Source organism: Pseudolabrys sp. Root1462, from assembly GCF_001426945.1.
GTDB lineage: Bacteria > Pseudomonadota > Alphaproteobacteria > Rhizobiales > Xanthobacteraceae > Pseudolabrys.
Genome location: NZ_LMFS01000003.1, coordinates 1 through 95,040, shown reverse-complemented (window position 1 = coordinate 95,040; position 95,040 = coordinate 1). Strand labels below are relative to the sequence as shown.

The window sequence follows — 95,040 nt, the reverse complement described above, 5'->3', positions numbered from 1 at the left end:
CGATGGAGCGCCGCGGGGCGCATGTGTCCTCCGATCGAGGGCACAGCGCACCGCAAGGTGCGACCCATCAGAGCGCCTCGCGGCGCTCCATCCCCTCGACGTGTTCGAGGGCGGAAGCGGACGACGGCGTGACCCGCGCCGGACAAAGAACAGGGCCTGCGGAGCGTTGGCTGTAAGGCTGTTGGCTGTTTGACAGTTGCATCGAAGGTCATTCCGGAGCGTCCGCGCGTTTCACGCGCGTCCCGGAATGACATCGATAAAAAACGGCCGGGGATTCCCCGGCCGTCTCATTTTCATCCGGTGCAGGAAGCTTACGCCGCCTTCTGCGTGCCGCCGCCGACCAGGTCGAAGCGGTCGGCGTTCATCACCTTGGTCCAGGCCGCGACGAAGTCCTTGACGAACTTCTCCTTGGAGTCGGCGCAGCCATAGACTTCGGCGAAGGCGCGCAGTTGCGAGTGCGAGCCGAAGATCAGGTCGACATTGGTCGCCGTCCACTTCAGTTCGCCCGTCTTGCGATCCTTGCCCTCATAAATGTCGCCATCCTTGTGCGACCACACCGTATCCATGGTGAGCAGGTTGACGAAGAAGTCGTTGGTCAGCGTGCCGACATTCTTGGTGAAGACGCCATGCTTGGAGTTCTGCACATTGGCGCCGAGCACGCGCAGACCGCCGATGAGCGCGGTCATTTCCGGACCGGTCAGCGTCAGAAGCTGCGCCCTGTCGATCAGGGCTTCCTGCGGCGACATGAACTGATGCTTCTTGGCGTTGACATAGTTGCGGAAGCCGTCGGCGCGCGGCTCGAGCGGCGCGAACGAGGCAACGTCGGTCTGCTCCTGCGACGCATCGGTGCGGCCCGGGGCGAACGGCACCTTCACGTCGACGCCGCCATCCTTCGCCGCCTTCTCGATCGCAGCGACGCCGCCGAGCACGATGAGATCGGCCAGCGATACCTTGTTGCCGGCGTCCTTCTGGATGCCTTCGAGCGTCTTCAGCACCTTGGCGAGTTCGGGCGGGTTATTGACGTCCCAGTCCTTCTGCGGGGCGAGGCGAATGCGCGCGCCATTGGCGCCGCCGCGCTTGTCGGAGCCGCGGAAGGTCGAGGCCGAAGCCCAGGCGGTCGACACGAGCTCGGCCACCGAGAGACCCGAGGCGAGAATCTTCGCCTTGAGGTCGGCGATGTCCTTGTCGCCGATCGCTGCGCCGCTCGGCGCCGGGACCGGATCCTGCCAGATCAGCACTTCCTGCGGCACCAGCTTGCCGAGGTAGCGCACGCGCGGTCCCATGTCGCGGTGGGTCAGCTTGAACCAGGCGCGCGCGAAGGCGTCGTTGAACGCTTGAGGGTTCTCGTAGAAGCGCCGCGAGATCTTCTCGTAAGCAGGGTCGAAGCGCAGCGCGAGGTCGGTGGTCAGCATCGTCGGGCGATGCTTCTTCGTCTTGTCGAACGCGTCCGGCACGTCGGCCGCGGCGTTCTTGGCGACCCACTGCTTGGCGCCGGCAGGGCTCTTGGTCAGCTCCCATTCGTTTTCGAACAGGTTTTTGAAGAACAGGTTGTTCCACTGCGTCGGCGTCTGCGTCCATGTGACTTCCGGACCACCGGTGGTGGTGTCGGCGCCGATGCCGGTGCCGTGCTTGCTCTTCCAGCCGAGGCCCTGATCCTCGAGCGCGGAGCCTTCCGGATCGGGGCCGATCAGCGACGGATCGCCGGCGCCGTGCGTCTTGCCGAGGGTGTGACCACCGGCGATGAGCGCCACGGTCTCCTCATCGTTCATCGCCATGCGGAAGAACGTCTCGCGGATGTCCTTCGCGGCGGCGACCGGGTCCGGGTTGCCGCCGGGGCCTTCCGGGTTGACGTAGATCAGACCCATCTGCACCGCGCCGAGCGGCTCGGCGAGCTGGCGTTCACCGGAGTAGCGCTCGTCGCCGAGCCAGGTGCCTTCCGGACCCCAGAACAGTTCTTCCGGCTCCCACACGTCCTTGCGGCCGCCGGCGAAACCGAACGTCTTGAAGCCGCACGCTTCCAGCGCGGCGTTGCCGGCGAGGATCATCAGGTCGGCCCAGGAAATCTTGCGGCCGTACTTCTGCTTGATCGGCCAGAGCAGGCGACGGGCCTTGTCGAGGTTGGCATTATCCGGCCACGAATTGAGCGGCGCGAAGCGCTGCTGTCCGGCGCCGGCGCCGCCGCGCCCGTCGGTAATACGATAGGTGCCGGCCGAGTGCCAGGCCATGCGGATCATGAGGCCGGCATAGTTGCCGAAGTCGGCCGGCCACCAGTCCTGGCTATCGGTCATCAGCTTCTTGAGGTCGGCCATGACCGCGTCGAGATCGAGATTCTTGAACTCCTTGGCGTAGTCGAAGCCGGCATCCATCGGATCGGACAAGGTCGAGTTGCGGTGCAGGATCGACACGTCCAGCGCGTCCGGCCACCAGTCACGATTGCTGTGGCCCCGGCCCCCGGTGAAGGGGCATTTGCCCGCGCTCTTGTCATCGGTTTTTGCGTCCATTGGGTCTCTCCGGTCCGTTCTCAAAAGCAGGCCGTTGGTTCGGCCCGTGATGATGCCTGGAATGATGGTTGGCACGCCCAGACTGTAGGGGCGCTTGCTGGCGGTTGTATGGAGCGATTCCAATCAGGTCCAATCGTATTGATTGCCAAGTCCGATCAGTTTACCTTATCGCCTCGGAAGGCAAGATGATCACCCTGCGTCAGTTGCGTTATCTAAGTTCGCTCGCGCGCCACCGTCATTTCGGTCGCGCCGCGGAGGAGTGCGCGGTGACCCAGCCGGCGCTGTCGATGCAGGTGCGCGAGCTCGAACGCGAGATCGGCGCCAAACTGGTCGAACGGCGTCCGGGCGATATCGTGCTCACCGACGTCGGCCTCGAAGTCGCCCGCCGCGCCGAACACATTCTCGCGTCGGCGCGCGATCTGGTCGATTTCGCCCGCCACCGCGAAGTGCTCGCCGGTTCGCTCAAGCTCGGCATCATTCCGACGCTGGCGCCGTATATTTTACCGCGTGTGCTGCCGCTGCTGCAGAAGCAGTACCCGCACTTGCGTCTCGACGTGCGTGAAACGCAGACCCGGACGCTCGTCGACGAACTGGCGGGCGGCGGGCTCGACGTCGTCCTGCTGGCGCTGCCGGTCGAAGGCGCCGAGGTCGAAACCTTGCCGTTGTTCGAGGACGCCTTTCTGCTCGCCGTGCCGGCCGACGATCCGCTGCCGGCGCGAGGCCGCGTCGGCATCCGCGACGTCGATCAGCGCCGCCTCATCCTGCTCGAAGAAGGCCATTGCCTGCGCGATCAGGCTCTCGCGTTCTGCGCCCCGAAGCGCGGCGATGCATCCGGCCAAACGGCGAGCCTCGGCGCGACCTCGCTGTCGACCGTCATGCAAATGGTGGCGAATGGCTATGGCGTCACGCTGGTGCCGGAAGTGGCCATCGACGCCAAAGCGCTGGACCCGCGGGTCAAGTTGCTGCGCTTCCGCGATCCGGAGCCGGGTCGCTCGGTCGGCCTGGCGTGGCGCAAGACCTCACCGCGCGCCGGCGATTTCGTGGCCTTGGGTCAGGCCATCGTGGCGGCCCATGATGGCGCCGCGAGCGCACCGGTCAAACTTCGCTCTCGCGCTTGAGCGCGGCGGGCTTCTCGAGGCAGTAGTAACCCGACAACCGCGTGACGGTCTTGGCGCGCATCCAGTCATTCATGATGCGGCTGACATTTTCGCGGGCGATGCCGGCCATCGCCGCCAGTTCGCTCTGACTGACTTTCTGGCGAATGACGATGCGGCCACCGGCAACCTCGTTTCCGAAGGCGTGGGCGAGATCGAGCAACGCGCGGGCCACGCGCCCTTTCAGCGGCAGGAAACTTCCGGCGGCAACGAGCGCGTCGGTGTCGCGCAGCCGCGCCGCCAGCACCCTGACGAAGTATTTAAAAATGCGCGGCTCCTTCTCGGCGAAGGCGTCGAAGGCGGCGCGGCTGAGAAAGCTGAGCTTGCAATCGCGCAGCGCGGTGACGGTCGCCGAGCGCGGCAGGCCGTCGATGATCGCGAGATCGCCGACGACTGCGCCGGGTCCGAGAATGGCGAGAATGCGTTCGGCGCCGCTTGCCGAGGCGATACTGACTTTCAGCAAGCCCTCGTCGAGGCGATAGAGGCCATCGCCCGGATCGTCGGCGAGAAACAGAACCTCGTTGGACGCGAGTTTGCGCGGCGTGGCGCCGGCCATCAGTTCGGTGGCCAGACCTTTCGGCAAGTCCGACAGCAGATTGCCCTTGCCGGCTCCTGCGCTCGCCATGCGTCACCCCAAAATTAAACGCCGCGGCTGCTGCCGCGGCCGGCAATCTAGCAGAGTTCCGGGATGCCTAGCGACACGGCGGCGTTGCAGGCGGCTTCGGGAGTAACCGGCTGGGAAGGCAGTTAATCGACGACTACCGAGATCGTCAAAGGTGCGGTGGGATCGACGCCGTCGTCGTGCGGGGAATAACAAACAAGGTTGGCGGCGAAGGCGCCGCTCGCCAGCATAACCAAGGTGAGACTGATCAGAATGGCGTTCTTCATGACATGCTCCCTCGGGTTGTCGCCAGCTCCGGCGGCGTGGACCATGGTTAACAAACTATGGATTCCGGACGTTCCGCGCTGTGATCGTGGTCACACCGATGTGTGTTCCGCAGAGAGCCAAAGGTTCAAAAAAACGGCCCGCAAAGCGGGCCGTTCTCAAGGTGGGCTGGGGTAAGCCACCGGCCTCGGTGGTTATGGGGGGGGCGAGGCCGGTCGGGGTTAGCTCATGGGGTGTGAGCTAATGAAAGCGATGTCGCGTTCATGTTTCGGCGGAACGCGAAGCGGCGCGCGCTCTCGAGTTTGTTGGACCTGCACGGGCGTGGTGATGCCGCCGGCATAAGGGCTGACCAGGTCGGTCACCAGCGCCACTACGGCGAGGAGCAGGGTGGCGATCGCGAGCAGAATGGTCTTCGGCATGCCTTCCCTCCTGTTGATCCGTCGGGAACGTTTCGTTCCGATAATCAAAAAAGTAGGGCGGCAGCGGTGTACCGGCTGTGACATAGATCACAAAAAACCGGAAACCGCCAAGTGCCTGTCGGGCAAAGAAAAAAGGCGGCCGCGAGGCCGCCTTTTGCCGTCTTGTTTATAAAAAAGGACTCTTTATTCCGCCGCCGGCTGTTCGCCGCCTTCGGCCCGGCCCTTGTTCTCGATGTCTTCGCCAGTCACCTGATCGACCGCCTTCATCGACAGGCGCACCTTGCCGCGGTCGTCCATGCCGAGCAGCTTCACCTTGACCTTGTCGCCTTCCTTGACGACGTCCTTGGTGTTCTGCACGCGGTTGGCCGCGAGCTGGCTGATGTGGACGAGACCGTCCTTGGCGCCGAAGAAGTTCACGAAAGCGCCGAAGTCCATGACCTTGACGACCGTGCCTTCGTAGATGTGGCCGATTTCCGGATCGGACGCGATCGACTTGATCCAGTTGATCGCCGCCTTGATCGACTCGCCCGAAGCCGAGGCGACCTTCACCGAGCCGTCGTCCTCGATGTTGATCTTGGCGCCGGTCTTTTCGACGATCTCGCGGATCACCTTGCCGCCGGTGCCGATCACTTCGCGGATCTTGTCAGTCGGGATCTTGAAGGTCTCGATGCGCGGCGCGTGCTCGCCGAGTTCGGCGCGGGCCGAGGTCAGCGCCTTCGACATTTCGCCGAGGATGTGGATGCGGCCCTGCTTGGCCTGGCCAAGCGCGACCTTCATGATCTCTTCGGTGATACCGGCGATCTTGATGTCCATCTGCAGCGAGGTGATGCCTTCCTCGGTACCGGCGACCTTGAAGTCCATGTCGCCGAGGTGATCTTCGTCACCCAGGATATCCGACAGAACCGCATAGCGGTCGCCTTCGAGGATGAGACCCATCGCGATGCCCGCGGTGGCGCGCTTCATCGGCACGCCGGCGTCCATCAGCGCGAGCGATGCGCCGCAAACCGAAGCCATCGACGACGAGCCGTTCGACTCGGTGATCTCCGAAACGACGCGGATCGTGTAGGGGAACTCTTCCTTCGACGGCAGCACCGGATGGATCGCGCGCCAGGCGAGCTTGCCGTGGCCGATCTCGCGGCGCTTGGTGCCACCGAGACGGCCCGTCTCACCGACCGAATAGGGCGGGAAGTTGTAGTGCAGCAGGAACGATTCCTTGTAGGTGCCCTGCAGCGCGTCGATCCACTGTTCGTCCTCACCGGTGCCGAGCGTGGTGACGACCAGCGCCTGGGTTTCACCGCGGGTGAACAGCGCCGAGCCGTGCGTGCGCGGCAGAATGCCGGCCTGCACCTCGATCGGACGAACGGTCACGAGATCGCGGCCGTCAATGCGCTTCTTGGTGTCGAGGATGTTCCAGCGAACGATCTTCGCTTCGAGCTCCTTGAACACTTCGGCGACGCGGGTCTTCGGATACTTCGGTTCGACGCCTTCCGGGAAGAAGTGCGCCATCACGCGCTCTTTCACCTTGCCGACGGCGGCGTAACGCTCCTGCTTCACCGAGATGGTGTAAGCGGCACGAAGGTCCTTTTCGGCGAGGCCGAGAATTTCCTTTTCCAGGTCCGCGTTATCGTTGACGACGAGTTCGCGCGGCTCCTTGGCGGCCTTCTCGGCAAGCTGGATGATCGCCTGGATGACCGGCTGGAAGTGGCGGTGGCCGAACATCACGGCGCCGAGCATGATGTCTTCCGACAGCTCCTTGGCCTCGGATTCAACCATCAGCACGGCGTCATTGGTGCCGGCGACAACGAGGTCGAGCTTGCTTTCCGGCATCTCGTCGAGCTGCGGATTGAGCACGTATTCGCCGTTGATGAAGCCGACGCGCGCGGCGCCGATCGGGCCCATGAACGGCGCGCCGGACAGAGTCAACGCGGCGGACGAGGCAACCATCGCCAGGATGTCGGGATCGTTCTCGAGGTCATGCGACAGCGTCGTGATGATGACCTGGGTTTCGCAGCGCCAGCCGTCGGCGAACAGCGGACGGACGGGGCGATCGATCAGACGGGAAACCAGGGTTTCCTTTTCGGTCGGACGGCCTTCACGCTTGAAATAGCCGCCCGGGATGCGACCGGCGGCGTAGAACTTTTCCTGATAGTCGACGGTGAGCGGCAGGAAGTCGACGCCTTCGCGCGGCGCCTTGGCGGCGACGACGGTGGCGAGAACGGTGGTGTCGCCGTAGGAGGCGAGCACGGCGCCGTCGGCCTGACGCGCGACGTGACCGGTTTCGAGGGTGAGCTTGCGCCCGCCCCAATCGAGTTCAACTCGATGGACATTAAACATAGTCTGTTTCTCTCATGGTTCTCGGAAAGGCTCCCGAAAGCCATGTGCAAGACGGCAAGAAACTGCTGCGATGCGCGTCGTGCGCCAATGCAACAGCGTCTGGCGATCCTGCCATGACCTCAAGAACCTTGCCTTTTGGCGGCCGGGCATTCATCCCGACCCGGATTATCCGGAAGCGCCATCGCTTCCCGGACTCTTCAAAAAACGAACGCAACTGACGCCCGTTTTGCACTCAGCGAATGCGACGGCACTCGCTTGGCATTCAACCGGCGACGCTTCAAAGCCCGCCGATTGCAAAAACGCGCGGCGCTCTTTCGAAGCGCCGCGCGCAAAACTTGTTTATCGACGGATGCCGAGCTTCTCGATCAGCGTCTTGTAACGCTTCTCGTCGGTCTTCCGCAGATAGTCGAGAAGCGAACGGCGCGTCGAGACCATCTTAAGAAGGCCACGGCGGGAATGGTTGTCCTTGGCGTGCGTCTTGAAGTGCTCGGTGAGCTGGTTGATGCGTTCCGAGAGGATCGCAACTTGCACTTCCGGCGAGCCGGTATCGTTCGCTTTGGTCGCGTTGGCCTTGATCACTTCGGCCTTGCGGGCAGTCGTCAGCGACATCGGTTATCCTTTCTTGCGACCGGCTCTGCCCAACAGGCCGGCCAGGTTGAACACGCGCTTAGGGACGATTTCACCGTGGTCGACTTCGCCAAGGGCGAGCAAGCGGCCCGAGACCGTGACGTAGACCGTACCGCGGAAATTGGGAGCGTCCCGTCCGCGCAACAAAACGGCTTGGCCCCTTTGGAGCCTTGCCGCATCAGGCCCGCTGACAGCCAGTGCCGGGATGTCGTCCAGCGCGGTCTCAACGGGCATGAGCGCGTCGGCGAGGTTTCCCTCGCCGGTGGCGGCTCTATGGCATAGAGCCTCCAAATCTTCCAGTGAAATCATGGTTTCGGGGGTGAAGCCGCCGACCGAGCAGCGGCGCAGCGCCGAAACGTGGCCGAAGCAGCCGAGCGCCCGGCCGATATCGCGGGCCAGCGACCGCACATAGGTGCCCTTGCCGCATTCGGCCTCCAGGACGGCGTGGTCGGCGTCCGGCATCTCGATGAGTTCCAGGCGGCCGATATCGACCGTGCGGGCCTGCAATTCGACCTCGTGGCCTTCGCGAGCCAAGTCATAGGCCCGTTCACCCTCGATCTTCAGGGCCGAAAACTTGGGCGGCACCTGCTGGATCGTCCCGATATAGGCCGGAAGGGCGGCCCGGATCTGGTCGGCCGTTGGCCGAGCTGACGAGCCCTGCACGACCCGGCCTTCGGAATCGTCGGTATCCCGTTCTTCACCCCACTGGATGGTAAATCGATACAGCTTGCGGCTGTCCATGACGAAGGGGACGGTCTTGGTTGCTTCGCCCATCGCGATCGGCAGGCAGCCCGAGGCCAAGGGGTCGAGCGTGCCGGCATGGCCGCAGCGCTTGGCCGAGAACAGCCGCTTGATGATGCTCACCGCATGGGTCGAGGTCATGCCCACCGGCTTGTCGAGCACGACCCAGCCGTGGACGTCGCGCTTGTCGCGCTTGAACTGTTGTCGCTTCGGCTTGCGCGGCGGCTGGCCTTCGGCCGGCGGCGAACTGTCGGCCGATGCCGGCGGGGCGATGAGAAGATCGTTCGCGGTATCGGTCACTCGTCGTCCTTTTCCAGGTCGCGCGCCACTTGCGGCGAACGCAAAAGCTTGTCGATGCGCTCGGCTTCGGCGAAGCGATCGTCGATGTGAAAGCGCAGGTCGGGCGCGAATTTCAGATTCACCGTGTGGGCGACTTCACCGCGCATGTATTTCTTGTTGCGCTCGAGCGCGGCGACCACTTCCTCGGCGTCGCGGCCGGCCAGCGGCATGACGTAGACGGTGGCCAGTCGCAGATCGGGCGACATGCGCACTTCCGGCACGGTAATGAGGTGGCCCTCGATCACCGGGTCGTGGATGTCGCCGCGCGTCAGCATCTCGGCGATGGCATGGCGGATTAGCTCGCCGACGCGCAACTGACGTTGCGAGCCACCGGCAGGCGCGGTTTCGCGCTGGGGTTTTTTGTTGCGTGACATAGCAAATCCAAAAGCTAAAAATCGTCATGGCCGCGGGTTTGTCCCGGCCATCCACGTCTCGCTTCCTCGACAAAGGAAGCAGTGGATGCCCGGCACACGGCCGGGCATGACGGTGGAAATTAGATGAAGCGTTTCCCTACGCGCGTGTAAGACTTGGACTTACAGCGAGCGTTGAATCGTCTCCACCCGGTAGCACTCGATGACATCGCCCTGGCGCATGTCCTGGTAGTTCTCGAAGGCCATGCCGCACTCCTGACCGGCGGTCACTTCCTTCACGTCGTCCTTGAACCGCTTGAGCTGGCTCAGCTTGCCTTCATGCACGACGACGTTGTCGCGGATCAGGCGAACGCTGGCGCCGCGCTCTACATTGCCGTCGGTGACGCGGCAACCGGCGATGTTGCCGACCTTCGACACCTTGAAGACTTCGAGGATCAGCGCATTGCCCAGCATGGTTTCGCGCAATGTCGGCGGCAGCAGGCCCGACATCGCTTTCTTCACGTCATCGATGAGATCGTAGATGATGTTGTAGTAGCGGATTTCGATGCCGGCACGTTCAGCCGCTTCGCGCGCTTCCTTGTTGGCGCGGACGTTGAACGCGATGATCGGCACGCCCGAGGCTTCCGCCAGAGTGACATCCGATTCCGAAATGCCGCCGACGCCGGAGTGCAGCACGCGGGCGCCCACTTCGTCGGTGCCGAGCTTGTCGAGCGCGCCGGCGATGGCTTCAAGCGAACCCTGCACGTCAGCCTTGATCACGAGCGCAAATTCCTTGCGACCCGCGGTCTTGGCCTGCGCCATCATCTGTTCGAGCGAGCCGCGCATGCCGGTGGCGCGCGCGGACGACTTCTCGCGCTTCTGGCGCTGACGGTAATCGGTGATTTCGCGGGCGCGGGCTTCGTTCTCGACCACGGCGAGACGATCGCCGGCGTCCGGCGTGCCCGAGAAACCGAGCACTTCGACCGGGGTCGAGGGACCCGCCGTCTGCACGGCCGCACCGGTGTCGGAGACCAGCGCACGGACGCGGCCCCATTCAGCGCCGGCAACCACCAGATCGCCGATCTTGAGCGTGCCGCGCTGGACCAGCACGGTCGCGACCGGACCCCGGCCGCGATCGAGTTTGGCTTCGATCACCGTGCCTTCGGCTGGACGGCCCGGATCTGCCTTGAGGTCGAGGATTTCGGCCTGCAGCGCAATCATTTCAAGCAGCTTGTCGATATTGGTCTTCTTGGTCGCGGACACTTCCACGTCCACCACGTCGCCGCCGAGCGACTCGACCTGAATCTCATGCTGCAGCAGTTCTGTGCGCACGCGATCCGGCGTCGCGCCCGGCTTGTCGATCTTGTTGATGGCGACGATGATCGGCACCTTCGCCGCCTTGGCGTGATGGATGGCTTCGATCGTCTGCGGCATGACGCCGTCGTCAGCAGCAACCACGAGAATGACGATATCGGTGACCTTGGCGCCGCGGGCACGCATCGCGGTGAACGCAGCGTGGCCCGGCGTATCGATGAAGGTGACCTTGTCGCCTGACGCGGACGTGACCTGATAAGCGCCGATGTGCTGCGTGATGCCGCCGGCTTCGCCGGAGACGACGTCGGCCTGGCGGATGGCATCGAGCAGCGATGTCTTGCCGTGATCGACGTGGCCCATGACGGTGACGACCGGCGCGCGCGATTCCAGCGCGCCTTCATCGTCGGCGGTGTCGAACAGACCTTCTTCGACATCGGATTCGGAGACGCGGCGGGCGGTGTGGCCCATTTCTTCGGCGATGAGCTGCGCCGTGTCGGCGTCGATGACGTCGTTGATCGTCGCCATCTGGCCCTGCTTCATCAGCAGGCGGATGACGTCGACCGCGCGTTCCGACATGCGGTTGGCCAGTTCCTGGATGGTGATCGCGTCCGGAATGACCACGTCGCGCGTGAGCTTTTCCTTCGGCTCGTTGGCGGCATGACCCTTCATGCGCTGGGTGCGGCGGCGGAACGAGGCCACCGACCGTTCGCGCACTTCGTCGGCGCGCAGCGCGGTGACCAGCGTCAGGCGGCCGCGTTCCTTCGGCGGCGCGGCGCGGGGTGCGGCAGGACGGGCAGTCGCCGGACGAGCGGCGCCAGGGCCGCCGCCGGGGCGGCGCGCCGTGCGCGGGGCTTCATCGTCGGCTTCGGCTTCGAGCTTCGGTCGAACGCCGGGGGCCGGCTTCTTGACCTCGTCGTCGCCGAGACGCTTCTTGGCGACTTCGCCGGCCTTGCGCTTGGATTCTTCCTCGACCTTGTGGCGCGCGTCTTCCTCGCGCTTGCGTGCGGCGGCGGCTTCGCGCTCGGCCTGCTCGATGCCTTCCTTGGAAGCGCGGCGCTTGGCCTCTGCCTCGGCGGCCTTGCGCTCCTCGGCCTCGCGGACGCGCGAGTCGGCGAGCGCGCTGGCGCGTGCAGCCATTTCTTCTTCGGTCAATGTGCGCAGTACGACGCCTGACTTCGGCGTTTCCGGAGCTGGCGGAGCCTTCGGCGCCGGCGCGGCGGCAACCTTCTTCGGCGCTTCGACGGGGGCCGGCTCGGCCTTGGCTTCGGCCGGTCCGCCGACGGTGCGGCGCTTGATCTTTTCGACGACGACCTGCTTGCTGCGGCCATGGCTGAAACTCTGGCGCACCACGCCCGTTTCCGTGCGCGGCTTCAGCGTCAACGTCAGTTTCTTTTCGCCAGGGTTCTTCGTTTCGCTCATTCCGTACTGTTTCCTTGTGCCCCATTCGCGGGAGCATTCACATCGGGCGTATTCACTTCGGACGAATTACATTCACGGGCGGCGCCTTCGGACGGCGCGACCGCGCTTATAGAATCGGGCGATTTCCCAGACCGATACCGCGTCAAGCGTGCGACGCGAGTGAGGAAAGTCTCGCTCGCAGGTCCGGCAAGCACGGCAGCATGTACCACATTTGAGCGGTTCAATGCCAAATCCAAATCGGGCCCGTTAAACGCCTCGATCAGCGTGATTTCGCGCTGGCCGGGCGAAATATTGCGCTGCAAGGCCGCATTCAGCTTGCGTTTGCCGTCCGGGGCCGCGTCGGCCGCGTGGATCAGCGCCCGGACGCCATCGCCGCCCAGAGCGGCTTCCACCTTGGCGGAACCGGCGACAACGTTACCGGCCTTGCCGGCGATCGCCAGCGCATCCAGGGCGGCTTTCGCCAGCAATTGCTCCACCTCGGCCGGCAGCTCGCGCGACACCTTGAGGTCGCGCTTGAAACCGCGGGGGAAGACGTTGCGCTTGACCGCGTCGGTAAGCGCGTCGCGGGTTGCGGTAATCCAGATGCCGCGGCCGGGCAATTTGCGCTTCACGTCGGGGACGGCGTCGCCCGCCGGCCCGACTACAAAGCGGATCATCTCCGCCACAGGCTTGAGCTCGCGCGTCAGCGCGCAGAAACGCTCCGCGCCCGCGGCGACGGAAGTCGCGCCGCGGTCGAGTTCGTCGTTCTGCGCCGTAGTATCCTGCGCGATGGCGAGCATGCCTGTGACACGGCTCCTTACGCCGGTTCGGCGGCGGCTTCAGCTTCAGCTTCGGCTTCCGCCGGAGCCTGCATCGCCGCCAGTTCAGCTTCGGTGATCCAGCCGGCCTTGAGACGGGCCTGCATGACGATGGCTTCGGCTTCGTCGCGCGATACGCCGAGACCGTCGAGATAACCCGGCTCGTGCTTGGTCTCGCCGTCCTTGCGTTCGGTCCAGCCGACCAGATCGTCGGTGGCGCAGCCGGCGAGATCCTCGATGGTCTTCACGCCGTTCTCGCCGAGCTTGACCATCATCGCGGTGGTGATGCCCGGCACCTCGCGCAGTTCGTCGGCGACGCCGAGTTCCTTGCGCTTCTCGTCGAGCTCGCCTTCCTGACGCGCGATATAGTCGCGGGCGCGCTCCTGCAATTCGCGCGCGGTGTCGTCATCGAAACCTTCGATGCCGGCGATTTCCTTTTCATCGACCAGCGCCAGTTCCTCGATTGAGGAGAAACCTTCCGACGCGAGCAACTGACCGACGACCTCGTCGAGGTCGAGCGCTTCGACGAAGGTCTTGGTGCGGCTTTCGAACTCGGCGGTGCGGCGCTCGGATTCTTCCTGCTCGGTGAGAATGTCGATGTCCCAGCCGGTGAGCTGCGAGGCCAAGCGCACGTTCTGACCGCGACGGCCGATGGCGAGCGAGAGCTGCGCATCCGGCACCACGACTTCGATGCGTTCCTTGTCTTCGTCGAGTACGACCTTGGCGACTTCAGCCGGCGCTAGCGCGTTGACGACGAAGGTGGCGATATCCGGCGACCACGGGATGATGTCGATCTTCTCGCCCTGCAGTTCGTTCACCACGGCCTGCACGCGCGAACCACGCATACCGACGCAGGCGCCGACCGGATCGACGCTGGAATCCCGCGAAATCACTGCGATTTTGGCGCGTGAGCCCGGGTCGCGGGCAACCGCCTTCACCTCGACGATGCCGTCGTAGATTTCCGGCACTTCCTGGGCGAACAGCTTGGCGGTGAATTGCGGATGCGTGCGCGACAGGAAAATCTGCGGGCCGCGCGGTTCGCGGCGCACGTCATAGATATAAGCGCGGATGCGGTCCCCGTTGCGGAACACTTCGCGCGGCAGCATCTCGTCGCGGCGGACGATGGCTTCACCGCGGCCGAGATCGACCACCACGTTGCCGTATTCGACGCGCTTGACGACGCCGTTGACGATCTCGCCGATGCGATCCTTGTATTCGGCGTACTGCCGGTCGCGCTCTGCTTCGCGGACCTTCTGCACGATGACCTGCTTGGCGGACTGCGCGGCGATGCGGCCGTATTCGAGCGGCGGCAGCGGATCGGCAATGGTGTCGCCAACCTGCGCGGCCGGATGACGCCGGCGCGCATCGGCAAGCGTGATCTGCGACGACGGGTTCTCGACGGCTTCGACCACCAGCATGTGGCGCATCAGTTTGAGCTCGCCGGTCTTCGGCTCGATCTCGGCGTGGACGTCGGTCTCGGCGCCGTAGCGCGAGCGCGCCGCCTTGGCGATGGCGTCTTCCATCGCCGCGATAACGATACCGCGGTCGATCGACTTTTCGCGCGCCACTGCATCCGCGATCTGCAACAGTTCGAGCCTATTGGCGCTGACAGCCATAGCTCAGTCTCCTTCTCTCAAAGTTATCGCGCGGCGGTCCGACTGGCCTTCTTGGCCTGCTTCAGACGCCGCTGTTCACGTTTCGCCTCGCGCAGTTCGCGCTTGGCGGCTTTCTCGGCGCGCAACGCCTCGCTCACCAGTTCGTCGGTGAGAACGAGCTTTGCCTCGCCCATATCCGCAATCGGCAGCAACACTGCCGGATCCTCATCTGCCTTCGGATCGTCGCGGGTCAGTTTCGCCGCGTCGCCTTCGACGCCGTCGATAATGCCGCGAAAGCGCTTCCGGCCTGCGACCGGCACTTCCATCTCGACCTTCACCAGGTGGCCGGCATAGCGCTCGAAGTCGGAGCGGCGCACCAGCGGCCGGTCGATGCCCGGTGAGGAGATTTCCAGCCGGTAGGCCCGGTCGATCGGCTCGTTGACGTCGAAGACCGGCGACAAAGCCCGCGATATCGCCTCGCAGTCTTCTACCGTCATGGAACCGTCGGGGCGCTCCGCCATGATCTGGATCGTGCATTCCTCGCCGGAAGAAACCTTAATCCGAACAAGGCGATAGCCAAGCTGCTCAATCACCGGTTCAGCGATCGAGGCGATTCGCGCCGGCAGACCGGTCTCGGCGATCAGCCGCGGCTCATCGGCCGCCGCCGTCGTTTCCGGGCCGGAACCCGCCGTCAAAGTCTCATGTCGCTCGCCAAGAGCCATCGTATCGAAGCTATGCCTGTAACAGAAAAAGAGCGGGTCCGGGGGGACCCACTCTCAAAACCCGATTTGGTTATGAGGGTGTATTGACTGCGGAAATATAACGATTTTTGGCGGCGGCGCAAGGCACGAAGAAGGCCAGCGGCTAAACCCTTCTTTCACACGTTGCCCTTACGTTTCGTTAAGGCGCCGGCCAGGCGGTAACGGCGCGCGGTTGGGTTCGTGCGTAATGGCTGCTCCTGCGTCCTTGCTTCCCGAGCTGGAAGATGTGGTCCAGCACGGCTCCGCGGAAAAGCGGGCCGAGACGCTGCGCCGTATCACGACCCTGTTCCTCGACGGCGCTCCCGCATTCAACGATCATCATGTTGCGCTGTTCGACGACGTCATCGGTTGCCTGATCGCCGAAATCGAGGCGAAGGCGCTGGCAGAACTGGCGCGGCGGCTTGCGCCGGTTGAAAACGCGCCTGCCAAGGTCGTGGCGACGCTGGCCAAGAACGACGACATTGACGTCGCCGGTCCGGTATTGCGCGCCGGCCATCTGTCCGACCCCGATCTGATTGCGATCGCCGAGACCAAGGGCCAGGAGCATCTGCTGGCCATGGCCAAGCGCGCCAGCGTCAGCGAAGCGCTGTCGGACGTGCTGGTGAACCGCGGCGATCGCAACGTCGCTTATTCGATCGCCGACAATCGTGGCGCCAACCTGTCGGAACGCGCCTTTACCAATCTCATCGACCGCGCGCAGCAGGACGGCGACCTGGCCGAAAAGGTCGGTCAGCGCACCGATATTCCGCCGCGGCTGTTTCGCCAGTTGTTGCTGCAGGCGAGTGAAGTCGTGCAGCGACGCTTGCTCGCGGCCGCACGGCCGGAGACGCAGGCCGAGATCCGCAGAATTCTGGCCAAGGTCACCGACGAGGTCGGGGCCAAGGCGGCGCCGCGCAACTACACTGCTGCGCTTGCTGCGGTGCGCGCACTGCACAAGGAGCGCAAGCTTACCGAAGCGGACGTCGCCAATTACGCCGAGGGCGGCAAATACGAAGAGACCATCGCGGCGCTGTCGACGATCTGCGCCGTGCCGGTCGAGGTCGTCGATCGCCTGATGAACGGCGAACGCGCCGACCCGGTGCTGATCCTGGCGCGCTCGGCGAACTTCGGCTGGCCGACGGTGAAGTCGGTGATCAATTCGCGTCCCGGCCCGAAGCCGTCGCAGACAGTGATCGATGCTGCGCACGAGAACTTCGAGCGGCTCACAGCGGCAACAGCGCAGCGCGTCGTGCGCTTCTGGCAGGTGCGGCAGGGCACGGGAGAGTAATCTCTCCGTCGTCCCCGCCTTCGCGGGGACGACAACGTCACTTCTTCCGAAAAATAAAATACGCCGGCGTGCGGCCTTCGCGCACCGCCTTCGCTTCATAGCGCGTGCGGGTCCAGCCGTCCCATGGCTTGCGCCAGTCATCGGCTTGCTCCGCGGTCCACACGAAATCCGGTGAGCGCGCGATGCGCGTCAGCGCGTAGGTCATGTAGCTTGGAATGTCGGTGGCGAAGCGCAGTTCGCCGCCGCTCTTTAAGAGACGCGCGAGCCGTGGCAGGCTTTCATCCTGAATGAAGCGCCGCTTCCATTGCCGCCGCTTCGGCCACGGATCGGGATACAGCAAATCGATGCGCGTGAAGGCGCCGGCGGGTAGCCAGTCGATCAGCGTTGTCGCGTCGCCGTGGAAGACGCGGATATTGGTGAGGTCCTCGTCGTCGATCGCGACCAGCAATTTGCCGACCGCGTTGAGAAAACCGTCGGCGCCGATGAAGCCAGCCTCCGGATGCGCCAGCGTCTGCGCGACCAGATGCTCGCCGCCGCCGAAGCCGATTTCGAGGCGCAGCGTCTTTGGCGCGTGCGGAAACAAGGTCGAAAGATCGGGTGCCGGCTTCGTCAGATCGAGCGCCAGCTTTGGCAGTAAGTCGTCGAACAATTCCGACTGCCGCGCCTTGAGCGGATGGCCCTTGCGGCGGCCGAAGAAGGCGCGCTGCGGAATGTCGTCGTCGCGGTCGTTGCTCATGGTCACCGTCATGCCCGGCCACGGCGAAAAATAAAAGGCCGGGCGTGAGCCCGGCCTTTCTCGATGGTCAGCTCGAAAAGACGCTTACTTGAAAGCCGCCTTGATCTGCGCGGCAAGATCGGTCTTCTCCCAGGAGAAGCCACCGTCCTTCTCCGGGGCGCGGCCGAAATGACCGTAAGCGGCGGTGCGACGGTAGATCGGCCGGTTCAGCTTGAGCGTGCGGCGGATATTGGTCGGCGTCAGGCGGAACAGCTCGGGCAGGATCTTCTCGAGCTTCTTTTCATCGACCTTGCCGGTGCCGTGGGTGTCGACCAGCACCGACATCGGGTCGGCGACACCGATGGCGTAAGCGACCTGAATAGTGCAGCGCTCGGCGACGCCGGCGGCCACCACGTTCTTGGCGAGATAGCGCGCGGCGTAAGCAGCCGAACGATCGACCTTGGTCGGGTCCTTGCCGGAGAAGGCGCCGCCGCCGTGCGGGGCATAGCCGCCGTAGGTGTCGACGATGATCTTGCGTCCGGTGAGGCCGCAGTCGCCGTCCGGACCGCCGATCACGAAGTTGCCGGTCGGGTTGACGAGGAAGTCGGACGACTTCGCCGGCATCCAGCCCTTCGGCAGCGCCTGGGTCACCGTCTGCTCGATCATATCCTTGACCATGCCGGGCGTGTACTTCTTGCCGTTGCGGCTCTTCTCGTTGTGCTGCGTCGAAACAACGACCTTGGTGCAGCCGACCGGCTTGCCGTCGACATACTTGACGGTCACCTGGCTCTTGGCGTCCGGCTGCAGATCCGGCAGCGCCTTGGAGTGCCGCTTTTCCGCCAGCGAGCGCAGGATCTTGTGTGCGAAATAGATCGGCGCCGGCATGAACGAGTTCTTCTCGTAAACTTCGCTCTCGGTGCAGGCGAAGCCGAACATCATGCCCTGGTCGCCGGCGCCTTCTTCTTCGCCGCTCTTCTTTTTCTTGGCATCGACGCCCATGGCGATGTCGGGCGACTGGCCGTGCAGCAGCACTTCGACATCGGCGCCGTAATAGGAGAAGCCGTCCTGATCGTAGCCGATGTCCTTGACGACATCTCGCGCGATCTGGGTGATGTATTCGCGATCGACGACGACCTTGTCGCCGTGCTTGCGGAAGAACGGCGCCTGTCCGCGGCCTTCGCCAGCGATGACGATCTTGTTCGTCGTGGTCAGGGTTTCGCAGCCGAGACGGGTATTCACCGCGCTGTCGTCGGCGATGCCGAGCTTGATGTCGTTCGCCAGAAAGGCGTCCAGCACCGCGTCGGAGATCTGGTCACAGACCTTGTCCGGATGGCCTTCGGAAACCGATTCACTGGTGAAAAGAAAGTTCTTGTGAGCCACGCTGATCTCCCCTTTGGCGCGGGGGAGCCGCGCCGGTGCATATCGGGGGGTCGTTCTTACAGCGGTCGTTCGCAACGTCAAGGTGCGGGCTGTCGTGGGCAATAGCCACGCCGCGCGTCCAAACAATCGGAGAAGGATGGCATCCGGCCGGTGCGGCTGCGGGATGCCGCGTCGCGTGTTGGCGGTGGGCTACCGCGGCCCGGCGCCGCGGATGGCGGGGCCATCGCAAGAGGCAGCAAGTCTGGCCGAAGCAGTCAGCCAGGACGACGGCCGCCGAGAAGCCTTCCTACTCGTCGCCGGCGATCTGTTCGACGAGATCGACGATACGGCGGCGCAGCTTGGAGCTCTTGATGCGCATGAACGACTTTGTCAGCGACAGGCCGTCGGAGGTGGCGAGGAAGTCGGAGACATAGGCCGGCGACGGCGCTTCGCTCATGCCGGTGGTGTGGCCACCCGGGCCATGCGGCGCGCCTTCGAAGAAAAACGAAACCGGGACCTGAAGGATGTTGGCAATGGCCTGCAATCGGCTGGCGCCGATGCGGTTGGTGCCCTTCTCGTATTTCTGGACTTGCTGGAACGTCAGGCCGAGAGCGTCGCCCAGCTTTTCCTGGCTCATGCTCAGCATCATCCGGCGCATACGGACTCGCGATCCGACATGTTTGTCGATCGGGTTGGGCGCCTTCTTAGCCATAAAAATCTCCTATGACGTCATCGTGATCGCTAATGTCACAAATATTCGCGTTTATGCAATCGCTCATTTCAAAGTGAAGATTTTCAATCGTTAAAGTGGCGCAGAGGATTCCGCAGAAGTTTCAATAACTTTTACAGGTTTACCCTGTGATTAGCCCCGAAACTGCGACAAAAATTATTTGTACCGAAAGCAACCTCAATCGGACATTCCGGCAAATTACAATCTAGGCGCGCAGTCGCCGTTTGGCCAGAACTACACCTGATACAACCAGAAATAGAATTGCCGGAAAATTTCCGTAACGCGAAAACGGAGTAGGATCCATGGCCTGCGGCAGGCGCGCATCGAGAATGCCTTCAACGCCGAGGGGCAGCGAAGCAATAACGCGACCGACCGGATCGATCACGCCGGAGATGCCGGTATTGGCGGCGCGAACCAGCGGCAGGCCCTCCGCGATCGCCAGAACGCGGGCCTGATGGAAGTGCTGATACGGCCCGCTGCTGATGCCGAACCAGCCGTCATTCGTGACGTTCAGGAGCCAGCCCGGCCTTTCGCCGGCGGGCACGGCTTCGTCTGGAAACACCGCCTCGTAACAGATGAGCGGCAGCATTTTCGGCGCGCCGCGCACATCCAGCGCGCGGCGGCGCGTGCCGGTGAGAAAGCCGCCAACCTCCTTGGTGAGCTGTTGAAAGCCGAGCCGCTCCATGAAGGGCTGGAATGGAAGGAATTCGCCGAACGGCACCAAGTGCAGCTTATCGTAGATGGCGCGGATCGAGCCGTCAGGATCGAGCACGTACACGGAGTTGTAAGCACGGGGACCGCGGCCGGGCACCATTTCGCCAGGGCGAACCGCGCCGGTGATCAACTCGGTATTCGGCCTGATCAGATTGGCGATCTGGGCCAGCGCTTCAGGTTCGCGCGTGAGAAAGAAAGGGAATGCTGCTTCCGGCCAGATCAGATGCGTCACATCGCGAATGCCGTCCGATTGCGGGCCCGTCGAGCGATCCGACAGCGCGAGATAGCGCCGCATCACGTCGTCCTTGGCGCTGTAATTGAATTTCGCGTCCTGCTGCAAGTTGGGCTGCATGATGCGAAGCTTGACGTCCTTGACGAAGCGCGTCGGGTGCACCGCCAAGCGCGCCGCGCCAAAGCCGGCCATGCCGACCAGGGCGATCATCGCCAGCGCCAGCGGGCGATAGGGTCGCGGCGTATCGACATTGTCGTCCGCGAGAACAGCCGGCGTTGCGAAGATGGCGACGGCGAGAAACGTCAGTCCCCAGATCCCGAACAGCGATACGCTCTGCGCCAGCGCCAGCGGTTCGGTCAGCGCATAGCCAAGGGTATTCCAGGGGAAGCCGGTGAAGACGTGGCCACGCAGCCACTCGGTCACGGTCAGCGCAATGGCAAGCGCGAGAATGCGTGAGGGCCCGCGCACCCAGACGACCCGCGCCAGCGCGAACCCGAGCGCCATGTAAATGGCAAGATAAGCGGGCAGCCCGGTTACAGCGATCGGCAGCAGCCAGCCGAAGGTTTTGGCATCGACCAGAAACGCATAGCCGACCCAATAGACGCCGACGAGAAAATAGCCGAAGCCGAAACACCAGCCAGCGATCGCTGCCGACCAGGCGCCGCTCCAGCGGCCCGCAGTCGAACCGTCAATCAGCCAGACCGCGATCGGGATCGTGACGAACAGGATCGGCCAGGCATTCACCGGCGCCATGGCTAATGCCGAGGCCATGCCCGCGACGAAGGCGATACCGGCGCGTCGCCAACCGTAAGCGAGAACGATCGCGTGCGCGGCGCGGGTGGCGATGCGGGTCAGGGTCACGATTGGGACGGGTTTTGAGAATTCGGATCTTTGGACGGCGTTGAATCAAAATTGAGTGGCGATTGTGCGACGCCGGCCAGCACGGCATCGGGCTCGCCGCGCTTGCGTGCCTCGCGGGGCTTCTGTCGCTTTTCGGTCAGACGGACGATGCGTACGCGCTTGACGCGGCGCGGATCGGCGTCGAGCACTTCGAATTCGAGCAGACCCGGGCCGGGAATGAGTTCGCCGCGCAGCGGCAGGCGTCCGGCGCGGCTTGTCAGATAGCCGCCGAGCGTATCGACTTCCTCGGCGACATCCTCTTCGACCACGAAATCCTGGCCGACGAACGCAACGACGTCCTCGAGCGAAGCGCGAGCGTCGGCGATGTAGGAGCCATCGGGCTGAGGCACGATATTGGCGCGTTCGTCTTCGTCGTGCTCATCGGCGATTTCGCCGACGATCTGCTCGACGATGTCCTCGATCGAGATCAGTCCGTCGGTGCCGCCATATTCATCGATCACCAGCGCCAGATGAATCTGCTTGGCCTGCATCCGCGCCAGGAGATCCATGACCCGCGCCGACGGCGGCACGAACAGAACTTCGCGCACGATCTTGGTCGCGGTCAACGGAGTCGCGAGGTTGATAGCCTTGAGATCAAGCCCCGCCGGCAGCGGCTTTCTGCGCTTGGCGTTCTTGGCCGGGTCGATGGTGGCGCGCGTCGTCATGTAGCCAATGAGGTCGCGGATGTGCACCATGCCGACAGGATCGTCGAGCGTGTCGTTGTAGATGACGAGGCGCGAATGGCCGGCCTTCTCGAACACCATCAACAGGTCTCCGATCTGGATATCCTGCTGCACGGCGATGATGTCGGCGCGCGGCACCATGACGTCGCTGACGCGGCGTTCGCGCAAGCCGAGGATACTCTTGAGCATCCGGCTTTCTTCCGGCGAGAAGCCGGATTCAGCCGGCGTCATCGCGTCGAGGAAATCGCTCAGGTCGGCGCGCATGGTGGATGGACGTAGCCCGAACACCGAACGGAAAACGCGTACGAACCAATTGCCATTGCCGTTGTCCTCGCGCTTCTGCGGGACCGGGACCGGCAGGTTGCGCGGCTCGAAGGACGGATCGTTTCTGGATGGGTCGCTGTCGGGCATGGCGGTTACGCGCGCTCACGCTGAACGGCGGCGTCCGGCCGGACGTCCAGCCAGGGATCGGGCATGTTCATGGCGATCATGATGCGGCTCTCGAGCCGCTCCATCTCGTCCGCTTGCGCGTCCGTTTCGTGATCGTAGCCGATGAGATGCAGAAATCCGTGCACGGTCAGATGTGCGAGGTGATGAAGGAACTGGCGTCCTTCAGTTTCGCATTCCCTTCGCAGGGTTTCGTAGGCGATGACGATGTCACCGAGATGGCCTTGCGTCGCCGGCGTGTTGGCGGCCGGAAATGACAGCACGTTGGTCGGTTTGTCCAAGCCGCGCCACTGCCGGTTGACCTCGCGGATCGCCGAATCATCGGACAGCAGAATACTGACTTCGCCGCCCCGTGTTGAGGGCAGGCCGTTCACGAAATTGGCGGCGGCGGCGATGGCGGTATTGATCGTCGCTTCGGCCTGCGGCTCGGCCTGCCACAACTCGGATTCCACCACGATATCGGCGGTGACGACGCTCATTTTCGCGGCCCGCGTGCCGGAATGGCACGATCGTAGGCCTCGACGATCCGCTGTACCAGTTCGTGGCGGATGACATCGCCCGCGGCGAATTCGACGATGCCGACACCTTCGACGTCCTTGAGCAGGCGAACCGCTTCGGCCAGCCCGGATACCTGCCCGTTGGGCAGATCGACCTGGCTCGGATCGCCGGTGACGAACATGCGGCTGTTCTCGCCGAGGCGCGTCAGAAACATTTTCATCTGCATCGACGTGGTATTCTGCGCTTCGTCGAGGATGACGGCGGCGTTGGCGAGGGTCCGGCCGCGCATGAAGGCGAGCGGCGCGATTTCGATGTCGCCTTGCTCCAGGGCGCGCTCGACGATGCGCACGTCCATCAGGTCATGCAGCGCGTCATAGATTGGGCGCAGATAGGGATCGACCTTCTCGCGCATGTCGCCCGGCAGGAAGCCGAGGCGCTCGCCGGCTTCGACGGCGGGCCGCGACAGAATGATGCGGTCGACTTCCTTGCGCTCGAACATCTGAATCGCCTGCGCGACGGCGAGCCAGGTTTTGCCGGTGCCGGCGGGACCGGTGCCGAACACCAGCGAGTTACGCTTGAGCGCGCGCATATAGGCATCCTGCGCCGCCGTGCGCGCGCGCACCGGACGTTTGCGCAGGTTGATTTCCTCGAAGGCGGCGCGCTGCTGGCCGGGATCGAAATCGAACAGCGAACCTTGCGCGATCGCCTGACGGATCGCGCCGTCGACGTCGCCGCTTGTCAGGTCACGGCCACGCTTGAGCTGCTCGTAAAGGCTTTCCAGGACGCGGCGCGCCTGCTCGACGCCGCCGCGCGAACCTTCAAGCGTGACGTGGTTGCCGCGCGACTCGGCTTTGACGCCGAGCTTGCGCTCGACCAGCGCCAAGTTCTGGCCGTATTGGCCGAACAGCACCGAGGCGAGTTTGTTGTCCTCGAAGGCGAGCACGATCTGAGTGGTAGCCGTTTCGTCGGAAACGGCGGCCGGTGGGATCACGGGATCCGATGGTCGCAAGGTTGCTCTCAAGCCCCTGATGAAACCAGTTCGGGTGCGGGGGCGGTTTCCGCCAGCTCGCCGAACAGAGTGTTGCTGCCCACGTCCGTGATGGCCACCGGCACGATCGTTCCGATCAGCTCCGGCTTCGCCATCACGTGAACAGACTGCAGATATGGGGAGCGGCCGACCAGTTGCCCAGTGAGTTTGCCGGGCTTTTCGACCAGAATTTCCATGGTTTTGCCGACAAATGAGGCGTTAAAGGCCCGCCACTGCCGGGTAATCAGCTCCTGCAGACGCTGCAGTCGCTCGTATTTCTCAGCCTCAGGCACCTGGTCCTCGAGCGCTGCCGCGGGTGTGCCGGGGCGGGCCGAGTACATGAAGGTGTAGGCGGTGGCGAAATTCACGTCTTCGGCGAGCGCCAAAGTCTCGCGGAAGTCTCCTTCCGTTTCGCCCGGGAAGCCGACGATGAAATCCGAGGTGAAGGCGATATCCGGCCGCGCGGCGCGCAGGCGATCGATTGCCGTCATGTATTCGCGGCGCGTGTGCTTGCGGTTCATCGCCGCGAGAATGCGGTCGGAGCCCGCCTGCACGGGAAGGTGCACGTAAGGCATCAGCGCGGGCAGGTCGCCATGCGCGGCAATCAGGTTGTCGCACACGGACGACAGCATGTCGCGCGGATGGCTTGTCATGTAGCGCAGCCGGGCGATGCCCGGCACGTTGGCGATGCGGCGCATCAGCGCGCCGAGCGTGACGCTGCGGCCGTTCTCGTCGGCGCCGTGATAGGCATTGACATTCTGTCCGATCAGAGAGATTTCGCGCACGCCATTGGCGGCAAGACGCTCGACATCGGCGATGATCTTCGGGGAAGGCCGCGATATTTCAGCGCCGCGCGTGTAAGGCACGACGCAAAAGGTGCAGAATTTGTCACAGCCTTCCTGCACCGTGACAAATGCCGAAATGCCGCGCTTGGCGATCGCTTCGCGCGATGGCTGCGCCAGTGCGTCGAACTTGTCCTCGAGCGGGAATTCGGTGTCGACGATCTTTTCGCCGTCGAGCGCGCGGGCGATCAGACCGGGCAGCTTGTGATAGTTCTGTGAGCCGACCACGACATCGACCGAGTCGGTGCGGCGGATGATCTCTTCGCCCTCGGCCTGCGCCACGCAACCGGCGACCGCGATCAGCATGCGGCGTCCTTCGATCTCGGCCGCGTCCTTGAGTTCACGCATGCGGCCGATTTCGGAATACACCTTGTCGACCGCCTTCTCGCGGATGTGGCAGGTGTTGAGGATGATGAGGTCGGCCTCGGCCGGAAGCTGCGTCTCGACGTAACCTTCGGGCGCCAGCGTGTCCGCCATACGATGGGAATCGTAGACGTTCATCTGGCAGCCGAACGATTTGACGTGGACCTTGCGCAGTCTGTTCATGCCGGTGTCTTCGCGAGCAGCCGGCACTCTAGCCGGTTCAAGTCGGATTTTGTCGCTCGCGATCAAATATTTGAAATCATTTGGATTTCAAGCCTGACCGGCGTTATGGCCGGACGAGGTTTGTTTAGACGGCTTGCCGGTGCAAGGCGAGCCGAATCTGAGAATGCCTAAGGGCTTGAAAAATCGAGCCTTCGGCGTTATTTTATGCAAAACCGCAGTAAACATGTATATGACTGCAAATATGCAAAAACCGGCCGTCCCGGAGATTCGACCGAGCAATGAGAAGCAAAGCCTCGCGATGCAGGGCTTCTTCGGCATCATGGAGCGCTGGGCGGTCGATAATGCCACAGCGCGGGCCATTCTCGGCTCGCCGCCGGAGCGCACCTTCTTCGACTGGAAGCGTGGCCGCGTTGCCCGCCTGTCCAACGACACGCTGCGCCGCATCGGTTATGTCGCCGGCATCTGGAAGGCGCTTCAAATTGTTTATTCCAACCCGCAACACGCCGACTCCTGGATCAGCCGGCCCAACCGCGCCTTCGGAGGTCAAGCGCCGCTGACGCGGATGGCGGCCGGCGACGTCACCGACCTTGCGGCTGTCAGAGAGTACATCGATGCCGCAAGATCGCCCTGGTCCTGACGACCGCAGTAGTCTCGATCATCCGACCCGCCACGTCGTCTGGCCTCAGGCGTGGCGGATCATCGCGTCGCGCTACCCGCCAATCGATCTGTTCGAACGCGTATCGGACGATCCACGCGTCTGGGACGCGCTTATCGAGCTCGAGCAACTGACCAACCCGCGCCTGCGCGATGAAGTCGGCGAAATCAGCCTGGTGCCGCCGGAGCGGCGTGTGGCCGGCACCAATGCGTCATGGGTGATGGCGGCGTTCACCCACATCAACCGGCGCGGCTCGCGCTTCTCGAACGGCAAGTTCGGCGTCTATTACGCCGCCGAGGCGCTCGACACGGCGATCGCGGAAACAGTCTATCACTTCAGCCAGTTCGCCGCCGATGCCGGCGATCCGCCGCGTCGCGAAGACATGCGGGTGTTGGTCGGGTCGGTCGATCGAACATTCGAAGACATCGCGGCGCTGCCTGAAGACGTCAAAGCCCGGCTGCTCGATCCTCTCAGCTACGCACAGAGTCAGCCCTATGCGGTCGAGCGCCACGACGCCGGCAGCGACGGGTTCGTTTATCCGAGCGTGCGTCACGTTGGCGGAAAGTGTATCGCCGCGTTCTGGCCGGACACAGTCGGCCTGCCCGTGCAGGAGCGCCATTTGCAATACGAATGGGACGGCGCGCGGGTGCGGCGCTACTTCGATTACAGTCGAGACGTCTGGATCGATCTGTCCTGATGCGTGCGGGCGTCAGCTTCCGGCATGCAGCGGACGCGGCCGGCCTCTCAGCGTCGACGTGGTGAGGCCGCGCACCGCAGATTCAAGCCGGCGTGCCAGCTGCTTGCGGTCGGTTGTGGCGTCGGCGGCGATCGGCTCGCCATAGCTGACGATCACGTCGATGACTCCGCGGCGCAGGAACGCCTTGAAATGCGGCATGAAATCGAGGTCGCCGTACCAGGCGATGAGCGGCCGGTGCTGCCGGCCCATCGGAATGCCGTGGATCGCGGTATAGCAGATCGACATCGGCTGGATGACGATGCCGGTCTCCGAGCGCGCGCCGGCCTCGCGCACGACACCGATTAGCGCCGAACGAAACGGCAGCACACGGTTGCCGTCGCTCGATGTGCCCTCGGCGAACAGAACGACCGAGACGTCGGATTGCAGCCGTTGCACCATGTCGGCGATGGCATCGCCGGTCTGCTGACGCCGCGAGCGATCGACGAACACCGTGCGCTGCAGGCGGGCGGTCGGCCCGACCAAAGGCCAGTTGCCGACTTCGGCCTTGGACACGAAAGCGATCGGGGCGATCGAGCCGATCACCAGGATATCCGCCCATGACACATGGTTGGACACGAACAGGACGGCGCGGTCGCGCACCGGCTCGCCGACGATACGAATTCTGAAGCGCAGCAGTTTGCACAGCACGGCGTAATAGCCGGAGGCGACGGTGCCCCAACCGGGCAGGCCCAGTTTGCCGATGATCCACTGGATGGCGATGATCAGCGGCGTCATCGTGAAGAAGAACACCGCGATAAAGAACGAGTACAGCATCAGGAGTTCTTGTCGTCCTTCAGCGGCACTGCATAGAGCTCGAGCCGGTGGTCGATCAGCCTGTAGCCGAGCTTGCGCGCGACTTCGGCCTGCAACCGTTCGATTTCCTCGGACTGGAATTCGATGACCTCGCCGGTGCGCAAATTGATGAGGTGATCGTGGTGCGAGTCCGAGCTTGTCTCGTAACGGGCGCGACCTTCGCGGAAATCGTGGCGCTCGATGATGCCGGAATCCTCGAACAGCTTCACCGTGCGATAGACGGTGGAAATCGAAATGCGGTCGTCGACCCTAGCGCAGCGCCGATACAGTTCCTCGACATCGGGATGGTCGTCGGCCTCCGCCAATACGCGCGCGATGACGCGGCGCTGCTCGGTCATGCGCATGCCTTTGGCCGCGCAGAGCGCCTCGATGTTGGGGCGCGGCGTTGCCTTGTCGGCCGCCGGAGTGATCTTGGGCTTGCTGTTTGTCGTCATTGCCGTCGCAGTTTACGCGATATCACGCCGCAAAACCAAGGCGGCGGCGGTCCGCCCGCCGGGCAGCGGGTAATAATTCGGCCGCCGGGCCACCTCGCGAAAACCGGCGGCGCGGTAAAGCCTGATAGCGGGCGCATTGTTCTCGTCAACTTCGAGAAATAGGGCTTTGATGCCGAGCGCGGCCAGCCGCCCGAGATGCAGGTTCAGCAGTTGCCGGGCAAAGCCGCGGCCCTGGTAGCGGCGGTCCACCACAATCGACAGGATTTCCGCCTCGTCGGCGGCACAGCGCGACAGGACAAAGCCGGTGAAGACGCCGCCGAAGCGCAGGCTATGGGCCAGCACGGAGCGGTCGACCAGCAGGCTCTCCACTTCCTCGTCGCTCCAGCCGCGGTGGAACGAGCGGCCGTGAAGCTTGGCGATGGCAGCGGCTTCGCGCGGATGCGCCGCCCTGATCTGCGGCGCGCCGCCCCCGATCAACCGGCGCAGCAGCCCGATCATGGCCGTGCCGCTTGCGCCGCGAGCGCGGGAGTCGGCGGCTGCGCGTCCGGCGCGCGCAGATAGAACGGCTTCGGCGGTGCCGCGGCGATATCGGCAAGCTGGCCCAGACGGCCGACCCATTCGATCATCGGCGCGGCTTGCTGGTCGATACCGGCTGGCGGCGCCTCGCCGGGCGGCCAGGCCGCCGCGAGCATCGCCGCGCCATTGCCCACGAGGCGGGGCCGCAGCGGCATAACCAATTCGATCGCCTCGGCGAGGGACACGACGCGCGGACTGACCAGATCATCGCCGTCGGTGCCGAAGGCCTGCAGGTAGACATGATTGTGACGGGCGTCGATGACCGACACGACCGGCGATGACGCGTCGCCGGCAATCAGCGGCGCGGCTAGCGCTTCAAGCGTGGTGATGCCGACGACAGGCTTGGCCGTAGCGAGGGCGATGCCGCGCGCCGCCGATATGCCGACGCGCAGCCCGGTGAAACTGCCGGGCCCGACGGTGACAGCAATGCGATCGATGACGGCGAAGTAAAACGCGGCATTCTCTTGCAGGCGCGCCAGCATCGGCATCAGCGCCTCGGCATGGCCTCGTGCCATGGCCTGCGTTTCCTGCGCGGCAACAGTGTCGCCGTCGAGCAGGGCAACGGAGCACGCTTCAAGCGCGGTATCGATGGCGAGAAGGCGCATGGGTAGCTTTGCCCGGACAACGAGAACCAGCAGCGCCATGCCCGGCCATGTGCCGGGCATCCACGTCTTGCCTTATGATAACCCATAAAGACGTTGACGGCCGGGACAAGAGGGCGGTGACGCCCGTTTTTGACGGGCTATGCCCGGCCATGACGAAAGTTGGCTTTGTACCCGCCGGTGAACCTAGACCGGCCGGACTTCCGTGACTTCGGGTACGAAGTGCCTGAGCAGGTTCTGAATGCCGTGCTGCAGCGTCGCCGTGGAAGATGGGCAACCCGAACACGCGCCCTTCATCTGCAGGAAGACGACGCCTTCCTTGAAGCCGCGGAAGGTAATGTCGCCGCCGTCGCCGGCCACCGCCGGGCGGACGCGGGTCTCGATCAGGTCCTTGATCGTCGCGACAGTCTCGGTGTCGGCGGCGTCGAAGAATTCGTCGTCACCTGCGCTTGCATCGCTGCCGTTGTTCACGATTGGCGCGCCGGACATGTAGTGTTCCATAATGGCGCCGAGGATCGCCGGCTTCATCTGCTGCCAGTCGCCATCGCTCTTGGTCACCGAGATGAAATCGGCGCCGAAGAAGACGCCGCCGACATTCGGAATGTCGAACAGCTTTTCGGCGAGCGGCGACTGCGCCGCGGCTTCACGGCTCGGCATGTCGAGCGTGCCGGCCTCTAGCACCGGCTTGCCCGGCAGGAATTTTAGCGTCGCTGGATTCGGCGTCGCTTCGGTCTGGATGAACATGGCTCAAATCTCCCATCCCGCCCGGGTTCAAGGCCCGGCGGACCCCTCTTACATGGGAGTTTTGGCGGAACGGGTCAACCGGACCGCTAGCGCCGGTCAAGAGGCGTTGGGCGCTAGCACGCGCAGGCGGTGGCCGTCCGGGTCGAGCGCCACGAAGGTATGGCCGAAATCCATTTCCACCGGCTCTTGAGCGATCTTGAGGCCGCGTTTGACCCATTCGCTATGGTAGTCGAGCACGGCCTTGGTACTGTCCATGGTGAAATCAAGTTCCAGGGCGCCCGGCGCGCCGGCCGGAGCCGGTTTGACCTCGTCCCGCTTCCACAGGCCGAGCATGACCGGCGGCATCGGGAACATGGTGAAATTGGCCGACGATTCGACCGGCTCGGTGCCGAGCAGTCCGCGATAGAAATGCGTGCTGGCGGCGATGTCACTGACGTAGAGCACGACGAGTCCGAAAGGCAGCATGTTGGTTCTCCTCTGAATGGGGACAACCTACGACTGCTCGCTGTCAGTTTTTGTCAGGAGCAGTGGCGTCATTCCGACCGGGCTACCGCGGGCCAATGCCCATCAGCTTCTGCCAGTCCTTCAGCATGACGGCGCGGCGCTTCGGATAGCGCGCGTCGGTCTCGAGCAGATTGCCAATGCGGTCGATGCGAAAATGGCGATAGTCCTGACGCAATTCGCACCAGGCGACGACAATGCGCGCTTCTTCAAAGAAACCTACGGCGAAGGGCCAGATCGTGCGGTGCGTGGCGGCGCTGCCGGCGTCGCGATAATCGATCTCCAGCTTGCGCTCACGACGGATCGCATCGCGGATAGGCGCCATCGCAGTGAGATTGTTGCGGCGCGCCACGATTAATAGGCTTGGACAGTCGAACTGCGCGCGGCGATCGGGTGGCAACACGGCGGCGACCTTGGCCATGACGTCCATCGCCGCCTGCGCGAGGCGCGGATCGCCGATCTCGGCCACCCAGTGCGAGCCGAGCATCAAGGCCTCGACCTCGTCCTCGGTGAACATCAGCGGCGGTAGCGTGAAGCCGGGCCGCAGCACGTAGCCGAGTCCGGGTTCGCCATCGATAGGCGCGCCTTGCGCCTGCAGGCTGGCGATGTCGCGATAGAGCGTGCGCAGGCTGATCGAAAGTTCGCGCGCCAGTTCCTGGCCGCGCACGGGTTGACGGCGGCGGCGAAGCAGCTGGACCAGATCGAGCAGGCGGACGGCGCGCGACACGGGCGCGATCGATGGCTTATGCCATCGCCTCCAGTTCCTCGTCATTCAGCGTGCCCGGCACGATGGCGACCGGAATGGGGAATGTGCCGGCAGTTTTCGGCAGATTGGAAATCAACGGGCCCGGCCCTTCCTTGCCGGTAGCGGCGGCGAGCACCAGAATGCCGATGTCATCGTCCTCTTCGATCAGCTTGAGGATTTCATCGGCAATCGCGCCTTCGCGGATAACGCGGTCGGGTGCCTGATGCGTGATCTTCTTGGCGCGCGCAGCGTATTTGTCGAGTGCGGCATTAGCCGCCTCCATCGCCTCGGCCTTCATGATGTCGGCGACGCCGAGCCATTGCTGGCTGCGCTCGCTGGTATCGATGACGCGCAGCATAACGATGTGCGACTTGGTGCGCGCTGCGCGCGTCGCTGCCCAGAACACGGCGCGATCGCACTCTTCGGAATCGTCGATGACGACAAGATACTTGCGTTTGTGACCGGCCTCGTTGCTGCGGCGCTTCTTCGGCATCGGGGCTCCTCACGCGTTGGCCGGGATGTCGGCAGGTGAATTGTCGGCAGACATAAGGATGCACAAGCAGCCAATGGTGGCATGCCATGGCGGGCGCCGACAAGCCTCGCCTGCCTCGCGCTTTGCCTGCATTTTGCGCAGCGCCCGTCCTGATTCGCGCGTTTAGCGTTATCTCCGCCGCACGAAGCCGACGATGTCTTTCACGGCTTTCATGTTCGGGTCGGCGATCGCCGCCGCCCGCTGCGCCCCGTCCGCAAGCACGGCGTCGATATAAGCCGAATCCTGCACCAACTTTTTCATCTCGGCGCCGATCGGACCGAGCTTGGCGACGGCGAGATCGACCAGCGCCGACTTGAAGCCGGAGAACTGTGCGCCGCCGAAATCGCGCAGCACGTCGGCCTTGGTCTTGTTGTCGAGCGCTGCGAAGATGCCGACCAGATTGTCGGCTTCCGGGCGCGGTTCGAGGCCCTTCAGTTCGCTGGGCAGCGGTTCTGGATCGGTCTTGGCCTTGCGAATCTTTTGCGCGATGGCATCGGCATCGTCGGTCAGGTTGATGCGCGAGTAATCGGATGGCTCCGACTTGGACATTTTCTTCGAACCGTCGCGCAGACTCATCACGCGTGTGGCCGGGCCCTGGATGATCGGCTCCGGCAGCGGGAAGAACATGTCGCCGAAACCGTGCGCGCGGATCGAGTCGCCATAGTCGTTGTTGAATTTCTGCGCGATGTCGCGCGCGAGTTCGAGATGCTGCTTCTGGTCTTCGCCGACCGGCACGTGCGTGGCGCGATAGGCCAGAATGTCGGCGGCCATCAGGCTCGGATAAACATAGAGACCGACCGACGCGTTTTCGCGATCCTTGCCGGCCTTCTCCTTGAATTGCGTCATACGGTTGAGCCAGCCGATGCGGGCGACGCAATTGAAGATCCAGGCGAGTTCGGCATGCGCCGTCACCTGGCTCTGGTTGAAGACGATGTGCTTCTTGGGATCGATGCCGGCGGCGATGAAGGCCGCGGTGACTTCGCGGGTGTTGCGGGTGAGCTCCGCGGGGTCCTGCCAGACCGTGATCGCGTGCATGTCGACGACGCAGTAGATGCAGTCGTGGGTTTCCTGCAGCGCCACGAATTTCGTGATCGCGCCCAGGTAGTTGCCGAGGTGCAGATTGCCGGTCGGCTGGACGCCGGAAAACACCAGTTCCTTGAACGACATGAAGCTCACTCCGGGCGGATTGTGGCGGGCGACATCGCATAATGGCGTTTGGCGCGCAACCCCGCCCGGGTTTTCCGGGGCGGCGCATGCCGCTATAGGTGACGCACGAGCGACGCGGTAGGGCTTCAAATGACCAAAGACGAACTGATCATCCAGCTGGTGAAAGTCGGCCTCGGCATCCTGATCGGCGGCTACTTTCTCTGGTGGAGTCTGGAAGTGCTGAATCGGCTCCCGCCGCCGCACTGATGCTGGCACTTTCCGTCCCTCGGATAAGCATAAGGTCAGGAGGCGCGCTGGCTGCCCACCGGTGGTCGCGCATTGCCTCGCCGCCGTGCGCCGCTATAGTGCGCCCGCTTTAATTTAACGAGGTATCGCATGACCGCTTCCCGCTACGACGTGCTCGGCATTGGCAACGCCATCGTCGACGTCATTGCTCGCGCCGACGACGACTTTCTGGTCGCGCAGGGCATGCAGAAAGGGGCCATGACGTTGATTGACGAGGCGCGCGCCCAGGCGATCTACGACGCCATGGGGCCGGCGACCGAATCCTCGGGCGGCTCGGCCGCCAACACGATCGCCGGCGTGGCGAGTTTCGGGGCCCGCGCCGCCTTTGTCGGCAAGGTCAAGGACGACGTTCTCGGCAAGGCCTTCGCGCACGATATCCGTTCGCTGCGCGTCGCTTTCGATACCAAGCCGGCGAACGACGGTGCTTCGACCGCGCGCTGCTACATCATGGTCACGCCCGACGGCGAGCGCACCATGAACACCTATCTCGGCGCGGCGCAGGATCTGCGCCCAAGCGACATCGATGAGGCGCAGGTCGCCGCGGCGGAAGTGGTCTATCTCGAAGGCTATCTGTGGGACCCGCCGCAGGCCAAGGAAGCTTTCGTCAAGGCCGCCGATATCGCCCACAAGAACGGCCGCCGCGTCGCGCTCACGCTGTCGGATTCGTTCTGCGTCGATCGCTATCGCGGCGAATTCTTCGACCTCATCCGCAAGGGCACCGTCGATATCGTGTTTGCCAATGAACACGAACTGCACAGTCTCTATGAGACCTCCGATTTCGCCGTCGCCAGCATGGCGCTGCAGAAGGAAGCCAAGCTCGCCGTCGTGACCCGCAGCGAAAAGGGCTGCGTCGTCGTCACGCCGGACCGGATCGAAGCAGTGCCGGCGGCGCCGGTTCAGCAGGTGGCGGACGCGACCGGTGCTGGCGATCTGTTCGCGGCCGGTTTCCTCGTCGGCCTCGCCCGCGGCAAGGATCACCGCACCGCGGCCCGGCTCGGCGGTCTCGCCGCGGCCGAAGTCATCCAGCACATCGGCGCCCGCCCGGCGGTCTCGCTGAAGGCGCTGGCGGCGGAACGCGGCCTCGCTTTGTAGGCCGCTGGCCGAGCCATCCAGCTCCGGTAACCAATTGGTAACCCGAACGTGGTTACCAATCGGTGAACACCTGCCGGAGCATGGCCATGGCCGACCGCGACGAATTCGACCCAAAATTCGAATCCAAATTCGATCCGAAGGGTGACAATCCCGGCGCAGTGCCGCCGACGCCGCCGGATGTGACGGCCGAGAGCTCGGCGACCAGCGCCAAGCGCGACCTGCCGGACGTCGAGTCGCCTTCGGTTTCGCCCGCGATCTCCGAACCGGTCGCGATCGAGGAAGAAACCTCCGCGCCGAAGGCCGAGCCTGAAGTCGAAGCCGCCAACAGCGCGACTTTGCGCGCGCCGCTGCGGGCGCTGGTGCCTATGACGAAATCGGACTTCGCCGATGAGGCGCCGTTCGAGCCGCTCAATGGCGACGACAAGCCGCAGCGTCGCTCGACGCTGAAGCCCCGGCACTGGCGCACCATGCGGCTCGCCGCATCGGTTGCCATCGGCGCCGCGCTCGGCGCCGTTGTCGGCGCCTACGCGACCGGCGGCCTCGCGGATAAGCCGCAGGTCAACATCGCGGCGCAGGAAGAAAACAAGGCCATGCAGCAGTCGGTGGCCAAGCTCGCCAAGGAAGTGACGACGCTGAAGGCCAATCTGGATGCGGCCAATAAGCGCGCGCAGATTCAGACTGCGAGCCTTGAGAAGAAGCTGCACGAGCAGAGCGAACAGATGAAGAAAGAGTCGGATGTCACCGGCTCGATCTCGGCGCCGCAGACCACGACGCCCGCGGCCACGCCAGCGACCGCTGTCGCCGACGTGCCGACGCCGCGCCCGGCGCCCTTGCGCGTCGCCACGGCCAATGTCGTACCGCCGGCCATTCCCGCTTCGGTCCAGCCGGTGCGTCCCGCGATCATTCGGAACTGGTCGATCCGCGGCGCCTCGAACGGCTACGTCTACGTGCAGGGCCAGTTCGGCGACGTCTATCAGATCGTGCCCGGCGCGCCGCTGCCTGGGCTTGGTCCGGTGGAATCGATCCGCCGTCTCGATGGCCGTTGGGTCGTGCAAACGCCGAAGGGTATCATCGTCTCGATGCGCGACCGGCGCTACTTCGAATAGCGCGATCGGTCACGGGCCTTCGTCAGCGGCGCCAGTTCGGCGCCGCTTTCATTTTGGCGTGAGGCCGGTAGCCCGCCTTTCCATTCCATGTCAGATTGACACCGCCGGACGAGCACGGGTGGTGTGAAATGGTCGGCTCGATTCTGAAGATGGCGCTGCTGGCCGCGGGCCTGGCGCTGGCTCCGCTCAGCGATGCGGTCGCGCAAGGCGCTGCTCCCGCCAAGCCGGAGGGCAAGCCCGAAATGCGCGAGGGCTGTCCGGGCCTGATCGCATCGCGTTCGCCGCTGTTCCAGCCGGCTTCGATGAGGCTTGCCGCGCTCAACGCCGATCAGATGCGTATCACTTACGTGGGGCACGCGACCTTCCTGCTCGAGAGCCCGCAGCTCGTGCGCATCGCCACGGATTACAACGACTACGTCAGGCCGCTGGTGACGCCCGACATCGTCACGATGAACCACGCGCACTCGACCCACTATACGTCGCATCCGGATGCGGGCATTGCGCATGTGCTGCGCGGCTGGGCCGACGACGAGAAGCCGGCGCGCATCGATCTTACTTACAAGGATGTTCGCGTTCGCAACGTCCCCACGAACATCCGCACTTTCAGCGGCACCGTCGAGCGTCACGGCAACTCGATTTTCATCTTCGAAATCGCCAGCCTATGCGTCGCGCATCTCGGCCATCTGCACGGCACGCTGACGCAACAGCAACTCGATGAGATGGGCCGCGTCGATGTGGTCATGGTGCCGGTCGACGGCAGCTACACGCTCGATCTCGACGGCATGGTCGAGGTGCTGCATGCGCTGAAGGCGCCGCTGCTCATTCCCATGCATTATTTCAACACGTATTCGCTCAATCGTTTTCTGGAACGCATGAAGCAGGAATGGGATATCGAAACGCTCGCTGTGCCGTCGGTCGTCCTGTCCAAGGCGACGATGCCGGTGAAGCCGAAAATCCTTGTGCTGCCCGGCCATTAGCGCTATCCGGTGGCGAAATCGACTGCCGCGGTTTTTGTGACCGGCAACACGGCATCGGTATTCCTGCCGGTTAAATTTTATCGGAAGTGATATTTATCAACACCCGGTATTGACCTAGGGGAACCAATGCTTAGGTGACGAGTTCTCGCGTGGGTCGCCGTCCGGTGTCGCGTAAGGATTTCTCGCTATGGTACAGACTTGGAGCACTTGGAAGCGCTTTCCCGATGCGCACAGCGGTGGCGTCGTTGAAGCGCCGATCGGTCCTGGCGTCTATGAAGTGCGCCACACGATGACCGGTCGTGTCGTTGCGTTCGGCTCCGCCCGCAACGTCGCCAACGCAATCTCCGAACTCAAGGTCAATGGCGGCGCCAGCCCGCTGGCGCGCCTGTTCGGCAAGCAACCGCTGGTGTCGGCCGTCAACGATCTCGAATATCGCACCTACGCAACCGCAAGCCGCGCCGAGGCCAAGACCGCGGCGAGCCGCTTTCACGGCCTGCGCCAGAGCGCCTGGCGCCGCCGCCTCGATCAGGGCTTCAGCGCGCGCAACGCCGGCTGAGCAAACCAGCACCGATTTGAGGAAGGCCGGCCGTTGTGCCGGCCTTTTGCATTTTGGCGCGCCTGTGCTCGAATAGGGCCGAAGCCGAGCGGACGGGGCTGCGCGGTAACGAAGCCCCGATCTGGCTACAAGAGCACCAGGGGAATTCGCCATGCTGAGCGCCGAGCAGAACGACCTCATCACCCGCACAGGTCCGGGCACGCCGGCCGGCCGCCTGATGCGGCAATACTGGCAACCGGCCGCGCTGGTCGACGAACTCAAGGGCAACCGGCCGATCAAGCCGGTGCGGCTGTTCGGCGAAGACCTGGTGATGTTCAAGGACGACAAAGGCCGCTACGGCCTGGTCGGCCGCCACTGCCCCCATCGCGGCACCGATCTGGCCTTCGGCCGCCTCGAGGACGGCGGCTTGCGCTGCGCCTTCCACGGCTGGCTGTTCGACATAAACGGCAAATGCCTGCAGACGCCGGCCGAGCCTGACGACAGCAATCTCTGCGCCAACATCAAGCAGAAGGCTTATCCGGTCGTCGAGAAAAGCGGCATCCTGTTCGCCCATCTCGGGGAGGGCGAACCGCCGGCCCTTCCGCATTTCGATTGCTTCGTCGCGCCGGACAGCCACACGTTCGCGTTCAAAGGCATGATCGATTGCAACTGGCTGCAGTCACTCGAGGTCGGCATCGATCCGGTGCACACCTCGTTTCTTCATCGGTTCTTCCATGACGAAGACCCGAACAAGGGCTACGGCAAGATGTTCCGCGACAACACCAAGGACGCGGACATGCCGATGACCCGGATCATGCGCGAGGTGACGCGGCCGCGTATCGAGGTCGATGAGACCGATTACGGCTTCCGCATCGTCACGCTGCGCCAGATCAGCGACGCCTCCACTCATGTGCGTGTCACCAACCTGGTGTTTCCCAATGCATTCATGATTCCGATGAGCCGCGAGATGACGATATCGCAATGGCATGTGCCGATCGACGACACCAAACACTACTGGTACGCGATCTTCACGTCGTTCGATAAGCCGGTGGACAAGGACACGATGCGCAACCAGCGCCTCGAGCTGTATCAGCTGCCGGACTACATCCCGAACCGCAACAAGAGCAACGATTACGGTTTCGATCCGCACGAGCAGGAAAGCGAGACCTATACCGGCATGGGCGCCGACATCAACGTGCACGATCAGTGGGCCTGCGAGTCGATGGGCGCGATCCAGGACCGGACGCAGGAGCACCTCGGCACCTCGGACAAGGCGATCATTGCCTATCGCCGCCTGCTGCGGCAGTCGCTGGAAGCATCCAGCAAGGGCGAGCGGCCGATCATGGTGGTCGATGAGTCGAAGGCGGCGGGCATTACTGGACCCCTCGCGATCGACGGCATCGGGCCGGTCGATGACTGGAAGGGTTATTATCAGCGCTCGGAGGCCGAGCGCCGCCAGGCGATGAGCTGGAAGGCCGGGTAATCGTCGCTCGCGCCATGGCGGACACGCGTCATAGCCGGGCAAAGCTGTTCAAAGAACGCGTTCTAAAGAACACCTATGTCCCGGCCATCCACGTCTTACAATCCCTGCCACGTCAAAGGACGTGGATGCCCGGCACAAGGCCGGGCATGACGGTGCTTAATGGCTCCTCGCAAGGCGACTAAATCCTCAGACTCCTTTGTCTCCCGCCACGGCCTGTGGTCCGCCGAGCAGGCGAGGGCCGCGGCTGAGGTCGACCGCGCAATCAAGGCGAACAAGCTCGAGGTCGTGCGCTTCTCCTTCGCGGATCAGCACGGCGTGCTGCGCGGCAAGACGCTTCTCGCCTCTGAAGTCGTGAGCGCGCTGCGCAACGGCGTCAACATGACCTCGACGCTGCTCGCCAAGGACACCGCGCACAAGAGCGTGTTTCCGGTGTTCACAGCCGGCGGCGGCTTCGGCATGGCCGAAATGCAGGGCGGCGCCGACTTCACCATGATCGCCGATCCGACGACGTTCCGCATCCTTCCTTGGGCGAACAAGACCGGCTGGCTGCTGTGCGATATCTATTTCACCAACGGCAAGCCGGTGCCTTTCTCGACGCGGACGATCTATCGCGACGCGCTGTCGATGCTGGGCAAGGCCGGCTACGATTTCCTCGCCGGGCTTGAAGTGGAGTTCTATCTGTTTCGCCTGGACGACCCGAAGCTGACGGCGGAGGCGGCGACCTGGCCGCCGCAGGCGCCTGAGGTCAGCCTGCTGACGCAAGGCTACCAGTATCTCACCGAGTCGCGCTTCGACATGGTCGATCCTGCCATCGAGATCCTGCGCAAAGGGGTCGAGGCGCTCGGCTTGCCGTTGCGCTCGGTCGAGTTGGAGCTTGGCCCCAGCCAGGTTGAATTCACGTTCCGGCCGCAGACTGGACTTGAAGCCGCCGACACCATGATCCTGTTCCGCGCGGCCGTGAAACAGATCGCACGGCGCAATGGCTATCTGGCCAGTTTCATGTGCCGCCCTGGCCTGCCGAATGTCATGTCGAGCGGCTGGCATCTGCACCAGTCGCTGATCGAACGCGGATCGAAGCGCAATGCCTTCGTGGATCCCGATGGCCTTTCGACGCTTGGGAAGTATTATCTCGGCGGCCTTCTTGCGCATGCACGCGCGGCCGCGGCCTTCACCACGCCGACGGTCAACGGCTACAAGCGTTATCGGCCTTATTCGCTGGCGCCGGATCGCGCGATCTGGGCGCGCGATAATCGCGGCGTGATGATGCGGCTCCTTGGCGAGCCGGGCGCATCATCGACGCATCTTGAAAACCGCGTCGGCGAGCCGGCGGCCAATCCTTATCTCTACATGGCATCGCAGATCTATTGCGGCCTTGACGGCATCGCGCGGAAGCTCGATCCCGGCGCGTCGGCCGACACGCCTTATGAGACGGCTGCGGCATTGCTGCCTAAGTCGCTGAGCGAAGCGGTGACTGCGCTGCGCGCCGATGAAACCTTCCGGGCGATATTCGGCGCCGCTTTCATCGATTACTACGCCCATATCAAGGACGCCGAGCGCGAGCGCTTCGAAAAGGAAGAGCCAGAGCGTGCGCACGATCAGACGATCGTGACTCCGTGGGAGCAGAAAGAATATCTCGATCTATTCTGAACTTGCCTGATTAAGAAAAGGAATGAGGAAATGCCGTTCGTTACCACGCCCGACAACGTCAAGCTTTATTACGAGGAAACCGGGCAGGGGACGCCGATCGTATTCGTCCACGAATTCGCTTCCGATCACAGCGGCTGGGAGCCGCAGATGCGGGAATTCGGCAAGCGGCACCGCTGCATTGCCTATTCGGCGCGCGGCTATACGCCGTCCGATGTCCCTGAGGGCGCCGAAAAGTTCAGCTATGAGCACGTCATGCGCGACTGCGTCGCCGTGTTGGATCAGCTCGGCATCGACAAGGCGCATCTCATTGGCCTGTCGATGGGCGGCTACACTTCGTTGCAGGTGGCGCTCAATCATCCGTCCCGGGTGCGCTCGCTGGTGCTGGCTGGTACCGGCTCGGGCTCCGAGCGCTGGTACACCAAGGACTTTCACGCCTTCTCTCGCGCGCTCGGCGACGAGTTCGAGGCGAAAGGTTCGGCGGCGGTGGCGGCGAGCTATGGCAAGAGCGCGGCGCGCGTGACGTTCGACGTGAAGGATCCGCGCGGTTATGCCGAGTTCGTGGTGCGGCTGGCGGCGCACGATGCCAAAGGCTCCGCCAATACCTCACGCGGCTTCCAAGGCGCGCGACCGTCGCTCTACGATTTCGAGAATGCGATACGGAAGCTTACGACGCCGGCGCTGATCGTCGTCGGCGATGAGGACGACCGCTGTGTCGAGCCGAGCCTGTTCCTCAAGGACGCACTGCAGGCCTCGGGCCTGGTCGTGATGCCCAAGACCGGCCACGTCGTGAATCTCGAAGAGCCGGATCTGTTCAACGCTGTGGTTGGCGACTTTCTCGCGCGCGTCGAAGCCGGTCGCTGGACCGCCCGCGATCCGCGCACCCGCGGCACGCGGCCGTTCAAGCCGGCGCTCGACTGACGTGATGGAACTCGGCTCGCTCTGTTCCGTTATTGCGTGATCGAGCAAGCGGAGTCGTCGCCATGCTGAAATGGGCCTTTGTTTTTCTGCTGATCGCCATCGTCGCTGGCATTTTCGGCTTCACCGGCGTCGAGGAAGCCTCGGCCACCATCGCCAAATGGCTGTTCGGTATCTTCATGGTGCTCTTCTTGGGCGCCATCGTCATCGGTCTGGCGATCGGCTCGAAACTCACGTCCTGAGCAGGCGGATACCGCCGCCCCCTGACAGTTGTTTGTTTTCAATGACTTGGCGGCCGCATAACGCGTTCGCCATAATGGTTAATATTCTGCTAAAATTATAAACAAGCGGCCTATCCGGCCGGCTGTTCTGCGTTTGGGAGGACTAATCATGCGTCCGATTCCCCTATTGATCTTCGCTTTCCTGGCTTTCGGCTTTGCCTCTCTCGCGACGTCACACAGTGTGATCGCGGGCGAATATTACGACGGCGGCTACGGCACGCGCGGCGTGGTCTCGTATTCCTCGAATTGTTGCTACCGGAAAGTCGTCAAGTACGTTCGTAAGGTGAGCTACGTGCGTGTCGATGAGGGCTATCGCCACGGCTACTACGCTCCGCCGGCCCGCACCTCATATTACGGAACGCCCTATCGCACCGTAGCTTACGGAGAGACCTACCGAGGTGCATCCTACTACGATCGCCCGTATCAATATTCCGGCGGCGAGTATTACGGCGGCACCAGCGCTTACCGCGTCGGTTACGGCGAACGATACGGCGACAATTGCACCTTCCGCCGTGTTCGCGTGGCTGGTCCCTATGGCGGCTGGGTCTGGGGACGCACGCGCGTCTGCTACTGAATCAGCGGCAGGCAGAGAAGCTCGGGGCGGCAGTTCCGCTCCGAGGCTTCACCGTTCCGAGGACGTTCGGACACCGATAGATCCTTCGGTGTACACCGCAGCGCGCCGTGATCGCGGTGCCCGCGATTATCGGCTACACGTGCGCCGATGGAATCCGATTCTCGTCCGCAACGCTCGCCGCTGTTCATCCTCTGCCTGCTCGGCAGCCTGAGCGTCGTCAGCCCGTTCAGCATCGATATGTATTTGACGGCCTATCTGAAGGTCGCCAGCGATTTCGGCGTGCCTACGAGCGCCATCTCGCTGACCTTGTCGGCCTACTTCATCGGCCTGGCCAGCGGCCAGTTATTCTACGGCCCCTTGCTTGACCGTTTCGGACGCAAGCCGCCTCTGGCATTTGGCTTGTTGCTGTTTCTCGCCGCCTCGGTCGGCTGCGCATTATCGACCGGCATCGAAATGCTGGTGGCGATGCGTTTCCTGCAGGGTCTCGGCGGCTGCGGCGCGCAGGTGGCTTCATTGGCAATGGTGCGCGATTTCTTTCCGCCGCGGCAAAGCGCGCGCATCCTGTCGTCACTGTTCCTGTTCATCGCGGTATCGCCACTCGCCGCGCCGACGGTCGGTGGCTTCGTCGTCGCTCTATGGGGCTGGCGCGCTGTGTTCCTGGTGCTGTTCGCCGTCGTCTCCGTCATCCTGGCGCTGACGTGGTTCCTGCTGCCGGAAGGCCATCGGCCGGACCGCGGCATCTCGCTTAAGCCAGGACCGATTCTGCGCGAATACGCCGCCATCGCGCGCCACCCGGCGTTCACGACTTACGCGCTCGCCGGCGCCTTGTCGTTCTCCGGGCTGTTCGCCTATGTCGCCGGCTCGCCGATCGTCTTCATGGGCGACTTCCACCTGTCCCCTGGCGCCTACAGCAGCGTCTTCGCCGCGCTCGCGGCGGGGCTGATCGGCGCCAGCCAGGTGAATGTGCTGCTGCTGAAGAAGTTTTCCAGCCAGAACCTCTTCGCGACGATGGTGACGGTGCAGGTCGTCGCCAGCGTGACCTTCGCAATCGGCATCTGGGCCGGCTTCGTCGGCCTCTACGGCACGATCGCGCTGTTCTTCATCTGCCTGAGTTGTCTTGGCATCATCAGTCCGAACGGCTCGTCGATGGCGCTGTCGCCGTTCAAGCGCAACGTCGGCAGCGCGGCAGCGTTGCTGGGCTTCATGCAACTCGGAATCGGCGCGATTATTTCGTCCGGCATCAGCCTGGGCAAGGGCAGCGGCACGCTGATGGTGATCGCCATCCTCGCCGTTACCAGCGTGCTCGGCGGCGTCGTGCTGTTGTCGGGATCAAAGCGCGCCCGCGCCGCCTTGGCCGCACGGGAGGCAGAACAGTGACGACGGAATCAGCTCGATGGGACACGTCAGCAAAAGCAGGCGTAAGTGACCCTTCCAATATGCGCGAGGCATTAGGCAGCGCTGCCGGCTAACGACGAGTTCCGCAAAGGCTCATGCGGACTCTTGGCGCGGCGCGGACTCCGCGCCGGTGCCAACTCCACGGGCGGTCCCTATGGCAATAGTAGTCTTGTCAGCGTGGCGCTTAATTCCGCCCGATGAAATGGCTTCTGCAATACCGAAAAGGCTCGGTAGCCATCTGGCATTCTGTCCTTGTCATAGCCGGTCACAAAAGCAAACGGCACGCCACGCGCGGCGAGCGCATCGGCTATAGGGTAACTCGTCTCCCCGTTGAGATTGACGTCAAGTACCGCGATGTCGATGGCGTTAGCCTGGATCATCATCAACGCATGATTGACTTTGGCAGCGGGGCCAATGACCACGCAGCCTAAATCCACGAGCATGTCTTCGAGCAGCCATGCCACCAGCATCTCGTCCTCGACGACGAGAACTGTGCGGCCGGAGAGGGGACTACTCATGGCTCATTCAACCGCCGGCCGCGGAACAGGCATGGTGATCTGGCAAACCAAGCCCGCGGGGTCGTAGTCGAGGCGGACTTCGCCATCAAGGTCCCGCGCCAGTCCGCCCTCGATCAGGCGCGATCCAAAGCCCTTTCGGCGGGGCGGTGTCACCGGCGGCCCACCGCTTTCCTGCCATCGCAGCCGCAACCGCTCACCTTGCGCGGTCGGCTCGACTTGCCAGGTGATATCGACCTTGCCAGCGGCGTCGTCGGAGAGCGCGCCGTATTTTGCCGCATTGGTCGCCAGTTCGTGGAACACCATGGCTAGGGTCAGCGCCGCCTTTGGCTCCAGGCGGACGTCGTCGCCCTTAATTGAAAAATGGGCAATTCGGCGGTCGTTGAGGCCAAAGGGCTGCAATATTCGATCAGTGATTTCGTGCAGGCCAACAGCCCGCCAATGCTTGCTGCCCAACAGGCTATGGGCCTTTGACAGCGCCAGAATTCGTCCTTCAAAGGCTTGGACGACCTCTTTGTCTGCCGCGCCACGCAATGTCTGCACGGCGATCGCCTGTACGGTCGCGAGCGTGTTCTGAGTGCGGTGATTTAATTCGGCCAGCAAAAACCGGAGGTGCTCTTCCTCCTGCATGTGCTTGGACACATCCACGAACGAGACGAAGTGCTGGACAATATCACCGCCTTTGTCGCGAACCGGGCTGACGAGGGTGGCGGCCCAGAACTTGCTGCCGTCCTTCCGGCGAAAACAAATCTCAATATCCCCTTGGGAACCGCCGGCAAACGCAGCTTCAACTTGCCGCCGCGCTTCGACACTCGCCGGGCTGTCCAGCAAGAAGTCGAAATTCCGACCGAGCGTCTCCTCGCGGGTGTAGCCCGATAATGACAGGAAACTATCATTGGCAAAAATGAGCGGGTGGCTGGCTTCTTTGGCATCCGTAAACACCATCGCCATGCGCGTCGTTTCAGCGGCGACGACGAACGGCCCGAGGTCTTTCCGGAAGCTATCGACCTCCAACTCCGCCGCTTTCTGCTCCTTGGATTTATCCTCTTCGGTCGGCACGATGGATATCCTGTCTGGGCATGCCGATGCTGAATTGTGCCTTGTCGCACATTCGCATTAAAGCCAGTTCAGGCTTATATTAGCAACGAATGGTTCAGTACCCGGCCGGCCTTTTATTCCGTCGTTTTGCCGTCGAAGTGTTCGTTGTCTGCCTCTGCGTCGGCGCGGGTATGGTGAACGACTCCATCTCGATGATTCGGCGGCGAATACAGCGTGTAGAGCTTCAGCGGGACACTGCCGGTATTGATGATGTTGTGCTTGGCGCCGGCCGGAACGACGACCGCAAATCCCGCCTTAATCGCCGTCCGAACGCCATCGAGAACCGCCTCGCCCGTCCCTTCCTCAACGCGAAAGAACTGGTCGAGTTTGTGCACTTCAGCCCCGATTTCTTCTTTGGGCCGTAACGCCATGAGGACAAGTTGGCAGTGCTTTGCCGTGTAGAGAACCCGGCGAAACTCATTGTTCTTGACAGCGAGATCCTCGATGTCCTGTACAAAGCCCTTCATAACAACCTCCGTTTAGTTGTCCGTCAGCGCTGGGCCGATATCCGAACGCAGGGTAGAACGGCCATTCGGCGTGTGATGGCATGCGAGATCATTTCTTTTTCATAAAGCGAGATCGCAGAGCAACGGACAACTGGGCAATGCGCCGGTTGTTGAAACCGGCGGTGAGGCCGTCGAGGGAACGGCAGTCGGCGTCGTACGTAACTCTTTATGAATAATTATGATTCCCCGCCTTTTTACCCGTGGAATCTCATTTGTCACTTGAGCCAAGCCGGCAAGACCCATTGCAATAATTAGACTACGCCGGCACCCGACATAGTTGATTTGGGTCAATCCGGGGCCACCGGAGTTGCGAAATAATGTCAGCTAAAATTGCACTCGATATTCAAACAAGGGGGGTCATCTTCGATGAAAATGAATTGCAATGGTTTCTCTGCACTTGCGCTCGCAGTCGCTGTTCTGATCATGCCGCTCAACGCTGGAGCGATGCCGCAGGTTGGTCTTTCTCGCATCGATGGATTGTCCGCCATCCAGCTCGTGCAAGAAAAGAAGAAGCCTGAGACCGTGAAGCAGAAAGTGAAGCGGGCCTGGCGCAATCTCACCGGATACAAGTTTGAAGTCGCATGCCCTGCCTTTCCGATCGTGCTTTCCCGCACGACTTGTACTGCGACTGGCAAGAACCGCGAGGAAGCGCGCGCAAAATGTCAGTCACAGCATGCCTTCTGTCAGATCGGCGACGCCCGCCGCTAGTGATCGGAATCGATAGCGTCAAAACGAGCGTCCGTCCGTGACAATTCCTAGAAATAGAGGATCAAATGATCGACAAAAACAGGGTTATCGGATCGGCAAAGCAAGTCAAAGGCGCGGTGAAGCAGGCCGTCGGCAAGGCTGCCGGTGACTCCAAACTGGAGGCGGAAGGCAAGGCCGACAAGGTCGAGGGCAAGGTTCAGAACGCCATCGGCGGCCTCAAAGACACGGTCAAGGACGCGCTAAAAGGAAAATAGGAGCTAAGACGGGAAGGCCTTCTGACACCAGCATTCCGTTACGAACCGACCAGCTCCGCCGCACTCCCCGCCGCGAATCTACGCTTATGCGTTACCCGACATGACGATGGCGGACTAGACGTCGACGCTGGCCGAGAGCGCATTGTCCTGGATGAACTGGCGGCGCGGCTCGACGACGTCGCCCATCAGCTGGTCGAACAGCACGTTGGCTTCGTCGACTTCCTTGATGCGCACCTGCAGCAGCGAGCGGGCATTGACGTCCAGCGTCGTCTCCCAGAGCTGCTCCGGGTTCATCTCGCCGAGACCTTTGTAGCGCTGCATCGACACGCCTTTGCGTCCGGCGCCGGTGATGGCTTCGAACAGGCCGACCGGTCCGTAGATCGCCCAACTCTCATCCTTGCGGCGCAAGGTGCCCGGCTTCTCATAGACCTTCTGCAGCGACACGGCATGCTCATCGAGCTTGCGCGCGTCGGCTGAGCCGAGCAGGGCATGGTCGATGATGGCGACGCTCTTGACGCCGCGCACGGTGCGGCTGAACACGAAGCCGTCCTGCTCGGTGAATTCGCCTTCCCAGCCGCGTTCGGTTTCTTCGGCCAGCACGTTGAGGCGCTTGGCGATGAACGGCGCCGCGGCTCTCGCTGTTTCGGCATTGCCGAAGATTTCCGGATTGAGCACGCCGAGAATGGCGGCCTGTTCGACGACCTGGCGGTTATAGCGCGAGTGCAGGCCGCCGAGCAGATTGCGGATGATGCGCGCTTCCTCGACCAGCTTGCGCAGATCTTCGCCGGCGCGCTCTTCGCCGCTGGCGAGCTTGAGCACGGCTTCCTCGACGCCGGTGCCGATCAGGTAATCTTCCAGCGCGCGCTCGTCCTTGAGGTACTGTTCGGACTTGCCACGGTTGACCTTATAGAGCGGCGGCTGCGCGATGTAGATATATCCGCGCTCGATCAGCTCCGGCATCTGCCGGAAGAAGAAGGTCAGCAGCAGCGTGCGGATGTGGGCGCCGTCGACGTCGGCGTCCGTCATGATGATGATCTTGTGGTATCGCAGCTTGTCGGCGTTGAACTCGTCGCGGCCGATGCCGGTGCCGAGCGCCGTGATCAGCGTGCCGATTTCCTGGCTGCCCAGCATCTTGTCGAAACGCGCGCGTTCCACGTTCAGGATCTTGCCGCGAAGCGGCAGCACGGCCTGGAATTCGCGGTTGCGGCCCTGCTTGGCGGAGCCACCGGCCGAGTCGCCCTCGACGATGAACAGTTCTGACTTCGCCGGGTCGCGCTCCTGGCAGTCGGCAAGCTTGCCGGGCAGCGACGAAATGTCGAGCGCGCCCTTGCGGCGCGTCAGGTCGCGCGCCTTGCGAGCGGCTTCGCGGGCCGCGGCGGCTTCCACCACCTTGCCGACGATGATCCTGGCTTCCTGCGGATGGGTTTCAAACCAGTCCTGCAGCGCCTGATTGACGACGTTTTCGACCACCGGCCGCACTTCGGACGAGACCAGCTTGTCCTTGGTCTGCGACGAGAACTTCGGATCCGGCACCTTCACCGAGAGCACCGCGGTCAAACCTTCGCGGCAGTCGTCGCCGGTCAGCGCGACTTTTTCCTTTTTCGTGGTGCCGATGGTTTCGGCATATTGCGTCACCTGACGCGTCAGCGCGCCGCGGAAGCCGGCGAGATGCGTGCCGCCGTCGCGCTGCGGGATGTTGTTGGTGAAGCACAGCACGTTCTCGTGGTAGGCGTCGTTCCACCACATCGCGCATTCCACCGTGATCCCGTCCTTTTCGGCGCGGATCATCACCGGCTTCGGGATCAGTGGCGACTTGTTGCGATCGAGGAATTGCACGAAGGCTTCGACGCCGCCTTCGTATTTCATCTCCTCGCGCTTTTCGACCGCGTGCCGCGCGTCGGTCAGCACCACCGAGACGCCTGAATTGAGGAAGGCGAGCTCGCGCAGGCGATGCTCAAGGGTGGCGAAGTCGAACTCCACCATCGTGAAGGTTTTCGGCGACGGCAGGAAGGTCACCTCGGTGCCCTTCTGGCCGTTGGCGTCGCCGACCACGGCGAGCGGTGCAACGGTTTCGCCGTCGTGAAACTCGATGAAGTGTTCCTTGCCGTCGCGCCAGATGCGCAGCTTGAGCCAAGTCGACAGCGCGTTGACGACCGAAATGCCGACGCCGTGCAGGCCGCCGGACACCTTGTAGGAGTTCTGATCGAATTTGCCGCCGGCGTGAAGCTGCGTCATCACGACCTCGGCGGTCGAAACGCCTTCGGCATGCATGCCGGTCGGAATGCCGCGGCCGTTGTCGCGCACGGTGCAGGAGCCGTCGGGATTGAGCGTCACCGACACTTCCGTGGCGTGGCCGGCGAGCGCCTCGTCGATGCCGTTGTCGACCGCCTCATAGACCATGTGGTGGAGGCCGGAGCCGTCATCGGTGTCGCCGATATACATGCCCGGACGCTTGCGCACCGCATCGAGGCCCTTCAGGACCTTGATCGAGTCGGCGCCGTAGTCGGAGGTGTCGGGTCGGATGTCGCGGGCCGGTTCAGCCATGGACTAGCCTTCAAGCGAAGCTGAAAATGAATCAGCAAGGTGAGTTTGTGTGACACGAAAAATGACCCGCGTACAGCGCAAAGTCATCCATGCTAATATGTTGATCTGAAAGCAATTTTTAAAGGGGTAAGCAGCCAAAAACCGCCCCATTTTTGGCGCCGAAAACGGGCTGTTTTTGCCGCTCAATTTCGCCCGCAACATGCGAGGTCCGGATTGTTTTATCGCTCGCCTGCCGTCTTCCCATTTGCGCCGTGATTGGTTGCTATGCGCACTGAATTCCGGGCTTGCGCTGCGAGACGACCTGCCTTCTAAGCAGAGCCCATCCGCCGCTCGTTCCGGCCCCATCGCATGCGCCCTTTCAACGGCTTCGAAGTTCCCCACCGCTTGCGCGCCTTCATCCGCGCTCGCGAGTCGAGCATCATATTGCTTGCGGCGTTGGTTGGCGGCCTGGCGGGTGTGGTCGTCGCCGTCATGGGCGCGCTGGTGGCGTTCATGCACCTGCACTTCTTCGGCCTCGACCCCGGCGAGCGCCTGTCCGGGCGCACCTCCATCGATCCGCTGTTTGCCTTTCTGGTCCCCTGTCTCGGCGGCCTGGCGCTGGGCCTCACCAGCTGGTGGATTTCGCGCTGGCGCGGCACCGAGGTCGACCCGATCGAGGCCAACGCGCTGCACGGCGGCCGCATGTCCATGCGCGGCAGCCTCATCGTCGCCGCCCAGACCGTCTGGTCGAGCGGCGTTGGCGCCTCTGTCGGCCTGGAGGCCGGCTACACGCAGCTATCGAGCGGCCTGGCGTCGAAGCTGGGCCAGGCCTTCCGCCTGCGCCGCAGCGACATGCGCCTGCTGGTCGGCTGCGGCGCCGCCGGCGCCATCGCCGGCGCTTTCGGGGCGCCGCTGGGCGGCGCCTTTTACGGTTTCGAGCTGATCATCGGCAGTTACGCGGTATCAAGTCTGGCCCCGGTCGGCGTCGCGGCGCTGTTCGGCTACTTCACCGCGGCCGCCTTTTCGCCGGATCGCCTCGGCATCGAAGCCGCCCAGGTCTCAACCATCGCGTTCCGTGATCTCGCCATGGCCGGCGGATTTGGCCTGCTCGCCGCCGGTTTCGGCGTCCTGATCATGCGCAGCGTCGCCGCCTGCGAACAGCTATTTGGCCGTCTGCGCGTGCGTCCCTGGCTGCGGCCAATGATCGGCGGCGCCATCGTCGGCCTGCTGGCCATTGTGACGCCGCGCGTGATGTCGTCCGGACATGGCGCGCTGCATCTGACCACCTTGTTCCAAATGCCGGTTGCGACACTGGCGACGCTCCTGCTGTTCAAGTCGTTCGCTTCGATCGTGTCGCTCGGCACCGGATTCCGCGGCGGCCTGTTCTTCGCCTCGCTGCTGCTCGGCGCACTGGCCGGTCAGCTCTTCGCCATCGGCATGAATACCCTGTGGCCGGCGCTCGCGGTCAATTCCGACGCTTACGCCGTCATCGGCATGAGCGCGATGGCTGCCTCCGTGATCGGCGGTCCGTTGACCATGTGCTTCATCGCGCTTGAGACTACGGGCGATCTGTGGCTTACGGCGACGGTGTTGATCGCGGTGATCGTCTCGATGCAGGTGACGCGCGAATTCTTCGGGTACTCGTTCGCCACCTGGCGCTTCCATCTGCGCGGCGAAACCATTCGCGGCGGCGCCGACGTCGGCTGGATCCGCGACCTGACCGTCGCTCAGATGATGCGCTCGGATGTGCGCACCACATCCACGGAAGCGCCGCTGACGGCGTTCCGCGAGAATTTCCCGCTCGGCTCGACCAATCAGGTCATCGCCATCGACGAAGACGGCCGCTACGCCGGCATGGTCATGGTGGCGGAAGCGCATTCCGCCGAGGTGCCCGCGGTTACGCCGCTCACCGAGCTCTTGCGCCACAAAGGCGAAGTGCTGCTGCAGCAGATGTCGGCTCAGGAGGCCATCAAGGCTTTCGAGAAGTTCGAAGCCGAAGCGTTGCCCGTGGTCGATAGCGCCGAGCGTGGCCAGGTCGTGGGCTTGTTATCGGAGTCGCATGCTCTGCGTCGCTTCTCCGACGCATCCGAGCGGCAGCGCCGTGCGCTGACAGGCGAACTCTAGCTGTTACCTCTTGCGCAGCACCGTGGCGCTGGCGGTCAGATGCCGCTGGTGCCGGAACTGGGTGTCATATTCGGGAACTGGCCGACTGAAAGCGGCCATGGCGGCAGCGAGAATCTCGAGCTTCTCGAGTTCGCGCCCGATCCTGTCGACGGCGCGATGCATCTCGCATCTCAGGCCTTCAGCCGGCGGCGAATCCAGTTGCAAAGCGTGTTTCTGTGACATGACGGCAAATCCATTTTCGAAGCATTTCCAACGGCGTACCGAGATCACAGGGTAAAGATCGCGGGTATGGGTTTGTTCCTTTTTTCCGAAACTTCAAAACATCTCGATTAACGGAACCTTACCCCGTGCGGTTCGCCGTTCAGGCACGCTTGGTGATGCCGCCCGGCTTCACGTCGAACCACTGCGCGCGATCGGCGATATCGGCAAATGCAGCCGGATCGGCGCCCGTCATCCACACTTGCGCGCCGATCGAGGTCAGAGCTTCGTAGAGCGCGGCGCGTCGCACGGGATCGAGGTGCGCCACGACTTCATCGAGCAGCATCACCGGCGCGTAGCCGGTCATGTCCTTGATGAGATGAGCGTGCGCCAGCGACAGGCGTATCAGCATCGCCTTTTGCTCGCCGGTCGAGGCGTCGGCCGCAGCAATACCCTTGCCGACATGAAATACTTTCAGATCGGCGCGGTGCGGCCCTTCCAGCGTGCGTCCCGCCGCGGCGTCCTGACCGCGGCTCTCGCGCAGCAATTCACGATAGCGATCTTCGACCTCGCGGGCGCTGCTGACGGGCCACTGATTTTCCATCCAGCCTTCGAGCGCGATGCGCGGCATGGCGAAAGCCGGCGCCTCGTCGCGCGCGGCATCGAGCGCCGCGCTGAGCCGGTTGACGGTCTCGTAGCGCGCGGCCGACACGGCGACCGCGACCTCGGCAGTCTCGTGCTCGATGGCATCGAGCCAATGCGCGTCGCTGCGCTGATCCTCGAGCAGGCGGTTGCGCGAGCGCAGCGAGCGTTCCAGCGCCGAGACGCGGCTGGAATGCTGCGCATCCACCGCCAGCACGAGCCGATCGAGATAGCGGCGGCGGTCGGCGGCGGGGCCGGTGAACAGCGGGTCCATCGACGGCGTCAGCCAGATTACGCGAAGATGGTCGGCGAAGGCTGCGGCGGAGGATACCGGTTCGCGGTCGATGCGGCATTTGCGCGAGTTGGTCGTGTCGTCGCCGGCCGGCGGCTCGATGCCGGTGCCGAGGGTGGCGAGGCCCAGCATGCCTTCGATCTCGGCCGATACCGCCCAGGAGCCGTCGCCTTCGGCGAAGGCGAGTTCGTCGAGCGTGGCGCGGCGCAGGCCGCGGCCCGGCGTCAGCATCGAGATCGCCTCGATGAGATTGGTCTTGCCGGCGCCATTCTGTCCGGTCAGCACCACCGGCCCGGCGCGGTCGAGATTGATCTGCGCGGCGTGGTAGCTGCGGAAGTTCACCAGCGACAGACGTTGGAGAAAGGCGGCGGTCATCGTCCGTGTATTTAGCCGTCATGGCCGGACTTGTCCCGGCCATCCGCAGCTTATTTCGTCGATCCCGGCTGCTTTCTACGACGCAAACTGACGGACGATGCGATCCACGATCTGCGCTGGCGTTGCATCGATGGCGATTGCCATGGTCGGCTCGTCCTCGCCGGGTTCCTGCAAGGCCGCGAACTGGCTGTCGAGCAAGCCGGGGGGCATGAAGTGGTTGGTGCGCGCCTTCAGCCGGCCGGCGATCAGATCCTTGGTGCCGCGCAGATAGACGAAGCCGATGTCGTCGTGACCGCCGGCGAGGATGTCGCGGTAAGCGCGCTTGAGTGCCGAGCAGGTGACGATCACCGGCCGGTGCGAGGTACGCGCCTCGTCGATGCGGGCGGCGATCGCTTTGAGCCACGGCAGGCGATCCGCGTCGTCGAGCGGGATACCTTGCGACATCTTGGCGATGTTGGCCGCCGGATGCAGAGTGTCGCCTTCGATCAGCGGACGATTGAGGCGCTGCGACAGCATCGCGCCGATGGTGCTCTTGCCGGCGCCGGACACGCCCATCACGATGATGGCGGCTGTCCAGTGGCTGGCGCGAGGGTCCGACATGGCCGTCACTTGCCGGCGACCTTACCGCCGATCTTCGCTTCGCTATGACCGCCGAAGCCACGGCGCATTGCCGAGATCACCTTGTCGGCGAAGTTGGGCTGCTTGCGCGAGCGGAAGCGCGCATAAAGCGCGGCCGACAGCGTCATCACCGGAATGGCGCGCTCGATCGCGGTCTGGATGGTCCAGCGGCCTTCGCCGGTGTCATCGACCGCGCCGGAGAATTCGGCGAGCGTCGTGTCGCCTTCGAGCGCCCTGGCGGTAACGTCGAGCAGCTTCGACTCGACGATGCTGCCGTGACGCCAGACTTCGGCAATGGCGGCGATATCGAGCGGCATGCGCTCCGCCTCCGGCACCGCCGGGTCATTGGCTTCGGTGAGGATCTGGAAGCCTTCGGCATAGGCCTGCATCAGACCGTATTCGATGCCGTTGTGCACCATCTTGACGAAATGGCCGGCTCCATTCGGACCGACGTGAAGCCAGCCATCGGGTGCGGTGGAGCCTCGCGAGACCTTGCCGTCGCCCGGCGCGAGTGCGGCGAAAACCGGCGCCAGACGCGACACCGCGTCCTTGTCGCCGCCGATCATCAGGCAATAGCCCGACGTCGCGCCCAGGACGCCGCCGGAGGTGCCGACATCAACGTGATGGATGCCGCGGGCTTTGAGCACCGCGGCGCGGCGCAGGTCGTCGCGCCAGTTGGTATTGCCGCCATCGATGATGATGTCGCCGGGCGACATCAGGTCGGCCAGGCGATTGATGGTCGTCTCGGTGGCGTCACCCGCCGGCAGCATGACCCAGACGGCGCGCGGCGGCTCAAGCGCCTTGACGACGTCCTCGAGCGACGAGGCGGGCGTGCCGCCGTCCTTCGTCAGCGCTTCGATCGCGGCGGCCGAATGATCGCTGACCACGACCTTGTGGCCGTGCTTGATCAGCCGGCGCGACAGATTGGCTCCCATGCGGCCGAGCCCGATCATGGCGATCTGCATGGATGACTCCGGCAAAGGTCGCGCCTGAGCGCCTTACACGCGCATCGGCATCAGGACGTAGAGCGCGCCTTTGGCGTCCTTGTCCTGGATCAGCGTCGGCGAGCCCGGATCGGCGAGCTTGAGCACCGCGACTTCGCCCTCGATCTGCGCGGCGATGTCGAGCAGGTAGCGCGAGTTGAAGCCGATATCGAGCGCATCGGATTCATAGTCGACCTCGAGCTCTTCGGTCGCGCTGCCGGAATCCGGATTGGTCACCGAGAGCACGAGACGCCCGCCGGTGATCGACAGCTTCACAGCGCGGCCGCGCTCACTCGATACGGTGGAGACGCGATCCACCGCGGCCTCGAAGTCCTTCTTGTCGACGACCAGGCTCTTGTCGTTGTTGGCCGGGATGACGCGACCGTAATCGGGGAAGGTGCCGTCGATCAGTTTCGAGATCAGGACGACATTGCCGATCGAGAACCGGATCTTGCCGGCGGACAATTCGACGGCGACTTCGCCTTCGCCGCTTTCGATCAGGCGTTGCACTTCGGCGACGGTCTTCCGGGGGATGATGATGCCCGGCATGCCGACGGCGCCTTCCGGCAGCGGCAGTTCGACCTGCGCCAGACGATGGCCGTCGGTCGCTACCGCGCGCAGCATCTTGCCCGCGGCGTGCAGGTATATGCCGTTGAGGTAGTAGCGGGTCTCCTCGGTCGAGATCGCGAACTGCGTCTTGTCGATGAGGCGCTTGAGGTCGCCGGCCGGCAGGCTGAACGAATGGCTCATCTCGCCGGCAGCGAGGTCCGGAAAGTCGCTTTCGGGCAAGGTCTGCAGCGTGAAGCGAGAGCGTCCGGCACGGATCGACAGCACGGCGCGGTCGCCGGAACCCTCGATCACGATCTGCGAGCCGTCCGGCAGCTTGCGCACGATGTCGTAGAACATGTGCGCCGGCACGGTGGTGGCGCCGCCCGGCGCGACCTCGGCGGCGATCGAGTCCGTAACCTCAAGGTCGAGGTCGGTCGCCTTCATGCTGAGTTTGCCCTTGTCGGCGCGGATCAGCACGTTGGACAGGATCGGAATCGTATTGCGCCGTTCGACCACGCGGTAGACGTGGCTCAGCGACTTGAGGAGTTCGGCGCGTTCGACAGTTACTTTCATGGAAAATCCCGCTTCGGCGCCGAAGAACCCACCCCACTGGCGCCAGCCGGCGGAAGCCGGGGGGCAAAGGTGGCAAGAGCGGGGCAATTGCGCAAGGGCTGGCGCAGCAGGAGGCCAAAACCCCCATTCCTATCCCCAGGGGACCGCCCTCTCCCCGGATGGGGGAGAGGGGGGTGTCGCCTACTCCTGAAGCTGGCGCTTCAGGAGTTCGATCTCCTCGGACAGGGTGACGTCGTTGCCGACCAGGCCCTCGATCTTGCGCACGGCGTGCAGGACCGTCGTGTGGTCGCGGCCGCCGAAGCGCCGGCCGATTTCCGGCAGGGACCGCAAGGTCAGCGTCTTGGCCAGATACATCGCCACCTGCCGCGGCCGGACGACATTGGCGGTACGGCGCGACGACAGCAGGTCCGAGCGGCTGACGTTGTACTGCCGTGCCACGATGCGCTGGATGTCCTCGATCTTGACGCGCTTGGGTTCCTGCGGCCGGATCAGGTCCTTGACCTCGCGCTCGGCCATTTCCAGCGTCACCGACTGACCGGTCAGCTTGGAGTGGGCCAGCAGGCGGTTGAGCGCGCCTTCCAGGTCGCGGCCGTTATGGGTCACGGTCTTGGCGATATAGGCCAGCACCGGCAGCGGCACGTCGAAGGTTGGATGATGCGCGCGGGCGGCCTGCACGCGGGCCTTGAGGATTTCGAGGCGCAGTTCTTCGCCAAGAGCGCCCATTTCGACGACGAGCCCGCCGGCGAGGCGCGAGCGCACGCGCTCATCGAGGCTCTCCAGATCCGAGGGCGGCCGGTCGGACGCGATCACCACCTGGCGGCCGGCATCGATGAGCGCATTGAGGGTGTGGCAGAATTCGGCCTGCGTCGACTTGCCCTGCAGGAACTGCAGGTCGTCAATTACTAGTACACCAATGCCCCGCAACGCCTCCTTGAAGGCGATGGCATTCTGCGCGCGCAGCGCGGCGACGAAGCCGTACATGAATTTCTCGGCCGTGAGATACAGCACCTTGCGCTCGCCTGCGGCATTCCCGGCCCAAGTGATCGACTGCAACAGATGCGTCTTGCCCAGACCGACGCCGGAATGAATGTAGAGCGGGTTGAACAGCACCGGGTCGTTGCGGCGCGCAGCGGCGACCTGCTTGGCAGCGGCCTGCGCCAGCGTATTGGAGCGGCCGACCACGAACGAGTCGAAGGTCAGACGCGCATCGAGCGGCGAGCCGCCGAGCGCTTCGTGGACCGCGGCGTCGCCCGCAGGAATGGGACGGCCGGCGAAGTTGCCGTTCATATGACGGCCGTCGCCGTGGCCGTTCATAGCCGCCGGCTCAATTTTGGCCTTCGGCTGCGCGGTGTTCTTCAGCACCGCTGAGCGCACGATCAACTCGATGCGGCCGACTTCATTGCGTTCGGCCTGCCAGCAGGTCAGCACTTTTTCGGCGTAGTGGGATTGAATCCAGCTCTTGAGAAAACGGGTCGGCACCGACAGGCGGACGCCGCCGTCATCGAGACCTTCGAGGTCCATGCGCGCAAACCAGCTCGAGAAAACGTCGTCACCGACTTCCGAGCGCAGCCGCGATTTTACCCTGAGCCAGCTCTCCTGATCATCGTTCGGCATTTTCTTCTTCTCTTTGTTTGGCTTGATTGGTTGAACGAACAGCAGTTGCTCGGCCTGGCGGACGAGCCGCCGACGCGCCGGAACGGAACGCAACAACTTTTCGCGAAAGGATCTGCCGAAACTAGGGACGGCAGTGCGATACGAATGCGGTGGGAAGGAACTGCGCCTTTACGGGAGGGGCGGCGCGTTGCCCCGAGGGATAGCGGCGATATCGCGGGTGGCGTTACACGAGCCGGACTGGAACGGCACCGCGATGCGGGTGCGTGAACAATGTTCCGGACCGGTGTTGGCCATTTCGATATCCCCCCTACTGCGGGCTGACGCCCGGGTCACATTCGGCTCGGCTACAGCCGACGTTCGATCCCGGCGAGCCAACCTAATCCAAATTCAAAATCTGAGTCCAGTTCAGAAGCGCACCAAATTTCGAAGGAGGTCGAGTGTCGTTCGAAAACGAGTTTCAAACTTAGCGTCGCGGTGCCGGACCAATCTCGCTTCGTTTCAGCGCGATGCAATCCAGTTCGCTTCCCTACCTCGCTCCCATCCTTGGCGTCTCCGCGCACAGTCAATCGTTTGCATGTCGATCAGGAAAGGTTGGAGAAACGCTATTGTCCGTTTCGGGCAACAGAATGCCGTTCTCATCTGCCAATGAGCGCAGCGCCGTTCCTCTTTTCTGATCGCACACAGCGGAATGTCCGTGCGCCTTTTCAAGATACACGAGGCTTGCCGCCGGGCAATTTCCTTTTAACGTTTGATAAGGACCTGAGGCGCGAGCGTGACTTTCATGCCACGCAAATTTTTTACCGCCCGGACGGCAACACGTTGATGAGTCGTCAGGAATCGATGAGCGTGACTGGCTAAGGCATGTGAGCCGATTATTTAAAAAAAATCGCTGCCGCGACATCGGAAATCGCTGGGGCGCAGGCATTTCCCGGGTCCTGAGCCGATCATCCAATCTAAGTCATTCAATCCGCGCAAAATTCTCTGCGCAATATTGGAAGGTAGCCCCCCGCGAAAAAGACGCTGCGATTATTGAATCGGGAGATACCGCGTTGCGTTCAAGCGCTGAAAATGCTTGACGCCCATAACTGCCTGACAAGCCAGTGACAGTTTCGCGAAACCATGCGTTCGCCGGCGCGTCGTGCGCGCGCAGCGTCCGGTATTGTCGGTGAATTTCAGAAAAGGCGCCAAACAATTTTGCGTACGCGAACAACCGGTCGCCCTGGAGCGGGCAGCGATCGTGTTCGCAATCGCACACGGCACCGAAATGAAAATCCGCCGAGCATGCTCGGCGGATCATCGATGTAAGCCGCAGGAATTACTTAGCGAGCTTGGCGATGCTGTGCGACAGACGCGACACTTTGCGGCTGGCGGTGTTCTTGTGAACGGTGCCGCGTTGCGCCGCGCGCATGATCGCAGGCTCTGCCGCCTTGAACGCCGCAACAGCCGCGGTGTGGTCGCCGGAGGTGATCGCTTCTTCGACCTTGCGGACCGAGTTGCGCAGCGTCGTGCGGCGCGACTTGTTGATCGCCGTGCGGCGCGCAATCTTGCGGGTCGCCTTGCGGGCGGATTTCGTGTTGGCCATCTAAATCTCGTTCGATCTGTAATGGGCGACTGGTCGCATGCGGCCGACTTGATCCGCGGGCACCAACCGGTCTGTCCAAGAATAAGCGGGGCCGAAACCCGGCCCCAACTGCGCGTGGCTTATAGTTGGCCTGTGCCCGGGCGTCAACGCCCGAAGAATCACCGGCTTTTCCGAGCTTTAAGCGACCTTTTTGGCCCGGATCGCGTCGTAGCCACCGGTAATCGCGGCGCGATCAGCCGCCGAGACCGCGGCAAAGGGCGGCCGGACCCGGGCAAGCGCCGGGTCGCTATGGATATGGCCGAGCAGCGTCTTGACGCCGGGCACCAGCGGCCGGCCTTCGAACAGCTTACGGATGGCTACGGCGGCGTCATGGGCCGTCGTATCGCCGGTCTTCCAGGCGCGCTGACACAGATCCGCGTTGACGTTTGCGGTCGCCGAGATGCAGCCGGCGAACTGGCCGCCGCGCGCCTCGATCAGGCAGGCCTCGGTGGACGGGAAGGTGGCGAAGTCCTTGTCGATTGCCGCGACCGAACGCGCATAAGCCATGTCGCCCGATGAATCCTTCAGGCCGACGATGCGGCCGGGGAAGCTCTGACGCAGGCGTTTGATGAGCTCGACATGCCACGGAACGCCGGACAGCTGCGGATAGTGATATAAATAGATCGGCAGCTTCTGGGCGGCGGTAGCTTCGACGAGGGCGCCGATATAGGCGACCAGGCCATCGTCCGGCACGCCTTTGTAGTAGAACGGCGGTAGCACCAGGGCGCCGGCGAAGCCGAGCTCGGCAGCGTGACGGGTCAGCGCAATGGCGTCGGCAACCGAAGCCGCGCCGGTACCGACCATCAGCCGCGACATCGGCAGGCCATTCGTCTTGTAGGCAGTCATCACCGCCTTGCGCTCTTCGACCGAGAACGAAGTCGCCTCGCCGGTCGAACCGAGCACGTTGAGCCCGTCACAGCCATTATCGAGCTCCCAGCGGGCGAGCTTCATGGCGTGCGGTATATCCGGCGCCTGGTTGTCGTCGATGGGAGTGGCGATGGCGGCAATGACGCCGGACAGAGTCGTATTGGACATCGATAAAGATCCTTAGCCGCTGATATTGAAGGCGGCGATCGCCGCCATATTGACGATCTGAGTGTCCTTGGCGCCGAGCTGCACCAGTTGCACCGAACGGTCGAGGCCGACCAGCAGCGGCCCGATCACCGTGGCGCCGCCGAGTTCCTGCAGCATCTTGGTCGAGATCGACGCCGAGTGAAACGCCGGCATGACCAGCACATTGGCCGGCCCCGACAGACGATTGAACGGATAGGCGGTGGCGAGTTCGGGATTGAGCGCGACGTCGGCAGCCATGTCGCCTTCGTACTCAAAGTCGACGCGGCGGTGATCGAGGATCTTGACCGCTTCAATCACCTTTTCCGAACGCTCGCCGGCAGGGTGGCCGAAAGTGGAGAACGCCAGCATGCCGACGCGCGGCACGTAGCCGAGCCGCTTGGCGACGCCCGCCGCTTCGATTGCAATGTCCGCCAGTTCCTCACCGGTCGGCAATTCCGTGATCGCAGTGTCGGCCACGAGCACGGTGCGGCCGCGAGTCACCACCAGCGAGATGCCGATGACGCGGTGGCCCGGCTTGGGATCGATGACCCGGCGCACGTCTTCCAGCGCCACCGAGAAATTGCGCGTCACGCCGGCCACCATGGCGTCCGCGTCACCATTTGCCACCATCAGCGCGGCGAAATGGTTGCGGTCGGTATTCACCAATCGCTGGCAGTCGCGCAGCAGGTAGCCGCGACGCTGCAGGCGCTCGTACAGATAGTTGAGGTAGACGCCATTGCGCTTCGACAGCGCCGCATTGATCACCTCGATACCGTTGCCGAGTTCGATGCCAGCCTCTTTCGCGGTTTCCTTGACGCGGTCTTCGCGGCCGACCAGCAGCGCGGTGCCCAGGCCCTGTGCGACGAACGACGCGGCGGCGCGGATGACCTGCTCCTCTTCGCCTTCGGCAAAAACGACGCGCTTCGGCGCCCGGCGCAGCCGCGAATAGACCTGCTGCAGCGTGCCGGCGATGGGGTCGCGGCGGGCGCTGAGTTGATGCTTGTAGGCCTCCATGTCTTCGATCGGCTTGCGTGCGACGCCGGTGTCCATCGCCGCCTTCGCCACCGCGGGCGGCACGTAGGACATCAGCCGCGGATCGAACGGTGTCGGAATGATGTATTCCGGTCCGAACTTGAGCCGGCCGCCATAGGTCGCCGCCACTTCGTCAGGCACGTCCTCGCGCGCGAGCGCCGCCAGAGCCTTGGCCGCAGCGATCTTCATTTCCATGTTGATGGTCGAGGCGCGCACGTCGAGCGCGCCCCGGAAGATGAAGGGGAAGCCGAGCACGTTGTTGATCTGGTTCGGGTAGTCCGAGCGGCCGGTCGCCATGATGGCGTCGTCGCGGACCTCGGCGACTTCCTCCGCGGTGATTTCCGGATCCGGATTGGCCATGGCGAAGATGATGGGCTTGGGCGCCATCGACCGGACCATTTCCTTGGTGACCGCGCCCTTGGCCGACAAGCCGTAAAACACGTCGGCGCCTTTCAGCGCGTCTTCCAGCGTGCGGGCATCGGTCTTCACCGCATAACCCGACTTCCACTGGTTCATGCCGTCGGTGCGGCCCTCATAGATGACGCCTTTGGTGTCGCAGAGAATGAGGTTGTTCGGCGGAAAGCCGATGGCGCGCAGCAGTTCGAGGCAGGCGATGCCGGCGGCGCCGGCGCCGTTGCAGACCAACTTGGTGTTCTTGATGTCGCGGCCGGTCATTTCCAGCGCGTTCATAAGACCTGCGGCGGAGATGATGGCCGTGCCATGCTGGTCGTCGTGGAACACCGGAATGTCCATCACCTCGCGCAGCTTCTGCTCGATGATGAAACACTCGGGCGCCTTGATGTCCTCGAGGTTGATGCCGCCCCAGCCGGCGCCGAGATATTTGACGCAGTTGATGAAGGCGTCCGGGTCTTCGGTCGAAACTTCCAGGTCGATCGAGTCGATGTCGGCAAAGCGTTTGAACAACACCGCCTTGCCTTCCATCACCGGCTTGGCGGCCAGCGCGCCGCGGTTGCCGAGGCCGAGAATCGCGGTGCCGTTGGTGATGACGGCGACGAAATTACCCTTGGTGGTGAGTTCATAGGCCTTGGCCGGATCGGCCGCGATCGCCAGCACCGGGACGGCGACGCCGGGGGAGTAGGCGAGCGACAGGTCGCGCTGGGTTGCCATCGGCTTGGTGGCGATGACCTCCAGCTTGCCAGGGCGGCCGGTCGAGTGGAAATTCAGGGCTTCCTGATCGGTGAAGGTCGGGCGCGGGCGTTTGGCCATTTTCACTCCATGGGGACAAGTTTTTCTTGCAGCTTTTCTTCCCCGGAGGCGTCCGCGGCCAAGCTGTTCCTTCAACCTCTACCGGAAGGGGTGGGCGATACTCAAGGCAAGGGACTGGCAAGGCGCCCATCCCGCATTGCACGGCTAGGCCCGGCGTAGGCCGGAGCAGGATCGGGGGAGGGTTGATGGACGGCCCGGCGCAGGCTACTGGGAACGGAATTCCGCCGTTTTGTGCCGACACGTTGGTCTCATGATCCGTTTTTTGCTGCGCGCGCTCGGTTTGTTCGGTTTGGCCGCCGCTTTCGTTCTGGTGATCTATGACGGCACCAAATCGATTGCCGGCAACCGGCTTTTTCTGACCAGCGTCGGCGACCTCTGGACTCTGTTCAACGCCAAGAGCCTCTCGGCGGTCAAACCGCTGGTTTTGCCTTATGCCAATGGCGTGCTCTGGGATCCGGTCACTGTGACGCTGCTGTCTTGGCCGGCCTGGGCGGTGCTCGGCGTGGTGGCGATCCTGTTCCTGCTGCTCGGCCGGCCGCGGCGGCCTTTGATCGGGTATGCCCGATGATCGGGTACGCGCGCTGATCTCCCCGGAGGACCGGGGTCACCTCATTCACTCGCAGCTGGCCTGGTCGTGATCGCCCTCCGGTACCGGGAAGGCGGACGAATGCTTATATTGGGCTCATCAAATTGCGGGAGAACCAAGCCATGTTCGGATTCAAAAAGATTTCCTTGCCGACCAAGGATGAGGCGCTGCCGGGTCGCGCCCATGAGATCCCCACGGCGGATGCCCATTTCGTCAATCACCACCCGCTGAAAGGGCCTTATCCGGCGGGCAGCGAAAAGGCGCTGTTCGGCCTCGGCTGCTTCTGGGGCGCGGAGCGCAAGTTCTGGGAGCTGGGCGACGGCGTCTATGTCACCGCGGTCGGGTATGCCGGCGGCGTCACGCCGAACCCGACCTATGAAGAGGTGTGCTCGGGCCGGACCGGCCACAACGAGGTGGTCCTGGTGGTCTATGACCCGAAGAAGGTGAGCTACGAGAGCCTGCTCAAGACCTTCTTTGAGAGCCATGATCCAACCCAGGGCATGCGCCAAGGCAACGACATCGGCACCCAGTATCGCTCCGGCATCTACACCTACAGCCCCGAGCAGAAGGCTGCCGCCGAGGCTTCCAAGGCCATGTATGAGAAGGAACTGAAGAAGCAGGGCTACAAGGCGATCACGACCGAGATCGTCGACGCTCCGCCGTTCTACTTCGCCGAGGACTACCACCAGCAGTATCTGGCCAAAAACCCCTATGGTTACTGTGGCTTGGGCGGGACCGGCGTGTCCTGCCCGGTCGGCACCGGGGTCAAAGCAGCCGCTTCCGCGACAGCCTGAGGTTACTGCCCGTCGCCTCCAGGCGGCGGGCAGACCGCGGTTAGAGATTCTTAACCATATAAAGCGCTAATCGGGCTCCGATTTCCGTCTTGGCCCGGATTCGCTTTTGATGCGGAATGCCCGATTTTTCCTGGTGTTGATGGTCGCTCTCGCGGCCGCCGGCTGCGCGCGTAAAACCGCCCAGACCTATTACATCATGGATCCGCAGACCGGGCAGCCGGTGCCGGTGATCACGCAGCAACAGCAGATGGCGCAGGCCGGGCCGACTTATGCTCAGCAAGGCTACGCGCAGCCCTACGGTGCGCAGGTCGCCCAGGCGCCATTGCCATCGCGCAGCCTGTACTCGACCTCGCCGGCTTATGCGCAGCAGGCCTATACGCCGACGCCCTATGGCCAGGGGGCTTACGCCCAGCCGAGCTACGCGCCGCCGCAAGCCGCGCAAGCTTACGCCGCGCCGGCGCAGCCAAGGGGCGCCTCGACCGGCCGCGGACTGTTCAATTCGCGCTCGCGCACGGCAACCGTCACCTATGCGCAACCGCAGCCCGCGGTGCAGCAACCTTACGTCGCGCAATACACACCGCCGCCCGCCACGGCGGCGCAAGCTTCCGCCCCGCGCGGCGGTCCTTACGTTCCGCCGGCGAATTACGGCTACGCCGCCGTTTCACCCACGGCGCCAGCCTATACGCTCGATTCCGGCGACCGGCTTCGCGTGGTCGTGTTCGGCCAGGACGGAATAACAAATAGCTACACCGTCGATGCCGGCGGCAACGTCAACCTGCCGCTGATCGGCACGGTGCCGGCGCGCGGCACCAGCACACAGCAACTCGCCAAGTCGATCGCCGACCGGTTGCGCCAAGGCTATGTGCGCGAGCCTCATGTCACGGTCGAGGTCGAGACCTACCGGCCGTTCTTCATCCTCGGCGAGGTCACCACGCCGGGCCAGTATCCTTACGTCGCCAACATGACGGTCGAGACCGCAGTTGCGATCGCCGGCGGCTTCAGCGCCCGAGCCTCGAAGAAGACGGTCGAGCTGACGCGCAATTCGACCACGCAGCGCATGCGCGGCGATGTGCCGCTGAGCTATCCGTTGCAGCCTGGCGACACCATCGTCGTCAAGGAACGCTGGTTCTAGGGCGCCGCCCGACGCTTCGGCCAGGGCCGAACCATCCGGCGCGACTGGCGCCGTAAGATCGCGCCATGACCGCCACTACGACCGCCGCGAAATCTCACCTCGCCTTCGAACTCGCGATGCTGGCGGTGCTCGCCACCGTATGGGGCGCTTCCTACACTTTCATCAAACTCGGCGTCGCCACCATCCCGCCGATCACCCTGATCGCTGCGCGCACCTTCATCGCCGGCGCGCTCCTGCTCGCAGTGATCCGCTGGCGCGGCCTCCACTTGCCGCGCGACGGCCGGACATGGCGATGGTTCATGTTTCAGGCCTGCCTCAACAGCGCCATCCCCTTTACGCTGCTCGCCTGGGCCGAGCGCAGCATCGATGCCGGCCTGGCCGTCATTCTCAATTCGACGTCGCCGATCTTCACCTTTCTGCTCACCGCCGCGATTACGCGCCATGAGGCGGTGACCGCGCGTAAGCTCGTCGGTGTCGTCGCCGGCCTCGCCGGCACTTGTTTGATTGTCGGCGTCGAAGCGCTCGACGGCCTCGGCCGCGATCTCACGGCGCAGCTTGCGGTCGTCGCCGCGACCGTGTGTTACGCCGGTGCCGCAATCTTCGGCCGTCGCTTCAAGGGCCTCGATCCGATCATGCCGGCCGCAGGTTCGTTGATCTGCGGCGCCATCATCCTGGTGCCGGCGAGCCTGCTGTTCGACCAGCCGTGGACGCTGCATCCGTCGAGCACATCGGTGCTGGCCTTGCTTGGCCTGTCAGTTGTCTCCACAGCGCTCGCCTTCACCATCTACTTCCGCCTGCTGGAGACGCTGGGGTCGGTCGGCACTACCGCGCAGGCTTACGTAAGAGTGCCGATCGGCGTGATGATCGGCGTGGTCTTCCTCGGCGAACAGCCGACCTCGACGGCGTGGATCGGCCTGGTCTGTGTCATCGTCGGTGTCGCCGCGATGAGCATTCCGTCGCGCAACGCCACGAAACCTGCACCATAAAAAATGCCCGGCGTTGCGCCGGGCATTTTTGACGCGACTCCGCGTCGTCTACGACAGATGCTTGGCAAAGAATTCGTAGGTGCGCTTCCAGGCGAGGTCCGAGGCATCCTGCCGGAACGAGGCGCGCTCGTCGCAGGCGAAGCCGTGCGGCGCGGCCGGGTAGGTGTAGATCTCGGCCGGGCGCTGCTTCTGCTTGATCTCCTCGACCACGGTCATCGGAATGCCGTCGTCGGCTTCGCCGAAATGCATCTGCATCGGACACTTCGGCTTCTCGTCGGCGAACTTGCCGATGCCGCCGCCATAAAACGACACGCCGGCGGCAAAGCCCGGAATGCGGCAGGCGGCGAGGAATGAGGCGGTGCCGCCCATGCAGAAGCCGATGACACCCAAGGCGCCGACGCTGCGGATGTTGGCCTGCGCCGCCGCCATGTCGAGGATCATGTGATCCCAGTTGAGGTTGCCGAGATAGCTGCGCGCATGCGCGATCTCATCGGGCGTATAGCCGCATTCGAAATCGCGCACGAAGCGGTCGAACACCGCCGGCGCGATCGCCGTGTAGCCATTGGCGGCGAGACGGTCGCAGACGTTGCGGATGTGATGATTGACGCCGAAGATTTCCTGGATGACGACGATGCCGCCTTTCGGCTTGCCGGCCGGATCGGCGCGATAAGCGCCGAGCGTGTGTTTGTCGCTGGTCGTCAGTGTCAGCTTCGTGCCCAAGGCAGGCTCCCGTCATATGTGCTTTGCGTTGGCGCCGGTTTTAGCACCATGGCCGGCGCTTCGCGAGCGTCAGATAAACAGCGGCGCGACGAGCTCGTATGAATGTTTGCGGGCCTGGTGGTCGTAGATCATGGTCGTGATCATGACCTCGTCGGCTTGCGTTTCCGCGATCAACGAGTCGAGCCTGGCCTTCACCGTCGTGGGCGAGCCCACCGACAGCTTCACGCGGTTCTGCGCGACGCGGGCCCGCTCGGCCGGCGAGTACTGATAGGCTGTCGCCTCTTCCGGCGAAGCCAGCGGCAGGAACTCGCCCTTGTTGCGGCGGGTGAAATTGAGATCGACGGTGGAGGTGAGGCGGTCGGCCTCCTCGTCGGTGTCCGCGCAGACGACATGTGTGCCGAGGATGGCATAAGGCTTGTCGTGCGAGACCGAAGGCTTGAAGCTCGCGCGATAGATGCGCATCGCTTCGTCGGCCGGAAAGGTCGCGAAGTGATGGGCGAAGGCGAATGCCGCGCCGATCTGGCCGGCCAGTTGCGCGCTGTAATCGGACGAACCGAGCAGGAAGATCGGCGGCAGCTTCACGTCGTCGGGCATGGCGCGCACGTTTCGGAACGGGTGATCCGCCGGAAACTGCCCGGTCTCCAGCGCCATCAGCTCGGAGAAACGGTCAAGGAAGTCGTCTTCCTCGCTGACACCTTGTCGCCGCCGCAGCATGTAGGAGGTGACCTGGTCGGTGCCCGGCGCCCGGCCGAGCCCAAGGTCGATGCGGTCGGGGAACAGCGCCTCGAGAACCTTGAAACGTTCCGCCACCGTCAATGGCGCGTGATTGGGCAGCATCACCCCGCCGGAACCGACGCGAATGCGATGGGTAGCCGCGGCAATCTGGCCGATCATGATATCGGGCGCCGACGAGGCGATCATCGGCATGTTGTGGTGTTCGGCCACCCAGTAGCGGATATAGCCGAGCCTGTCGGCAAGCTCTGCCAGGTCGATGGAATTGCGCAGCGCCTGGGCGCCGCTCGAACCGGCCGATACCGGAGACAGATCAAGCACGGAAAGGGCGGTCATGTGGCTCTCGTTTTGCCCGGATCCGATCCGGCGTTCGTGAAACGTGCCGCGGGCGCGGCGCCGGTGGCTGGCTCAACCTTACAAAGGCATCGAGGATGGTCCGGTCAAGCCCCGGCATTCAAGCCATGCACGCGGCCGCAATTTGCGGTTTCGGCGGCCTATGGCGGCGGCTATCATCGACACTATCTGTGACGAAGACAAAGGAACGGCACCGATGGCTTCGCTGGCTGAATGGAAAGTACCCCAGACCGCGCAACCGCGCCCCGCGGACTATTCCTACGATCTCGACCGCGCCTTGTCGTCGATCGTCGGCCTGCACTCGATCGTGCCTAATGACGCCTTCACCGCCGATACGCTTGGCATCGAGCGCGCCGGCAACGGCGTGCTGATCGGCGACGGGTTGGTGCTCACCGTCGGCTATCTCATCACGGAAGCCGAGTCGATCTGGCTGCAACTGTCGGACGGCCGCTCGATGCAGGGCCATGCCTTGGGCGTCGATGCGGAGACCGGCTTCGGCCTGGTGCAGGTCCTCGGCCGGCCGGGCCTGCCGAGCCTTGATCTCGGCTCGTCCGCCGACGTCGATATCGGCGAACGCATCGTGGTGGGCGGCGCCGGCGGGCGCACCCATTCGCTGGCCGGCCGCGTCGCGGCCAAGCAGGAGTTCGCCGGCTACTGGGAGTATCTGCTGGAGGAGGCGATTTTCACCTATCCGGCGCATCCGCATTGGGGCGGCACCGGGTTGATCTCGTCGCGCGGCGAACTCGTCGGTCTCGGCTCGCTGCAGATCGAGCGCGCCGCCGACGGCGAAGACTCGCGCAGTGAGCATCTCAACATGATGATCCCGATCGATCTTTTGAAACCGGTGCTCGACGACCTGACCAAATACGGCCGCGTCAACCGGCCGGTGCGGCCGTGGCTCGGTATCTTCACCACCGAGATCGAGGACCGCCTGGTCACCGTAGGCGTTGCCAGCAAGGGCCCGGCCGCGCGCGCCGAGATCAAGACCGGCGACATGATCGTCGCCGTCGCGGGACAGAAGGTTACGACGCTGCCCGACCTCTATCGAAGCATCTGGGCGCTGGGGAATGCCGGCGTCGAAGTGCCGCTGACACTGCATCGCGACGGCGTAACATTCGACGTGCGGGTGAATTCATCCGACCGCAACAAGTTTCTCAAGGGCCCGCAGATGCATTGAGGCTGGTGCCGTCCCTCTGAGGCGGCGCATACATCCGTTCGTCCCCGCGAAAGCGGGGACCCAGTTTGCCAAAATCGTTGTAAGAAAGATGGCCCCCGCTTTTGCGGGGGCGAACGGCATTCTTGTTGCCGGCCTGCGAGATCGACGGCCCTCACCCCACCTTTATCTCATCCACCTTGTTCGGATAGAACGCGAGATGATCCTTGATCTCGGCGACCGCCGGGAAGGGTGTTTCATAACTCCACACCGCGTTCTCTGCGGCGCGGCCGTCACCCGAAATCGTGAAATAACTGGCGTCGCCCTTGTAAGGACAATGCGTGCTGTGTGCCGTGCGCGTCAGCAGGCTCATGTCGGCATCGGCGCGCGGAACATAGTAAACAGCCGGATAACTCGCTTCCTTGAGCGTCAACGCGCGCGTCGTGTCGGCGACGGTCTTGCCGCCAAACTGGATGCGCACGCGCTGCGCTTCGGGCGAAATCGTGATCGGGTGTTCGGGGCCGGGCTGTTTCATGCGCAATATCCCATTTGGTGACCGGGAAGATCGTGTAGCAACGCCTGCTGCAAGCAATCTGGTAAGCTAAACGCCGCGTTACCACCCCGCGGGTTTCGAATTACGACAATTTGAACGATAGCTCTTAGCAAAATGACAGAGGTTTGCCGGTAGCGTCGTCCGCACTGGGAAGGGTCAGTGCGCGTCCATGAATAAAAGTCCACTTGAATCCATGATCCAAGGGCTCAACATCCTTGTCGTGGATGGCAACGCCTACATGCGCAAGGTTACGCGCATGATGCTGATCAATCTCGGCGCCAAGTCGGTGATCGAAGCCGCCGACGGCCTGGCGGCTCTCGAGCAGATCCGCAACAGCGACCCCGACGTCATGCTGCTGGACTGGGATATGCCGCTGCTCAATGGCATGGAAGTGGTGCGCATCGTGCGCTCGCCCGGCGTGTTTCCGCGGCCCAACCTGCCGATCATCATGCTGACCAACCAGGGGCATCGCTCTGCGGTGGTGCAGGCCTTGCATGCTGGCGTCAATGAATTCCTGGTCAAGCCGACCTCGGCCAAGGCGCTGCATGATCGCCTGAGCTCGATCGTCGCCAATCCGCGGCCGATGGTGCAACTCGGCGACGCCTATGTGCCGCAGCCGCGCAAGATGGCGACCGGCCTCGAACTTGACCCGCCCGCGGAGCCGTGGCGCGTCTGAGCTTTCCGCCCGCTGACGCGCGCTTCCTGTTGTGACATAACCGTCGCAACAGGAGACCTCGTTTCATGCTTGGCGCTGCTTCCTCGACCGTCATCGATTCCATTCTGTTCCGCGACGCCTTCGGCACTGCTGCGATGCGCGAGGTCTTCTCCGACCGCGCGCTGATCGACCGCTATGTCGAAGTCGAGGTTGCGCTCGCTCAAGCCGAGGCCAAGGTCGGCGTCATTCCCAAGGAGGCCGCGGCGGAGATCGCCGCCCGGGCCGACGCGTCAAAGTTCGACCTCGACAAGCTGCGCGAAGAGACGGACCTCGTCGGCTATCCGATCCTGCCGGTGGTGCATCAGTTGGCGAAGCAGTGCGGCGAGGCCGGGCGCTACGTGCACTGGGGCGCGACCACGCAGGACATCATGGACACGGCGGTGGTGCTTCAGATGCGTGCCGCGCTCGATCTCATCGGCGCCGACATCGCCGCGCTGCGCGGAATCCTTGCGGGCCTGGCGCAGAAGCACCGCGACACCGCGATGGCCGGACGCACCCATCTGCAGCAAGCGCTGCCCATTACCTTCGGTTACAAGGCGGCGATCTGGCTCGCGATGTTCGATCGACATGCGGCGCGTTTGGCAGAGCTGAAGCCGCGCGTGCTGGTCGGTGAATTCGCCGGCGCCGCCGGCACGCTGGCGTCGCTCGGCGACAAGGGCTTCGCCGTGCAGGAGGCCTTGTGCGCCGAATTGAAGCTGGGCGTGCCGGTCTCGACCTGGCACGTCGCCCGCGACGGTTTCGCTGAGGCCATCAATTTCCTGGCGTTGCTGACCGGCTCGCTCGGCAAGATTGCGCTCGACATCATGATCATGGCCTCGACCGAATTCGCTGAAGTCTACGAGCCCTTCGTCAAGGGCCGCGGCGCCTCGTCGACCATGCCGCAGAAGCGCAATCCGATCTCGTCGGAGTTGATGCTGGCGGCATCGAAGGCGGTGCGTCAGCACGCCGGCCTGATGCTCGATGCCATGGTGCAGGATTTCGAACGCGCCACCGGTCCGTGGCACGCCGAATGGATCGCGATTCCGGAAAGTTTCGTGCTCACCGCCGGCGCGCTGCATCAGGCCAAATTCGCACTCGGCGGCCTCATCGTCGATGACAAGCGCATGGCGCAGAACCTCGGCATGTCGAACGGCCTGATCGTCGCCGAAGCGGTGATGATGCAGATGGCGCCCTTTATCGGCCGCCAGCGGGCCCATGATGTGGTCTATGCCGCCTGCCGTGTTGTCAACGAGCGGGGCGGTACGCTCGCCGCGGTGCTCGCCGCCGATCCGGAAGTGACCAAGCACTTCGACAAAGCCGCCGTCACCCGCATGACCGATCCGGCCAACTACAGCGGGCTGGCGCCGCAGATGGTCGATCGTGTCATCGCCAGCGCGAAGCGGTAGCTAGACCGCCGGAAAATCGTAGAGCCGCGCCGGATTGTCGACGAGGATCGCCTGCCGCTTGGCGGGGTCGCGCGTCCAGTCGAGGAACACATCGCGCAAGCGCGCTGCGTCAGGAACCGGGCCTTCCGGCCGCGGGTGCGGCCAGTCGGTGCCCCAGACCAGGTTCGCCGGATTGGCCGCGACCAGCGCGTCGTGGAACGGTTTGGCTTGGAGATAATCCGGCGGCGTGGCGCCGAGCCGGTAGGTGCCCGACAGCTTCGACCACAGGCGGCCTTCGCCGACCCCGCGCACCAGGGCCTGGAAGCCGGGGTTATGCGTGCCGTGATGATATTCGAGCCGGCCCATGTGATCGACCACCACCGGCATCGGAATGCGCTTGAGCGCCGCCGTCATGTCCGGCAGATCGCGGGTGTCGATCCAGAGCTGAACATGCCAGCCGAGATCGGCCATCGTCTTGTACAGCGGCTCGATATCCTTGAGGCCGACGCCGTTCTGGTAATAGGGCTTGCCGTCGCGGCGGAATTCGTTGGCGCGCAGACCGCGCACACCGGCTGTGTGCCATTCCTTCAGGATGTTGGGCGTCAGCTCGGCGCCGCCGACGGCGACGCCGCGCAAGCGCGCCGGCTCGCGCGTCAGCGCATCCAGCATCGCCGTGTTGTCGCGGCCATAGGCCGACGGTTGCACCAGCACGCCGCGGTCGAAGCCGAGCCGGTCGAGCAGCGCGAGATAGGCTTCGAGCGGCGCATCATCCGGCGTGTAGCTGCGCGGTTCCGCGTACGGGAATCGCGCAGCCGGGCCGAAGACGTGACAGTGGCAATCGCACGCGCCCGCCGGCAGCACCCCGCTCATTGCGGCTTGATGCCGGCGAGATCTGCCGCCTTCTTCATGTTCGCGGCATCGTCCTGGAGGAACGCGGTGAAGCCTGCCGATGTCATCTGCGCGGGCGTAGCGATCTCGGCGCCAAGTTCTTCCAGCCGGGTGACCGCGGGCGTGCCCGGCTTGAGGCCGTCGGCGATCGCCTTCTGCAGTTGCGCGATCACCGCCGGCGGCGTCTTCGCCGGCGCGACGATGCCGATATAGCTGCCGGCGGTGAAATCCTTGACGCCGCCGTCGATGAAAGTCGGGACGTCCAGCGCCAGCTTGGAGCGATGGTTGAGCGCGACGCCGACGATGTGGGCTTTGCCGCCCTTGTGCATCTGCAGCGCGGTCGAGAACTCGGTCATGGCGCCGCTGATCGTGCCGGCCATCAAGTCGGGCATCAGCGCGCCGCCGCCGCGATAGGGCACATGCGTGATGTTGGCGCCGGTCGCTGCCTTCAGGCGTTCGAGCGTCATGTGCGTCGCACTGCCAACGCCGCTGGTGCCGATGGTCATCGGCGTCTTTTTCGACGCGGCGACGTACTCCTGCACGTTCCTGGCTTCGATCTTGTTGGTCAGGATCAGCGCGTGCGGCACGTAACTGGTCAGCGCCACGGCCGTGAAATCCTTCTGCGGATCGTAGCCGAGATTGGTGTGCATCAGCGGATTGATGGTCATCGGCCCGTTGGAGGCGACCAGCAGCGTGTAGCCATCGGGATCGGCCTTGGCGACCGCCTGTGCGCCGACACCGCCGCCGGCGCCGCCGCGGTTCTCGACCACCACGGTCTGCTTGAGATTCTTGCCCATCAGATCGCCGATGAGGCGGCCGACGATGTCGGCGTTGCCGCCGGCGGCGAAGGGGACGATGAGGTGGATGACGTGGTCGGGATAAGCGGCGAAGGCGGCGCGCGGCAATAGCCCGATGATGGGCGTGGCGCCCAGCGCGGCGATCAATGTGCGGCGGGTAACGGCCATGATGTCTTCCTCCCTGACGGTTTTTTGAGTTCCGGCCGGCGTTGGTTCGCCGGCTCTGGTCACGCCCGGCTTGGGCCGGTTCTGTGATGTCGCAAGCTTAGAGAAGCCTTCCTTATTTTCCAAATTGATAATAACAATTCGCATCATTCACCGGGCCAATGCTCGAGCGAAGGCCGCCGGCCATGAATCTCAGCAATCTCGACTTCAACCTGCTCAAGGTGCTCGATGCGCTGGTCAGCGAGCGCAACGTGACGCGCGCCGGCCGGCGCCTCGGCCGTTCGCAGCCCGCGGTCAGCAACGCGCTGCAGCGGTTGCGCGCGCTGCTGGGCGACGACCTTCTGGTGCGCGGCCCCGGCGGCTTCGTGCTGACGCCGCGCGCCGAGGCCATTCGCTTGCCGCTGCGCGAGTCGATCACGTTGATCGAAAGTTGCCTCGCTCAGCAGCCGCCATTCGATCCCTCGGTGTCGATCGATGTGTTGCGCCTGACCTTGCCGGATCGCCTGAGCATTGCCGTGCTGCCAAAGCTGTTCGCGCGGATACAGCGTGTCGCGCCGAACATGGCGTTGCAGGTGCAGACCGCGGACCGGCAGAAGGCGCTTGCGCTGCTCGAGGACGACCGCGCCGATCTGGCGCTCGGCACCTTCGACCAGATGCCGAACCATCTGCGCACAGAATTCCTGCTGGAGGATCACCTGTTCTGCGTGTTTCGCCGCGACCATCCGATCGCGCGGCGCGGTGCGCGCTTCGACATCGACGCGGTGCTGTCATTTCCGCACCTGGTGGTGAGCGCGACCGGCGACCGCACGGCGATCTTCGACGATCTGCTGCACTCGCGCGGTCTGGCCCGCCGCGCGCAGATGACGGTGACGAATTTCACCGCGGTGCCGCAATTGCTTGGCGCCAGCGACATGATCGGCGTCTTCACCAAGCTGGCCGCCGATGAATTCCAGAAATCCGCCGGGCTCGCCAAGCGGCCGGTGCCGATCGATGTCGGTGGTATCGCCACCACCATGGTCTGGCACAATCGCTACGACAGCGACCGCAGGCACGTCTGGCTGCGCGAGCAGATCAGGACGCTCTACCGCGCGCTCTGACGCGCTGGCGACGTCAGTCGGCGGCGCTCAGGCGGCGTGGACCTTGGCGAGGAAGTCGAGCGTGCGGCTGCGCGCCAGCTTGGCGGCCTGCTCCACATAAGCCGGCCGCACCTCGTTGGCGAAGGCGTGACCCGCGTCGTAGTTGTGCGTCTCCGCCGACGGGAATGCCTTGAGCACCTGGTCGATGATTTCCGGCGTCGAGTTCGGGTCGGTCTTGCCGAAGTGGAACAGCAGCGGGCATTTCGGCTTGCAGTCGAGATAGGTCGGCAGCCGCGTGCCGTAGAAGGCGATGGCGCCGCGCAACTCCACCTCGGCCGCGGCGCGGATGACGACGCCGCCGCCCCAGCAGAAGCCGAGCACCGAGACGCCGTGCGGGTTTTTCACGCAGGCCGCCGCCGCGGCGATGTCGAGGATAACCTTGTCGAGCGCCAGGCTGTAAGCCAGGTCACGGCCGCGCTCGGCCTCGCTGAACGGCACCACCGTGCCCGGGGCGACGCGGTCATAGACGCAGGGGCAGATCGTGTCGTAGCCGTCCTGCGCATAGGACCGCACCACACCCTTGAGCTGGTCGGTAAGGCCGAAAATCTCCTGCAGGATGATGAGCCCGCCGCGCACGTTCTGCGTCGGCCGGGCACGGAAGCCCTGGAGCTTGAAGCCGTCGGAGGCCGTCAGCGTTTCCGTGGTCTCGGTGATGGTCTGGCTCATCGGGGCTCCCGTTGGTTCAATCTGGCGAGCGGACCTTAAGGAGGCCGGGCGCTGCAACAAAATCAATATTCGGTATGCACTCCATGCACCCGATGAATGACGAGAGCCCGCGGCGCTAGCGCCAAACGCCGACCCGACCTAAAGTCGCTCCGACCAAAAGCGCGCAAGACAGGAAGCGATCATGCCCAACCACTCGATGCAATTGCCGGAGCACGGCACGTTCCTCGGCCGTGCCCATTCTCCCGGCACCGCGCATCCGCTCGTCGTCACGGCGCGCGAAGGCGTGATCGTCGATATCACTTCGGCCCATGCTCCAACGGTGCGCGACATCTGCGAGATGGACGATCCGGCCGGTTACGTTCGCGGCGTCAAGGGCAGGCCGCTCGGGGGGATCGATGCCATCACCGCGGCCAGCCTGTCGCATGCGTCGGAACTGGCGGTGCGGCTGCTCTCGCCGGTCGATCTGCATGCGGTCAAGGCGGCCGGCGTCACCTTCGTCGTCAGCCTGCTCGAGCGCGTCATCGAGGAACAGGCGCGTGGCTCGGCCGACAAGGCCGACGCCATCCGCGCCGACATCCACAGCCTGATCGGCGAAGACCTCTCCAAGCTCAAGCCCGGTTCGCCGGAAGCCATGGCGATCAAGGCCAAGCTGATCGCGCGCGGCGCATGGTCGCAATATCTCGAGGTCGGCATCGGGCCCGATGCGGAGGTGTTCACCAAGTGCCAGCCGCTGTCGTCGGTCGGGTTCGGCGCCGACGTCGGCCTGCTCGAGGCGTCGACCTGGAACAATCCCGAGCCGGAAGTCGCGGTGGTCGCCGCCAGTTCCGGCCGCATTGTCGGCGCGACGCTCGGCAACGACGTCAACCTGCGCGACATGGAAGGCCGCTCGGCTTTGCTTCTCGGCAAGACCAAGGACAACAACGCGTCCGCTTCCCTCGGGCCGTTCATCCGTCTGTTCGACGACAGCTTCTCGATCGCCGACGTGAAGAAGGCCATGGTGCACCTGACCGTCGAAGGGCAGGACGGTTTCTTTCTCGAGGGCTCGAGCTCGATGGCCGAGATCAGCCGCTCGCCGGAAGATCTGGTGGCGGCGACGATGGGGCCGCATCATCAGTATCCGGACGGCATCGTACTCTATCTCGGCACCATGTTCGTGCCGTCAAAAGACCGCGGCGAGGCGGGCAAGGGCTTCACCCACAAGATCGGCGACATGGTCACGATCTCGTCGGAGAAACTGGGCGCGCTGGTCAATCGCGTGAAATATGCGCCGGACTGCCCGCCCTGGAATTACGGCGCGCGGTCGCTGATGCGCGACTTAGCGGCGGCGAAGTTGATCTAGGCCCCCGCCGCTCAGGAAAACCGCTTCGCTCCGGCGACGCAGGCGACGACCACGACCGTCGAGGCGATCATGGTCCAGGCGATCGGCTCGTGCAGCAGCCAGGCGGCGAGCAGCAAACCAAAGAACGGCTGCAGCAGTTGCAACTGGCTGACGCCGGCGATGCCGCCCAGCGCCAGGCCGCGATACCAGAACACGAAGCCGATCAGCATGCTGAACAGCGATACGTAGGCGAGGCCGAGCCAGGCCGGCGTGCCAACGACGCTCCATTGCGAAGGCAGTGTGAACAGCATGATCGCGCCCATCGGCGGCAACGACAGCAGCAACGCCCAGGAAATCACCTGCCAGCCGCCGAGCCGGCGCGATAGCGTCGCGCCTTCGGCATAGCCCAGGCCGCACAAAAGAACGGCGCCGATCATCAAAAGATCGCCGGTCAGCGAGCCGGCGCCGCTTTGCGACAGCGCGAAGCCCGCCACGGTCGCGGCGCCGATGAGCGAGAACAGCCACAGCGCCGGCCGCGGACGTTCACCGCCGCGCAGCACGCCGAAGAACGCCGTGGCGAGCGGCAGCAGGCCGATGAACACGATGGAGTGCGCCGCAGTGATGTGCTGCAACGCCAGCGCGGTGAGCAGCGGAAAACCGACGACGACGCCGGCCGCGACGATAATCAGGGACGCAAGATCGCTTCGCGCCGGCCGGGCCTGACGCAGCGTCGCCAGCAACGCCGCGCCGAGCAGCGCCGCGATCACTGCGCGCGCCGAGGTCAGGAACAGCGGCGACAGATCGAGGACGGCAAGCCGCGTCGCCGGCAGCGAGCCGCTGAAGATGATGACGCCGAGGAGCCCGCTGCCCCAGCCCGCGGTACTTCGTTCCATGGCTTTCTGTAGCGCCGGGCGGCTATCGCCGTAACGCACAGTGCAGTACAATTGCGCCAAACTGTATGGCTCACATGAGCCATACACCGAACCCGGACATGGCCATGGATGAACGCGTCATGACGCGGACCGAGGCGCTGATGCATGAGGTCCGCGGTCGCATCGCCGGCCGCGCGCTGGCGCCCGGCGATCGGCTGCCCTCCATCCGCCGCTTCGCATCGGCGATGGACGTATCTCCATCGACGGTGGTCGAGGCTTACGATCGCCTCGCCGCCGAGGGGGTCATCCGAGCGCGGCCGGGCTCGGGCTTCTACGTCACCGCCCATCACCAGCCGCCGATGGTGCTGGGCGCACCGCGCGCTCGCGACGTCGATCCGTTCTGGGTGTCGCGTCAATCGCTCGACGCCGAGAACTCGGTGCCCAAACCGGGTTGCGGCTGGCTGCCGGCCGACTGGATGCCGCACTCGGCGCTGCGCAAGGGCTTGCGCAAGCTGGCGCGCGCCGGCGACGCGATGCTGTGCGATTACGGCAGCACGCGCGGCTCGCCGGCGCTGCGCCGTGTGCTGATCGCTCGGTTCGCCGAGGAAGGCCTCGATGTCACGCCGGGGCAGGTGATGCTGACCGGGTCGGGCACGCAGGCGATCGATCTCGTTTGCCGGATGCTGCTGCGGCCCGGCGACACCGTGCTGGTCGACGACCCGTGTTACTTCAATTTCCTGGCGTTGCTGCGCGCGCATCAAGTGAAGGTCGTCGGCGTGCCCTACACGCCAACCGGGCCCGACATCGCCGCCTTTGACAACATTCTCGCCACCGAACGTCCGCGCCTCTACATCACCAATTCCGGTTTGCACAACCCGACCGGTGCCAGTCTCACTTCGCAAGCGGCCTACCGTGTGCTCAGCGCTGCCGCGGCGCATGACCTGACCATCGTCGAGGACGAGATCTTCGCCGATTTCGATCCGGCGTCGTCGGCGCGGCTGGCGGTGCCGGACGGGCTCAACCGCGTCATTCGCGTTGGCAGCTTTTCCAAAACGCTGTCGGCTTCGGTGCGCTGTGGCTACATCGCCGCGCGCGCCGACTGGATCGAGGGGCTGACGGATCTGCAGATCGCCACCGGCTTCGGTGGACCCAGCCCGGTCGCGACGGAATTGATCGCCGGTGTTCTCGCCGGCGGCAGCTATCGCAAGCACATGGAGGAGGTGCGCCGCCGGCTGGTGCGGGCCCGCAAGGACGCGGCGCAGCGACTTGCGCCGCTCGATATCGTGCCGTGGTTGATGCCGCGCGGCGGCTACTATCTGTGGTGCCGGCTGCCGGACGGCATCGACTCGGCGGCGCTGGCGCGTCGCGCCATGGCGGACGGCATCGTGCTGGCGCCGGGCAACGTGTTCAGCGTGTCGCAGTCGGCGGGCGAATTCATGCGCTTCAACGTCGCGCAAATGGCGGATAGGCGAATCACCGCCGTGATCAAGAGCGCCATCGAACAGGAGCGTGAGGCGGGGGCCGAACCACGCTAACAGGCTTGTGGTTGGCTGCGGCTGTCGCCGCCCTTGAAAGAATGGCGCGCCCGGCGCGATTCGAACGCACGACCTTTGCCTTCGGAGGGCAACGCTCTATCCAGCTGAGCTACGGGCGCGTAGCAGACCCTGATTAGACCAAATGGCCGGAACCGGCAATGGAGTTCGCACCACCGGTTGGCATGTTCGCCGCGCCATGCGGATGGGGCGAGCGGCCCTTCGGCTTGGCCGCCGTGGCGGCGGTTCGGACTACGATCCCATGGCTTATTGATGACAAACCGGCGGCCATGTCGTGCAGGCGGCGCGACGCGACAATTTGAAACTCTCTGCGCTGCTGTTCCGCGACGCGCGTTACGAAACAATATATCGGACGTTAAATTTCGAGTTTCACCGAACGCATCACGAAGGCCGCGGTTGACGGTATGACGTTGCCAACGACGAGCAGCGCCTCCCGAAAATACGTCAACGATAAAACGGAGATGTTTCATGGCAAACGAACAACGTGGCGGTTCCGGTAACTTCGCCAACGATCCGCAACGCGCGTCCGACGCCGGCAAGAAAGGTGGCGAGCATAGCCACGGCGGCCAGCAGTCGCAGTCGAGCGGATCGAAGGGCCAGCAAGGCGGCTCGGGCAATTTCGCCGATGACCCGAAGCGCGCATCGGAAGCCGGTCGCAAGGGCGGTCAGCAGTAGTTGAATAACGGGAGTCTCGGCCGCAGGCCGGGGCTCCCGATCTTTCGTCCGCGCTCGCGGCGCGGCTAGCGCACTGGGGTCCGCGAGGCGATGTCTCGCTGGCGGACGCGCTCGCGGTGCAGCGCATAGAGACCGCTGCCGACAATCAGTAGCGTTCCGGCGATCGACAGGCGGTCCGAGATTTCACCGAACACGAAGTAGCCGGACAGCCCGCTCCAGATCAGCAGCGAATAGCGGAACGGCGCCACCAGCGACACATCGACATTGCGGAAGGCGGCCACCGCCAGCGCGCTGCCGGCGGTGAGAAACACCGCGGCAAGCCCCAGCAGCCCGGTATATTCCGCCGGCATCAGCTTCCAGTCCTCGCCCGCCAGCAGCCCGAATATCGATCCGGCAATGGTCGTGCCGACCAGGCTGATGAACGTGACGGACAGCGTGCTGGTGCCGGGCTGCAGGCGCCGTGTGGCGATGTCGCGCACCGCGGAGAAGCACGCGCCGGCCAGCGCCAACAGCGCCCATTCGTTGAAATTGGCCGGACTCGGCTTGACGATCAGCAGCATGCCGCCGACGCCGACGCCGATCGCAGTCCAGCGTCGCCAGCCGACCTGCTCCTTGAAGAAGAAGGCGAGCAGCATGGTGACGATCAGCGGTGACATCAGGTTGATCGCCATCAAGTCGGCGAGCCGGAGCTTGGTGAGCGACACCACGAAGGTGACGTTGGCGAGCGAATCGAGCGTGGCGCGCAGCAGCACGGTGTGGTGCAGTGCACCGTGGATGACGAGCGTCCGCTGAACTATCGCGATGGCGACGCCGAGAATGGCAAGGCAGACGAAGCCGCGGACCACCAGCACTTCGCCGATCGGATGCGTCAGCGCCGTGATCTTGGTTATCGTGTCGTTTACCGTGAACAGGGCGCAGCCCGTGATCAGGGCGATGATTCCGCGCTGGTTGTCCTGATAAGTAGGCACGCGATTTTCGGTTCGAATAGGGTGAGACGGCCAACCGCGGCGATTGCACGACGCCTTGCCAGATCGAAACGAGTGTCAGGAAAGTGCGACTGGCGCTTCGCAAAACCACCATTAGGCCAAACTCGCACCTGGGGCAACGCAGGATGTTGACTGGTCTGTGCTGTATCTCACCACCGGCGCGGCTCGCCCCATTCCACGCAATTATCTCGGATTAGAATTCATTTCGCTGATTATCCGAGCGGAACTTCTCACGGCTTCTAAAGAGGCTCTCGAACAAAGTTGCCGCACGTTAGGCATAGGCCGACCCTCTCGGCCGTTTGGGGCAGGGCTCTCCCGATGTTCACGAAGTTTCTGAAGGACCGCCGCGGCAGCATAGCGCCGATGATGGCGATCCTGGCGGTTCCGCTGATCGGCGGCGCCGGCGTCGCCATCGACTACTCGCAAGCCAACGCGACCAAGGCCTCCTTCCAGGCCGCGCTCGATTCGACGGCGCTGGCCATGTCGAAAACCGCGGCAACGCAGAACGCCGCAGATCTCCAGGCGGCCGCGACCAGTTACTTCAACGCGCTGTTCGCCAAGCCCAATGTCACCAATGTCAGCATCACCGCGACCTACACCGGCACGGCGGGATCGAAGCTGGTGCTCAACGGCGCCGCGACGCTGAAGACCAACGTCATGGGTGTGCTCGGCTACGATCACATCAATATCAAAGCGGCGGCCACCTCGACCTGGGGCGATACGCGGCTTCGTGTCGCGCTGGTGCTCGACAACACCGGCTCGATGTCGAGCTCTAGCAAGATGACCGCGCTCAAGACCGCCAGCCAGAATCTGCTGACGCAGCTCAAGAACGCGGCGCTGCTGCCGGAAGATGTCTATGTCTCGATCGTCCCGTTCTCCAAGGACGTCAATGTCGGTGCCGACAATTACAATCAGCCCTGGATCAACTGGACGCTGTGGGAGGCTGCCAACGGCACCTGCAGCAACACCAGCTACAAGTCGAAGAGTTCATGCGAGTCGCACGCCAAGGTCTGGACGCCGGCCGACCATTCGACATGGAACGGCTGCGTCACCGACCGAGATCAGAATTACGACGTCACCAACAGTCCGGCACTGTCCGGCGGCACGCTTTATCCGGCCGAGCAATATTCGTCCTGCCCGACACCGCTGATGCAACTGAGCAACGACTGGACGGCGCTGTCGGCCAAAATCGATGCCATGCAGCCGGCCGGCAACACCAACCAGGCGATCGGTCTGCAGATGGGCTGGCAATCGCTTACCGCCGCGCCGTTCACGGTGCCGGCCTTCGATTCCAACTATCAATACAACCAGGTGATCATCCTGCTCACCGACGGCCTCAACACCGAAGACCGCTGGTACACCAACCAGTCGTCGATCGACGCGCGCGAGCAGAAGGCCTGCGACAACATTAAGGCCGCCGGCGTCACGCTCTACACGGTGCAGGTCAACACCGGCGGCGATCCCACCTCGACGCTGCTGAAGAACTGCGCGAGCAGCACCAGCAAGTTCTTCTTGCTGACGTCATCGACGCAGATCATCACGACTTTTAATCAAATCGGCACCGCGCTCTCGCAGCTTCGTCTCGCCATGTAGGTTTTGCGCGCAGTTTAAGTAAATCGCGCGCAGTCCTTCACATGACATTCAGCAAGCAACGAAGTGGTTTCACCCCATTAATAATTGAATCGATCACCTCGCATACGGTGAAGGTGTCGGCTCGCTCGAAGGGCCGCTGAAGGATCCTGTTCGATGCGCGCCAGCACACTTGTCATGATCGCCTTCGCTTTGGTGTTCGGCATCATCGCCGTCTTCATCGCCCAGATCTGGCTCGCCAATCAGGCCAACAAGCACGTCGAGGCAACCGCCAAGCCGGTGCCGACGCGCACGCTGGTCGTCGCCAAAATGCCGCTGCGCTACGGCACCGAACTCAGCGCCGCCATGCTCGAGGAGGTGCCGTGGCCGTCGGAGGCGTTGCCCGCCGGCGCTTTCACCAAGATTTCTGATGTATTGAACGGTGGCAGCCGCATCGTCCTCACCGCGATCGAGGCCAATGAGCCGGTGCTCGGGCTGAAGATCACCGGCCCCGGCCAGCGCGCGACGCTGTCGGCCCTGGTGAAGCCGGGCATGAAGGCGGTCACCGTCCGCGTCAACGACGTCGAAGGCGTCGGCGGCTTCGTTCTGCCGGGCGATCACGTCGATGTCGTGCTCACGCGCACCATCGAAAAGGGCAACGCGACCACGGAAGTGGTGCTGCAAAACCGCCGCGTGCTGGCGGTCGATCAGATCGCCGACGAGCGGGCCGCCAAGGCCACCGTCGCCAAATCGGTGACGCTCGAAGTCGACACCGTCGAGGCGCAGAAAGTCTGGCTCGCGTCCACCGTCGGCAACCTGTCGCTGCTGTTGCGCAAGGCCGGCGAAACGGCGCAGGCGCGCACGCGCAAGATCACGCTCGACGATCTGACGACGCAGGAGCCGGTCGCGGATCGCGGCGCGACGACCACGACCGTGTCGGTAACGCGCGCCGCCGCCAAGCAGGACTACACGGTGCCGGTCGAAACGGCGCGGCGCGGCGGCGCCGTCGCGGAGGCCGTGCGTCAGTGACGGCCGTGAATTTCTCGTCGAACATCAGGAGCACGGCCATGAGCCGCCAAGACCAGGACCGCAGGGTCCTCGGCAATCAAACCGCGTTCGCGCGGGCTGTCGGATACTGGCAATTTCTCCGCGAGGTCGCGCTGGCCGGAACGGTGACCCTGCTCGGGGTGCTGTATCTCGGCGCGATCGACGCGCATGCCGCGCCGCGCCGCGCCGATGAAGCCAACCTGTCGGGCACCTCGAATCTGTCGATCGTGGTCGGCAAATCGCAGGACGTGCGCACCAGCGCCGGCTTCGTCAGCATCGCGGTCGGCGATCCGGAAGTCGCCGACGTCAACCCGCTCACCGACCATACCCTGTCGGTCCTCGGCAAGAAGATCGGCACCACACGCGTGACGATTTACGACGAGCAGAAACGCCTCGTCGGCATCTACGACGTCGAGGTCACCTATGACGTGTCACGGCTGATCAACGAGCTGCGCCGCCGCTTCCCGCATGCGCGGCTGCGCGCCTCGGCGGTCAACGGCCGCATCATGCTCGCCGGCGAAGTGCCGGACGCCGTGACGCTCGATCAGGCGGTCACCATCGCCAAGCAGTTCGGCCCGGACATCATCAACGCGGTGTCGGTGATGTCGCCGCAGCAGGTCATGCTCGAAGTGCGGTTCATCGAAGTCTCGCGCACCGCCGGTCGCGAGCTCGGCTTCCAGTGGAACCGTTTCGGCGACCGCAGCACGACGAATATCGGCTCGCGCCAGCCGGCGAACAATCTGCCGATCGACGCGCCGCCGAATGCCAACACGCTGTCCGCGGGCGAAGTGGCGGCCGGCGTGCTGTCCGGCGGCTCGCCGTTCGGCTTCATGCTGGCGCGCATGGTCGCGAACGGTGTCACCACAGACGTCATGATCAACGCCCTGGAGCAGAAGGGCGTCGCGCGCAGCCTCGCCGAGCCGAATCTGGTGGCGCTGTCCGGCGACACCGCGAGCTTTCTCGCCGGCGGCGAATATCCCATACCGGTCGCCGGCTCGCTCGGTCAGGTCACGGTCGACTACAAGAAATACGGCGTCGGCCTCGCCTTCACGCCGACGGTGCTCAGCCACGGCCTGATCAACATGAAGATCGAGCCGGAAGTCAGCGCCATCGACACCACCCACACCATTGCGGTGGCCTATGGCGTCTCGGTGCCGGCGCTGACGGTGCGGCGTGCCTCGACTACGATCGAGCTGCGCGACGGCCAGAGCTTTGTCATTGGCGGCCTGTTGCAGAACAACGGCCAGAACCAGCTCGAGCAGATGCCGTGGCTCGGTTCGGTGCCGGTGCTTGGCGCCCTGTTCTCGTCGAAATCCTACCAGCGCAACGAGACCGACCTGGCCATCATCGTCACGCCGCATATCGTGCGTCCGGCACGTCCCGGCGATCTGGTCAAGGCGCCGACCGACGACACGCAGCCGCCGAATGACGTCGATTACTTTCTGATGGGCAAGACCGAACTGCCCCGCCAGCCGCGCGCGCGCAGCGCGGCGACGCTCGCGACGTCGGACGCCAAAGTCGCGACCGCCGGCGCCGCGCCATCCGGCCATATGCTCGACATGCCGAAGTGGATCTCCAATGCCGCGGTTCAATAAGTCCATGGTCAGGCATTCGCGTCACCTGATGCTCGTCCTCACCGCCGCAACGCTCGCTGGCTGCTCGGAATATCTCGACCGCACTGACACCATGTCGCCGCAGTCCGGCAACGCGCTGCAGACCGACAAGCTCACGCACATGGTCGACCCGTGGCCGGCGGTGTCGGCGAACCGCAACATCGCCTTCGATGGCGCGGTGTCGCAAGCGGCCATGACGCGCTATCGCACCGGCCACGTGATCCGGCCGCGCGGCCTGAACGACAGCGGCGGCGGCGGTGGCAGCAACAATTCTCAGCCGTCGGCGAATTCGGCGCCGCTCGGCCCGACCGTGAATTCGCAGTCCGGTCCGGTGAAGTAACGCTCGAGGACCGTCCATGCGTCACCCCGCCGCTCCCACGACGTCCCCCACCCGGGTTGTCGTCGTCACCGCCGATGTCGATTTCGGCGCCATGGCGCGCGCAACCTTCGGCGCCTCGAGCGCCATCGAGCTTGTGGTCGAAACCGGTCCGCTGTCGACGCTGGCCGATACGCTCAACACCGACGGCGTCACCGTCATCGTCGTCGATCTCGATATCGGCCGTGCCGACGAGTTGTCGGCGCTGGCCCGGCTCACCACGCGCACTGGCCAGTGGCCGCCGGTGGTTGCGGTTACAGAGGCGTTCGACACCAATCTGGCACGCACGCTGATGCAATTGCGCGTCGCCGACTTCCTGGTGAAGCCGGTGTCCGGTCTCGATCTGGTGCGCACCTGCGCCCGCGTCGGCAAGCGCCCGGCCGGCGAAGGCAACGACCGCAAGGAAGCGCAGATCGTCTCGTTTCTGCCGGCCGTCGGCGGCGCCGGCGTCACGATGCTGGCGGTGCAGACGGCGCTGTTGCTGCTCGACAGCGGCCCGGCGCGCGCCAAGCCGTCGGTGTGCATCGTCGATCTCAATTTCCAGCAGGGCTCGGTCGCCGACTATCTCGATCTCGAGCCGCGCCTCAACCTGGCCGAGATCGAACCGCGGCCGGACCGCCTCGATCGGCAATTGCTCGAAGTGATGCTGTCGTACCACGCCTCGGGGCTCGCCGTGGTGGCGGCGCCGAACCGGCCGGCGGAAATGCGCTCGTTCGATCCCGACGTGGTGATGCGCCTGCTCGATCTGGTGTCGGCGCATTTCGACTACGTCGTCTTCGACATGCCGCGCACCTGGTTCTCGTGGACCGACAGCGTTCTGCTCGGCTGCAACAAGCTCTATGTCGTCACCGAGGCGACGGTGCCGGGTCTGCGCCACGCCAAGCAACTGGTCGGCGCCATCGCCGAGCGCCTGACGGACGTCGCGGCGCCGCATGTCATCGTCAATCGCTTCCAGCAGAAGATGTTCAATTCGGGCCTGCGGCTCACCGACATCGCTCGCGCGCTCGGCGATACGCCGCTGCACACGCTGCCGAACGATTACGCGCTGGTGCGCGAAGCGATCGACCGCGGCGTGCCGCTCAACGAGGTGCAGCAGGGCAACAAGGTCGTCGCCGAACTGAAGAAGATCGTGATCGGCGCGCCGAAGGCCGAAGGCGGCGTGCGGCCGCTGATGAAGAAGCTCAAACTGGCGGCGGGGTAGGGCAACATGAGCGGACGTTTCTCGCTGCGCCGCGCCGCCGTTGCGCCGCCGCCCGCGCCGGAGCCGCAGGTTGTGGCGCCGAGCCTGGTGACAAGTCTCGTGCCTGCGGCGCCGGCCGCCGCCGCGGAGCCCGCGGCCAATCCGCTGCTGTCGTCGAAGCTGCTCGACGCCAAGGTGCGGCTGCACCGCAAGCTGATCGAGGACATCAACCTGTCGGCGCTCGACAAGCTGCCGGAGGACCAGATCCGCGCCCAGGTCGAGCCGATGGTTACGCAATATGTCGTGGCCGAGCGGCTCGCGCTCAATCAGCAAGAACTGGCTGATTTCGTCTCCGAGATTCTCGACGAGATGACCGGCCTCGGGCCGCTGGAGCCGTTGCTCAAGGACCCGAGCATCGCCGATATCCTGATCAACGGTCATGAATGCGTCTATGTCGAGCGCGGCGGCATGCTCGAGCCGCTGCCGGTGCGCTTCAAGGACGAGCAGCATCTGCTGCGCATCATCAACAAGATCGTCGCCGCCGTCGGCCGCCGGGTCGACGAAAGCCACCCGCTGTGCGACGCCCGCCTGCAGGACGGCTCGCGCGTCAACGTCGCGGTGCGGCCGATCGGCGTCGATGGCCCGCTGGTGTCGATCCGTAAATTCTCCAAGAAGAAGCTCGATCTGGCCCGCCTGGTCGAGGTCGGCGCGTTGCGCCCGCCGATGGCCGAGGTGCTGGCCGCCGCGGTGAAAGCGCGCATCTCGACCATCATTTCCGGCGGCACCGGCTCCGGCAAGACCACGATGCTCAATGCCTTGTCGGCCTTCATCTCGGAGAAGGAGCGCCTCCTCACCATCGAGGACGCCGCCGAACTGCAACTGCAGCAGCCGCATGTCGGCCGCATGGAAACGCGGCCGCCCAATGTCGAAGGCAAGGGCGAAATCCGTCAGCGCGATCTGGTCAAGAACGCGTTGCGTATGCGCCCGGACCGCATCATCCTCGGCGAGTGCCGCGGCGAGGAAGCCTTCGACATGCTGCAGGCGATGAACACCGGCCACGAAGGCTCGATGGCCACCATCCACGCCAACACGCCGCGCGACGCCATCACCCGTCTCGAGCAGATGATCGGCATGGCCGGCCTGCCGATGACGGTGGCCTCGATCCGCGGTCAGATCGCCAATGCCGTGCAGCTCGTGGTGCAGCTCTCGCGGCAGTCCGACGGCAAGCGCAAGGTCACCTCGATCGCCGAGGTCACCGGGCTGGAAGGCGACATCATCCAGATGCAGGAGATCTTCAAATACGTGCGCACCGGCACCAAGCCGGACGGCACCGTCGAAGGCAATTTCGTCGCCACCGGCGTGCGCCCGCGCTTCCTGGCCGAACTCGCCAGCCACGGCATCACCATCCCGGGCGCGTATTTCGACCCGTCGCAGCCGCTATGAGCGCGTAGCGCCATGTTCGACTTCAACCCGGTCTATCTCTTCTACATCATGATCGGCCTGTCGGCGGCGATGTTCGCCGAAGGCATCTATCTGTTCTGTTACAACACCGGCTCGTACCGCAAGAACATCAATCGCCGCCTCAAGGTCATCGAGGGCAACACCGACCGCGAGAGCGTGCTGGTGCAGATCCGTCGCGAACGCGGCCTCACCGGCGCCGGCGATTACCACTTCAAGTTCTTCGAGCTCAATCGCTTGCTGCTGCAGTCCGGGCTGAGCATCGGCCTCGGCCGCCTCATCTTGTTCATTGCCGTCGGCGCTATCGGCGCCTTCGTCGCGACCCTGACGTTCGAACATAATGTCGGCCACGCCGTGCTCGCCGGCATCTTCAGCGCCACGGCGCTGCCGGTCATGGTGCTGAAATTTCTGCGCAACCGGCGGCAGAAGAAATTCGGCGCGCAGATCGCCGACGGTCTCGACATTATCGTGCGTAGTTTGCGCGCCGGTCATCCGGTGCCGGTCGCGATCTCGATGGTGGCGCGCGAAATGCCCGATCCGATCGGTTCGGAATTCGGCATCGTCGGCGACGAGATCACCTATGGCGCCGATCTCGAGACCGCGATGCGCAATCTGTATTTCCGCGTCGGCACCGACGATCTGCCGCTGTTCGTCACCGCGGTGGCGATTCAGACGTCGACCGGCGGCAATCTCGGCGAGATCCTGGAAAACCTGTCGGGCGTCATCCGTCAGCGCTTCAAGATGCGGCGCAAGGTCCGGGCGCTGGCCGCCGAAGGCCGCGCGTCGGCGCTGATCCTGTCGTCGCTGCCGATCCTGATGTTCATCGCCATCAATTTCATGGTGCCGACTTTCTATTCCAGCGTCTGGCACGAGCCGCTGACCAAGATGGCGCTCGCCGGCGCCGGCTTCTGGATGGGGATCGGCAACTTCATCATGTACCGCATGGTCAATTTCAGGATCTGACGCATGCCCGCCCTCGACGCGTTCGCCAATGCGTTCCGCGATAGCCAGAGCATCATGCTGACGCTGGTGGTGTTCCTCGCCGCCGGCACCCTGGCGTTTGCCATCATGGCGGTGATGCGCTCGCGCGGCTCGCTCAAGCGCCGCCACGCCCGCATCGTCGATGCGCCGCGCAATCCGCGTCACGCGCTGCGCCATTCCAGCGCCCGCGCCGTCGCCCGCATCGTCGACTACACCAACAAGCATTATTCCGGCGATCAGGAGGCGATGCGGTTGCTGCGCAGCCGCCTGATCCAGGCCGGCATATACGATCCGCGCGGCGTCGCGCTGTTCTTCGCCGGCCGCGCCGCTCTGGCGATCGTGCTCGCGGCCGCGGTGTTCTTCGTCCTGCCGTTCCTGTGGCCGATGGAAGGCTCGATGCTGTGGCTTAGCGTCATGGTCGGCGGCGTCGCCGGTTATGTCGGCCCCAGCATTTATATCGACAAACGCATCAAGGCGCGGACCCAGCAGCATCGCTCCGGCTTTCCGGATTTCCTCGATCTGCTGGTAGTCTGTTCCAACGCCGGGCTGTCGATGGAAGCCTCGCTCGAACGCGTCAGTCGTGAAATGGGCGAGAGCTATCCCTCGCTCACCGCCAACATCCATATGACCAATCTGGAAATCCGCGCCGGCCGTAATCTCAAGGATGCGCTGGAGCGTTTCGCCGGACGCCTCGCGCTCGACGAAGCGCGCGCCTTCGCCACCTTGATCAACCAGTCGATCGATCTCGGCTCGTCGATCACCGACGCGCTGCGCGTCTATTCCGACGACATGCGGCACAAGCGCATGTCCAGCGCCGAGGAGAAGGCCTATGCGCTGCCGGCCAAGCTCGCGGTGCCGATGATGATCTGCATCTTCCCCGTGCTGTTCGTCGTCATCCTGCTGCCGGTGATCGTCAAGCTGTCGGCCGGTCATTACTTCTAAGCCGACAATAATAAATAAAATCGCGCGCAATTTCGCGTCAGGTTCCGGCAGGACAATTAACTCGCATCAACTAGTCTGACGGCAAGCGCGTTAAGCGTATCGGGGGTTGTATGCGTCAAGTTTTCAGCCGGCTAGCACTGGTCCTGTGCGCCGGCATCATGCTTGCGGGCTGCAACGCCGCCGGCAACACGTCGCTGTCGGATTCCCTCGGTCTCACGGATACGGCCGGTGCCGATGCCTTCGCCGCCGCGCCGGCCGGCGGCGCCGCTTTGCCGCAAAGTGCGTTCGGCGAACCGACGCCGGAGGGCACCCTGCTCGGCACCAACCCGGCCGACGATCTGGCAACCGGCAAGGCCTATTTCCGCTCCGCCAATTACGGCATGGCCGAGCGCTACTTCCGCCGCGCCGTCGAGCAGCATCCGACCGACGCCGAAGCCTGGCTCGATCTCGCCGCGTCCTATGACCACGTCAAACGCTTCGATCTCGCCGACCGCGCTTACGCCCAGGCGATCCAGCTTGCCGGCCTCAAGATCGAGATCCTCAACAACCAGGGTTATTCGTACATGCTGCGCGGCGACAACGCGCGGGCGTATGAGAAGCTCAATGAGGCGCTGCGTCGCGCGCCCGGCAATCCTTATGTGATCAGCAATCTGCGGCTGCTGCAGGCCAGCGCCGCCCAATCAAAGGCCATCGAGTAGCGTCACGCGTCATTGCGGGCCGCGCGTGTAACGCGCGAACCCTGGCATCCGGACGCGCACTCGGTCCGTCGCTGGATTGCCGGCTCGCGACTTCGCCGCACCCGGAATGACAAGCGGGTCTTGCCTCCTCCGCCCATCGCAGGCAGAAATAGCCCGCAACATGGGGGGAGATCGATGAAGCGCATCGCCAGGCAGGTTTCGCTGTTAGCCATGGCACTGTCCGTGGCGCTGCCCGGCACGGCCTCCGCCGCCGAGGCGCATCTCGACGGCTCGCAGATGAGCCTGCTGTGGCCTCTGCCCTTTGCCGGCATCCTGTTGTCGATCGCCTTGTTCCCGCTGCTGGCGCCGAAATTCTGGGAACATCATTTCGGCAAGGTGGCGGCGTTCTGGGCGCTGGCGTTCCTGCTGCCCTGCGCGGCGATCTACGGCGTGCCGACGACGCTCGCCGAGCTGGTACACACCACCGCGCTCGAATATCTGCCCTTCATCATTCTGCTGCTGTCGCTGTTCGTGGTCTCGGGTGGCATCCGCATCGCCGGCAATCTGGTCGGCAACCCGGCGACCAACACGGCGATGCTCGCCATCGGCACCTTTGCCGCGAGTGTGGTCGGCACCACCGGCGCCTCGATGCTGCTGATCCGGCCGATGATCGTCGCCAACAAGAACCGCGCCAACAATGTTCATGTCTTTATCTTCTTCATCTTCCTCGTTTCCAATATCGGCGGCTCGCTGACGCCGCTTGGCGATCCGCCGCTGTTCCTCGGCTTCCTCAAGGGCGTCGATTTCCTCTGGACCGTGGAGTCGATGTTCCTGCCGATGATGGTGTCGAGCGTGATCCTGCTGGCGCTGTTTTACGCCATCGACAGTTATTTCTGGGGCAAGGAAGGGCATCGCCACGGAGGTCACACGCTGCGCCACGTCGACCTCGCCGGCCTGCACAACGTGCTTTATCTGTTCGGCATTGTCGGCGCCGTGCTGATCAGCGGCATCTGGAAGTCCGGCGTCGCGCTGCCGGTCGGCTTCGGCTTCGAGGTACCGCTGGAAGGCGTGCTTCGCGATGTCGTGCTTCTGGTGCTGGCCTGGCTGTCGCTGCGTACGACGCGGCGCAACATCCGCATCGAGAACGCCTTCACCTGGACGCCGATCCAGGAAGTCGCGCTGCTGTTTGCCGGCATCTTCATCACCATCATTCCGGCGCTGGCGATCCTGCGCGCCGGCAAGGACGGTCATCTGGCGCCGCTGCTCGCCTTCGTCACCGCCGCGGACGGCCAGCCGATCAACGCCGCCTATTTCTGGCTTACCGGCGTGCTGTCGAGCTTCCTCGACAATGCGCCGACCTACCTGGTGTTCTTCAACCTCGCCGGCGGCGACGCCCAGCACCTGATGGGGCCGCTGTACAAGACGCTGCTGGCGATCTCGGCCGGCGCCGTGTTCATGGGCGCCAACAGCTATATCGGCAACGCGCCGAACTTCATGGTCAAGTCGATCTGCGAGGAGCGCGGCATCAAGATGCCGAGCTTCTTCGGCTACATGGCGTGGTCGGGTGCGATCCTGCTGCCGCTGTTCGTGATCATCACCTTCGTGTTCTTCCGGTAGCGGGGTCGAATCGCGCCGCCACCGGCGGCAGATTCGTCCGGTATCGGACGCGCGAAAAGGCCTGCCGGATGGGCTTTCCAGCACCCTGTAGGGTCAAAAAGCCCCATTCCAAGGGCAAAAAACACAGCTTCCTGTGATTATCCGGCTCCGGGCGGGCCCAATCGCTTGCGAAAATCAGCGAATCTCATAGTGCTTCACAAGCGCATTTTGCGCTCAAGGAGCTTATTCAATGGCTACGAAACCCGCCGCGACGGCGAAGCCGAAGGCCGCCAAGCCGGTTACCCTGAAACAACTCGCCTACGCTCTGGCCGAGCAGCACCAGCTCACCAAGAAGCAGGGCGTCGAGATGCTCGACGAACTGGTTGCGATGATCACCAAGCACCTGAAGAAGGGTGAGCGAGTGAAGATCGCCGGTCTCGGCATCCTGCAGGTTCGCAAGCGCGCTGCCCGCATGGGCCGCAACCCGGCGACCGGCGAAGCGATCAAGATCAAGGCGTCGAAGAAGGTCGCCTTCCGCGCCGCCAAGGACCTCAAGGAAGCGATCTAACGATCGTCTGCCTTCTGGCATGCAAAGCCCCGCCGGTCTCGCCGGCGGGGTTTTTGTTTGCGCCTCCTCCCGAACCCCGCAAACCAGGCTTGGCTGTTGCCCCGCGAAGGCGGGGACCCGTACGCCGTGTCCTCCCCCTATGGCGGTGGTTATGGGTCCGGGTCGGCAGCCACTTGACATTAATTCCTAAAGCTATTATTCCTATGTCGTCCTGCTCGGTCGAGGGCGCTGTCATGAGGCGTCATGAGGTGGAGCAGGGCGCGGTGCCCGCGGGTCTGGGGGATCACGCATCCCGGACNNGGGCTCCGCCCGCCGGCACTATGACCGGCCGCGAGGAGCTCGCTGATGGTGAGCGCTACCCGCCGATGAGGCGGATCAGCCGCCAAAAGCGCGGCCCGGCGCCGTAATGACACCGCGAGGTGCGAAATCGAACGAGCGCCTCGCGGCGCTCCATCCCCTCGGCTTGTCCGAGGGGCGGAAGGGAAGGCAGGCCGCCCCGGGCCTTCAAACAACAGGGGCGATGGCGCACGCCCGCCGTATTCTCATGCAATCTGCGGCGCGCATCGCACTCTTGCTCCCGCTCGCGGCGGGCTATAATCACCCAAAGCCAGGTTCCGCCCGAAAGGGCCAGAGGAGTTCCGACATGTCGCAGACCGCCGAGAAGCGTCCCAGCAAGCCGTCCATGTTGAAGGACAAGGACTTCGTGTGGGAGGACCCGCTCGGCATCGAGTTCGAGCTGACCGAGGAAGAAGGCATGGTGCGCGACACCGCGCGCGGCTTCGCCCAGGACTACCTGATGCCGAAGGTCACCGAGGCCTATCTCAACGAGACCCACGATCCGAACAACCTGCCGGCGATGGGCAAGCTCGGTCTGCTCGGTCCGACGATCCCTGAGGAATACGGCGGCGCCGGCCTCGGCTATGTCGCTTACGGCCTGATCGCCCGCGAGATCGAGCGCGTCGACTCAGGCTATCGCTCGACCATGTCGGTGCAGTCGTCGCTGGTCATGTATCCGATCTATGCCTATGGCTCGGAAGCGCAGCGCCGCAAATATCTGCCCAAGCTCGCCACCGGCGAGATGGTCGGCTGCTTCGGCCTCACCGAGCCGGATCACGGCTCCGACCCGGGCTCGATGGTGACGCGCGCCGAGAAGGTTGCCGGCGGCTACAAGCTCAACGGCGCCAAGACCTGGATCTCGAACGCGCCGTTCGCCGACATCGCGGTGGTGTGGGCCAAGCTCGATGGCGTCATTCGCGGCTTCATCGTCGAACGCGGCATGAAGGGTTTCTCGACGCCGAAGATCCAGGGCAAGCTGTCGCTGCGCGCTTCGACCACCGGCGAGATCGTGCTCGCCGATTGCGTCGTGCCGGAAGAGAACCTGCTGCCGAACGCGCAGGGGCTGGGCGGTCCGTTCGGCTGCCTCAACAACGCGCGTTACGGCATTGCCTGGGGCGTCATGGGCGCCGCCGAATTCTGCTGGCACGCGGCGCGCCAGTACACGCTCGACCGCAAGCAGTTCAACCGGCCGCTCGCCGCCACCCAGTTGGTGCAGAAGAAGCTCGCCGACATGCAGACCGAAATCGCGCTCGGCCTGTCGGGCTGCCTGCGGCTCGGCCGCATGATCGAGCAGGGCCGCGCCGCCCCGCCGTCGATCTCGCTGATGAAGCGCAACAACTGCGGCAAGGCGCTGGACATCGCGCGCATGGCCCGCGACATGCACGGCGGCAACGGCATCTCGAGCGAGTATCATGTGATGCGTCACGCCGCGAACCTCGAGACGGTCAACACCTACGAGGGCACGCATGACATCCACGCGCTGATCCTCGGCCGCGCGCAGACCGGCATCCAGGCGTTCTTCTAGGAAGTGACGAGCATCGCCCGCGCCAGCGGGCGATGCGCCCTAGCGGTCCATCGCCGCCGTCTGCCGCGCCAGTTCGGCGATGCGCCTCACCATCGCGCTGCCCGCATCGGACAACGGATCGATGGCGGTGAAATGGTTGGCGCCATCGATTTCCTCATAGCGCGTGGCGACATTGTCCTGCCGCCAGGCTTCGGCGAAATCGCGGCTCTGGCGCAGGAATTCCGACGACTCGATGCCGCCGACGACGGCGTCGAAGCTGCGGCCGGACGGCACCGGCCAGAACAGCGGCGACACCGCGCGCGACGTTTGCTCGGTCAATTTGAGATCGGCATTGAGCGGGATCGTCAGCAGCTTGGTCGCGTCATAGACGCCGGAAATGCCGTAACCGGCCGACACCAGATCGGTCGGAACCGCGGGATCGAGCGTCTCCCAGTCGGTCGCGACCAGGCAGGCGGACAAGTGCCCGCCGGCGGAATGGCCGTAGGCGACGAACCGCTGCTTTTGCTCGCGCCACAGAAACAGCGATGCGGCGCGCATCTGCTCGATGATCTGCGCGATCGAGACATTCGGCGCGAGATCGTAGCCGACGACAGCGACGCTGACGCCGTTGCCGTTCAGTCCCCTGGCCATGTGGCTGTAATCGGAGCGGTCGAACGAGCGCCACCAGCCGCCGTGAATGAACATGGCGAGCGGCGCGTCGGCGGCGTCGGCCGGAAATAGATCGATGCCCCGCTTCGGCGTCGGGCCGTAGCTTAGATTGAGCCGGGCCTTCGGGCTGGCCTTGCGATAGGCCGCCGCTTCGCCGGCCCAGCGCTTGAAGATTTCCGGATGTTCCGGCACGCGGGCGCGGTTGTCGTATTCCTTGGTGTAATCGACGGCCATGGATCAATGCTCCGGTTCCGGCGCGACACTGGCGGATCGGCAAAGATCAGACAAGAGACGTGCGGAAATACGGGCAATGCGCTAGGCTCGGTGCATGTCCGCTTCTCTAATCGGCCATTTGAGGTCAAGCACTTTCAGACTATCCACCACTGCAGTGTCGATGTCGCTCACGGGCTCGCGCTTCTCTTCGGAATCGGCACCATGGCCCTTCCATTATGGGATTCGAGGACGAGGTGGAACAATCTAATGGGCGACCTTACCGTCAGTGTAACGGCAGGTCCAAGCGGACATACGAACTCACCTCATCCATCGTCCCGCGAGGGACATCTTTCCACCACTGGGTGGATCTCGGGTTTTCTCCTGTCGCTATTGATCCTGATTAGATCTCATGCCGCTGCAGCCTCCCGGGTCCAGCGGAACTCAGTGCCATCAACCCATATGCGATGCATGATCACGCCCAACCGACGCGCCAGTGCCACAATCGCCTTCTTCATCCCGCGGCGCCTCGCGATCTGCATCGCCCAGGCCTTGAGCCAAGACCATTTCTTCGAACGCAGCATGCTCTGGGCCGCTTCGTAGAGCATGGCCCGCATCATCTCATCTCCGCAGCGTGATATCCTGCCGCTCCATTCAACCTCGCCCGATTGA

General features: G+C 64.0%; 92 protein-coding genes and 1 tRNA gene. 40 read left to right on the top strand and 53 right to left on the bottom strand.

Annotated elements, in window-relative coordinates:
• Positions 1-311: 311 nt before the first annotated feature.
• Complete coding sequence (katG, locus tag ASD45_RS17135; protein ID WP_056912918.1) at positions 312-2,501, bottom strand: catalase/peroxidase HPI; 2,190 nt, start codon at positions 2,499-2,501, stop codon at positions 312-314.
• Positions 2,502-2,686: 185 nt separating this feature from the next.
• Here katG and ASD45_RS17130 point away from each other — a divergent pair, with 185 nt between their 5' ends.
• Positions 2,687-3,619: a hydrogen peroxide-inducible genes activator gene (locus ASD45_RS17130; RefSeq protein ID WP_056912917.1), complete on the top strand. Its 933-nt coding sequence runs from the start codon at positions 2,687-2,689 to the stop codon at positions 3,617-3,619.
• On the opposite strand, the gene ASD45_RS17125 is transcribed toward ASD45_RS17130, so the two are convergent.
• The 11 genes from ASD45_RS17125 to rimP all read right to left on the bottom strand — a co-directional run bounded on the left by ASD45_RS17125 (position 3,597) and on the right by rimP (position 15,198).
• Entirely contained in the window at positions 3,597-4,280 is a 684-nt protein-coding gene (locus ASD45_RS17125) for a Crp/Fnr family transcriptional regulator (protein WP_056912916.1), read from the bottom strand. The genes ASD45_RS17130 and ASD45_RS17125 overlap by 23 nt on opposite strands.
• Before the next feature lie 122 nt (positions 4,281-4,402).
• The gene (locus tag ASD45_RS23605; RefSeq protein ID WP_156380961.1) at positions 4,403-4,543 is read right to left on the bottom strand and encodes a hypothetical protein; all 141 of its coding nucleotides are present in this window, start codon (positions 4,541-4,543) and stop codon (positions 4,403-4,405) included.
• A gap of 219 nt (positions 4,544-4,762) precedes the next feature.
• The gene (locus ASD45_RS17120; RefSeq protein ID WP_056912915.1) at positions 4,763-4,960 is read right to left on the bottom strand and encodes a hypothetical protein; all 198 of its coding nucleotides are present in this window, start codon (positions 4,958-4,960) and stop codon (positions 4,763-4,765) included.
• A gap of 183 nt (positions 4,961-5,143) precedes the next feature.
• The gene (pnp, locus tag ASD45_RS17115) at positions 5,144-7,294 is read right to left on the bottom strand and encodes a polyribonucleotide nucleotidyltransferase (protein WP_056912914.1); all 2,151 of its coding nucleotides are present in this window, start codon (positions 7,292-7,294) and stop codon (positions 5,144-5,146) included.
• 339 nt (positions 7,295-7,633) lie between these two features.
• On the bottom strand, positions 7,634-7,903 hold the full coding sequence (gene rpsO, locus ASD45_RS17110; protein WP_056912913.1) for a 30S ribosomal protein S15: 270 nt from the start codon (positions 7,901-7,903) through the stop codon (positions 7,634-7,636).
• Between the two features lie 3 nt (positions 7,904-7,906).
• Positions 7,907-8,962, bottom strand: a complete 1,056-nt coding sequence (truB, locus tag ASD45_RS17105; RefSeq protein WP_056912912.1) for a tRNA pseudouridine(55) synthase TruB — start codon at positions 8,960-8,962, stop codon at positions 7,907-7,909.
• Positions 8,959-9,375 carry a 30S ribosome-binding factor RbfA gene (gene rbfA / locus ASD45_RS17100; protein ID WP_056912911.1) on the bottom strand — a complete coding sequence of 139 codons (417 nt, stop codon included), beginning with the start codon at positions 9,373-9,375 and terminating at the stop codon, positions 8,959-8,961. Before rbfA ends, truB begins: the two co-directional genes overlap by 4 nt.
• Positions 9,376-9,534: 159 nt before the next feature.
• Positions 9,535-12,084 (bottom strand): translation initiation factor IF-2, encoded by a 2,550-nt coding sequence (gene infB / locus ASD45_RS17095; RefSeq protein ID WP_056912910.1) that lies wholly within the window; start codon positions 12,082-12,084, stop codon positions 9,535-9,537.
• On the bottom strand, positions 12,081-12,863 hold the full coding sequence (locus ASD45_RS17090; RefSeq protein ID WP_082540996.1) for an RNA-binding protein: 783 nt from the start codon (positions 12,861-12,863) through the stop codon (positions 12,081-12,083). Before ASD45_RS17090 ends, infB begins: the two co-directional genes overlap by 4 nt.
• A gap of 17 nt (positions 12,864-12,880) precedes the next feature.
• Positions 12,881-14,497 (bottom strand): transcription termination factor NusA, encoded by a 1,617-nt coding sequence (gene nusA / locus ASD45_RS17085; RefSeq protein WP_056912909.1) that lies wholly within the window; start codon positions 14,495-14,497, stop codon positions 12,881-12,883.
• Positions 14,498-14,520: 23 nt separating this feature from the next.
• Positions 14,521-15,198 carry a ribosome maturation factor RimP gene (gene rimP / locus ASD45_RS17080; RefSeq protein WP_082540995.1) on the bottom strand — a complete coding sequence of 226 codons (678 nt, stop codon included), beginning with the start codon at positions 15,196-15,198 and terminating at the stop codon, positions 14,521-14,523.
• A 226-nt stretch (positions 15,199-15,424) separates the two neighbouring features.
• Between rimP and ASD45_RS17075 the strand changes: the two genes are divergently transcribed.
• Positions 15,425-16,504, top strand: coding sequence for a DUF2336 domain-containing protein (locus ASD45_RS17075; RefSeq protein WP_082540994.1), 1,080 nt, complete (start codon positions 15,425-15,427; stop codon positions 16,502-16,504).
• Positions 16,505-16,541: 37 nt separating this feature from the next.
• Here ASD45_RS17075 and ASD45_RS17070 read toward each other — a convergent pair whose 3' ends face one another.
• From ASD45_RS17070 to miaB, 8 genes are all read right to left on the bottom strand, one after another.
• The gene (locus ASD45_RS17070) at positions 16,542-17,240 is read right to left on the bottom strand and encodes a tRNA (guanine(46)-N(7))-methyltransferase TrmB (RefSeq protein WP_056913565.1); all 699 of its coding nucleotides are present in this window, start codon (positions 17,238-17,240) and stop codon (positions 16,542-16,544) included.
• 84 nt (positions 17,241-17,324) lie between these two features.
• Positions 17,325-18,599, bottom strand: a complete 1,275-nt coding sequence (gene metK, locus ASD45_RS17065) for a methionine adenosyltransferase (RefSeq protein WP_056912906.1) — start codon at positions 18,597-18,599, stop codon at positions 17,325-17,327.
• 286 nt (positions 18,600-18,885) lie between these two features.
• Positions 18,886-19,290, bottom strand: a complete 405-nt coding sequence (locus tag ASD45_RS17060; RefSeq protein ID WP_056912905.1) for a helix-turn-helix transcriptional regulator — start codon at positions 19,288-19,290, stop codon at positions 18,886-18,888.
• 223 nt (positions 19,291-19,513) lie between these two features.
• Entirely contained in the window at positions 19,514-21,115 is a 1,602-nt protein-coding gene (gene lnt / locus ASD45_RS17055) for an apolipoprotein N-acyltransferase (RefSeq protein WP_056912904.1), read from the bottom strand.
• On the bottom strand, positions 21,112-22,248 hold the full coding sequence (locus ASD45_RS17050; protein ID WP_056912903.1) for a hemolysin family protein: 1,137 nt from the start codon (positions 22,246-22,248) through the stop codon (positions 21,112-21,114). The genes lnt and ASD45_RS17050 overlap by 4 nt, the downstream gene beginning before the upstream one ends.
• A 5-nt stretch (positions 22,249-22,253) precedes the next feature.
• Positions 22,254-22,763, bottom strand: coding sequence for an rRNA maturation RNase YbeY (gene ybeY / locus ASD45_RS17045; RefSeq protein ID WP_056912902.1), 510 nt, complete (start codon positions 22,761-22,763; stop codon positions 22,254-22,256).
• Complete coding sequence (locus tag ASD45_RS17040) at positions 22,760-23,791, bottom strand: PhoH family protein (RefSeq protein WP_056912901.1); 1,032 nt, start codon at positions 23,789-23,791, stop codon at positions 22,760-22,762. Before ASD45_RS17040 ends, ybeY begins: the two co-directional genes overlap by 4 nt.
• An 8-nt stretch (positions 23,792-23,799) precedes the next feature.
• On the bottom strand, positions 23,800-25,188 hold the full coding sequence (gene miaB, locus ASD45_RS17035) for a tRNA (N6-isopentenyl adenosine(37)-C2)-methylthiotransferase MiaB (protein ID WP_200949750.1): 1,389 nt from the start codon (positions 25,186-25,188) through the stop codon (positions 23,800-23,802).
• 172 nt (positions 25,189-25,360) lie between these two features.
• Here miaB and ASD45_RS17030 point away from each other — a divergent pair, with 172 nt between their 5' ends.
• Together ASD45_RS17030 and ASD45_RS17025 are read left to right on the top strand one after the other, a co-directional pair.
• Complete coding sequence (locus ASD45_RS17030) at positions 25,361-25,834, top strand: MbcA/ParS/Xre antitoxin family protein (RefSeq protein ID WP_244485507.1); 474 nt, start codon at positions 25,361-25,363, stop codon at positions 25,832-25,834.
• Positions 25,809-26,549, top strand: coding sequence for an RES family NAD+ phosphorylase (locus ASD45_RS17025; protein ID WP_056912900.1), 741 nt, complete (start codon positions 25,809-25,811; stop codon positions 26,547-26,549). The genes ASD45_RS17030 and ASD45_RS17025 overlap by 26 nt, the downstream gene beginning before the upstream one ends.
• A 12-nt stretch (positions 26,550-26,561) precedes the next feature.
• Here ASD45_RS17025 and ASD45_RS17020 read toward each other — a convergent pair whose 3' ends face one another.
• The 9 genes from ASD45_RS17020 to trpS form a co-directional block, all read right to left on the bottom strand.
• Positions 26,562-27,362, bottom strand: a complete 801-nt coding sequence (locus ASD45_RS17020) for a lysophospholipid acyltransferase family protein (protein WP_056912899.1) — start codon at positions 27,360-27,362, stop codon at positions 26,562-26,564.
• Entirely contained in the window at positions 27,362-27,745 is a 384-nt protein-coding gene (locus tag ASD45_RS17015; RefSeq protein ID WP_244485557.1) for a Fur family transcriptional regulator, read from the bottom strand. The genes ASD45_RS17020 and ASD45_RS17015 overlap by 1 nt, the downstream gene beginning before the upstream one ends.
• Positions 27,746-27,847: 102 nt before the next feature.
• Positions 27,848-28,333 carry a GNAT family N-acetyltransferase gene (locus tag ASD45_RS17010; protein ID WP_056912897.1) on the bottom strand — a complete coding sequence of 162 codons (486 nt, stop codon included), beginning with the start codon at positions 28,331-28,333 and terminating at the stop codon, positions 27,848-27,850.
• On the bottom strand, positions 28,330-29,016 hold the full coding sequence (gene tsaB / locus ASD45_RS17005) for a tRNA (adenosine(37)-N6)-threonylcarbamoyltransferase complex dimerization subunit type 1 TsaB (RefSeq protein ID WP_056912896.1): 687 nt from the start codon (positions 29,014-29,016) through the stop codon (positions 28,330-28,332). Before tsaB ends, ASD45_RS17010 begins: the two co-directional genes overlap by 4 nt.
• Positions 29,017-29,199: 183 nt before the next feature.
• The gene (locus ASD45_RS17000) at positions 29,200-29,757 is read right to left on the bottom strand and encodes a NifU family protein (RefSeq protein ID WP_056912895.1); all 558 of its coding nucleotides are present in this window, start codon (positions 29,755-29,757) and stop codon (positions 29,200-29,202) included.
• 96 nt (positions 29,758-29,853) lie between these two features.
• Complete coding sequence (locus tag ASD45_RS16995) at positions 29,854-30,222, bottom strand: VOC family protein (RefSeq protein WP_056912894.1); 369 nt, start codon at positions 30,220-30,222, stop codon at positions 29,854-29,856.
• 82 nt (positions 30,223-30,304) lie between these two features.
• The gene (locus ASD45_RS16990) at positions 30,305-30,985 is read right to left on the bottom strand and encodes a YafY family protein (protein ID WP_056912893.1); all 681 of its coding nucleotides are present in this window, start codon (positions 30,983-30,985) and stop codon (positions 30,305-30,307) included.
• A gap of 16 nt (positions 30,986-31,001) precedes the next feature.
• Positions 31,002-31,496, bottom strand: a complete 495-nt coding sequence (locus ASD45_RS16985; protein ID WP_056912892.1) for a universal stress protein — start codon at positions 31,494-31,496, stop codon at positions 31,002-31,004.
• Between the two features lie 168 nt (positions 31,497-31,664).
• Positions 31,665-32,702 (bottom strand): tryptophan--tRNA ligase, encoded by a 1,038-nt coding sequence (gene trpS / locus ASD45_RS16980; protein WP_056913562.1) that lies wholly within the window; start codon positions 32,700-32,702, stop codon positions 31,665-31,667.
• Between the two features lie 375 nt (positions 32,703-33,077).
• On the opposite strand from trpS, the gene ASD45_RS16975 reads away from it, so the two are divergent.
• The 10 genes from ASD45_RS16975 (at position 33,078) to ASD45_RS16935 (ending at position 42,974) form a co-directional block, all read left to right on the top strand.
• The gene (locus tag ASD45_RS16975; RefSeq protein WP_056912891.1) at positions 33,078-34,079 is read left to right on the top strand and encodes an adenosine kinase; all 1,002 of its coding nucleotides are present in this window, start codon (positions 33,078-33,080) and stop codon (positions 34,077-34,079) included.
• A gap of 86 nt (positions 34,080-34,165) precedes the next feature.
• Positions 34,166-35,185, top strand: coding sequence for a hypothetical protein (locus tag ASD45_RS16970; RefSeq protein WP_156380960.1), 1,020 nt, complete (start codon positions 34,166-34,168; stop codon positions 35,183-35,185).
• Between the two features lie 128 nt (positions 35,186-35,313).
• Positions 35,314-36,162: an MBL fold metallo-hydrolase gene (locus tag ASD45_RS16965; protein WP_056912889.1), complete on the top strand. Its 849-nt coding sequence runs from the start codon at positions 35,314-35,316 to the stop codon at positions 36,160-36,162.
• Positions 36,163-36,349: 187 nt separating this feature from the next.
• Positions 36,350-36,718 (top strand): hypothetical protein, encoded by a 369-nt coding sequence (locus ASD45_RS16960; protein WP_056912888.1) that lies wholly within the window; start codon positions 36,350-36,352, stop codon positions 36,716-36,718.
• Between the two features lie 151 nt (positions 36,719-36,869).
• Positions 36,870-38,180, top strand: coding sequence for an aromatic ring-hydroxylating dioxygenase subunit alpha (locus ASD45_RS16955; protein ID WP_056912887.1), 1,311 nt, complete (start codon positions 36,870-36,872; stop codon positions 38,178-38,180).
• A gap of 159 nt (positions 38,181-38,339) precedes the next feature.
• Positions 38,340-39,827, top strand: a complete 1,488-nt coding sequence (locus ASD45_RS16950) for a glutamine synthetase family protein (RefSeq protein ID WP_056912886.1) — start codon at positions 38,340-38,342, stop codon at positions 39,825-39,827.
• A gap of 30 nt (positions 39,828-39,857) precedes the next feature.
• A complete protein-coding gene (locus ASD45_RS16945; RefSeq protein ID WP_056912885.1) occupies positions 39,858-40,745 on the top strand; it encodes an alpha/beta hydrolase in 888 nt (295 codons plus the stop codon).
• Between the two features lie 62 nt (positions 40,746-40,807).
• The gene (locus ASD45_RS23140) at positions 40,808-40,984 is read left to right on the top strand and encodes a DUF1328 domain-containing protein (RefSeq protein WP_082540992.1); all 177 of its coding nucleotides are present in this window, start codon (positions 40,808-40,810) and stop codon (positions 40,982-40,984) included.
• A 148-nt stretch (positions 40,985-41,132) separates the two neighbouring features.
• Positions 41,133-41,597: a hypothetical protein gene (locus ASD45_RS16940; RefSeq protein WP_156380959.1), complete on the top strand. Its 465-nt coding sequence runs from the start codon at positions 41,133-41,135 to the stop codon at positions 41,595-41,597.
• 147 nt (positions 41,598-41,744) lie between these two features.
• Complete coding sequence (locus tag ASD45_RS16935; RefSeq protein WP_056912883.1) at positions 41,745-42,974, top strand: multidrug effflux MFS transporter; 1,230 nt, start codon at positions 41,745-41,747, stop codon at positions 42,972-42,974.
• A 170-nt stretch (positions 42,975-43,144) separates the two neighbouring features.
• On the opposite strand, the gene ASD45_RS16930 is transcribed toward ASD45_RS16935, so the two are convergent.
• The 3 genes from ASD45_RS16930 to ASD45_RS16920 all read right to left on the bottom strand — a co-directional run bounded on the left by ASD45_RS16930 (position 43,145) and on the right by ASD45_RS16920 (position 45,072).
• Entirely contained in the window at positions 43,145-43,510 is a 366-nt protein-coding gene (locus ASD45_RS16930) for a response regulator (RefSeq protein ID WP_056912882.1), read from the bottom strand.
• Between the two features lie 3 nt (positions 43,511-43,513).
• The gene (locus tag ASD45_RS16925; protein ID WP_056912881.1) at positions 43,514-44,566 is read right to left on the bottom strand and encodes an HWE histidine kinase domain-containing protein; all 1,053 of its coding nucleotides are present in this window, start codon (positions 44,564-44,566) and stop codon (positions 43,514-43,516) included.
• A 113-nt stretch (positions 44,567-44,679) separates the two neighbouring features.
• Positions 44,680-45,072 (bottom strand): cupin domain-containing protein, encoded by a 393-nt coding sequence (locus ASD45_RS16920; RefSeq protein ID WP_056912880.1) that lies wholly within the window; start codon positions 45,070-45,072, stop codon positions 44,680-44,682.
• Between the two features lie 405 nt (positions 45,073-45,477).
• Here ASD45_RS16920 and ASD45_RS16915 point away from each other — a divergent pair, with 405 nt between their 5' ends.
• Together ASD45_RS16915 and ASD45_RS16910 are read left to right on the top strand one after the other, a co-directional pair.
• Positions 45,478-45,819: a hypothetical protein gene (locus ASD45_RS16915; RefSeq protein WP_056912879.1), complete on the top strand. Its 342-nt coding sequence runs from the start codon at positions 45,478-45,480 to the stop codon at positions 45,817-45,819.
• A gap of 68 nt (positions 45,820-45,887) precedes the next feature.
• On the top strand, positions 45,888-46,073 hold the full coding sequence (locus tag ASD45_RS16910; protein ID WP_056913561.1) for a CsbD family protein: 186 nt from the start codon (positions 45,888-45,890) through the stop codon (positions 46,071-46,073).
• A gap of 114 nt (positions 46,074-46,187) precedes the next feature.
• Here the strand turns inward: ASD45_RS16910 and gyrB are convergent, their stop codons facing one another.
• Positions 46,188-48,617: a DNA topoisomerase (ATP-hydrolyzing) subunit B gene (gyrB, locus tag ASD45_RS16905; RefSeq protein WP_056912878.1), complete on the bottom strand. Its 2,430-nt coding sequence runs from the start codon at positions 48,615-48,617 to the stop codon at positions 46,188-46,190.
• Positions 48,618-48,965: 348 nt separating this feature from the next.
• On the opposite strand from gyrB, the gene ASD45_RS16900 reads away from it, so the two are divergent.
• The gene (locus tag ASD45_RS16900) at positions 48,966-50,720 is read left to right on the top strand and encodes a chloride channel protein (RefSeq protein ID WP_056912877.1); all 1,755 of its coding nucleotides are present in this window, start codon (positions 48,966-48,968) and stop codon (positions 50,718-50,720) included.
• Between the two features lie 3 nt (positions 50,721-50,723).
• Here the strand turns inward: ASD45_RS16900 and ASD45_RS16895 are convergent, their stop codons facing one another.
• The 9 genes from ASD45_RS16895 to ASD45_RS16855 form a co-directional block, all read right to left on the bottom strand.
• Positions 50,724-50,942 carry a hypothetical protein gene (locus ASD45_RS16895; RefSeq protein WP_056912876.1) on the bottom strand — a complete coding sequence of 73 codons (219 nt, stop codon included), beginning with the start codon at positions 50,940-50,942 and terminating at the stop codon, positions 50,724-50,726.
• Between the two features lie 139 nt (positions 50,943-51,081).
• Positions 51,082-52,227, bottom strand: a complete 1,146-nt coding sequence (gene recF / locus ASD45_RS16890; protein ID WP_056912875.1) for a DNA replication/repair protein RecF — start codon at positions 52,225-52,227, stop codon at positions 51,082-51,084.
• A gap of 75 nt (positions 52,228-52,302) precedes the next feature.
• Positions 52,303-52,827 carry a gluconokinase gene (locus tag ASD45_RS16885; protein ID WP_056913560.1) on the bottom strand — a complete coding sequence of 175 codons (525 nt, stop codon included), beginning with the start codon at positions 52,825-52,827 and terminating at the stop codon, positions 52,303-52,305.
• Between the two features lie 5 nt (positions 52,828-52,832).
• Positions 52,833-53,810 (bottom strand): phosphogluconate dehydrogenase (NAD(+)-dependent, decarboxylating), encoded by a 978-nt coding sequence (gene gnd / locus ASD45_RS16880; protein WP_056912874.1) that lies wholly within the window; start codon positions 53,808-53,810, stop codon positions 52,833-52,835.
• Positions 53,811-53,843: 33 nt separating this feature from the next.
• Positions 53,844-54,950 (bottom strand): DNA polymerase III subunit beta, encoded by a 1,107-nt coding sequence (dnaN, locus tag ASD45_RS16875; RefSeq protein WP_056912873.1) that lies wholly within the window; start codon positions 54,948-54,950, stop codon positions 53,844-53,846.
• 180 nt (positions 54,951-55,130) lie between these two features.
• Positions 55,131-56,564: a chromosomal replication initiator protein DnaA gene (dnaA, locus tag ASD45_RS16870; RefSeq protein ID WP_056913559.1), complete on the bottom strand. Its 1,434-nt coding sequence runs from the start codon at positions 56,562-56,564 to the stop codon at positions 55,131-55,133.
• Positions 56,565-57,879: 1,315 nt separating this feature from the next.
• The gene (gene rpsT, locus ASD45_RS16865) at positions 57,880-58,146 is read right to left on the bottom strand and encodes a 30S ribosomal protein S20 (RefSeq protein WP_056912872.1); all 267 of its coding nucleotides are present in this window, start codon (positions 58,144-58,146) and stop codon (positions 57,880-57,882) included.
• A gap of 177 nt (positions 58,147-58,323) precedes the next feature.
• Positions 58,324-59,220: a dihydrodipicolinate synthase family protein gene (locus ASD45_RS16860; RefSeq protein ID WP_056912871.1), complete on the bottom strand. Its 897-nt coding sequence runs from the start codon at positions 59,218-59,220 to the stop codon at positions 58,324-58,326.
• Between the two features lie 12 nt (positions 59,221-59,232).
• Complete coding sequence (locus tag ASD45_RS16855) at positions 59,233-61,497, bottom strand: NADP-dependent malic enzyme (RefSeq protein WP_056912870.1); 2,265 nt, start codon at positions 61,495-61,497, stop codon at positions 59,233-59,235.
• Between the two features lie 250 nt (positions 61,498-61,747).
• Here ASD45_RS16855 and ASD45_RS16850 point away from each other — a divergent pair, with 250 nt between their 5' ends.
• The 4 genes from ASD45_RS16850 (at position 61,748) to ASD45_RS16835 (ending at position 64,995) form a co-directional block, all read left to right on the top strand.
• On the top strand, positions 61,748-62,065 hold the full coding sequence (locus ASD45_RS16850) for a hypothetical protein (protein ID WP_056912869.1): 318 nt from the start codon (positions 61,748-61,750) through the stop codon (positions 62,063-62,065).
• A gap of 140 nt (positions 62,066-62,205) precedes the next feature.
• Positions 62,206-62,877, top strand: coding sequence for a peptide-methionine (S)-S-oxide reductase MsrA (gene msrA / locus ASD45_RS16845; RefSeq protein ID WP_056912868.1), 672 nt, complete (start codon positions 62,206-62,208; stop codon positions 62,875-62,877).
• Between the two features lie 490 nt (positions 62,878-63,367).
• On the top strand, positions 63,368-64,009 hold the full coding sequence (locus tag ASD45_RS16840) for a polysaccharide biosynthesis/export family protein (protein WP_244485556.1): 642 nt from the start codon (positions 63,368-63,370) through the stop codon (positions 64,007-64,009).
• Positions 64,010-64,074: 65 nt separating this feature from the next.
• Positions 64,075-64,995, top strand: a complete 921-nt coding sequence (locus tag ASD45_RS16835; protein ID WP_056912866.1) for an EamA family transporter — start codon at positions 64,075-64,077, stop codon at positions 64,993-64,995.
• A gap of 48 nt (positions 64,996-65,043) precedes the next feature.
• Here ASD45_RS16835 and ASD45_RS16830 read toward each other — a convergent pair whose 3' ends face one another.
• Complete coding sequence (locus ASD45_RS16830; protein ID WP_056912865.1) at positions 65,044-65,715, bottom strand: dienelactone hydrolase family protein; 672 nt, start codon at positions 65,713-65,715, stop codon at positions 65,044-65,046.
• A gap of 69 nt (positions 65,716-65,784) precedes the next feature.
• On the bottom strand, positions 65,785-66,783 hold the full coding sequence (locus tag ASD45_RS16825; protein WP_056912864.1) for an LLM class flavin-dependent oxidoreductase: 999 nt from the start codon (positions 66,781-66,783) through the stop codon (positions 65,785-65,787).
• Positions 66,784-66,997: 214 nt separating this feature from the next.
• On the opposite strand from ASD45_RS16825, the gene ASD45_RS16820 reads away from it, so the two are divergent.
• Positions 66,998-67,978: a S1C family serine protease gene (locus tag ASD45_RS16820; RefSeq protein WP_056913558.1), complete on the top strand. Its 981-nt coding sequence runs from the start codon at positions 66,998-67,000 to the stop codon at positions 67,976-67,978.
• Between the two features lie 151 nt (positions 67,979-68,129).
• Here the strand turns inward: ASD45_RS16820 and ASD45_RS16815 are convergent, their stop codons facing one another.
• On the bottom strand, positions 68,130-68,489 hold the full coding sequence (locus ASD45_RS16815) for a DUF427 domain-containing protein (protein ID WP_056912863.1): 360 nt from the start codon (positions 68,487-68,489) through the stop codon (positions 68,130-68,132).
• A gap of 187 nt (positions 68,490-68,676) precedes the next feature.
• Here ASD45_RS16815 and ASD45_RS16810 point away from each other — a divergent pair, with 187 nt between their 5' ends.
• Together ASD45_RS16810 and pcaB are read left to right on the top strand one after the other, a co-directional pair.
• Positions 68,677-69,183, top strand: a complete 507-nt coding sequence (locus tag ASD45_RS16810) for a response regulator (protein ID WP_082540991.1) — start codon at positions 68,677-68,679, stop codon at positions 69,181-69,183.
• A 65-nt stretch (positions 69,184-69,248) separates the two neighbouring features.
• Positions 69,249-70,607 (top strand): 3-carboxy-cis,cis-muconate cycloisomerase, encoded by a 1,359-nt coding sequence (gene pcaB / locus ASD45_RS16805; protein ID WP_056912861.1) that lies wholly within the window; start codon positions 69,249-69,251, stop codon positions 70,605-70,607.
• Here the strand turns inward: pcaB and ASD45_RS16800 are convergent, their stop codons facing one another.
• Together ASD45_RS16800 and ASD45_RS16795 are read right to left on the bottom strand one after the other, a co-directional pair.
• Positions 70,608-71,456, bottom strand: coding sequence for an amidohydrolase family protein (locus ASD45_RS16800; protein WP_082540990.1), 849 nt, complete (start codon positions 71,454-71,456; stop codon positions 70,608-70,610). It lies immediately after the preceding gene.
• Positions 71,453-72,439 (bottom strand): tripartite tricarboxylate transporter substrate binding protein, encoded by a 987-nt coding sequence (locus ASD45_RS16795; protein ID WP_056912859.1) that lies wholly within the window; start codon positions 72,437-72,439, stop codon positions 71,453-71,455. The genes ASD45_RS16800 and ASD45_RS16795 overlap by 4 nt, the downstream gene beginning before the upstream one ends.
• 182 nt (positions 72,440-72,621) lie before the next feature.
• Here ASD45_RS16795 and ASD45_RS16790 point away from each other — a divergent pair, with 182 nt between their 5' ends.
• On the top strand, positions 72,622-73,533 hold the full coding sequence (locus tag ASD45_RS16790; protein WP_162249455.1) for a LysR family transcriptional regulator: 912 nt from the start codon (positions 72,622-72,624) through the stop codon (positions 73,531-73,533).
• 27 nt (positions 73,534-73,560) lie between these two features.
• Here ASD45_RS16790 and ASD45_RS16785 read toward each other — a convergent pair whose 3' ends face one another.
• Positions 73,561-74,238 carry a dienelactone hydrolase family protein gene (locus tag ASD45_RS16785; protein ID WP_056912857.1) on the bottom strand — a complete coding sequence of 226 codons (678 nt, stop codon included), beginning with the start codon at positions 74,236-74,238 and terminating at the stop codon, positions 73,561-73,563.
• Between the two features lie 181 nt (positions 74,239-74,419).
• On the opposite strand from ASD45_RS16785, the gene ASD45_RS16780 reads away from it, so the two are divergent.
• The gene (locus ASD45_RS16780; protein WP_056912856.1) at positions 74,420-75,577 is read left to right on the top strand and encodes a fumarylacetoacetate hydrolase family protein; all 1,158 of its coding nucleotides are present in this window, start codon (positions 74,420-74,422) and stop codon (positions 75,575-75,577) included.
• 11 nt (positions 75,578-75,588) lie between these two features.
• On the opposite strand, the gene ASD45_RS16775 is transcribed toward ASD45_RS16780, so the two are convergent.
• On the bottom strand, positions 75,589-76,449 hold the full coding sequence (locus tag ASD45_RS16775; RefSeq protein ID WP_056912855.1) for a DMT family transporter: 861 nt from the start codon (positions 76,447-76,449) through the stop codon (positions 75,589-75,591).
• A 104-nt stretch (positions 76,450-76,553) separates the two neighbouring features.
• On the opposite strand from ASD45_RS16775, the gene ASD45_RS16770 reads away from it, so the two are divergent.
• A complete protein-coding gene (locus ASD45_RS16770) occupies positions 76,554-77,963 on the top strand; it encodes a PLP-dependent aminotransferase family protein (RefSeq protein WP_056912854.1) in 1,410 nt (469 codons plus the stop codon).
• Positions 77,964-78,005: 42 nt separating this feature from the next.
• Here the strand turns inward: ASD45_RS16770 and ASD45_RS16765 are convergent.
• Positions 78,006-78,082: transfer RNA gene (locus tag ASD45_RS16765), tRNA-Arg, on the bottom strand.
• 367 nt (positions 78,083-78,449) lie between these two features.
• On the opposite strand from ASD45_RS16765, the gene ASD45_RS16760 reads away from it, so the two are divergent.
• Positions 78,450-78,656, top strand: a complete 207-nt coding sequence (locus tag ASD45_RS16760; RefSeq protein ID WP_056912853.1) for a KGG domain-containing protein — start codon at positions 78,450-78,452, stop codon at positions 78,654-78,656.
• A gap of 65 nt (positions 78,657-78,721) precedes the next feature.
• Here ASD45_RS16760 and ASD45_RS16755 read toward each other — a convergent pair whose 3' ends face one another.
• A complete protein-coding gene (locus ASD45_RS16755) occupies positions 78,722-79,624 on the bottom strand; it encodes a DMT family transporter (protein WP_056912852.1) in 903 nt (300 codons plus the stop codon).
• A gap of 336 nt (positions 79,625-79,960) precedes the next feature.
• Between ASD45_RS16755 and ASD45_RS16750 the strand changes: the two genes are divergently transcribed.
• The 12 genes from ASD45_RS16750 (at position 79,961) to ASD45_RS16690 (ending at position 93,510) form a co-directional block, all read left to right on the top strand.
• Complete coding sequence (locus ASD45_RS16750; protein ID WP_056912851.1) at positions 79,961-81,235, top strand: pilus assembly protein; 1,275 nt, start codon at positions 79,961-79,963, stop codon at positions 81,233-81,235.
• Positions 81,236-81,388: 153 nt separating this feature from the next.
• On the top strand, positions 81,389-82,240 hold the full coding sequence (gene cpaB / locus ASD45_RS16745; protein WP_056912850.1) for a Flp pilus assembly protein CpaB: 852 nt from the start codon (positions 81,389-81,391) through the stop codon (positions 82,238-82,240).
• Positions 82,241-82,278: 38 nt separating this feature from the next.
• On the top strand, positions 82,279-83,853 hold the full coding sequence (locus ASD45_RS16740) for a type II and III secretion system protein family protein (protein ID WP_056912849.1): 1,575 nt from the start codon (positions 82,279-82,281) through the stop codon (positions 83,851-83,853).
• Between the two features lie 4 nt (positions 83,854-83,857).
• Entirely contained in the window at positions 83,858-84,211 is a 354-nt protein-coding gene (locus ASD45_RS16735) for a hypothetical protein (RefSeq protein WP_210168898.1), read from the top strand.
• A 16-nt stretch (positions 84,212-84,227) separates the two neighbouring features.
• Positions 84,228-85,448 carry a response regulator gene (locus ASD45_RS16730; protein ID WP_082540989.1) on the top strand — a complete coding sequence of 407 codons (1,221 nt, stop codon included), beginning with the start codon at positions 84,228-84,230 and terminating at the stop codon, positions 85,446-85,448.
• Between the two features lie 6 nt (positions 85,449-85,454).
• On the top strand, positions 85,455-86,870 hold the full coding sequence (locus ASD45_RS16725; RefSeq protein ID WP_056912846.1) for a CpaF family protein: 1,416 nt from the start codon (positions 85,455-85,457) through the stop codon (positions 86,868-86,870).
• A 12-nt stretch (positions 86,871-86,882) separates the two neighbouring features.
• Positions 86,883-87,848 (top strand): type II secretion system F family protein, encoded by a 966-nt coding sequence (locus ASD45_RS16720; RefSeq protein ID WP_056912845.1) that lies wholly within the window; start codon positions 86,883-86,885, stop codon positions 87,846-87,848.
• Positions 87,849-87,851: 3 nt separating this feature from the next.
• On the top strand, positions 87,852-88,808 hold the full coding sequence (locus tag ASD45_RS16715; protein WP_056912844.1) for a type II secretion system F family protein: 957 nt from the start codon (positions 87,852-87,854) through the stop codon (positions 88,806-88,808).
• A gap of 110 nt (positions 88,809-88,918) precedes the next feature.
• On the top strand, positions 88,919-89,506 hold the full coding sequence (locus tag ASD45_RS16710) for a tetratricopeptide repeat protein (RefSeq protein WP_056912843.1): 588 nt from the start codon (positions 88,919-88,921) through the stop codon (positions 89,504-89,506).
• A gap of 174 nt (positions 89,507-89,680) precedes the next feature.
• Positions 89,681-91,102 (top strand): sodium:proton antiporter, encoded by a 1,422-nt coding sequence (locus tag ASD45_RS16705; protein WP_056912842.1) that lies wholly within the window; start codon positions 89,681-89,683, stop codon positions 91,100-91,102.
• Between the two features lie 229 nt (positions 91,103-91,331).
• The gene (locus tag ASD45_RS16700; RefSeq protein WP_056912841.1) at positions 91,332-91,649 is read left to right on the top strand and encodes an HU family DNA-binding protein; all 318 of its coding nucleotides are present in this window, start codon (positions 91,332-91,334) and stop codon (positions 91,647-91,649) included.
• A 643-nt stretch (positions 91,650-92,292) separates the two neighbouring features.
• Positions 92,293-93,510 (top strand): acyl-CoA dehydrogenase, encoded by a 1,218-nt coding sequence (locus ASD45_RS16690; protein WP_156380958.1) that lies wholly within the window; start codon positions 92,293-92,295, stop codon positions 93,508-93,510.
• A gap of 39 nt (positions 93,511-93,549) precedes the next feature.
• On the opposite strand, the gene ASD45_RS16685 is transcribed toward ASD45_RS16690, so the two are convergent.
• Both ASD45_RS16685 and ASD45_RS16680 read right to left on the bottom strand, forming a co-directional pair.
• On the bottom strand, positions 93,550-94,392 hold the full coding sequence (locus ASD45_RS16685) for an alpha/beta hydrolase (RefSeq protein ID WP_056912839.1): 843 nt from the start codon (positions 94,390-94,392) through the stop codon (positions 93,550-93,552).
• A gap of 386 nt (positions 94,393-94,778) precedes the next feature.
• The coding region (locus ASD45_RS16680) for a transposase (RefSeq protein ID WP_156380957.1) at positions 94,779-95,040 on the bottom strand (262 nt) is incomplete at its 5' end.

Coding starts and splice junctions, on each gene's coding strand:
- ASD45_RS16800 (WP_082540990.1), bottom strand. CDS start 71,456: ATGAGCGGGGTGCTGCCGGCGGGCGCGTGCGATTGCCACTGTCACGTC.
- ASD45_RS17125 (WP_056912916.1), bottom strand. CDS start 4,280: ATGGCGAGCGCAGGAGCCGGCAAGGGCAATCTGCTGTCGGACTTGCCG.
- ASD45_RS16740 (WP_056912849.1), top strand. CDS start 82,279: ATGAGCCGCCAAGACCAGGACCGCAGGGTCCTCGGCAATCAAACCGCG.
- ASD45_RS16770 (WP_056912854.1), top strand. CDS start 76,554: ATGGATGAACGCGTCATGACGCGGACCGAGGCGCTGATGCATGAGGTC.
- ASD45_RS16815 (WP_056912863.1), bottom strand. CDS start 68,489: ATGAAACAGCCCGGCCCCGAACACCCGATCACGATTTCGCCCGAAGCG.
- ASD45_RS16985 (WP_056912892.1), bottom strand. CDS start 31,496: ATGCCGAAGAAGCGCCGCAGCAACGAGGCCGGTCACAAACGCAAGTAT.
- gnd (WP_056912874.1), bottom strand. CDS start 53,810: ATGCAGATCGCCATGATCGGGCTCGGCCGCATGGGAGCCAATCTGTCG.
- ybeY (WP_056912902.1), bottom strand. CDS start 22,763: ATGAGCGTCGTCACCGCCGATATCGTGGTGGAATCCGAGTTGTGGCAG.
- ASD45_RS16710 (WP_056912843.1), top strand. CDS start 88,919: ATGCGTCAAGTTTTCAGCCGGCTAGCACTGGTCCTGTGCGCCGGCATC.
- ASD45_RS16720 (WP_056912845.1), top strand. CDS start 86,883: ATGTTCGACTTCAACCCGGTCTATCTCTTCTACATCATGATCGGCCTG.
- ASD45_RS16685 (WP_056912839.1), bottom strand. CDS start 94,392: ATGGCCGTCGATTACACCAAGGAATACGACAACCGCGCCCGCGTGCCG.
- ASD45_RS16790 (WP_162249455.1), top strand. CDS start 72,622: ATGAATCTCAGCAATCTCGACTTCAACCTGCTCAAGGTGCTCGATGCG.
- ASD45_RS16860 (WP_056912871.1), bottom strand. CDS start 59,220: ATGTCCAATACGACTCTGTCCGGCGTCATTGCCGCCATCGCCACTCCC.
- ASD45_RS17130 (WP_056912917.1), top strand. CDS start 2,687: ATGATCACCCTGCGTCAGTTGCGTTATCTAAGTTCGCTCGCGCGCCAC.
- ASD45_RS17015 (WP_244485557.1), bottom strand. CDS start 27,745: ATGCGCATGACCGAGCAGCGCCGCGTCATCGCGCGCGTATTGGCGGAG.
- ASD45_RS16820 (WP_056913558.1), top strand. CDS start 66,998: ATGGCTTCGCTGGCTGAATGGAAAGTACCCCAGACCGCGCAACCGCGC.
- ASD45_RS16785 (WP_056912857.1), bottom strand. CDS start 74,238: ATGAGCCAGACCATCACCGAGACCACGGAAACGCTGACGGCCTCCGAC.
- ASD45_RS17025 (WP_056912900.1), top strand. CDS start 25,809: ATGCCGCAAGATCGCCCTGGTCCTGACGACCGCAGTAGTCTCGATCAT.
- ASD45_RS17120 (WP_056912915.1), bottom strand. CDS start 4,960: ATGCCGAAGACCATTCTGCTCGCGATCGCCACCCTGCTCCTCGCCGTA.
- gyrB (WP_056912878.1), bottom strand. CDS start 48,617: ATGGCTGAACCGGCCCGCGACATCCGACCCGACACCTCCGACTACGGC.
- rpsO (WP_056912913.1), bottom strand. CDS start 7,903: ATGTCGCTGACGACTGCCCGCAAGGCCGAAGTGATCAAGGCCAACGCG.
- ASD45_RS16855 (WP_056912870.1), bottom strand. CDS start 61,497: ATGGCCAAACGCCCGCGCCCGACCTTCACCGATCAGGAAGCCCTGAAT.
- tsaB (WP_056912896.1), bottom strand. CDS start 29,016: ATGCGCCTTCTCGCCATCGATACCGCGCTTGAAGCGTGCTCCGTTGCC.
- ASD45_RS16940 (WP_156380959.1), top strand. CDS start 41,133: ATGCGTCCGATTCCCCTATTGATCTTCGCTTTCCTGGCTTTCGGCTTT.
- ASD45_RS16795 (WP_056912859.1), bottom strand. CDS start 72,439: ATGGCCGTTACCCGCCGCACATTGATCGCCGCGCTGGGCGCCACGCCC.
- ASD45_RS16975 (WP_056912891.1), top strand. CDS start 33,078: ATGACCGCTTCCCGCTACGACGTGCTCGGCATTGGCAACGCCATCGTC.
- dnaA (WP_056913559.1), bottom strand. CDS start 56,564: ATGCCGAACGATGATCAGGAGAGCTGGCTCAGGGTAAAATCGCGGCTG.
- ASD45_RS17000 (WP_056912895.1), bottom strand. CDS start 29,757: ATGTTCATCCAGACCGAAGCGACGCCGAATCCAGCGACGCTAAAATTC.
- katG (WP_056912918.1), bottom strand. CDS start 2,501: ATGGACGCAAAAACCGATGACAAGAGCGCGGGCAAATGCCCCTTCACC.
- ASD45_RS16885 (WP_056913560.1), bottom strand. CDS start 52,827: ATGTCGGACCCTCGCGCCAGCCACTGGACAGCCGCCATCATCGTGATG.
- msrA (WP_056912868.1), top strand. CDS start 62,206: ATGTTCGGATTCAAAAAGATTTCCTTGCCGACCAAGGATGAGGCGCTG.
- rbfA (WP_056912911.1), bottom strand. CDS start 9,375: ATGTCACGCAACAAAAAACCCCAGCGCGAAACCGCGCCTGCCGGTGGC.
- ASD45_RS16920 (WP_056912880.1), bottom strand. CDS start 45,072: ATGAAGGGCTTTGTACAGGACATCGAGGATCTCGCTGTCAAGAACAAT.
- ASD45_RS16850 (WP_056912869.1), top strand. CDS start 61,748: ATGATCCGTTTTTTGCTGCGCGCGCTCGGTTTGTTCGGTTTGGCCGCC.
- ASD45_RS17070 (WP_056913565.1), bottom strand. CDS start 17,240: ATGAGCAACGACCGCGACGACGACATTCCGCAGCGCGCCTTCTTCGGC.
- ASD45_RS16930 (WP_056912882.1), bottom strand. CDS start 43,510: ATGAGTAGTCCCCTCTCCGGCCGCACAGTTCTCGTCGTCGAGGACGAG.
- dnaN (WP_056912873.1), bottom strand. CDS start 54,950: ATGAAAGTAACTGTCGAACGCGCCGAACTCCTCAAGTCGCTGAGCCAC.
- ASD45_RS16775 (WP_056912855.1), bottom strand. CDS start 76,449: ATGGAACGAAGTACCGCGGGCTGGGGCAGCGGGCTCCTCGGCGTCATC.
- ASD45_RS16915 (WP_056912879.1), top strand. CDS start 45,478: ATGAAAATGAATTGCAATGGTTTCTCTGCACTTGCGCTCGCAGTCGCT.
- ASD45_RS16935 (WP_056912883.1), top strand. CDS start 41,745: ATGGAATCCGATTCTCGTCCGCAACGCTCGCCGCTGTTCATCCTCTGC.
- pcaB (WP_056912861.1), top strand. CDS start 69,249: ATGCTTGGCGCTGCTTCCTCGACCGTCATCGATTCCATTCTGTTCCGC.
- ASD45_RS16725 (WP_056912846.1), top strand. CDS start 85,455: ATGAGCGGACGTTTCTCGCTGCGCCGCGCCGCCGTTGCGCCGCCGCCC.
- ASD45_RS16780 (WP_056912856.1), top strand. CDS start 74,420: ATGCCCAACCACTCGATGCAATTGCCGGAGCACGGCACGTTCCTCGGC.
- ASD45_RS17060 (WP_056912905.1), bottom strand. CDS start 19,290: ATGGCTAAGAAGGCGCCCAACCCGATCGACAAACATGTCGGATCGCGA.
- ASD45_RS16715 (WP_056912844.1), top strand. CDS start 87,852: ATGCCCGCCCTCGACGCGTTCGCCAATGCGTTCCGCGATAGCCAGAGC.
- ASD45_RS17020 (WP_056912899.1), bottom strand. CDS start 27,362: ATGCTGTACTCGTTCTTTATCGCGGTGTTCTTCTTCACGATGACGCCG.
- ASD45_RS16900 (WP_056912877.1), top strand. CDS start 48,966: ATGCGCCCTTTCAACGGCTTCGAAGTTCCCCACCGCTTGCGCGCCTTC.
- ASD45_RS16960 (WP_056912888.1), top strand. CDS start 36,350: ATGGTACAGACTTGGAGCACTTGGAAGCGCTTTCCCGATGCGCACAGC.
- ASD45_RS16835 (WP_056912866.1), top strand. CDS start 64,075: ATGACCGCCACTACGACCGCCGCGAAATCTCACCTCGCCTTCGAACTC.
- ASD45_RS16700 (WP_056912841.1), top strand. CDS start 91,332: ATGGCTACGAAACCCGCCGCGACGGCGAAGCCGAAGGCCGCCAAGCCG.
- ASD45_RS16750 (WP_056912851.1), top strand. CDS start 79,961: ATGTTCACGAAGTTTCTGAAGGACCGCCGCGGCAGCATAGCGCCGATG.
- recF (WP_056912875.1), bottom strand. CDS start 52,227: ATGACCGCCGCCTTTCTCCAACGTCTGTCGCTGGTGAACTTCCGCAGC.
- ASD45_RS16810 (WP_082540991.1), top strand. CDS start 68,677: ATGAATAAAAGTCCACTTGAATCCATGATCCAAGGGCTCAACATCCTT.
- ASD45_RS16895 (WP_056912876.1), bottom strand. CDS start 50,942: ATGTCACAGAAACACGCTTTGCAACTGGATTCGCCGCCGGCTGAAGGC.
- rimP (WP_082540995.1), bottom strand. CDS start 15,198: ATGGCTCTTGGCGAGCGACATGAGACTTTGACGGCGGGTTCCGGCCCG.
- ASD45_RS16730 (WP_082540989.1), top strand. CDS start 84,228: ATGCGTCACCCCGCCGCTCCCACGACGTCCCCCACCCGGGTTGTCGTC.
- infB (WP_056912910.1), bottom strand. CDS start 12,084: ATGAGCGAAACGAAGAACCCTGGCGAAAAGAAACTGACGTTGACGCTG.
- pnp (WP_056912914.1), bottom strand. CDS start 7,294: ATGTTTAATGTCCATCGAGTTGAACTCGATTGGGGCGGGCGCAAGCTC.
- ASD45_RS16950 (WP_056912886.1), top strand. CDS start 38,340: ATGGCTCCTCGCAAGGCGACTAAATCCTCAGACTCCTTTGTCTCCCGC.
- ASD45_RS16735 (WP_210168898.1), top strand. CDS start 83,858: ATGGTCAGGCATTCGCGTCACCTGATGCTCGTCCTCACCGCCGCAACG.
- ASD45_RS16825 (WP_056912864.1), bottom strand. CDS start 66,783: ATGACCGCCCTTTCCGTGCTTGATCTGTCTCCGGTATCGGCCGGTTCG.
- trpS (WP_056913562.1), bottom strand. CDS start 32,702: ATGTCGTTCAAGGAACTGGTGTTTTCCGGCGTCCAGCCGACCGGCAAT.
- ASD45_RS16945 (WP_056912885.1), top strand. CDS start 39,858: ATGCCGTTCGTTACCACGCCCGACAACGTCAAGCTTTATTACGAGGAA.
- ASD45_RS17075 (WP_082540994.1), top strand. CDS start 15,425: ATGGCTGCTCCTGCGTCCTTGCTTCCCGAGCTGGAAGATGTGGTCCAG.
- ASD45_RS23140 (WP_082540992.1), top strand. CDS start 40,808: ATGCTGAAATGGGCCTTTGTTTTTCTGCTGATCGCCATCGTCGCTGGC.
- ASD45_RS16690 (WP_156380958.1), top strand. CDS start 92,293: ATGTCGCAGACCGCCGAGAAGCGTCCCAGCAAGCCGTCCATGTTGAAG.
- ASD45_RS17090 (WP_082540996.1), bottom strand. CDS start 12,863: ATGCTCGCCATCGCGCAGGATACTACGGCGCAGAACGACGAACTCGAC.
- ASD45_RS16760 (WP_056912853.1), top strand. CDS start 78,450: ATGGCAAACGAACAACGTGGCGGTTCCGGTAACTTCGCCAACGATCCG.
- ASD45_RS16965 (WP_056912889.1), top strand. CDS start 35,314: ATGGTCGGCTCGATTCTGAAGATGGCGCTGCTGGCCGCGGGCCTGGCG.
- rpsT (WP_056912872.1), bottom strand. CDS start 58,146: ATGGCCAACACGAAATCCGCCCGCAAGGCGACCCGCAAGATTGCGCGC.
- ASD45_RS23605 (WP_156380961.1), bottom strand. CDS start 4,543: ATGAAGAACGCCATTCTGATCAGTCTCACCTTGGTTATGCTGGCGAGC.
- ASD45_RS16995 (WP_056912894.1), bottom strand. CDS start 30,222: ATGCTGCCTTTCGGACTCGTCGTGCTCTACGTCAGTGACATCGCCGCC.
- ASD45_RS16955 (WP_056912887.1), top strand. CDS start 36,870: ATGCTGAGCGCCGAGCAGAACGACCTCATCACCCGCACAGGTCCGGGC.
- ASD45_RS17010 (WP_056912897.1), bottom strand. CDS start 28,333: ATGATCGGGCTGCTGCGCCGGTTGATCGGGGGCGGCGCGCCGCAGATC.
- ASD45_RS16970 (WP_156380960.1), top strand. CDS start 34,166: ATGGCCGACCGCGACGAATTCGACCCAAAATTCGAATCCAAATTCGAT.
- ASD45_RS17030 (WP_244485507.1), top strand. CDS start 25,361: ATGCCTAAGGGCTTGAAAAATCGAGCCTTCGGCGTTATTTTATGCAAA.
- ASD45_RS16705 (WP_056912842.1), top strand. CDS start 89,681: ATGAAGCGCATCGCCAGGCAGGTTTCGCTGTTAGCCATGGCACTGTCC.
- nusA (WP_056912909.1), bottom strand. CDS start 14,497: ATGGCTGTCAGCGCCAATAGGCTCGAACTGTTGCAGATCGCGGATGCA.
- ASD45_RS17050 (WP_056912903.1), bottom strand. CDS start 22,248: ATGCCCGACAGCGACCCATCCAGAAACGATCCGTCCTTCGAGCCGCGC.
- cpaB (WP_056912850.1), top strand. CDS start 81,389: ATGCGCGCCAGCACACTTGTCATGATCGCCTTCGCTTTGGTGTTCGGC.